At 75.4% G+C, this 109,350-nt stretch carries 112 protein-coding genes and 4 pseudogenes (2 of these 116 cut by a window edge); 55 read left to right on the forward strand and 61 right to left on the reverse strand.

Features of this window, described 5'->3' with window-relative positions; genetic code table 11:
* The 5 genes from I4I82_RS29195 to I4I82_RS29215 all read left to right on the forward strand — a co-directional run.
* On the forward strand, positions 1 to 314 hold the final stretch of the coding sequence (locus I4I82_RS29195) for an HAD family hydrolase (RefSeq protein WP_225920717.1). Its footprint begins 346 nt before the window's first position; only the last 314 of its 660 coding nucleotides appear in the window; its start codon lies off the left edge, out of view; its stop codon occupies positions 312 to 314.
* Positions 311 to 1,342: a ribose-phosphate diphosphokinase gene (locus tag I4I82_RS29200; RefSeq protein ID WP_225920718.1), complete on the forward strand. Its 1,032-nt coding sequence runs from the start codon at positions 311 to 313 to the stop codon at positions 1,340 to 1,342. Before I4I82_RS29195 ends, I4I82_RS29200 begins: the two co-directional genes overlap by 4 nt.
* A 34-nt stretch (positions 1,343 to 1,376) precedes the next feature.
* Positions 1,377 to 1,583 carry a hypothetical protein gene (locus tag I4I82_RS29205; RefSeq protein WP_218592342.1) on the forward strand — a complete coding sequence of 69 codons (207 nt, stop codon included), beginning with the start codon at positions 1,377 to 1,379 and terminating at the stop codon, positions 1,581 to 1,583.
* A 19-nt stretch (positions 1,584 to 1,602) separates the two neighbouring features.
* Complete coding sequence (locus tag I4I82_RS29210) at positions 1,603 to 2,772, forward strand: acyl-CoA dehydrogenase family protein (protein WP_372451431.1); 1,170 nt, start codon at positions 1,603 to 1,605, stop codon at positions 2,770 to 2,772.
* Between the two features lie 163 nt (positions 2,773 to 2,935).
* Positions 2,936 to 3,520, forward strand: coding sequence for an LOG family protein (locus I4I82_RS29215; RefSeq protein WP_225920719.1), 585 nt, complete (start codon positions 2,936 to 2,938; stop codon positions 3,518 to 3,520).
* Positions 3,521 to 4,025: 505 nt separating this feature from the next.
* On the opposite strand, the gene I4I82_RS29220 is transcribed toward I4I82_RS29215, so the two are convergent.
* Entirely contained in the window at positions 4,026 to 4,250 is a 225-nt protein-coding gene (locus tag I4I82_RS29220) for a hypothetical protein (protein ID WP_218592343.1), read from the reverse strand.
* Between the two features lie 1,018 nt (positions 4,251 to 5,268).
* Between I4I82_RS29220 and I4I82_RS29225 the strand changes: the two genes are divergently transcribed.
* Positions 5,269 to 5,799, forward strand: coding sequence for a hypothetical protein (locus I4I82_RS29225; protein WP_218592344.1), 531 nt, complete (start codon positions 5,269 to 5,271; stop codon positions 5,797 to 5,799).
* Here I4I82_RS29225 and I4I82_RS29230 read toward each other — a convergent pair.
* From I4I82_RS29230 to I4I82_RS29250, 5 genes are all read right to left on the reverse strand, one after another.
* The gene (locus I4I82_RS29230) at positions 5,796 to 6,125 is read right to left on the reverse strand and encodes a TSUP family transporter (protein WP_218596252.1); all 330 of its coding nucleotides are present in this window, start codon (positions 6,123 to 6,125) and stop codon (positions 5,796 to 5,798) included. The two genes, I4I82_RS29225 and I4I82_RS29230, sit on opposite strands and share 4 nt — an antisense overlap.
* 19 nt (positions 6,126 to 6,144) lie before the next feature.
* The gene (locus I4I82_RS29235) at positions 6,145 to 6,351 is read right to left on the reverse strand and encodes a hypothetical protein (protein WP_218596253.1); all 207 of its coding nucleotides are present in this window, start codon (positions 6,349 to 6,351) and stop codon (positions 6,145 to 6,147) included.
* A 77-nt stretch (positions 6,352 to 6,428) separates the two neighbouring features.
* On the reverse strand, positions 6,429 to 7,865 hold the full coding sequence (locus tag I4I82_RS29240) for an MBL fold metallo-hydrolase (protein ID WP_218596254.1): 1,437 nt from the start codon (positions 7,863 to 7,865) through the stop codon (positions 6,429 to 6,431).
* Positions 7,866 to 8,109: 244 nt separating this feature from the next.
* On the reverse strand, positions 8,110 to 8,376 hold the full coding sequence (locus I4I82_RS29245) for a metal-sensitive transcriptional regulator (RefSeq protein ID WP_218590859.1): 267 nt from the start codon (positions 8,374 to 8,376) through the stop codon (positions 8,110 to 8,112).
* A gap of 458 nt (positions 8,377 to 8,834) precedes the next feature.
* Positions 8,835 to 9,467 carry a hypothetical protein gene (locus I4I82_RS29250; RefSeq protein ID WP_218590860.1) on the reverse strand — a complete coding sequence of 211 codons (633 nt, stop codon included), beginning with the start codon at positions 9,465 to 9,467 and terminating at the stop codon, positions 8,835 to 8,837.
* A 550-nt stretch (positions 9,468 to 10,017) separates the two neighbouring features.
* Here I4I82_RS29250 and I4I82_RS29255 point away from each other — a divergent pair.
* Complete coding sequence (locus I4I82_RS29255) at positions 10,018 to 10,602, forward strand: potassium channel family protein (RefSeq protein WP_218590861.1); 585 nt, start codon at positions 10,018 to 10,020, stop codon at positions 10,600 to 10,602.
* A gap of 42 nt (positions 10,603 to 10,644) precedes the next feature.
* Here I4I82_RS29255 and I4I82_RS29260 read toward each other — a convergent pair whose 3' ends face one another.
* Positions 10,645 to 11,742 (reverse strand): Acg family FMN-binding oxidoreductase, encoded by a 1,098-nt coding sequence (locus I4I82_RS29260; protein ID WP_308112840.1) that lies wholly within the window; start codon positions 11,740 to 11,742, stop codon positions 10,645 to 10,647.
* A gap of 43 nt (positions 11,743 to 11,785) precedes the next feature.
* Positions 11,786 to 12,127 (reverse strand): universal stress protein, encoded by a 342-nt coding sequence (locus I4I82_RS29265; protein WP_218590862.1) that lies wholly within the window; start codon positions 12,125 to 12,127, stop codon positions 11,786 to 11,788.
* A 256-nt stretch (positions 12,128 to 12,383) separates the two neighbouring features.
* Here I4I82_RS29265 and I4I82_RS29270 point away from each other — a divergent pair, with 256 nt between their 5' ends.
* Positions 12,384 to 13,250: a universal stress protein gene (locus I4I82_RS29270; RefSeq protein WP_218590863.1), complete on the forward strand. Its 867-nt coding sequence runs from the start codon at positions 12,384 to 12,386 to the stop codon at positions 13,248 to 13,250.
* A gap of 23 nt (positions 13,251 to 13,273) precedes the next feature.
* On the opposite strand, the gene I4I82_RS29275 is transcribed toward I4I82_RS29270, so the two are convergent.
* Positions 13,274 to 13,738 carry a hypothetical protein gene (locus I4I82_RS29275; protein WP_218596255.1) on the reverse strand — a complete coding sequence of 155 codons (465 nt, stop codon included), beginning with the start codon at positions 13,736 to 13,738 and terminating at the stop codon, positions 13,274 to 13,276.
* A 438-nt stretch (positions 13,739 to 14,176) separates the two neighbouring features.
* Here I4I82_RS29275 and I4I82_RS29280 point away from each other — a divergent pair, with 438 nt between their 5' ends.
* Entirely contained in the window at positions 14,177 to 14,410 is a 234-nt protein-coding gene (locus tag I4I82_RS29280) for a PLDc N-terminal domain-containing protein (protein ID WP_218591112.1), read from the forward strand.
* Between the two features lie 112 nt (positions 14,411 to 14,522).
* Here I4I82_RS29280 and I4I82_RS29285 read toward each other — a convergent pair whose 3' ends face one another.
* The 5 genes from I4I82_RS29285 to I4I82_RS29305 form a co-directional block, all read right to left on the reverse strand.
* A complete protein-coding gene (locus I4I82_RS29285) occupies positions 14,523 to 14,681 on the reverse strand; it encodes a hypothetical protein (RefSeq protein WP_218591113.1) in 159 nt (52 codons plus the stop codon).
* 260 nt (positions 14,682 to 14,941) lie between these two features.
* Complete coding sequence (gene cydD, locus I4I82_RS29290) at positions 14,942 to 18,343, reverse strand: thiol reductant ABC exporter subunit CydD (RefSeq protein ID WP_218591114.1); 3,402 nt, start codon at positions 18,341 to 18,343, stop codon at positions 14,942 to 14,944.
* Entirely contained in the window at positions 18,340 to 19,383 is a 1,044-nt protein-coding gene (cydB, locus tag I4I82_RS29295) for a cytochrome d ubiquinol oxidase subunit II (RefSeq protein WP_218591115.1), read from the reverse strand. Before cydB ends, cydD begins: the two co-directional genes overlap by 4 nt.
* Before the next feature lie 10 nt (positions 19,384 to 19,393).
* Positions 19,394 to 20,791: a cytochrome ubiquinol oxidase subunit I gene (locus tag I4I82_RS29300; RefSeq protein WP_218591116.1), complete on the reverse strand. Its 1,398-nt coding sequence runs from the start codon at positions 20,789 to 20,791 to the stop codon at positions 19,394 to 19,396.
* A 134-nt stretch (positions 20,792 to 20,925) separates the two neighbouring features.
* A complete protein-coding gene (locus I4I82_RS29305) occupies positions 20,926 to 21,897 on the reverse strand; it encodes an Acg family FMN-binding oxidoreductase (RefSeq protein ID WP_218591117.1) in 972 nt (323 codons plus the stop codon).
* 186 nt (positions 21,898 to 22,083) lie between these two features.
* Here I4I82_RS29305 and I4I82_RS29310 point away from each other — a divergent pair, with 186 nt between their 5' ends.
* Positions 22,084 to 22,986: a universal stress protein gene (locus tag I4I82_RS29310; protein WP_218591118.1), complete on the forward strand. Its 903-nt coding sequence runs from the start codon at positions 22,084 to 22,086 to the stop codon at positions 22,984 to 22,986.
* Between the two features lie 24 nt (positions 22,987 to 23,010).
* Here the strand turns inward: I4I82_RS29310 and I4I82_RS29315 are convergent, their stop codons facing one another.
* Together I4I82_RS29315 and I4I82_RS29320 are read right to left on the reverse strand one after the other, a co-directional pair.
* Positions 23,011 to 23,304, reverse strand: coding sequence for a hypothetical protein (locus tag I4I82_RS29315; RefSeq protein ID WP_218591119.1), 294 nt, complete (start codon positions 23,302 to 23,304; stop codon positions 23,011 to 23,013).
* Positions 23,301 to 24,992 carry a SulP family inorganic anion transporter gene (locus tag I4I82_RS29320; protein ID WP_218591120.1) on the reverse strand — a complete coding sequence of 564 codons (1,692 nt, stop codon included), beginning with the start codon at positions 24,990 to 24,992 and terminating at the stop codon, positions 23,301 to 23,303. The genes I4I82_RS29315 and I4I82_RS29320 overlap by 4 nt, the downstream gene beginning before the upstream one ends.
* Positions 24,993 to 25,239: 247 nt before the next feature.
* Here I4I82_RS29320 and I4I82_RS29325 point away from each other — a divergent pair, with 247 nt between their 5' ends.
* Genes I4I82_RS29325 through I4I82_RS29340 form a run of 4 tightly spaced genes read left to right on the forward strand, consistent with a single transcriptional unit; the run spans position 25,240 to position 29,513 of the window.
* Complete coding sequence (locus tag I4I82_RS29325; RefSeq protein WP_218591121.1) at positions 25,240 to 26,118, forward strand: universal stress protein; 879 nt, start codon at positions 25,240 to 25,242, stop codon at positions 26,116 to 26,118.
* Positions 26,115 to 28,427 (forward strand): phosphoenolpyruvate synthase, encoded by a 2,313-nt coding sequence (gene ppsA, locus I4I82_RS29330; RefSeq protein ID WP_372451425.1) that lies wholly within the window; start codon positions 26,115 to 26,117, stop codon positions 28,425 to 28,427. Before I4I82_RS29325 ends, ppsA begins: the two co-directional genes overlap by 4 nt.
* Positions 28,427 to 28,666 (forward strand): hypothetical protein, encoded by a 240-nt coding sequence (locus I4I82_RS29335; RefSeq protein WP_218591122.1) that lies wholly within the window; start codon positions 28,427 to 28,429, stop codon positions 28,664 to 28,666. Before ppsA ends, I4I82_RS29335 begins: the two co-directional genes overlap by 1 nt.
* Positions 28,659 to 29,513: a universal stress protein gene (locus I4I82_RS29340; RefSeq protein WP_226370314.1), complete on the forward strand. Its 855-nt coding sequence runs from the start codon at positions 28,659 to 28,661 to the stop codon at positions 29,511 to 29,513. The genes I4I82_RS29335 and I4I82_RS29340 overlap by 8 nt, the downstream gene beginning before the upstream one ends.
* A 65-nt stretch (positions 29,514 to 29,578) precedes the next feature.
* On the opposite strand, the gene I4I82_RS29345 is transcribed toward I4I82_RS29340, so the two are convergent.
* Together I4I82_RS29345 and I4I82_RS29350 are read right to left on the reverse strand one after the other, a co-directional pair.
* Positions 29,579 to 30,043 (reverse strand): Hsp20/alpha crystallin family protein, encoded by a 465-nt coding sequence (locus tag I4I82_RS29345; RefSeq protein WP_218591123.1) that lies wholly within the window; start codon positions 30,041 to 30,043, stop codon positions 29,579 to 29,581.
* Between the two features lie 206 nt (positions 30,044 to 30,249).
* Complete coding sequence (locus I4I82_RS29350) at positions 30,250 to 30,861, reverse strand: DUF302 domain-containing protein (protein WP_218591124.1); 612 nt, start codon at positions 30,859 to 30,861, stop codon at positions 30,250 to 30,252.
* A 242-nt stretch (positions 30,862 to 31,103) separates the two neighbouring features.
* Between I4I82_RS29350 and I4I82_RS29355 the strand changes: the two genes are divergently transcribed.
* The 4 genes from I4I82_RS29355 to I4I82_RS29370 all read left to right on the forward strand — a co-directional run bounded on the left by I4I82_RS29355 (position 31,104) and on the right by I4I82_RS29370 (position 33,941).
* A complete protein-coding gene (locus tag I4I82_RS29355; RefSeq protein WP_218591125.1) occupies positions 31,104 to 31,604 on the forward strand; it encodes a universal stress protein in 501 nt (166 codons plus the stop codon).
* A complete protein-coding gene (locus I4I82_RS29360) occupies positions 31,601 to 32,122 on the forward strand; it encodes a hypothetical protein (protein WP_218591126.1) in 522 nt (173 codons plus the stop codon). The genes I4I82_RS29355 and I4I82_RS29360 overlap by 4 nt, the downstream gene beginning before the upstream one ends.
* Complete coding sequence (locus I4I82_RS29365) at positions 32,119 to 32,412, forward strand: hypothetical protein (RefSeq protein ID WP_218591127.1); 294 nt, start codon at positions 32,119 to 32,121, stop codon at positions 32,410 to 32,412. Before I4I82_RS29360 ends, I4I82_RS29365 begins: the two co-directional genes overlap by 4 nt.
* Positions 32,413 to 32,708: 296 nt before the next feature.
* Positions 32,709 to 33,941, forward strand: a complete 1,233-nt coding sequence (locus tag I4I82_RS29370) for a GAF domain-containing protein (RefSeq protein WP_218596256.1) — start codon at positions 32,709 to 32,711, stop codon at positions 33,939 to 33,941.
* A 21-nt stretch (positions 33,942 to 33,962) separates the two neighbouring features.
* On the opposite strand, the gene I4I82_RS29375 is transcribed toward I4I82_RS29370, so the two are convergent.
* Positions 33,963 to 34,538 (reverse strand): universal stress protein, encoded by a 576-nt coding sequence (locus tag I4I82_RS29375; protein WP_218593239.1) that lies wholly within the window; start codon positions 34,536 to 34,538, stop codon positions 33,963 to 33,965.
* Between the two features lie 292 nt (positions 34,539 to 34,830).
* Between I4I82_RS29375 and I4I82_RS29380 the strand changes: the two genes are divergently transcribed.
* The 3 genes from I4I82_RS29380 (at position 34,831) to I4I82_RS29390 (ending at position 37,477) form a co-directional block, all read left to right on the forward strand.
* Positions 34,831 to 35,154, forward strand: coding sequence for a hypothetical protein (locus tag I4I82_RS29380; RefSeq protein WP_218593240.1), 324 nt, complete (start codon positions 34,831 to 34,833; stop codon positions 35,152 to 35,154).
* 269 nt (positions 35,155 to 35,423) lie between these two features.
* On the forward strand, positions 35,424 to 36,422 hold the full coding sequence (locus tag I4I82_RS29385; RefSeq protein WP_218593241.1) for a zinc-binding alcohol dehydrogenase family protein: 999 nt from the start codon (positions 35,424 to 35,426) through the stop codon (positions 36,420 to 36,422).
* A gap of 2 nt (positions 36,423 to 36,424) precedes the next feature.
* Positions 36,425 to 37,477, forward strand: coding sequence for a lysylphosphatidylglycerol synthase transmembrane domain-containing protein (locus tag I4I82_RS29390; protein WP_218593242.1), 1,053 nt, complete (start codon positions 36,425 to 36,427; stop codon positions 37,475 to 37,477).
* A gap of 42 nt (positions 37,478 to 37,519) precedes the next feature.
* Here the strand turns inward: I4I82_RS29390 and I4I82_RS29395 are convergent, their stop codons facing one another.
* The gene (locus I4I82_RS29395; RefSeq protein ID WP_218593243.1) at positions 37,520 to 38,494 is read right to left on the reverse strand and encodes an Acg family FMN-binding oxidoreductase; all 975 of its coding nucleotides are present in this window, start codon (positions 38,492 to 38,494) and stop codon (positions 37,520 to 37,522) included.
* A gap of 261 nt (positions 38,495 to 38,755) precedes the next feature.
* On the opposite strand from I4I82_RS29395, the gene I4I82_RS29400 reads away from it, so the two are divergent.
* The 3 genes from I4I82_RS29400 (at position 38,756) to I4I82_RS29410 (ending at position 41,387) form a co-directional block, all read left to right on the forward strand.
* Positions 38,756 to 39,106: a VOC family protein gene (locus I4I82_RS29400; protein ID WP_218593244.1), complete on the forward strand. Its 351-nt coding sequence runs from the start codon at positions 38,756 to 38,758 to the stop codon at positions 39,104 to 39,106.
* A 167-nt stretch (positions 39,107 to 39,273) separates the two neighbouring features.
* Positions 39,274 to 40,515 carry an acyltransferase family protein gene (locus I4I82_RS29405; protein WP_218593245.1) on the forward strand — a complete coding sequence of 414 codons (1,242 nt, stop codon included), beginning with the start codon at positions 39,274 to 39,276 and terminating at the stop codon, positions 40,513 to 40,515.
* Complete coding sequence (locus I4I82_RS29410; RefSeq protein WP_218593246.1) at positions 40,512 to 41,387, forward strand: alpha/beta fold hydrolase; 876 nt, start codon at positions 40,512 to 40,514, stop codon at positions 41,385 to 41,387. The genes I4I82_RS29405 and I4I82_RS29410 overlap by 4 nt, the downstream gene beginning before the upstream one ends.
* A 27-nt stretch (positions 41,388 to 41,414) precedes the next feature.
* On the opposite strand, the gene I4I82_RS29415 is transcribed toward I4I82_RS29410, so the two are convergent.
* Positions 41,415 to 42,032, reverse strand: coding sequence for a hypothetical protein (locus I4I82_RS29415; protein ID WP_218596258.1), 618 nt, complete (start codon positions 42,030 to 42,032; stop codon positions 41,415 to 41,417).
* Positions 42,033 to 42,271: 239 nt separating this feature from the next.
* Between I4I82_RS29415 and I4I82_RS29420 the strand changes: the two genes are divergently transcribed.
* Together I4I82_RS29420 and I4I82_RS29425 are read left to right on the forward strand one after the other, a co-directional pair.
* Positions 42,272 to 42,388 carry a universal stress protein gene (locus I4I82_RS29420; protein WP_218594813.1) on the forward strand — a complete coding sequence of 39 codons (117 nt, stop codon included), beginning with the start codon at positions 42,272 to 42,274 and terminating at the stop codon, positions 42,386 to 42,388.
* A gap of 23 nt (positions 42,389 to 42,411) precedes the next feature.
* On the forward strand, positions 42,412 to 43,149 hold the full coding sequence (locus tag I4I82_RS29425) for a universal stress protein (protein WP_218594814.1): 738 nt from the start codon (positions 42,412 to 42,414) through the stop codon (positions 43,147 to 43,149).
* A 44-nt stretch (positions 43,150 to 43,193) separates the two neighbouring features.
* On the opposite strand, the gene I4I82_RS29430 is transcribed toward I4I82_RS29425, so the two are convergent.
* The 4 genes from I4I82_RS29430 to I4I82_RS29445 all read right to left on the reverse strand — a co-directional run bounded on the left by I4I82_RS29430 (position 43,194) and on the right by I4I82_RS29445 (position 45,685).
* Entirely contained in the window at positions 43,194 to 43,619 is a 426-nt protein-coding gene (locus I4I82_RS29430; RefSeq protein ID WP_218594815.1) for a DUF1003 domain-containing protein, read from the reverse strand.
* A complete protein-coding gene (locus I4I82_RS29435) occupies positions 43,616 to 44,374 on the reverse strand; it encodes a SpoIIAA family protein (RefSeq protein WP_218596259.1) in 759 nt (252 codons plus the stop codon). The genes I4I82_RS29430 and I4I82_RS29435 overlap by 4 nt, the downstream gene beginning before the upstream one ends.
* Before the next feature lie 138 nt (positions 44,375 to 44,512).
* The gene (locus I4I82_RS29440) at positions 44,513 to 45,091 is read right to left on the reverse strand and encodes a PspC domain-containing protein (RefSeq protein ID WP_218591947.1); all 579 of its coding nucleotides are present in this window, start codon (positions 45,089 to 45,091) and stop codon (positions 44,513 to 44,515) included.
* 141 nt (positions 45,092 to 45,232) lie between these two features.
* Positions 45,233 to 45,685, reverse strand: coding sequence for a hypothetical protein (locus I4I82_RS29445; protein WP_218591948.1), 453 nt, complete (start codon positions 45,683 to 45,685; stop codon positions 45,233 to 45,235).
* 179 nt (positions 45,686 to 45,864) lie between these two features.
* Between I4I82_RS29445 and I4I82_RS29450 the strand changes: the two genes are divergently transcribed.
* From I4I82_RS29450 to I4I82_RS29460, 3 genes are all read left to right on the forward strand, one after another.
* Complete coding sequence (locus tag I4I82_RS29450) at positions 45,865 to 46,902, forward strand: Acg family FMN-binding oxidoreductase (RefSeq protein WP_308112842.1); 1,038 nt, start codon at positions 45,865 to 45,867, stop codon at positions 46,900 to 46,902.
* A 505-nt stretch (positions 46,903 to 47,407) separates the two neighbouring features.
* Positions 47,408 to 47,626, forward strand: a complete 219-nt coding sequence (locus I4I82_RS29455) for an SHOCT domain-containing protein (RefSeq protein ID WP_218591961.1) — start codon at positions 47,408 to 47,410, stop codon at positions 47,624 to 47,626.
* 30 nt (positions 47,627 to 47,656) lie between these two features.
* Entirely contained in the window at positions 47,657 to 48,016 is a 360-nt protein-coding gene (locus I4I82_RS29460) for a CBS domain-containing protein (protein WP_218591949.1), read from the forward strand.
* A gap of 5 nt (positions 48,017 to 48,021) precedes the next feature.
* Here the strand turns inward: I4I82_RS29460 and I4I82_RS29465 are convergent, their stop codons facing one another.
* From I4I82_RS29465 to I4I82_RS29495, 7 genes and pseudogenes are all read right to left on the reverse strand, one after another.
* Positions 48,022 to 48,348: a hypothetical protein gene (locus tag I4I82_RS29465; RefSeq protein WP_218591950.1), complete on the reverse strand. Its 327-nt coding sequence runs from the start codon at positions 48,346 to 48,348 to the stop codon at positions 48,022 to 48,024.
* The gene (locus I4I82_RS29470; RefSeq protein WP_218591951.1) at positions 48,345 to 48,557 is read right to left on the reverse strand and encodes a DUF1918 domain-containing protein; all 213 of its coding nucleotides are present in this window, start codon (positions 48,555 to 48,557) and stop codon (positions 48,345 to 48,347) included. Before I4I82_RS29470 ends, I4I82_RS29465 begins: the two co-directional genes overlap by 4 nt.
* A gap of 664 nt (positions 48,558 to 49,221) precedes the next feature.
* Positions 49,222 to 51,615 (reverse strand): annotated as a pseudogene (locus tag I4I82_RS29475) (phosphoketolase family protein); the annotation flags it as partial.
* A gap of 311 nt (positions 51,616 to 51,926) precedes the next feature.
* Positions 51,927 to 52,205, reverse strand: a complete 279-nt coding sequence (locus tag I4I82_RS29480; protein ID WP_218591953.1) for a DUF1876 domain-containing protein — start codon at positions 52,203 to 52,205, stop codon at positions 51,927 to 51,929.
* Entirely contained in the window at positions 52,202 to 52,939 is a 738-nt protein-coding gene (locus tag I4I82_RS29485) for a CBS domain-containing protein (RefSeq protein WP_218591954.1), read from the reverse strand. Before I4I82_RS29485 ends, I4I82_RS29480 begins: the two co-directional genes overlap by 4 nt.
* A gap of 304 nt (positions 52,940 to 53,243) precedes the next feature.
* Entirely contained in the window at positions 53,244 to 53,594 is a 351-nt protein-coding gene (locus I4I82_RS29490) for a hypothetical protein (RefSeq protein ID WP_218591955.1), read from the reverse strand.
* Between the two features lie 45 nt (positions 53,595 to 53,639).
* Positions 53,640 to 54,260 (reverse strand): LiaF transmembrane domain-containing protein, encoded by a 621-nt coding sequence (locus tag I4I82_RS29495; protein ID WP_218591956.1) that lies wholly within the window; start codon positions 54,258 to 54,260, stop codon positions 53,640 to 53,642.
* 444 nt (positions 54,261 to 54,704) lie between these two features.
* On the opposite strand from I4I82_RS29495, the gene I4I82_RS29500 reads away from it, so the two are divergent.
* A complete protein-coding gene (locus tag I4I82_RS29500; RefSeq protein WP_226370315.1) occupies positions 54,705 to 54,884 on the forward strand; it encodes a hypothetical protein in 180 nt (59 codons plus the stop codon).
* A 217-nt stretch (positions 54,885 to 55,101) separates the two neighbouring features.
* Positions 55,102 to 55,788: a hypothetical protein gene (locus I4I82_RS29505; protein ID WP_225920721.1), complete on the forward strand. Its 687-nt coding sequence runs from the start codon at positions 55,102 to 55,104 to the stop codon at positions 55,786 to 55,788.
* Here the strand turns inward: I4I82_RS29505 and I4I82_RS29510 are convergent.
* The 6 genes and pseudogenes from I4I82_RS29510 to I4I82_RS29535 form a co-directional block, all read right to left on the reverse strand.
* The gene (locus I4I82_RS29510; protein WP_267460540.1) at positions 55,698 to 56,339 is read right to left on the reverse strand and encodes a dienelactone hydrolase family protein; all 642 of its coding nucleotides are present in this window, start codon (positions 56,337 to 56,339) and stop codon (positions 55,698 to 55,700) included. The genes I4I82_RS29505 and I4I82_RS29510 overlap by 91 nt on opposite strands.
* A 176-nt stretch (positions 56,340 to 56,515) precedes the next feature.
* The gene (locus I4I82_RS29515; RefSeq protein WP_218591957.1) at positions 56,516 to 56,716 is read right to left on the reverse strand and encodes a hypothetical protein; all 201 of its coding nucleotides are present in this window, start codon (positions 56,714 to 56,716) and stop codon (positions 56,516 to 56,518) included.
* Positions 56,703 to 57,311 (reverse strand): cell wall-active antibiotics response protein, encoded by a 609-nt coding sequence (locus I4I82_RS29520; protein WP_218591958.1) that lies wholly within the window; start codon positions 57,309 to 57,311, stop codon positions 56,703 to 56,705. The genes I4I82_RS29515 and I4I82_RS29520 overlap by 14 nt, the downstream gene beginning before the upstream one ends.
* Positions 57,312 to 57,394: 83 nt before the next feature.
* Positions 57,395 to 57,820 carry a PspC domain-containing protein gene (locus I4I82_RS29525; RefSeq protein WP_226370317.1) on the reverse strand — a complete coding sequence of 142 codons (426 nt, stop codon included), beginning with the start codon at positions 57,818 to 57,820 and terminating at the stop codon, positions 57,395 to 57,397.
* A 19-nt stretch (positions 57,821 to 57,839) separates the two neighbouring features.
* Positions 57,840 to 58,353 (reverse strand): annotated as a pseudogene (locus tag I4I82_RS29530) (universal stress protein).
* 156 nt (positions 58,354 to 58,509) lie between these two features.
* A complete protein-coding gene (locus I4I82_RS29535) occupies positions 58,510 to 58,872 on the reverse strand; it encodes a spore germination protein GerW family protein (protein WP_218596261.1) in 363 nt (120 codons plus the stop codon).
* Between the two features lie 394 nt (positions 58,873 to 59,266).
* Here I4I82_RS29535 and I4I82_RS29540 point away from each other — a divergent pair, with 394 nt between their 5' ends.
* The 8 genes from I4I82_RS29540 to I4I82_RS29575 all read left to right on the forward strand — a co-directional run bounded on the left by I4I82_RS29540 (position 59,267) and on the right by I4I82_RS29575 (position 66,398).
* Positions 59,267 to 59,698 carry a CBS domain-containing protein gene (locus tag I4I82_RS29540; protein WP_218596262.1) on the forward strand — a complete coding sequence of 144 codons (432 nt, stop codon included), beginning with the start codon at positions 59,267 to 59,269 and terminating at the stop codon, positions 59,696 to 59,698.
* Between the two features lie 51 nt (positions 59,699 to 59,749).
* Positions 59,750 to 60,652 carry a universal stress protein gene (locus I4I82_RS29545; protein WP_225920722.1) on the forward strand — a complete coding sequence of 301 codons (903 nt, stop codon included), beginning with the start codon at positions 59,750 to 59,752 and terminating at the stop codon, positions 60,650 to 60,652.
* On the forward strand, positions 60,649 to 63,219 hold the full coding sequence (locus I4I82_RS29550; RefSeq protein WP_226370318.1) for a glycoside hydrolase family 65 protein: 2,571 nt from the start codon (positions 60,649 to 60,651) through the stop codon (positions 63,217 to 63,219). Before I4I82_RS29545 ends, I4I82_RS29550 begins: the two co-directional genes overlap by 4 nt.
* Before the next feature lie 4 nt (positions 63,220 to 63,223).
* Entirely contained in the window at positions 63,224 to 63,538 is a 315-nt protein-coding gene (locus I4I82_RS29555) for a DUF1918 domain-containing protein (RefSeq protein WP_225920723.1), read from the forward strand.
* Entirely contained in the window at positions 63,535 to 64,047 is a 513-nt protein-coding gene (locus tag I4I82_RS29560) for a universal stress protein (RefSeq protein ID WP_218593358.1), read from the forward strand. Before I4I82_RS29555 ends, I4I82_RS29560 begins: the two co-directional genes overlap by 4 nt.
* A gap of 10 nt (positions 64,048 to 64,057) precedes the next feature.
* Positions 64,058 to 64,747 carry a CBS domain-containing protein gene (locus I4I82_RS29565; protein ID WP_218593357.1) on the forward strand — a complete coding sequence of 230 codons (690 nt, stop codon included), beginning with the start codon at positions 64,058 to 64,060 and terminating at the stop codon, positions 64,745 to 64,747.
* Between the two features lie 120 nt (positions 64,748 to 64,867).
* The gene (locus tag I4I82_RS29570; RefSeq protein WP_218593356.1) at positions 64,868 to 65,764 is read left to right on the forward strand and encodes a universal stress protein; all 897 of its coding nucleotides are present in this window, start codon (positions 64,868 to 64,870) and stop codon (positions 65,762 to 65,764) included.
* A gap of 52 nt (positions 65,765 to 65,816) precedes the next feature.
* Positions 65,817 to 66,398 carry an Rv1733c family protein gene (locus I4I82_RS29575; RefSeq protein ID WP_218593355.1) on the forward strand — a complete coding sequence of 194 codons (582 nt, stop codon included), beginning with the start codon at positions 65,817 to 65,819 and terminating at the stop codon, positions 66,396 to 66,398.
* 458 nt (positions 66,399 to 66,856) lie between these two features.
* Here the strand turns inward: I4I82_RS29575 and I4I82_RS29580 are convergent.
* A pseudogene (locus I4I82_RS29580) lies at positions 66,857 to 67,036 on the reverse strand (ATP-binding cassette domain-containing protein); the annotation flags it as partial.
* Between the two features lie 141 nt (positions 67,037 to 67,177).
* Between I4I82_RS29580 and I4I82_RS29585 the strand changes: the two are divergent.
* Together I4I82_RS29585 and I4I82_RS29590 are read left to right on the forward strand one after the other, a co-directional pair.
* On the forward strand, positions 67,178 to 67,588 hold the full coding sequence (locus I4I82_RS29585; protein WP_218593354.1) for a CBS domain-containing protein: 411 nt from the start codon (positions 67,178 to 67,180) through the stop codon (positions 67,586 to 67,588).
* Positions 67,589 to 67,604: 16 nt separating this feature from the next.
* Positions 67,605 to 68,180 carry a DUF3267 domain-containing protein gene (locus tag I4I82_RS29590; protein WP_218593353.1) on the forward strand — a complete coding sequence of 192 codons (576 nt, stop codon included), beginning with the start codon at positions 67,605 to 67,607 and terminating at the stop codon, positions 68,178 to 68,180.
* Positions 68,181 to 68,201: 21 nt separating this feature from the next.
* Here the strand turns inward: I4I82_RS29590 and I4I82_RS29595 are convergent, their stop codons facing one another.
* Complete coding sequence (locus I4I82_RS29595) at positions 68,202 to 68,429, reverse strand: hypothetical protein (protein ID WP_218593352.1); 228 nt, start codon at positions 68,427 to 68,429, stop codon at positions 68,202 to 68,204.
* Between the two features lie 224 nt (positions 68,430 to 68,653).
* On the opposite strand from I4I82_RS29595, the gene I4I82_RS29600 reads away from it, so the two are divergent.
* From I4I82_RS29600 to I4I82_RS29610, 3 genes are all read left to right on the forward strand, one after another.
* Entirely contained in the window at positions 68,654 to 70,009 is a 1,356-nt protein-coding gene (locus I4I82_RS29600) for an MFS transporter (RefSeq protein ID WP_218593351.1), read from the forward strand.
* A complete protein-coding gene (locus I4I82_RS29605) occupies positions 70,006 to 71,415 on the forward strand; it encodes an MFS transporter (protein ID WP_218596263.1) in 1,410 nt (469 codons plus the stop codon). The genes I4I82_RS29600 and I4I82_RS29605 overlap by 4 nt, the downstream gene beginning before the upstream one ends.
* A 148-nt stretch (positions 71,416 to 71,563) precedes the next feature.
* Entirely contained in the window at positions 71,564 to 72,034 is a 471-nt protein-coding gene (locus I4I82_RS29610; RefSeq protein ID WP_218594585.1) for a pyridoxamine 5'-phosphate oxidase family protein, read from the forward strand.
* Here the strand turns inward: I4I82_RS29610 and I4I82_RS29615 are convergent.
* From I4I82_RS29615 to I4I82_RS29670, 12 genes are all read right to left on the reverse strand, one after another.
* Positions 71,967 to 73,079: an ion channel gene (locus tag I4I82_RS29615; RefSeq protein WP_218594584.1), complete on the reverse strand. Its 1,113-nt coding sequence runs from the start codon at positions 73,077 to 73,079 to the stop codon at positions 71,967 to 71,969. The two genes, I4I82_RS29610 and I4I82_RS29615, sit on opposite strands and share 68 nt — an antisense overlap.
* 65 nt (positions 73,080 to 73,144) lie before the next feature.
* Positions 73,145 to 73,501, reverse strand: a complete 357-nt coding sequence (locus I4I82_RS29620) for a cupin domain-containing protein (RefSeq protein WP_218596264.1) — start codon at positions 73,499 to 73,501, stop codon at positions 73,145 to 73,147.
* 11 nt (positions 73,502 to 73,512) lie between these two features.
* On the reverse strand, positions 73,513 to 74,259 hold the full coding sequence (gene narI, locus I4I82_RS29625; protein ID WP_218594582.1) for a respiratory nitrate reductase subunit gamma: 747 nt from the start codon (positions 74,257 to 74,259) through the stop codon (positions 73,513 to 73,515).
* Complete coding sequence (gene narJ, locus I4I82_RS29630) at positions 74,256 to 74,918, reverse strand: nitrate reductase molybdenum cofactor assembly chaperone (RefSeq protein ID WP_226370319.1); 663 nt, start codon at positions 74,916 to 74,918, stop codon at positions 74,256 to 74,258. Before narJ ends, narI begins: the two co-directional genes overlap by 4 nt.
* Complete coding sequence (gene narH / locus I4I82_RS29635; protein ID WP_218596265.1) at positions 74,915 to 76,684, reverse strand: nitrate reductase subunit beta; 1,770 nt, start codon at positions 76,682 to 76,684, stop codon at positions 74,915 to 74,917. The genes narJ and narH overlap by 4 nt, the downstream gene beginning before the upstream one ends.
* The gene (locus tag I4I82_RS29640; protein WP_218591885.1) at positions 76,684 to 80,391 is read right to left on the reverse strand and encodes a nitrate reductase subunit alpha; all 3,708 of its coding nucleotides are present in this window, start codon (positions 80,389 to 80,391) and stop codon (positions 76,684 to 76,686) included. The genes narH and I4I82_RS29640 overlap by 1 nt, the downstream gene beginning before the upstream one ends.
* 130 nt (positions 80,392 to 80,521) lie before the next feature.
* On the reverse strand, positions 80,522 to 83,221 hold the full coding sequence (locus I4I82_RS29645) for a bifunctional acetate--CoA ligase family protein/GNAT family N-acetyltransferase (protein WP_218591884.1): 2,700 nt from the start codon (positions 83,219 to 83,221) through the stop codon (positions 80,522 to 80,524).
* A 93-nt stretch (positions 83,222 to 83,314) separates the two neighbouring features.
* Positions 83,315 to 85,870 carry a cation-translocating P-type ATPase gene (locus I4I82_RS29650; RefSeq protein ID WP_218591883.1) on the reverse strand — a complete coding sequence of 852 codons (2,556 nt, stop codon included), beginning with the start codon at positions 85,868 to 85,870 and terminating at the stop codon, positions 83,315 to 83,317.
* Entirely contained in the window at positions 85,870 to 86,757 is an 888-nt protein-coding gene (locus I4I82_RS29655; RefSeq protein WP_218591882.1) for a universal stress protein, read from the reverse strand. The genes I4I82_RS29650 and I4I82_RS29655 overlap by 1 nt, the downstream gene beginning before the upstream one ends.
* Positions 86,758 to 86,924: 167 nt before the next feature.
* Positions 86,925 to 89,501 carry a cation-translocating P-type ATPase gene (locus tag I4I82_RS29660; RefSeq protein ID WP_218596266.1) on the reverse strand — a complete coding sequence of 859 codons (2,577 nt, stop codon included), beginning with the start codon at positions 89,499 to 89,501 and terminating at the stop codon, positions 86,925 to 86,927.
* A gap of 55 nt (positions 89,502 to 89,556) precedes the next feature.
* Positions 89,557 to 90,405 (reverse strand): universal stress protein, encoded by an 849-nt coding sequence (locus tag I4I82_RS29665; RefSeq protein ID WP_218596267.1) that lies wholly within the window; start codon positions 90,403 to 90,405, stop codon positions 89,557 to 89,559.
* The gene (locus I4I82_RS29670) at positions 90,402 to 90,911 is read right to left on the reverse strand and encodes a universal stress protein (protein ID WP_218592768.1); all 510 of its coding nucleotides are present in this window, start codon (positions 90,909 to 90,911) and stop codon (positions 90,402 to 90,404) included. Before I4I82_RS29670 ends, I4I82_RS29665 begins: the two co-directional genes overlap by 4 nt.
* A gap of 218 nt (positions 90,912 to 91,129) precedes the next feature.
* On the opposite strand from I4I82_RS29670, the gene I4I82_RS29675 reads away from it, so the two are divergent.
* On the forward strand, positions 91,130 to 91,930 hold the full coding sequence (locus I4I82_RS29675; protein WP_218592769.1) for a universal stress protein: 801 nt from the start codon (positions 91,130 to 91,132) through the stop codon (positions 91,928 to 91,930).
* A gap of 3 nt (positions 91,931 to 91,933) precedes the next feature.
* Here the strand turns inward: I4I82_RS29675 and I4I82_RS29680 are convergent, their stop codons facing one another.
* Positions 91,934 to 92,950: an Acg family FMN-binding oxidoreductase gene (locus tag I4I82_RS29680; protein WP_218592770.1), complete on the reverse strand. Its 1,017-nt coding sequence runs from the start codon at positions 92,948 to 92,950 to the stop codon at positions 91,934 to 91,936.
* Positions 92,951 to 93,164: 214 nt separating this feature from the next.
* Here I4I82_RS29680 and I4I82_RS29685 point away from each other — a divergent pair, with 214 nt between their 5' ends.
* Positions 93,165 to 94,865: a sensor histidine kinase gene (locus I4I82_RS29685; RefSeq protein WP_218592771.1), complete on the forward strand. Its 1,701-nt coding sequence runs from the start codon at positions 93,165 to 93,167 to the stop codon at positions 94,863 to 94,865.
* Between the two features lie 47 nt (positions 94,866 to 94,912).
* Here the strand turns inward: I4I82_RS29685 and I4I82_RS29690 are convergent, their stop codons facing one another.
* The 3 genes from I4I82_RS29690 to I4I82_RS29700 all read right to left on the reverse strand — a co-directional run bounded on the left by I4I82_RS29690 (position 94,913) and on the right by I4I82_RS29700 (position 97,536).
* Positions 94,913 to 95,569 carry a response regulator gene (locus I4I82_RS29690; RefSeq protein WP_218592772.1) on the reverse strand — a complete coding sequence of 219 codons (657 nt, stop codon included), beginning with the start codon at positions 95,567 to 95,569 and terminating at the stop codon, positions 94,913 to 94,915.
* A 72-nt stretch (positions 95,570 to 95,641) separates the two neighbouring features.
* Positions 95,642 to 97,102, reverse strand: coding sequence for a bifunctional aminoglycoside phosphotransferase/ATP-binding protein (locus I4I82_RS29695; RefSeq protein ID WP_218592773.1), 1,461 nt, complete (start codon positions 97,100 to 97,102; stop codon positions 95,642 to 95,644).
* Positions 97,099 to 97,536, reverse strand: a complete 438-nt coding sequence (locus I4I82_RS29700; RefSeq protein WP_218592774.1) for a CBS domain-containing protein — start codon at positions 97,534 to 97,536, stop codon at positions 97,099 to 97,101. Before I4I82_RS29700 ends, I4I82_RS29695 begins: the two co-directional genes overlap by 4 nt.
* A 154-nt stretch (positions 97,537 to 97,690) precedes the next feature.
* On the opposite strand from I4I82_RS29700, the pseudogene I4I82_RS35115 reads away from it, so the two are divergent.
* The 7 genes and pseudogenes from I4I82_RS35115 to I4I82_RS29730 form a co-directional block, all read left to right on the forward strand.
* Positions 97,691 to 97,792 (forward strand): annotated as a pseudogene (locus tag I4I82_RS35115) (hypothetical protein); the annotation flags it as partial.
* A gap of 83 nt (positions 97,793 to 97,875) precedes the next feature.
* Positions 97,876 to 98,409, forward strand: coding sequence for a universal stress protein (locus I4I82_RS29705; protein WP_218592775.1), 534 nt, complete (start codon positions 97,876 to 97,878; stop codon positions 98,407 to 98,409).
* Positions 98,410 to 98,638: 229 nt separating this feature from the next.
* On the forward strand, positions 98,639 to 99,175 hold the full coding sequence (locus tag I4I82_RS29710; protein ID WP_218592776.1) for a flavodoxin family protein: 537 nt from the start codon (positions 98,639 to 98,641) through the stop codon (positions 99,173 to 99,175).
* Positions 99,176 to 99,261: 86 nt separating this feature from the next.
* The gene (locus I4I82_RS29715; RefSeq protein ID WP_218592777.1) at positions 99,262 to 99,849 is read left to right on the forward strand and encodes a hypothetical protein; all 588 of its coding nucleotides are present in this window, start codon (positions 99,262 to 99,264) and stop codon (positions 99,847 to 99,849) included.
* Positions 99,846 to 100,649: a 2-oxo acid dehydrogenase subunit E2 gene (locus I4I82_RS29720; RefSeq protein ID WP_218596268.1), complete on the forward strand. Its 804-nt coding sequence runs from the start codon at positions 99,846 to 99,848 to the stop codon at positions 100,647 to 100,649. The genes I4I82_RS29715 and I4I82_RS29720 overlap by 4 nt, the downstream gene beginning before the upstream one ends.
* Positions 100,646 to 102,193 carry an alpha/beta fold hydrolase gene (locus I4I82_RS29725; protein WP_218596269.1) on the forward strand — a complete coding sequence of 516 codons (1,548 nt, stop codon included), beginning with the start codon at positions 100,646 to 100,648 and terminating at the stop codon, positions 102,191 to 102,193. The genes I4I82_RS29720 and I4I82_RS29725 overlap by 4 nt, the downstream gene beginning before the upstream one ends.
* 35 nt (positions 102,194 to 102,228) lie before the next feature.
* Positions 102,229 to 103,581, forward strand: a complete 1,353-nt coding sequence (locus tag I4I82_RS29730; RefSeq protein WP_218594568.1) for a phenylacetate--CoA ligase family protein — start codon at positions 102,229 to 102,231, stop codon at positions 103,579 to 103,581.
* Between the two features lie 31 nt (positions 103,582 to 103,612).
* Here I4I82_RS29730 and I4I82_RS29735 read toward each other — a convergent pair whose 3' ends face one another.
* The 4 genes from I4I82_RS29735 to I4I82_RS29750 are packed head-to-tail and all read right to left on the reverse strand — an operon-like array spanning position 103,613 to position 106,805.
* Positions 103,613 to 104,995, reverse strand: a complete 1,383-nt coding sequence (locus I4I82_RS29735) for a wax ester/triacylglycerol synthase domain-containing protein (RefSeq protein WP_218596271.1) — start codon at positions 104,993 to 104,995, stop codon at positions 103,613 to 103,615.
* The gene (locus I4I82_RS29740; protein WP_218594644.1) at positions 104,992 to 105,867 is read right to left on the reverse strand and encodes a hypothetical protein; all 876 of its coding nucleotides are present in this window, start codon (positions 105,865 to 105,867) and stop codon (positions 104,992 to 104,994) included. Before I4I82_RS29740 ends, I4I82_RS29735 begins: the two co-directional genes overlap by 4 nt.
* Positions 105,868 to 105,877: 10 nt before the next feature.
* Positions 105,878 to 106,327: a hypothetical protein gene (locus tag I4I82_RS29745; protein ID WP_218594645.1), complete on the reverse strand. Its 450-nt coding sequence runs from the start codon at positions 106,325 to 106,327 to the stop codon at positions 105,878 to 105,880.
* Positions 106,328 to 106,364: 37 nt separating this feature from the next.
* Positions 106,365 to 106,805 (reverse strand): hypothetical protein, encoded by a 441-nt coding sequence (locus I4I82_RS29750; protein ID WP_218594646.1) that lies wholly within the window; start codon positions 106,803 to 106,805, stop codon positions 106,365 to 106,367.
* Positions 106,806 to 107,037: 232 nt separating this feature from the next.
* On the opposite strand from I4I82_RS29750, the gene I4I82_RS29755 reads away from it, so the two are divergent.
* Positions 107,038 to 108,597, forward strand: a complete 1,560-nt coding sequence (locus tag I4I82_RS29755) for a DUF4389 domain-containing protein (protein ID WP_218596272.1) — start codon at positions 107,038 to 107,040, stop codon at positions 108,595 to 108,597.
* A 54-nt stretch (positions 108,598 to 108,651) separates the two neighbouring features.
* On the opposite strand, the gene I4I82_RS29760 is transcribed toward I4I82_RS29755, so the two are convergent.
* A complete protein-coding gene (locus I4I82_RS29760; protein WP_218591568.1) occupies positions 108,652 to 109,116 on the reverse strand; it encodes a nitroreductase/quinone reductase family protein in 465 nt (154 codons plus the stop codon).
* A gap of 123 nt (positions 109,117 to 109,239) precedes the next feature.
* Between I4I82_RS29760 and I4I82_RS29765 the strand changes: the two genes are divergently transcribed.
* Positions 109,240 to 109,350, forward strand: the start of a protein-coding gene (locus I4I82_RS29765; protein WP_226370320.1) for a DUF1801 domain-containing protein. 240 nt of this gene lie beyond the right edge of the window; only the first 111 of its 351 coding nucleotides appear in the window; it begins with the start codon at positions 109,240 to 109,242; the stop codon falls past the right edge of the window.

Below are 109,350 nucleotides of genomic sequence, written 5' to 3' on the forward strand. Positions count from 1 at the left end.
CGTTCGGATCCGACGTGGTTCCGGGCACCCCGACCCGCAAAGAGCGGCTCCTCACGCTGCAGCACAAGGTCGACATCACCCTGGCGCTGCTCGACGAGCTCGGGATCACCGATCAGGAGTGCGTGGCGTACGGCGACTCGACCTCGGACACCCTGCTCTTCGCGCGTCTGCCCTACTCCGTGGGGGTCAACTGCACCGCCCGCCTGCGGGAGAGCGCAACGGTGTGCTTCGAGGGCGACGACATCCGTGGCGCCTACGCGCTGGGCCGGCAACTGCTCGACGGCGCACGGGCCGGCCGCGGGTGCCCGGCATGACGACCGACATCGCGCCCGTACGGCCGGGTCCGACGAGCATGCGGTTCAGCTACGACAAGCGCCTCATGCCGTTCGCGGGCCGCGCCAACCCCGCTCTGGCCTCGGCGATCGCCGACCAGCTCGGCGTCGAGCTCGGCCCGGTGATCCTCAAGACCTTCTCCAACGACGAGACGTACTGCCGCTACACCGACTCCATCCGAGGTGCGGACGTGTTCATCGTCCAACCGATGTGTGGCAACCCCGCCACCGGCCTCAACGCCAACGACGCCCTGCTCGAGCTGCTCGTCATGATCGACGCCGCGGTCGGAGCCAGCGCGCACCGCGTGATCGCGGTGACACCCTGGTACGGCTACTCCCGCCAGGACAAGAAGTCCGCACCGCGCGAACCCATCTCCGCCAGGCTCGTGGCCCGCATGCTCGAGTCCGCAGGCGTGGACCGAGACCTGACCATGGACCTGCACGCCGGTCAGCTGCAGGGCTTCTTCTCCCGCCCGGTGGACCACATGACCGCGCTGATGATGCTCGCCGACCACTTCCGCGGGATCGAGGCGGATCCCGGGGAACTCGTCGTCGTCGCACCGGATGCGGGCCGGGTCAAGCTCAACAAGCAGTTCGCCACCCGCATGGGCGCGGGGCTCGCGATCCTGGACAAGGAACGCCCCCGCCAGCAGGTCGCCGAGATCGGGCACGTGATCGGCGACGTGCGTGATCGCACCGCGATCATCGTCGACGACATCATCGACACCGCGGGAACTCTGAGGGCGGCCGGCGAAGCCGTCGTCAAGGCCGGTGCCCGACGCGTGTTCGCCGCCGCGACGCACCCGGTGCTCAGCGGTCGCGCGCACGAGAACCTGGCGGTCGCACCGTTCGAGCGCCTCGTCGTCACCGACACGATCCCACTGCGCCCCGGCGTCCCGAACAACGTCGACGTCGTCTCCTGCGCGCCGCTACTGGCTGACTCCATCCGCCGCATCTTCACCGACGACTCCGTCAGCGAGGTCTTCGGCGGCAACAACCACCTGTTCTGACCACCCGAGCTGTTCCGACGAAGGGAACGTCCGCATGTCCGGCTCCCGCCACGATCCGACCGGGCCGGCGGAGGTCCGCATCGGCTGCAAGGACCGCGGGTTCGACATGGTGGCGGTGTCCGACCACGTCCAGCCGTGGCGCCACCACGGCGGACACGCTCCCAAGCGCTCGCACGGCTCGGTGCCGCCGGCGCAGCGACGACGTCCGTCTACCTCTGGCCGGCCCCCGCAGACCCTCTGACACCCACACCGGAGAACCCATGCCCGTGATGACGGACCCGCTGGACCTGCTGGACACCGCCTCCCTGCTCACCGAGGAGGAGCGGGACATCCAGCGGACCGTCCGTGACTTCCTCGACGACCGGACCCGTCCGCACATCGCCGAGTGGTACGACTCCGCGACCTTCCCCCGCGATCTGGTGCCCGAACTCGGCAAGCTCGGACTGCTCGGCATGCACCTCGACGGCTACGGCTGCGCTGGCACGAACGCCGTGAGCTACGGCCTGGCCTGTCTGGAACTCGAGGGGATCGACTCCGGCCTGCGCAGTTTCGTCTCCGTTCAGGGCTCGCTGTCGATGTACTCGATCTGGCGGTGGGGCTCGGAGGAGCAGAAGTCGGAGTGGCTTCCACGACTGGCCGCAGGCGAGGCCATCGGTTGTTTCGGGCTGACCGAGCCCGACTTCGGCTCCAACCCCGCCGGCATGCGCACCCGGGCGGTCCGCGACGGCGACGACTGGGTGATCAACGGCTCCAAGACGTGGATCACGAACGGTGGCCTCGCCGACATCGCGACGGTGTGGGCGCAGACCGACGACGGCATCCGCGGCTTCCTCGTCCCCCGCGCTACCCGCGGGTTCACGACGACCGACATCAAGCAGAAGCTGTCCCTGCGCGCGTCGGTGACCTCGTCGCTGCACCTGGAGGACGTCCGCCTCCCGGCGTCCGCACGACTGCCCGAGGCCCGTGGGCTGCGTGGGCCACTGGCGTGCTTGAACGAAGCACGGTTCGGGATCCTCTTCGGGGCGGTCGGGGCTGCCCGGGACAGCCTCCGCACAGCGCTGCAGTACGCGGACTCGCGCATCCAGTTCGACCGGCCGATCAGTGCCTTCCAGCTGACGCAGAAGAAGCTGGCCGACATGGCGGTCGCGCTCAACTCCGCCATGCTGGTGGCCCTGCACCTCGGTCGCTTGAAGGACCGGCACGAGCTCCGTGTAGAGCAGGTCAGCGTGGGCAAGCTGAACAACGTGCGCGAAGCGATCGCCATCGCACGGGAGTGCCGCACCATCCTCGGCGGCAGCGGCATCTCCGGGGAGTACTCGCCGCTGCGCCACGCCAACAACCTCGAGTCGGTCCGCACCTACGAGGGCACCGACGAAGTGCACACGCTGGTCATCGGCCAAGCCCTCACAGGCCAGGCGGCATACCGGTGACGGCAGCTCGCGAGTGCGTCGCCCGGCTCGTGGACGTCGCGCGATGCCTACGACCGTCCTGGGGCCAGCTCGCATGGGCCGTCCAGCACTCGTCACGGACGTGGGTCTCAGGACCAAGAGCTCGACACGATCGAGCGTTGCACGGAGCAGAACAGAGGAGCTGATGATGACGATCACGAGTCTGTGCGTGTTCTGCGGCTCGAACACCGGCCGGGGACCGCGGTACGTCGACGGCGCCCGACGGCTCGGACGACACCTCGCAGAGGAGGGCATCACCGTCGTCTACGGCGGTGCGAGCGTCGGCACGATGGGAACCCTCGCGGACGCCGCCCTCGAAGCCGGCGGCGCGGTGATCGGTGTGATCCCTCGCCAGCAGACCGGCCAGGAGATCGCCCACCAGGGCCTGACCGAGCTGTACGTCGTGGAGTCGATGCACGAACGCAAGGCGAAGATGGTCGAACTCGCAGGGGGTTTCATCGCGCTGCCCGGCGGCCTCGGAACACTGGAGGAGTTCGCCGAGGTCCTCACGTGGTCCCAACTCGGCATCCACTCCCTACCCACCGGCCTGCTCGACACCGACGGGTACTACGGGCACTTCCTCGCCTTCCTCGACCACGCTGTGGCTGAAGGGTTCCTCCGACAAGGCGACCGGGATCTCGTGCTCGCCGGACAGGATCCCGCGGAGCTCGTCGATGCGCTGCGGACCTGGGCGCCTGCAGGGGATCAGCACTGGCAGCCGGTCGAATGATCCTCGATGACCTGGGTCTATCAGGCGGACGCTGCAGATCGTGAAGGAGCGCCACCGCGTTCGGCACCGATCGGGTCGTTGCAGAGGACCACTTCGTGCTCGCCGGGTTCGCGACCGAGGTGGGCGTCGCGCACCACGTCGACAACGGCGTTCGCATCCTCTATCCGACAATTGGACGGGCGTGGACGCCTCGAAGGACACGTGGTGGTAACGGACTGCAGGGCCGCACTGTCGACCGCTCCCTCCATCTGAACGGTGGGTACGGCGATGGCAGACCACGGACCTCTTGCGGGGACCGTCGGGGCAACGGTTGCGTCGTCGTAGGCCTTCAACCACAGAACTGTCCGCGTGGTCGGACTGTGGTTGTTCCATGGTCACGGGTTCGACGGGACGGATGGCCGCCGCCACGCATGATCGGCGGCTGCCGACTCCCACGCCGCTTGAGCGGCCGCCTCGGCCGCCTCGGTCGCCCGTCGACGTGTCCGACCCGCGGCGATTCGCCGCGTCAGGCGACATCCAGGGCAGCTCGCCCGGTCGCCGTCAGGGAGGCCGTGCCGGTCGCCGTGGTCGCGTCGATGAGGGCGGCGTCGGTCAGGCGGGCGGCGAGGAACTGGTCGGCGCAGCAGAGGCCGTCGACGAGCAGGGTGGGTCCGGCGAGTGCGCACCTGCCCGCGGCGACGGCGCGCAGGGCGGCGCGGTCCCGGTGGTGCAGCGTGGTCGCTGTCGACATGGCGGGCCTCCCTCTCGCGCTCTGCGGTATTACAAGGAGGAGTGCGGGGGAGGGGCGGGAGTTGCGCGTCGAGGGGTGTCGACTGAGTGACTGACTGCATGATTGCGGCCATGAAGGCGAGCGGACGCAGCCGGACGTGTACGTACACTGACCTGCGCAAACAGACTTTCGGGGCCGACGTCACGAGGCCGTCCGGTGTGCCTGGGAGTCAAAGGGCCGCAGGTTCAAATCCTGTCGTCCCGACGGTCTGAACGGGCGGTTCCTCTTCACTGAGGAGCCGCCCGTTCTGCGTCTGACCTGCGACAACGTCCTTGGGCTTTCGCAGGGTCGTCGGACCACCCTCCGGCTGATTGATCATCGGGTGAGGCCCGATCCCGCGGTGAGTGACTTCGTCGAGCACGGCGTGCAGATGTTCTCGATGCGCATGCCTGAGGCGGACAGCAGAAGACGACGCCCCGCCCGGGCCGGAGGACCTGACGGCACGACGGCCGCGGCCGACAGCTCGTCGGCCGGCGCGCCGGAGGCGATCACGACTCCCAGCACGTAGCCGACGTCGTACCGGTTCCGCCGTCGGGCACCGCGCAGATGCCCGGGTCGCCGGTCCGTCGACCCGGCTGTCGGCAGGGCCCGCGCTGCCGGACACCCGCCGGTCCGCCCGCCGCAGGGTCATTGGACCGGATCCGGGGGGACCGACGGCACTGGAGCGGCAACCGGCCTGCCGGACACGCTGGTCCGGTCCCTGCGAGCAGGCGTCACCTGCTCGCCCCTCCCCGCAGTGAGCAGGAGCCCGGACGTGTCCGACGCCGATTCGCGATCCGCCTGGCGTCGGCGTCGATCCGCGCGCCGAGCGGCGGCGGTGGCCGGATGCGCGCTCGCACTGTCGACCGCGTCGCTGGCGGGGTGCGGCGCGCCGCCGTCGCAGGAGGTGGCGCTGCCGTCGTTCGCGGCATCGGCCGCGCCGCAGCCGGCAGCCGGGGCACGGCACGAGGGGGTTCCGCCGTGTGAGGTGCTGCTGCCGGTGGGGGAGGTGGAGGCCGTCCTCGGCCTGCCGCTGGGCGAGATCGTCATCCGCGAGGTGCACGACGTCGCGGCCCCGTCCGTCGGCCGGCTGCAGCGGACGTCGTGCACCTACGCCGGCACCGGGGCGGTCCGCGGGGAGGTGCTCGAGCTGACCGCGGGGCGCTACACCGACGCCGCCGCGGCGCGCGCCCAGCGGGAACGCAACGCCGTGGCCCGCAGCCTCGGGGCCGAGCGGCCCGTCGGGCTGGGCGCCGCCCGGGGCATCGAGCTCACCTCCGACGGCGGCCCGGAGCTGCTGCTCGACTACGGGCCTCAGGTGCTGGAGCTGAGGCTGCCTCCGGCCGGCGCGGCGCGCCCCGCCGCCGCGGACGTCCTCACCGATCTCGCCCTGCGGGCACTCGCGCGGTTGCCGGGGTCGGGGGATCCGGTGCCGCCCCGCGCTCCGGCCCCGACGGCCGGGCGGGCCCCTGGCGCCGACCCGGCAGACGTCGGGGTGATCGGGGCGCGGGCCCACGGCTCCGCAGGCTAGTGCGTGTCTCCAGAACGTGTGCTCTCCTCGCGGCGCGTCGGAGGCGTCAGCAGCAGCACGGCGGCCGGCGCCGCGATCCCGACCAGCATCGCCCTGGAGTTGATCACGATCACGGCCAGTGAGGTGGTCGCCGCCGAGCCCATGGGTAGGCCTAGGAGCAGGACGAAGGCGGGGATGATCAGGAAGCCGCCGCCGACGCCGAACAGGCCGGTGAGGAAGCCGACGGTGAGTCCTGCGGCGATGGACCTGGGTAGGCAGCCGCGCCAGTTCACGCCGCCCTCGGGGAGGGCGCAGTCCCCGCCGACGGTGTCGGTCGTGGTGAGCATGCGGACGCCGCGGCGATCATCAGCAGGGCGAGCCCGGCGAGGGCCAGGCGGGGGTCGAGGAGGCGGTTGACCGCGGCCCCGGCGGAGGCCGCACCGGCCCCGTCAGGCCGAAGATGCCGGCGATGCGCCAGCGGATCTGCCCGGCGCCCGCTCGTGGGACCAGCGCGGCGGCGGAGGAGACCGCGACGACGACCAGCGACATCGGGATCGCCGCGGCGACGGGCACCTCCAGGTCTGCAGGGTGTGCGGGTCGACTGTCCGCCCGGCTCGTTCGTGGTGGAGACGTGGTGGCTCGACGCCATCTCAGGAGCGGGCGGACCCAGGCTGCTCGGTGTGTTCGGGCTGCTCGGTGTGCAGGCCGGCGTCGGTGGCGTGGGTGTAGCTGTCGTCGACCAGGACCAGGTCGCGGCCGGGGCGGTCGAGGATGGATGCGGCGATCGAGGCGCGGTAGCCGGAGCCGCAGTAGACCCACGTCTCGCCGTCGGGGACTTCGTCGGCGCGGTCGGTGAGTTCGTGGATCGGGATGTGGATCGAACCGGTTACCCCACCGGCGGCGCGTTCGTCGTCGCGGCGGGCGTCGAGCACGGTGAAGGCGCCCGGCCGCTCGGCCAGGGCGGCGGCGAGTCCGGGGAAGTCGCTGGTCGGGTAGGAGCGCAGTGGCTGTCGGTCGGCGAGCTCGTCGATCGTGCCGTGCGCGATCCCGGCGAGCCGGTCGATACCGATCCGGACGAGTTCGCGGCGGGCCTGGGTGATCTGCTCGGCCGACTCACCGATCAGGGTCAGCGGGGCACCCCAGGGGTAGAGCCAGCCCAGGTAGGTCACGAAGTTGGTGGACAGCTCGAAGCCCAGGGAGCCGGCCACGTGCCCGGCGGCGAACGCGGTGCGCTCGCGCAGGTCGACCACCCACTCCCCGGCCTGGATCCGCCCGCGCAGCTCGGCCGGGTCGACCGGCTCGGGCAGCGACAGGTCCACCGGTCCGGCGCCGGCCCGGTTGAGCGGGCCCATGTGGGCGTAGTAGGCGGGGAACGCGCCGAGCCCGGCGATCAGGGTCTCGACGTAGTCCTGCTCCGCCAGGGTCAGCGCGGGGTTGGTCCCGGCCTGGGCGCCCACGGTGGAGGCGTCGCCGCTGGTCGGGGTGGCCGAGCAGAAGCTGCCGAACCCGTGTGTGGGGTAGACCGGGGTGTCTGCGGGCAGTTCGGCGGCCAGTCGGCGCACCGAGTGGTACTGGGCGTGGGTGAGCTGCTCGGTGTCCTCGGGGCGCACCAGGTCGGTGCGACCGGTGGCGCCGTAGAGCATGGAGCCGCCGGTGAACACGGCTCGGACCTGCCCGTCGGCGTCCTGCAGGACGTAGCTGACGTGGTGGTGGGTGTGGCCGGGGGTGTGCAGCACCCGCAGCCGCATCCGGCCCGCCTCGAGCACGTCGCCGTCGGTGACCGGCTGGTACGGGAACCGCAGCTCGTCGCCCGTTGCGAGCACGTAGGTCGCGCCGGTCGTGCGGGCCAGCTCCAGTCCGCCGGAGACGTAGTCGTTGTGCACGTGGGTCTCGACCACGTGCGACGGCCGCAGCCCGCGCTCGGCGAGCAGCGAGGTGATCCGGTCGATGTCGCGCTGGGGATCCACCACGACCGCGGTCTCGCTGTCGTGGACGAGGTAGCTGCGGTCGCCCAGGCTCGTGGTCTCGATCGTCTCGACCCGGAACCGTGCCGGGCGTTCGTTCAGGGTGTCGGATGTTGCGGTCATCGGATTCTCCCTTCCCTACCCCGCAGGGTATCCAGCGCGGATACAGATCTGACAGTGGCCGTGGTCGGCTGACCTCCGCTCATCCGACGGTCGGGCTCCTCGGTGATCGGGCGGGATCGTCGGCCACCGTCGCGACGAGCCGTTCGTGGCGATGCGGCCGGTGGCCGTCCGGACGACGACGTTGCACGGCAGCAGGACCTTGACCCGTCGATCGATGTGCAGCGCGCCCTGGGGTTGCTCCTGGTCAGGCCAGCGACAGGAACAGGCGCTCGAGCTCGGCCTCGTTCACCCGCTGCGAGCCGTTCTCGTCCTCGGCGATGCACTGGCGCAGCCCGGTCGAGATGATCTTGAAGCCGGCCTTGTCGAGCGCCTTCGAGGCCGCAGCGAGCTGGGTGACCACATCTGCACAGTCCCGGCCCTCCTCGATCATGCGGATGATCCCGCCGAGCTGGCCCTGCACCCGCTTGAGCCGAGCCAGCACGTCGGTCAGCTCGGCTGCGTCCACATCCACGGTAGGCCTCCTTCGACGGGCCGCCCGATGCGTACCCAGGGGGGTACGACGCCACGGTAGCGCGCCCTATTCCGACAACCCACCCTGCGCTCGAACGTGTCCCGGTGGCGTTACCGGGTGGTGTGCGACCGGCCGGAGTGGCTCGGCGAGCGGCACGCCGAAGAGCAGGGCCGGTCTGGTCGAGGCCACCCGCTCGCTCCGGGTCGCACGTCGTGGTGCGGTCGAGGCCCGCACAGGCGATCGACCAGCTTCGGGCGCAGATCGTCCCGGCCCCGCCGAGCTTCGCGAGCAGCTGCGCGGACTCACCACGGGCGCGCTCGTGACGACCTGCGCCCGACTGCGTCCGGCCGCTCGGGGCGCCGAGCTCGCGGGACTTGCCAGTCACGGGAGAGGTGGCCGGACCAGCCCCGCCCCGCGACGTCGAGGCGAGCGACGTGCGCCGGCGGTGCCGGGTCGGATCACGGATCCTGCTCAGCGCCCAGGAACCGGAGCGGGTCGCCGTTGGCGCGTCCGCCTGTCTCCAGCCACAGGCGGACGTGGTCGGGATGGCGGCGTTCCAGCTCGTCGAGGATCTCGGCACGCAGGTCCGCGACCCGGTGACGGAGCGGGCCCAGCGGGAGATCCGCGATCGCGAACCAGGCGCGTTGCCACGCCTGGCGCAACTCGGTGGTGGTCGCGTCCCCGACCATCGCGCAGAAGGCCGGGTCCACCGCGTCCGGGGCAGCGGCGGGCCTCTCCCGGGCCGTCGTCCGGTCCGGCCACTCCGCCCCGTCCCTGCACCGCAGCCACCAGCCGACGGCGAGGACCGGCGCGAGGCCTGTCCCGGCGGCCGGCCCGAAGAGCGTCACCGATCCGGTCAGGGCCAGCAGGAAGCCCGTGGTGACCGCCCCCGTGCGCCAGCCGGTGCGACGCCGGCGGGCACGGGGGAGTGGGGTCGCCCGGGCGGCGTCGGACAGGATCGGTGCGGTCATCCCGGCTGCCACACCGACGCCCACGCACGCCGGCAGTGCCGAGGGGGTGGCGACCGCACCGATCAGGGACACGACGAAGCCCAGGGCGAGTGCGGCGGTGGTCAGGGTGCGGGTGAGCATCTCCGGGCTCCCCTCCTCGCCGGCTGGGTCGGGGTGGGTACCCGGTGCGGCCGGCGCGGTGCTCCGGGAACCACCGTTCGAGCCTGCGCCCTCCCGCGGCCCGGGCGCACCGGCCGTCCGGTCCATGCCGGCGGGCCGGTGGGCCCGGGTCGGGAGGCCCTCCTCCCCGGCGTGGCCTGCGTCGTGCGGGCGTCGCCCCCCTACTCCCGCGACGGGCGGCGAGGTGTCGTCACCCGTGGAGGGCGAGCGTCAGTCCAGGACGCGCCGCGTCCCTGCAACCTCCGAACCCGATGCCCTCTGACGTGCTGGTCCGGCTCGCTCGAGGGTGACGCGGCGGAGCCCGGGCCGGCGAGCGCGTTCGCCTGTGCCGGGTGAGCCCGGCCCGCCGGCCCGCTCGGAGGATGTCCGAACCGACGGGGACCAGGGAGGCGTGATCGGCAGCCGAGCGACGAGGGGTGCGACCGCCCGGGCGAGCCGGCACCTCCGCACCGGACGTCGTGCACGGATCGGCGGGATGCGGTGCGGGCAGGCAGGCCGTGGCGGGGTCACCGTGACGGCCGGGCCGGCCGGGCCGGGACTGCGGCGCACCACCGCGGCCGTCGTCCGGGTCGTGCTCAGCGTGGGCATGCTGCTCGTCGTCTACTACCAGGCGCCCCTCGACCGGCGCATCGACGCGCAGGTGCTGGTCTGGCTCGGCCTCGGCCTGGTCGGTCTCGGAGGCGCGTTGACGTGGCAGGTGCGTTCGATCCTGATGTCCGACGCGCCCCGGCTGCGGGCGGCCGAGACGGCCGCGGTCGGGCTGCCGACCCTGCTGCTGCTCCACGCCTCCGCCTACGGCGTGCTGTCCCTGCAGGACCCGCTGAGCTTCACCCAGCCGCTGGGCCGCACCGACGCCCTGTACTTCGCCATGACCGTGTTCACGACGGTGGGCTTCGGCGACATCGCCCCGGCCTCGCAGCTCGCGAGAGTGCTGACGATGACGCAGATGGTGGTCGGGCTGATCGCGGTCGGTGTCGTGGCGAGACTGCTGCTCGGCGTGGTCCGCGTGGCCGTGGACCGGAGGGCGACCGACGGGTCGCCGTCCCGGACCCCCGGGCGGTCCGGCGGTGAGGGCCCGGGCGACGAGGGCGGCTGACCCGCCGCGGGGCCGCACGGGTCCGGGGCGGGACCGTGCGGCTCAGTCGGCCGTGGTCTCCACGACGTCCTCGACCGGGCGGCGGGGGGTGGCGGGCAGCGGTGGACCGGACGGTGCCCAGCCGATGCGCAGGACGAGCTGCGGGACCAGGGTGCCGCCGAGGATCTCGTCGCGCACGGCGATCCGCGTTCCCGGCACCTCCAGCGGCTGGCTGAGCGGGCAGCCGGCCAGCCCCAGGCGGGTGGCGTGGAGCAGCACCGCGCTCATGGCCTCGCCGGCGCGCAGCCACGAGAGGGCGTCGTCGGAGGTGGTGCCGAGTACGAGCAGCAGTGCGCCGTCGGTGCCGTCGGCGGGTTGGTCGAGCTGTCCGGGGGCGAAGCGGCGGGCGGTGCCGTCGCCGGTGCCGACGGGGTCGGCGAGCAGGTTCCCGGCGGGGACGCCGTCGGTGCCGGTGCCGGCGCCGCTCCACAGGGCGGTCTCGGTGCGGTAGCCCTCGGTCGCCTCCTGGGTGCGTCCGGCTTCCTCGATGGCCCGGACCAGCCGTCGCCGGGCGGCCGGGTCCGTCACCGGACGGAGCAGGGCACCGTGATCGGCCGCGCGGGCGACCAGCTCGGTCACGAACGCGTCGGGGACCTCCCAGTCCGTGTAGCGCCTGCGGTCCGTCCGGCGATGGACGATCGCATCGGCCAGGTCGGCGTCGGCCAGGTCGGCGTCGGCCAGGTCGGTGTCGGCCGGTGGTCCGGCGCCGAGCTCGACGGCGGCGAAGTGGTCCGGCTCGGTGGGGTTGGGCAGGCGGTGCACGCGCGTGGTCAGGCCCAGCGCGCCCAGGGCGACGGTGAGGTGGTGCAGTGCCGCACCGCAGCTCAGGCCGATGTCGCGACCCTCGGTGTCGGTGACGGGCAACCAGCGCCGCAGATCGGGATGGAGGTGGATGGTCCGGCGACCCACCCGCCAGCGCCACGGCTGGCTGTTGTGCACCGAGGGGGCGCGGGTGGCCAGCTCCAGGGCGCTGCGGACGGTCCGCGGATCGATCGGCTCCTCGGGGTCCTCGACGCGGTACGGCGGGGCGGTCGAGGCGAAGCGGTCCGGGGTGTCGGCCGGCGCGCGCCGTGCGGCGGACCTGGTCGGGCGGGTGTTCACGTTATCTCCTCGGTCGGATCGGTGGCGTTCCCGACGCTCGTCGTCAGGCCCCGGCGCGTGCCGGTTCGCGGTCCACCGCGGGGTGCACCACGGTGACCGGGCAGTGCGCGTACAGCACGCGGTGCAGGCTCACCGAGCCGAGCACCGCGCTGGTCAGGGCCCCGCGCCCGCGGCTGCCGACGACCAGCAGGTCCGCGGTGCGGGAGGCGTGGACCAGGGCTTCACCCGCACTGCCGCCGACCGCGTGCACCGCCACCGGTGGCGGTGCGGCGCCGTCGACCCGCGCGTCCCGGCGCACGGCATCGTGCAGCGCGAAACGGAGCGCGGCACGGCCGGCCGGGGAGTCGTCGACCCCCACCACGACGAGTTCCTTGCCTCCGGTCATCACGGTCACCTCCGGTGCGGTGGGCTCGCGGGCTGCGCGCCAACTCCACGGCCATGCTGCGGCCGGGCCGCGCCCTCCGGCATGCGCCGGAGGTCCTGGGTGCGCCGGGCGAAGGTCACGGACCCGGTCGTGTCCGCCCCCGGCACCGGATCCGGACCGGTACAGGCCGAACGACTCTGCGTCCGGGTGCCGGATGCCCGATGCAGGCACGACCCGGCCGGCGCCACCGTCGGAGTGACGACGGGGAGGAACCGACATGGACGTGCAGCGTGCGGACCGGCCGGTGGTGGCCGGAGTGGACGGGTCGGAGGCGGCGCGGCGCGCCGTCGAGTGGGCGGCGGCGGAGGCGTCCCGGCGCGGTGCGCCGCTGCGGCTGGTGACGGCGTTCGCGTGGGCATCGGACCACGTGGTCGGGCACCCGGGTCTGGGCGAGCGCTACCGGGAGGAGATGGAGGCGGTGGCCCGGCGCGACCTCGCTGCGGCCGAGGCACTGGCCGCGGCGGCGCACGTGCCGGTGAGCACGGAGCTGCGTGTCGGGTTCCCGATCGGGACGCTGGCCGACGAGGCACGGCACGCTCAGCTGCTCGTCCTCGGTTCGCGGGGCCGTGGCGGGGTCGCGGGACTGCTGCTGGGCTCGGTGTCGGCGGCGCTCGCGACGCACGCCGAGTGCCCGGTCGTGGTGGTGCGGGAGGAGGCTCCGGGCGCGGCGGGAGGCCCGGTGGTGGTGGGCATCGACGGTTCGCCGGAGAGCGAGGCCGCCACCGCGTTCGCGTTCGAGGCCGCCGCGGCGCGCGGCGTCCCGCTGGTGGCGGTCCACAGCTGGACCGACCTCGTGTTCGATCCCGTTGCTGCGCCCCTGCTGGACTGGGACGCCATCGCGGAGAGCGAGCGGGCGGTCCTGGCGGAACGGTTGGCGGGGTGGCGGGAGAAGTTCCCCGAGGTGGTGGTGGAGCGCGAGGTGGTGCGGGACCTGCCGGCGCACGCGCTGGTGGAGCGGTCCGCCGCGGCGCAGCTCCTGGTGGTGGGGTCGCGCGGCCGCGGTGGCGCGGCGAGCCTGCTGCTGGGATCGGTGAGCCACGGCGTGCTGCACCGCGGGCGGTGCCCGGTCGCCGTCGTCCGCTGAGCGACCGGGCACGCGCGCATCGCTCACCCCGTCGGCGCGGTGGCCCCGGTCCCCGGCTCCTCGGGGCCGGTCGGCGCCACTGCGCCCGCGGCGGGCACGGACCGCGAGGCCCTGGCCCGTGACACGTCGCGCCGGTGGCCCCGGACCGTCCCTGCGATGCGTCGGTCGAGGCGGTCGAGCAGCAGGTCCACCGCCTCGCGCGGCGTCGTCGCGTCCACGTGCGCGTAGAGCGGCCTGCCGGCGAGGTCCACGAGACCCCGGGCGCTGACCGGACGCTCGCGGGCCGGATCGGCGTGCCGCACGACGCGGACATGGACGTGCAGCGCGGCTCGGCGCGTATGCGCGAGCACGGCACCGATCTTGTGCCGCACGTAGTCGGCGAGGTCGGGAGCGATGCGGCCGCGCAACTCCACGACCGGATCGGGGTGGCGCTCGCCGGCGCCGGCGGGGTGAGGGGCGGGGTCTCGAGGGGTATCGGAAGCGTTCACACGTCCACCCTCGTCCGCGGGCCTCCGGTACGGCAGGGCCCACCGGCCCGGCGACCGGCGCCGGAGGTCCCCGGTCGGGACCGACGCGTCCTGCGCGACGGGCCGCGGGGTCAGGGACCGGGAGGCGACCGCGTCCCGAATGACCTCCGCGGGAACCTGGGGCCGAGACGCCGGTGACGCCAGGGACATCCGTCTCCGAACAGCCGGCTGATCACGCCCTCGCCGACCATCACGTCGACGCGGCCCACGACGGCCTGTGGGCAGGGCAGGGGCCGGGTTACGGTCAGGAGCCGTGCCTCGGCGCGCACCGGTGTCCAGGCGGTGGCACATGGCGCGGTCGCCGGGGCGCACGTCCCCACGCGGGCGGGACCCCCGGCCCTGGCCGCGACGGCGGACGGGGGCCAGGCTTGTCAGCACGTCGACAGGGAGGAGTGCACGATGGAGGTACGACGGCAGCGGTGGCGGGACCTGACACCGTGGCGACGCACGGAGATCTCCGCAGCCGCCGCGGTGCAGCTGGCACTGCTCGTGGCCGCGCTGCGGGACCTGCTGCGCCGCCCCGCAGCCGAGCTCACGGCGCCCAAGGCGGTGTGGGTCGCCGCCTGCTTCGTCAACTTCGTCGGCCCGCTCGCCTACTTCGCCGCCGGTCGCCGACGCCCCGGACGCTCCTGAGCCCGGAGGGTCGTGGGTACCGGCGAACGTCGCGTGCCGATCGACGCGGTGCTGCCGATCGACGCGGTGCGCGGACCGCGTCGACCGCGGTCCGCGCACCCGGACGGGCGTCTCACCCGGCGTCGTCCACCCGTCCGATCCGGACCCCGCTGCTGTCGGTGACGCGTCCGTCCGGTGACACGGTGCCGATCCGGACCCCGCTGTGGTCGAACACGGCTCCCGTCGGGTCGGCCGTGCCGATGCGGACACCGGAGTGGTCGTAGACGTTCATGGTGCGCTCCTCTGCTGGTCGGTTGCCACGCCCATCCTCGGCGTGGCTCCGCCGGCGTGGGATGGGCCCAAGGGCAGGGGTCCCCGGGCCGGACGGCACAACCGGGCCCGACAGGTCCGGTGGAAGCGCCGCATCCGGTCTGGTCCGGTCGTTCGGCCGGGCCCGCACCCTCGGCGGCCGTGACCAGGTCGACCGGTGTGGAGCCGGACTTCGCGCCGCAAGGTCGTGGCGGTGCCGGTCGGTGCCGGTCCGGTCCCGCCTCAGCCGGCGGGGACCGGGGTCCGGTCACCGATCCGGACCTCGGCCAGGCCGGGGGTCTGCTCGGGCCGGTGGGTGACGATCAGCGCGGTGCGACCCTCGCTGACCGTGAGCAGCTCGGCGGCCAGGGCGTCCGCGGTGGCCGGGTCGAGGTGGGCGGTGGGCTCGTCGAGGACCAGGACGTTGCGCTCGGCGAGCAGCGCGCGGGTGACGCCGATGCGCTGGCGCTCGCCACCGGACACCGCGCCCCCGTGCTCGCCGACCGCCGTGTCCAGGCCGTCGGGCAGACCGGCCAGCCAGTCGCCGAGCCGTGCGTGTCCCAGTGCCGCGACGAGCTGCTCGTCGGAGGCTCCCGGAGCGGCGAGGGTGAGGTTGGCGCGCAGGGTGCTGTCGAACAGGTGCGTGCGGGCGCCGCACCAGGCGATGCCGCTGCGGACCTCGGTCCCGGTCAGCTCGCGCACGTCGCGCCCGTCGGCGCGCAGCGCTCCGGCGCTCGGGTCGAGCGTGCGCAGGAGGGCGGCGACGACGGTGGACTTCCCGGAGCCGGAGGGCCCGGTCAGGGCCAGTCGGGTCCCGGCGCACAGGCCCAGGTCGACACCGCGGACGGCGTCGGTGGCGGCGCCGGGCCAGCGCACGGCGAGCCCGTCGGCCGTGAACCCCGACGGCGGCGGGACCGCTGCGCGGGGCCCACCGGTCGGGGCGGGCTGGGCGACGGTCGCCGGCTGCGCCTCGAGCTCGGCGAGCCGCCGGGCGGCGGGCAGCGCGGTGAGCAGCCGGACCGCAGCGTCGGGGAGGCCGGCCACGACGTCGGCCAGCGCGAGCGGGGTCAGGGCCAGGACCGCGAGCGCGGGGCCGGGCAGGGTCCCGGCCCGGACGGCGGCGACGCCGACCGCCGTGGCCGCCACCGAGGTGGCGCCCGTCGCGAGCACGGCGATCCCGGCGCCGACCCCGCGGGCGGTGGCCGCACGGCGCAGCAGGGCCGCGAGGCGGGCGTCGGCGGCGGCGAGCCGGTCGCGGAACCGGGCGGCCGCGCCGAACGCGATCAGGTCCGGGGCGGCCTCGACGAGCTCGACGGTCCGGGCGAGGACCTCGCCGCGGGCGGCGGCGGCCCGCCGCTCCGTGCGGTGCGCGGCCCAGGCGGTCACCGCGGGTGCGACGACCCCGGCGACGAGCACCCCGGCAGCGACGACGAGCCCCGCGGCGGGAAGCAGCAACCCGATCCCGACGGCGGCCCCCAGCCCCACCGCGGCGGCGGCCGCGGCCGGCACGAGCACCCGTACCAGCAGGTCCTGCTGGGCGTCGACGTCGGAGACCAGGCGGGACAACAGCTCCCCGCGGCGCAGGCGCGCGGTGGCCGCCGGTCCCAGCCGCACCAGCGCCTCCCAGATCCGCACGCGCAGCGCACCGGCGGCGCGCAGCGCGGCGTCGTGGGACACCAGCCGTTCGGCGTAGCGGAGCACGCCCTTGGCGAGGCCGAAGGCGCGGACGGCGACGATCGCGACCATCAGCGCCAGCACCGGCGGGTGCAGTGCCGCGGAGGAGATGAGCCAGGCCGAGGTGGCCGTCAGCGCCACCCCGCTGCCGAGTGCGAGTGCTCCGAGCAGCGCGGCGAGCACCAGCCGGCGGCGCTGGCCGCGCGCCGCCGACAGCGACCAGCGCAGGGCGCCGGCCGCCGAGGCGGGAACGGGGCCCGACCGCGGCGCCGGGGGGATGGACGGCGCCGCGGTCGGGGTCCGAGAGGGGAGCGACGCGGGCACGGCGCCGGCCCGGTCGAGGTGGCCGGTCCGATCGGGCCCCTCGACCGTGACGACGCGGTCGCACGCGGCCAGCAGCTCGGCGCGGTGGCTGACCAGCACGACGGTGCGCCCCGCCGCGATGCCCGGCAGCGCCGCGACGATCGCGGCCTCGGTGCCGGCGTCGACGCCCTCGGTGGGTTCGTCCAGGAGCAGCAGCGGGCGGTCGGCGAGCACGGCGCGGGCGAGCGCGACGCGGCGCTGCTGCCCGGTGGACAGGCCCACGCCGTCCTCACCGACACTTCGGTCGAGCGGCACGTCGAGCGCGGCGGCGTCCGCGGCGGCGGCCACCCGCTCGGCGGTGGCGTCGGGGGCACCGAGGCGGATGTTGTCGGCCACGGTGCCGCGCACGAGCACCGGACGCTGGGGCACCCAGGCGACGCGGCGCGACCAGGCGTCGCGGTCGACGTCGGCGAGGTCGACACCACCGACGGTGACGCGACCGTCGTCGGGACGGCGCAGCCCGAGCAGCAGGTCGACCAGGGTGGACTTGCCGGATCCGCTCGGACCCCGCACGCCGAGCACGGCGCCGGGTCCCACGACGAGGTCGAACCCGTCGAGGACGCGACCGCCCCGGCCGTCCACGGTGACCGCGTCGAGGCGCATGGGGACCCGCGACGGGTCCGGTGCCGGGATCCGCCGACCGGTGCCGGTGACGGGCACCTCCAGCACGGCGAAGACCTCCGCGGCGGCGGCGAGACCCTCGGCGGAGTCGTGGAAGCGGGCGCCGACGGCGCGCAGCGGCAGGTAGACCTCCGGCACGAGGACCAGTACGACGAGCGCGGTGACGAGGTCGAGCCGGCCGTCGACGAGCCGCAGCCCGACCGACACCGCGACGAGTGCGACCGAGAGCGTGGCGAGCAGCTCGAGCACGAGGGCGGACAGGAAGGCGACCCGCAGGGTGCGCATCGTGGCCTGGCGGTAGGAGTCGGCGAGCGCGTGCAGGCGCCCGGACTGGCGGCGGGCCCGGTCGAACGCCACGAGCACGTCCATCCCGGCGACGAGGTCGAGGAAGTGATGGCCGAGCACGGCGAGGGTGCGCCACTGCCGACGGGTGGAGCGCTCGGTGTGCAGCCCGACCAGGATCATGAAGATCGGGATGAGCGGGACCGTCAGCCCCACGATCAGCCCCGACAGCGGGTCGGCGAACAGGATGCGCCCGGCGACGGCGGCCGGCACGGTGGCTGCGACGAGCAGGGTCGGCAGGTAGCGGCTGAAGTAGCCCTCCAGCCCGTCCAGCCCGCGGGTGGCCAGGGTGGCCAGCTCGCCGGTGGGCGGCAGGTCGCGGTGCCGCGGTCCGAGAGCCAGCACGTGCGCCACGAGCCGGGACCGCAGCTGCCGCACGACGTCGGTGGAGGCGCGGTGCGCGGCGACCTCGCCCGCCCAGGCGAGGGCCGCGCGGGCGGTGACGGTGACGAGCAGGCCCAGCAGCAGCGGGACCAGCACCTCGAGCCCGGCACCGCCGAGGAAGGCGGCGTCGACGGCGCGGGCGAGCAGCTCGGCCGCGACGAGCACCAGGCCCGCGGTCGCCACGGCGAGCGCGGCGGCCAGCACGACGTAGCGACGCGCCGCCGAGGCGTGCCGCAGCAGCCGCGGGTCCAGTGGCCTCATCGGACCGGCTCGTCCTTCCGGGTGCGGCGGACGGGCAGCCCGGCCGCGACCGGGATGTCGGCCGCGCCGATGCGGCGGCGGAACACCCAGAACGTCCAGGCCTGGTAGGCCAGGACGACGGGGGTGACGACGACCGCAACCCAGGTCATGATCCGCAGGGTGTAGGGCGTCGACGCCGCGTTCGTGGTGTTCAGGCTGAAGGCCGGGTCGGCGGTCGAGGGCAGCACGTCGGGGTAGAGCGAGCCGAACAGCGTCACCGTCACCGCGATGATCGCGGTTGCGGTGAGCAGGAAGGCCCAGCCCTCCCGCGCGCGCTGGTTGGCCACGACCGCCGCGATCAGGGCCGCCGCCGCGACGAGCACCGGTACGACCGTCCAGAACGGTCCGTGCGCGAGGAAGGTCCAGACCAGGAACGCGCCTCCGAGCACGACCGCGGCCAGTCCGGCGCGGTGCGCCAGGCCCCGGGCCCGCGAGCGGACGTCGTCGTGCGTCTTGAGAGCGAGGAAGACCGCGCCGTGCAGCGCGAAGAGCGACAGCGTCGCGAGCCCGCCGAGCAGCGCGTAGGGGTTGAGCAGCGTCAGCAGCGACCCGGTGTACTCGTGGTCGGCGTCCAGGGGGACACCGGCCACGATGTTGGCGAACGCGACGCCCCACGCCACGGCGGGCACGGTCGAACCGACGACGATCGCCCGGTCCCAGTTGCGGCGCCACCGGTCGCTGTCGACCTTGCCGCGGAACTCGAACGCGACCCCGCGCACGATGAGCGCGACGAGGACGAGCAGCAGGGCGAGGAAGAACCCGGAGAACAGGCTCGCGTACCACTCGGGGAACGCGGCGAACGTCGCGCCGCCGGCGACGAGCAGCCAGACCTCGTTGCCGTCCCAGACCGGGCCGATCGTGTTGATCGCCACCCGGCGGTCGGTCTCGGTGCGCCCGACGAACGGCAGCAGCATCCCCACGCCGAAGTCGAAGCCCTCCAGGACGAAGTACCCCGTCCACAGCACGGCGATGAGCAGGAACCAGATGTCGGTGAGTTCCACGGCGGGTCCTTCAGTAGGCCACGGCCAGCGGCCGCGGCTCGTCGGTGTCGGCGGGGGACTCCGGGGCGACGGGCGGTGGTCCCGCCTCGGCGTAGCGGACCATCAGGTAGCCGTCGACGACCGCGAGCGCGCCGTAGAGCAGCGTGAGGACGATCAGGGAGGTGAGCGCCATCGGCGTGCTGACCGAGGGGGAGACGCCGTCGGCGGTGCGCAGCATCCCGTACACCGCCCAGGGCTGCCGCCCCATCTCGGTGAAGATCCAGCCGACGCTGTTGGCCGCGAACGGCAGCACCAGCCCGGCCACCCCGGCGACGTAGAACCAGCGTGGGACCGGGCGACGGGCGCTGCGCCGGGTCAGCCACAGGCCGACGACGGACAGCAGCCCGGCGAGCATCCCGAAGCCGATCATGAGCCGGAAGGTCCAGTACGTCACGGGGATGTCGGGCGTGTAGTCGCCGGGCCCGTAGGTCTGCTCGGCGGCTGCCTGGAGCTGGTTGATGCCCTCGACCTCGCCGTCGAACGACCCGGTGGCCATGAACGACAGGATGCGCGGCACCCGCACGCTGAACAGCTCCTGCGAGCCGTCCGGCGTGCCGATGGTGAACAGCGAGAACGACGCGGGTGCGACGGTGTCGTAGAGCGCCTCCGCCGCCGCCATCTTCATCGGCTGCTGCTCGGTCATCAGGCGGGCCTGCAGGTCGCCGGTGACGACGACGCCCAGGCTCGCGATCAGCACGGTGACCAGCCCGAGGCGCATCGAGGGCCGGAACACCTCGGTGTGCCGGCCGCGGGCGAGGTGCCACGCGCTGATCGCGACGACGAACATCCCGCCGGTGACGAAGCACGCCGTGATCGTGTGCAGGAAGGCGCCCACGGCGGTGGAGTTGGTGAGCACGGCACCGAAGTCGACCAGTTCGGCGCGGCCGCGCTCGTCGTTGACGACCGAGCCGACCGGGTGCTGCATCCAGGAGTTCGCGGCGAGGATGAAGTAGGCCGACAGGACGGTGCCGATCGAGGCGAGCCAGATGCAGGCCAGGTGCAGCCGCTTCGGCAGCCGGTCCCAACCGAAGATCCACAGCCCGAGGAACGTGGACTCCAGGAAGAAGGCGAGCAGGCCCTCGATGGCCAGCGGGGCGCCGAAGACGTCGCCGACGTAACGGCTGTAGTCGCTCCAGCTCATGCCGAACTGGAACTCCTGGACGATGCCGGTCACGACGCCCATGGCGAAGTTGATCAGCAGCAGCTTGCCCCAGAACTTCGTCATGCGCAGATAGCGCTCGTCGTCGGTGCGGTACCAGGCGGTCTGCATGCCGGCGACGAGCAGGGACAACCCGATCGTCAGCGGGACGAACAGGAAGTGGTACACGGTGGTGATCGCGAACTGCCACCGTGCGAGGTCGAGGGTCATCGCTCCTCCGTGCGCGTTCGGTGCCGGTGATCCGGCTCGAGATGACCTTCACCCGCAGCGACCGTCGATCATCAGGGCCGAACGGCCCCTCGGTGGCGGCCGCGGGTCCTCAGCGACCGCCGGTGCTCAGCGCGTCAGCGCAGCAGGACCTCAGCGAGCGTCCGGCGCGGGGTCCGCTCGACCCGGCCCGGGTCCGGCCCCGGGTGCCCGACCCGGATCACCAGCTGGGGGTGGTCCGGCGAGTGCAGCACGGTCGCGGCCAGACGGGCCCGCGCGGCGGGCACCTCCTGCGCCTGGCTGAGCGGTGTGGTGGCGAGACCCTGTGCGGTCGCGGCGAGGAGGACCGCGCTGGCCGCCTCCCCCGCGAGCAGGTGGTCGAGGACCCCGTCGCCGATGGTGGTGAGGACGAGCAGGACCGACCCGTCGGACGAGTGCGGCGGGGCGCCGCCGAGGGTCCCCCGCGGGAAAACCCGCAGGTCCGGCCCGGCGGGGGCCGAGGTGCGGGCGGCGTCCGGGACGCCGTCGCGCGCCGCGGCCCAGCGGTGGGTCCAGACCATCAGCTCGGACGCGTAGCCGGGTGCGAACCGCTGCCTCGCCCCGGCATCGTCCAGCACCTCGTGCAGGAGGCGCAGGGCGCCGGGGTCGGTCACGGGATGCAGCGTGGCGGCGCAGCCCGTCGCGGCCGCGACGAGTCGGCCGATCGCCCCGGGGGACACCGGTGCGGTACCGAACGGCCTGCGGTCGGTCCGGCGCTCCTCGACGAACCGGTCGAGCTCGGCGAGTCCCCTCTCGGGCGGCCCGTGGACGACCCGCACGGTCGCCAGGTGCCCGCGCTCCGCCGGTGACGGCAGCCGGCGGACGTGAGCGGAGAGGTGCGCGGCGGCGAGGGCGACGCGGAGGTGGTGCAGCACCGCGCCGCAGCTCAGGACCAGGTCGCGGCCGTCGGGATCCGCGCCCGGCAGCTGCCGGGTGCGGTCGGCGTGCAACTCGATCTCGCCGTCCCGCAGCCGCCATCGCCACGGCTGCGTGTTGTGCACCGACGGTGCCCGCAGTGCCCGTTCGACCGCACGCGCCAGTACCCCGACCGGGATGTCGTCCTCCGCCATGCCTGCACCGTCCGCCGGCCGCGACCGCAGCGACAGGGGCGACCGGTACCGGGGCGGGCGACAGCCGACGGGGCGAGGTCCGGGTACTTGGTCCCGAGGACCGCGGTCCGCAGCCCCTGTGCCGTCCCGCCCCACGCGGTGACGCTGGTCGGACGGACGTCGACCGACCGACGGAGGAGCATCGAGATGGACGCCAGCAGGGACGGGACGATCGTGGTCGGGGTGAACGCCTCGGACTCCGCCCGTGAGGCTGCCGAGTGGGCTGCGGACCTCGCCTCCACGCAGGGCGCGCCGCTGCACCTGGTGCACGTGGTCCCGGGCTCCTACCGGGACGCGCCGATCGCCGCGTTGCCCGCGTGGCTGGCGGAGCTGCGCGCCACCGCCCGGCGACTGGGCGTGCGCGACTGCGTCGCCGAGGTGCGACCCGGCGAGCCCGTCGGCGTCCTCACCGGTTGCGCCGACGGTGCCGCGATGCTCGTGCTCGGCAGCTACGGGGACGGCGCGTGGTCCGGCATGCTCGCGGGCTCGGTGGCGCTCGCGCTCCTGGAGCGCGTCCGGTGCCCGGTCGCTGTGGTGCGGGGAGCGGCGCCGCGCGTGCCGCCGCCCCGCGGCGGGCCCGTCGTGGTGGGCGTCGACGGATCCCCGGCGGGTCGTGCGGCCCTCGACGTCGCAGCCGGGCTGGCCGAGGCGATGGGTGCACGCCTGGTGGCCGTGCGGGTCTGGTCGGACGTCGTCGCCTCCGGCGACGGGTCGGCCCACCGCCGGACCGAGGACTGGCCCGTGCTGGAGGCCGAGGCCCGTGATCTGCTCGAGGCCGAGCTCGCCCGGGTCACCGCCACGCACCCGGGGATCGAGGTGCAGCGCGACGTCGACGAGGACTCGCCGCTGCGTGCGCTGCTCGACCGGGCGGACACGGCCCGGACGATCGTCGTGGGGCACCGGCGGTCGCCCGCGTCCGCTCCCGGTGCCGCGGGGATGCTGATGGGGTCCACCAGCCGGGGCCTCGTCGAGTTCGCGGAGTGCCCGGTCGTCGTGGTGGGACCTGCGATGGCGGCCGTTCCGCCCGCCGATCTGCTGTCGGGGACCTGATCGTGTCGGGGACCTGATCGCTCCTCACCCCAGGTGCACCCGGTCGAGCTGCCCGATGGCGTCGCGCACCCGCTGCCGCACGGCGGGATGCATCGGCAACCCGCCGACGTCGGCGACGTCCCACCACCGCGCCTCGCTCGCCTCGCACCCGTCGGGCCGGGGAGCGCCGGGGAGCTCCCGGTCACCGGTGTCGACGCGGCGGACCAGGAGAAGTCGGCCTGCCGCGTCGCGGACCACCGCGTACACGAGTGGCACCACGACGGTGGCCGGTGGCGCGCCGGCATCCCGGTAGTGCTCTGTGCGGGTCGGTACCGTCACGGACACGCAGCCTCCCGGCGGTAGGCCTCCACCGCGGTGGGGAGGGTGGGGAAGATCCGGTCCTCCCCGATGCGCTCCCGCAGCCCGAGACGCCCGAGGTCCTCCAGCAGCTCGTGCTTGGTGCGGGCCAGCGCGACGGTGACGCCGCGGCTGCGCAGCTCGTCGTACAGCCCGGACAGCGCGTCCGCCGCCGTGATGTCGATCTCGACGACCGCCTCGAGGTTCAGCAGGAGCCACCGGGCCCGCGGATCCGCGTCCACCGCGGCCACGGCCCGGGTGCGGAAGTCCTCGGCGTTGGCGAAGCACAGTGGCGCGTCGTAGCGGTAGACCACCAGCCCCGGCACCGTCGTGGCGCCGGGATGGTCGTCGACGTCGTGCATGCCGGCCAGGCCGGGCACGAACCCCAGGACCCCGTCGTGCGGCCGGGACACCCGCCGAAGCAGGTCGAGGATCGACAGTCCCACCGCGGCGAGCACACCCGCGAGCACTCCCACGGCCAGCACCGCGGCGGTGGTCGCCACCGCGATGAGCAGCTCCGAGCGACGGAACCGGGCGAACCGGGCGAACTCCTGCCGGTCGACGAGGCGGAGCGCCGCGTGGACGACGAGCGCGCCCAGTGCGGCGGTGGGGAAGGCGGCGAGCACGGGTCCGCCGACGCCCAGCACCGTGAGCGCCACCAGCACCGTGACGACCGAGGCCAGCTGGCTGCGCCCGCCCACCGCAGCACTGATCGCGGTCCGGCTGCCGCTGCTGCTGACCGGGAAGCTCTGCAGGAACCCCGCGGCGATGTTCGACGCGCCGAGCGCGAGCAGCTCCTGGTCGGCGTCGATCCGCTGCCCGTCGCGGGCGAAGGCGCGGCCGGTCAGCACGTTGTCGGAGTACGCGACCAGGGCGACGCCGAGCGCGGGCAGCAGCAGGGCGGCGAGGTCCGCCGCGCCCACCGCCGGGAGGGCGAACGACGGGAGTCCCGCTGGCACCGCACCGACCACCGACACCCCGTGGGCCGGCAGGTCGAGCACGACGCTCGCCGCCGTGGCGAGCAGCACGGCGAGCAGGGGACCCGGCAGCCGCGGGAGGAACGCGCCGACGACCACGAGGACGGCCAGCACCGCCACCGACAGGGCGAGCGTGGGGAGGTGGACCCGCTCCAGCCCCCGGACGAGGCCCAGGACGTCGTCGAGGAAGGTGCCGCCGTCGTAGTGGATGCCGGTCAGCCGGCCGAGCTGTCCGGCGATCATGATCAGGGCGATCCCGCAGAGGTAGCCGACGAGCACCGGGCGGGACAGGAGGTCGGCCAGGAACCCCAGCCGCGCCACCCGCCCGGCGAGGCACAGCACGCCGACCAGCACCGCCAGCGCGGAGGCGAGCACCGCGTGACGTCCCGGGTCGCCCGCCGCGAGCGGCGCGATCGCGATCGCCGTCATCACCGCGGTCGTCGACTCCGGACCCACGGACAGCAGCCGGGAGGACCCGAGCACCGCGTACGCCGCCAGCGCCGCCACCGCCGCCCACAGCCCGGCGACCGCCGGCAGCCCGGCGACCGCCGCGTAGGCGAGCACCTGCGGCACCAGGTAGGCGGCGACCGTGACCCCGGCCAGCAGGTCGGCCGAGATCGCAGGCGCGTCGCGCCGGTGCAGGGCCGCGAGGCCCGGCCGGATCCCGGAGCCGAGCAGAGGGCCGACGTGCATCGCCCACCTCAACCGGTCGCAGGAGCCTCGTCGTACCGGATCGTCGTGGGGGTCGGGGCCGGACGGCCACGGCCGAGTGGGTGCGGCCGGAGGGGCCGGAAGTCCCGCGCGGGAGGAGCCGGTCGCCCCGGACGGCGACGCGGCCGCCGGGAACGGGCCGGAGGGCCCTCCGGCCCAGGGCGTCGGCCCGTGTCGGGGGGTCGGGCGGCGTCGGCACCATCGCGGCACACCCGACGAGGAGAAGATCATGAACGCAGGACAGGGCAGGACCGTGGTCGTGGGCGTCGACGGTTCGGAGAGCGCGCTCCAGGCGGTGGGTTGGGCGGCGGACGAGGTGTCCCGGCGCCACGGCCGGCTGCGCCTGGTGTACGCCTTCGGCTGGACGACCGAGGTCGTCGCCGGGCACCCCGGGCTCGGGGAGCGCCGGCGCGACATCATGATCCAGCACGCCCGGCGCGACCTGGCGGAGGCGGCGGCACTCGTCGCGCTGCGCGCCCCCGACGTGCCCGTCGAGCAGGACCTCCTCGTGGGTTACCCGATCGCGGTGCTCGTGGCGGAGTCGCACCGGGCGGACCTGGTCGTGCTCGGAGACCGGGGGCTCAGCCGCGTCGGCGGTCTGCTGCTGGGGTCGGTGGCGACGGCGCTGGCGTCCCACGGCGCGTGCCCGGTGGCGGTCGTCCGAGGTGCGGGGCAGCCGGCGCCGGCCGCGGCCCCGGTGGTCGTCGGGATCGACGGGTCGCCGGTGAGCGAGCTGGCGCTGGCCTTCGCCTACGAGGAGGCGTCGCTCCGCGGTGCCCCGCTCACGGCGGTGCACACCTGGGTCGACGTGGTCGCGGACATCCCCACCGCGTGGCTCCCGGACTGGGAGGCCGAGGAGGAGGTCGTGCTGGCCGAGCGGCTCGCGGGGTGGGGCGAGAAGTACCCCGACGTGCAGGTGCGACGCGTCGTCACCCGCGACCGGCCGGCACACGCGCTGCTGCACGAGGCGGCGGGCGCGCAGCTGGTGGTCGTCGGGTCGCGCGGGCGCGGGGGGTTCGCGGGACTGGTGCTCGGCTCCGTCAGCCACGCGGTGCTGCACCGCAGCCCGTGCCCGGTCGTCGTCGTGCGGGCCGGGGAGCAGCGGTGACGGCCGTGGACGCGCCCCAGGCGGTGCGGGACCTGGCGAGCCTGGGAGCGGGCGACCTGCGCGAGGTCGGGGGCAAGGCGGCGAACCTCGGAGAGCTCATCGGGGCGGGCTTCCCGGTACCGCCCGGTTTCGTCGTCCCCGCCGCGGAGCACCTGGCGGCCCTGGCGCACGCCGGGATCCGCGAGGACGTGGCCCGGCTGCACGACCAGGCCCGCGGCGCGGCCACCGACGACCCGTCCGCGCTGGAGCAGCTCTGCGCGCGGACGGCCGCCCTGGCCCGCTCCGCACCGGTCCCACCCGCGCTGGAGGCCGCGCTGCGCGCGGCGTACGCGCGGCTGCCCGACCTCGACGAGCGCGGCGCGGACGTGGCGGTGCGGTCCTCGGCGGTGGGGGAGGACGGTGCGGACGACTCGTTCGCGGGCATGAACGCCACCTACACCAACGTGCGCGGCGCCGACGCCCTCGTGGCTCGCGTGCTCGACTGCTGGGCGTCGGCCTACTCCCCGCGGGTGGTGGCCTACCGCGCCGGACGCGGCCTCACCGCGGAACCCGCGGTCGCGGTCGTCGTCCAGGTGATGGTGCCCGCCCAGCGGGCGGGGGTGGCGTTCACGGCCGACCCCGTGACCGGACGCGACGACGTGATCGTCGTGGAGGCGGCGTTCGGGCAGGGGGAGGTGGTGGTGAGCGGGGCCGTGGAGCCCGACACCTACCGGTTCGCCGCCGACGGCGTCCGACTGACGTCCCTGCACGTGGGGCACCAGACGCACGAGGTCGTCCGGGGCCGGGACGGTGCCGACATGACCGTGGAGCTCGACGCGGAGCGGGCGCTCGCGCGGGTGCTGTCCGACGAGGAGGCCGCCGCGGTCGCCCGGCTGGCGCTGCGGGTGCAGGACCACTTCGGGGTGCCGCAGGACGTCGAGTGGGCTATGGTGGCGCGGCAGCTGTGGCTGCTGCAGTCCCGTCCTATCACCACCCTCGCCACGACCGGGGCGGCGCCGCTGGTGCGCGGCCTCCCCGCGTCGCCGGGCCGTGCTTCCGGCCGCGTGCGGGTCCTCACCGGGCCGGAGCAGGGGAAGTCCCTCCTCGCGGGCGAGGTGCTCGTCGCGCCCATGACGAACCCGGACTGGCTGCCCACCATCCGGCGTGCGGCGGCCCTGGTCACCGACAGCGGCGGAGCGACGTGCCACGCGGCGATCGCGGCCAGGGAGCTGGGCGTGCCCTGCGTGGTGGGGGCGCGGGGGGCGACGGCCCGGCTCACCGACGGCGCGACGGTCACGGTCGACGGCGGCACCGGTGAGGTGCTGCCCGGAGCCGACCGGCGGACGCCGGCGACGACGTCACCGCGGGTGGCCACCCCGGGACCGGCGGGACCGGCCGGACCGGCGGGACCGCTCGGCACGCGGATCTACGTCAACCTGGCGACGCCGGACCAGGCCGAGCGGGTGGCCGCGGGGCCGGTCGACGGCGTCGGGCTGCTGCGCGCGGAGTTCATGCTCACCGAGGCACTGGAGGGCTGGCACCCGCGCGAGCTGATCGCGCGGGGTGAGCAGGAGCGGTTCGTGTCGGCCATGGCGGCCTCGCTGCTGCGGGTGACCGAGGCGTTCACCCCGCGCCCGGTGGTATACCGGGCCACCGACCTGCGCAGCAACGAGTTCCGCGGGCTGCGCGGTGGCGAGGCGCACGAGCCCGTCGAGCACAACCCGATGATCGGCTACCGCGGCGCCTACCGCTACCTGCGCGAACCCGACCTGTTCGACCTGGAGCTGCGGGTGCTCGACCGGGTCCGGGAGCGCACACCGAACCTGCACCTGATGCTGCCCTTCGTCCGCACCCGTTGGGAGCTGGAGGCGTGCTTGGAGCTGGTCGACGCGAGCCCGCTGGGTGCCCGTCGCGGCATGCACCGCTGGGTGATGGCCGAGGTGCCGTCGGTGCGGCACTGGCTGCCGGCCTACGTGGGCCTGGGGGTCGACGGGGTGTCGATCGGCAGCAACGACCTGACGCAGCTGGTGCTCGGCGTCGACCGGGACTCGGAGCTGTGCGCGGAGCTCTACGACGAGTCCGATCCCGCGGTGCTCGCGGCGATCACCGAGATCGTCGAGACCGCGGCCCTGCTCGGGATCACCTCGTCGCTGTGCGGGCAGGCGCCCTCGAACCGCCCGGGGTACGTCGACCACCTGGTGGACGCCGGGATCACCTCGGTCTCGGTCGACCCGGGAGCCGTGGACGCGGTGCGGGCGGCCGTCGGGTCGGCCGAGCGGCGGATCCTGCTCGACGCGGCGCGCCGCAGGGACCTCCGGGCGGTGCGCTGATGGACGTCCTCGTCGCTCTGCCCGCGGGCGTCGACCCGGCCGCCGAGGAGGCGTGGCTCGCCGTGCTGTCGCTGCACGGCGACTACGACGACGACGAGTGGGCGGACCTCTGCGAGGACGAGTGGGCGGCCCTCTGCGAGGGGGGGCGCCGCGCGATGGGGGTCGGACGGCCTGCCTGCGGGTGCCGCCCGACCCGTGCCCGGGCACCCGTCGCTGTCCGATCCTTGCGGTGTGGATGACGAGCTGAGGAACACGAGGGACGACCGGTCGCCCGCACCGGTCGTCGTCGGTGTCGACGACACGACGCACGCGCGCGAGGCGGTCGGATGGGGTGCGGTCGAGGCGGCGCGGCTCGGCGCGCCGCTGCGCCTGGTGGCGGCGAGCGGCCTGGTCGGTGAGCACCTGCCGGGCCGGACCGGGCGGGACCGCCGGCTGCACGAGGTGCTCGCCGCGGCCCGCGCGGCCGCGGTGGAAGCAGGTGCGGCCGCGGTCACGACGGCCGTGCGGAGCGGTTACCCCGCGGAGGTGCTCGCCGACGAGTCGCGCACGGCGCGGCTCGTCGTGGTCGGTGACCGCGGTGCGAGCAGGTTCGAGGGCGCGTTGGCCGGGTCGGTGGCGGTCTCCCTGCTGGGCCGGGCGGAGTGCCCGGTCGTCGTCGTGCGCGGCCGGCCGCTGGGTACCACCCGCGCGCCCGCGGGGCTGCCGGTGGTGGTCGGTCTGGACGGCACGCCGGCCGCCGACGCGGCCCTGGAGGTCGCGCTGGAGCTCGCCGCGGCCCGCGGCGCGGACCTGGTCGTGCTGCACTGCGCGGAGCAGCCCGTCGGCGGGCCCGCCGTCGACCGGCTCGTCGCTGCGCGCGCGGCAGGGCGCGGTGTGCTGGTCCGCGTGGTGAGCGGGGCCGGGCACCCGGACGACCTCCTCCTCGCCGAGGCCCGCCGCGCCCAGCTGGTCGTCGTGGGCTCGCGCGGTCGTGGCGACCTGGCCGGTCTGCTCCTCGGGTCGGTGAGCGCCGCGCTGGTCCACGGCGCCGACTGCCCGGTCGTGGTCGTCGGCCCGCGCGCCCGTCGGCCGGTCCCGGCCGGGTGACGAGCTCGGGACGACGGGCAGGGCCCGGTGCTCCGCGCGCAGCGGAGCACCGGGCCCGTTCGCCGTCAGGTCGCGATCTCGATCCTGGTCGGCTCGGACCTCTCGGCCGGGACCGCCACCGGCACCCGGATCTCGAGGATCCCGTCCCGGTAGGTGGCCGAGATGTCGCTCTCCTGCACTCCGTCGGGCAGCGGCAGGGTGCGGGTGAGGCTGCCGTAGCGCATCTCGTGGCGGACGTAGCCCTTGTCCTCGCTCGACTCGTCGATCCGGCGCTCGGCCTTGATGCGCAGCACACCGTCGGCGACGGTCAGCTGCACGTCCTGAGCGGGGTCGACACCGGGCAGCTCGGCGCGGATCACCTCGGTCTCGCCGTCGCGGAACTCGTCCACCCGGATCAGGTCCTCACCGGGCCAGTCCCAGCCGAGTCCGAACGGCCGCCGCATCGGCAGGGACCGCAGCCACTCGTCGAACATCCCGTCCATCGCCGTGAACCGGCGGGAGAGCTCGGCGCCGCGGTCGCGGCGCGTCATGACACCCATGGAACAACCTCCTGGTGGTCGCGTCGTACGGACACCTCGAGTGTTCGCTGCTGCACACGGGCGCACCCGGGTCGAAGGACCCGCGTGGCGCCGTCTTCGGTCTCCTGTGTGGTTGGCGTCCGGGGACGGGTCCGGCCGCGAGGACTGCCCGATCCGCGCGTTGCCGCGCGCTCGCCTGAGGCGGCCGGCCGGTCCCGTCAGCCGGCTGGCGGTGGGGCGTCGGGAGGGACGGCGGTGGACAGCGATGCGAGCGCCTCCCGCAGTCTGCGGGAGGCGTCGCGCGCGACGTCGGCCAGGTCGGACGACCGAGGGCCGCCGTCCCCGGCCATCGCCAGGAGTTCGGTGGGGTCCACGGCCTGCACGATCGTCCGGCCGTCGGCGCGGCGCACCGTGACGTTGCAGGGCAGCAGCAGCCCGATGGCGGGGTCGGCCGAGAGGGCCTGGTGGGCGAGAGCGGGGTTGCAGGCCCCGAGGATGGTGTAGTCCTCGACGTCCGCATCGAGCTTCGCCTTCAACGTGGCCCTGACGTCGATGGTGGTGAGCACCCCGAACCCCTGTGCGGCGAGGGCCGCGGTGACGGCCTCGACCGCAGCGTCCTGGGGCAGGTCGAGGGTGATGCTGGGGGCAGGCACGGCGGCATCCTCCGGTGCGGAGCCGGACCGGCGAGGTCCGGCGGCGGCGTGGCGGCGGTGGGGGTGCGTGTCGTTGGCGACGTCGAGGGCGTGGAGCAGGTGCTCCCACCGCCGGTCGTCGGGGGAGTCGGTCGCCGCGACGGGTTCCCCCTCGCTGCGGGATCCGGTGTCCTCCATCGGTGCCCTCCTGGTCGTGGGACCCCAGGATGGCGCCGGCGCGGGCCCGGTCGATCGGGCCCGAGGTCCTGCCGGGCCGTCCGGAGGTCCCGTTCGTGCTGCCGGTCGGCGACCGGCCCCGCGCGACCGGGCCCGGAGTCCCGCAGAGGGGGGACCTCGGACCGTGGCGGCCGCTGCACGGCCGGACGGAGAGTGGTCCCGCCGCACCGGGAGAGTCCGGTCGGGTCGGACGAGGAGGACTCATGGACGACACCACCGGGACGGTCGTGGTCGGGGTGGACGGATCTCCCGGCTCGCGGGCCGCGCTCGTGCACGCGCTCGAGGAGGCGGACCGCCGCGCGGCGCGGCTGCGCGTGATCGTGGCGGCCCAGGTGCCCGAGTACTGGGCCATGGCCTACGGGATGGTGGCGCCACCACCCCTCGCGGAGATCGTCGACGCGGCGCGGGACGTCGGCCAGCACCAGGTGGACGCGGTCCTCGCCGACCGGCCCGACCTCGCGTCGCGGGTGGAGGTGTCGGTGGAGGCGCTCGCCGGGATGCCGGCGCACGTCCTGCTCGACGCCGCGGAGGGCGCGGACCTGCTGGTGATCGGTCACCGCGGCCGCGGCGCGGTCCGCAGCGCCCTCCTCGGTTCGGTCGGGCTGCAGTGCGTGCTGCACGCGGCCTGCCCGGTGACGATCGTGCGGGCAGCTGCGAGCACCGAGCGCTCGGACCGGGCGGAGGAGGCGGCGGTGCCCGCGTGAGCGGACCCTGCGGCCCCTACCCGCCCGACCCTGCCGCTGGACCCGTGCTCGACCCCCGCGACGCCGGCGAGCAGTTGCACCGCGCCGCGGAGCTGCTCCGCCGAACCGCTGCCGGGCGGGCCCGCGGCCCGTGGCGGTGGGCGGACCCGGATCCGGAGGCCGGTGCGGCCGAGCTGCTCGACCGGCCGACGAGCCTGAAGGACCTGCCGTTCCCGCCTCGACCGACCGTCCACCCCGGCCTGCGCGAGCCGGGGGCGGACGTCTGGGTCGGCGGCCCCTCGGGCGATCCCACTGCCGACCGCGTCCGTGACCCGGCGGTCCCTGGGCCCCGGGGTCCGGGGTCCGGCGCCGCGATCGACCCGGTGCTGGCCGGCCCGCTGGCCGATCTCCTCGATGCACTGGGACGGCAGGTGGCCGAGGTCGTCGATGCCGGCGGGTCGCTGCGGGACGAGCCGTTCCGGTCCGCGCTGCGGTTGGCCGGCGCCGTCGTCGGCGGCCGGGGCGAGCCGGGCCGGTGACGGACGTCCGGGCCCGGCGACGGGGCGGCCGGGACGGCCCGCCGTGGGACAGCTGCACATCCCGGGCCGGTGCCCCACCGGGCCGCACCCGGTCGAGCGCCTACGACGACCCCGCCGTCGCCGCGGCCGTCGCCCGGCTCGGCGCGGAGTCCGCCGGCCGGGTCCGGATGCGGCGGATCCTGCGCACCGTCGTGCCGGCCCGCCATGACCTCGCCAGGTCCCCCGGCCCGGCGTTGCCCGAACTCGTGGAGCGCCTCGCACGCGAACGGGTGCGCGCTGCGACCGGCTGAGCGGGGGGATCGGACCGACCGCCCCGGCGATCGCCTCGATGTGCGTCTTCCCGGCTCTTGTGGTACAAGCCGTGGGCGGTGTTCACTGACGCGGGCACAGGCGGTGCGCGGCTCCTTCCTCACGGCGTCGCGGTACTCGCCGTCGGCCATGGGGGAGGGGCATGACGTCCGGGAGTTCCGACGAGTCCGTCGATTCCGTTGCGGGGGGGCGCAGGCCGCTCGAGGATCCGGTCGCAGTGCCGCACCTGGAGTTGGATCAGTTGTTGGAGCAGTTGGTCGATCGGGCTCGGGAGGCGATGGCCACTCAGGGGCGGTTGCGGGGGTTGCTGCGGGCCAATCAGGTGGTCACGCAGGATCTGGAGCTGTCGGTGGTGCTGCGTCGGATCGCGGAGGCGGCGCGTGAGCTGGTCGGGGCGCGGTACGCCGCGTTGGGGGTGATCGCGGCGGGGGGTGGGTTGGCGGAGTTCGTGCACGTGGGGATGGCCCCGGACGACGCCGAGCGCATCGGGCACCTGCCCGTCGGGAAGGGGCTGCTCGGCGCGTTGATCGACGATCCGCACGCCATCCGGCTGGAGCGGATCGGGGAGGACTCCCGGTCGGCGGGGTTCCCGGACGGGCACCCGCCGATGGGCTCGTTCCTGGGCGTCCCGATCCGGATCCGGGACGAGGTGTTCGGCAACCTCTACCTCGCTGAGAGCACCCGGGGGAGCTTCAGCAACGATGACGAGCAGCTCATCAGGGCGCTGGCGGCGACCGCGGGGATGGCGATCGAGAACGCGCGGTTGTTCGAGGCGGCGCGGGCCCGCCAGGAGTGGCTGCGCGCCACGGCGGCGGTGACGCAGCGGTTGCTGGGCTCGGACACCGACGTCGTCCGGCCGCTGCAGCTGATCGCGCGCAGCAGCCGTGACCTGGCGGACGCCGACCTCGTGACGGTCGCTCTCCCGGACGGCGACGGGCTGCGGGTGGACGTCGCCGTCGGCGAGGCGGCCGCGACGCTGCTGGGTGCCCGGGTGGGGCTGGACCGCTCCCTGGCCGGTCGGGTGTTCACCACCGGGAAGCCGCTGCGGGTCGCTACGCCCTATGAGTTGCCCGGGCTGGATGCGTCCACCGTGCACGGGCTCGATGTCGGTCCGGTCGTGGTGGTGCCGCTGCGGGGGCCGCGCCGCGTGCACGGGGTGCTGACGCTGGCGCGGAGATCGGGCCGGGTCGGGTTCACCGCGGAGGACATGGACATGGCGGCGGGTTTCGCCGGTCAGGCTTCATTGGCCGTCGAGCTGGCCGAGGCTCGTGCGGAGCAGCAGGAGGCGGCGGTCCTCGACGACCGCGACCGCATCGGGGCCGACCTGCACGACCACGTGATCCAGCGGCTGTTCGCAGCGGGCCTGTCGCTGCAGGGCATCGCCGCCGCGATCGGACCCGGCGAAGCCCGCGACCGGACGACCGCCGTGATCGGTGACATCGACGCGACGATCAGCCAGATCCGCACCTCCGTCTTCCAGCTGCAGGGCTCTGCTCCGGCCACGCCCTGACGGCCGGTCCACCGGTACCCGTCAGGAGCGGGGCACGAGCAGCACGGGGCACGGGGCGTGCCGGACGGCGCTGTGCGAGACGAGACCCAGCTGCGCGCTGCTGCGACGCCTGCCCACGACGAGCAAGTCGGCGTCGAGTCCCTCCCCGAGCAGCTCGTGGGCCCAGCGACGGGTCAGCGACGTGGTCACCCTCAACCGGGGCGCGTGGTCGGCGACCCGTGCCCGCGCGGCGTCGAGGGTCGCCCGGCCGCGGTCGACGGCGGTGTCGACGCCGATGCTGCGTTCGCCGAACGAGAGCGGCACGGCGTGCGCGATGACGAGCTCGGCCCCGAGCTCCGAGGCCACGTCCGCGGCCTCGTCGACGACGGGGAGCTCGGCGGGGAGCTCGCGGACCGCCGCGACCACCCGCAGAGGACCGGCGCGGTGCGCGTCCGGCCGGGTCACCAGCACGACCGTCTCACCGGGACGCGGTGCCGGTGCCCCGGCCGCTTCCTCGTCGGCGACCACCACCGAGCGGCCCGCCCGTCTCCGGCCCAGGGCCACCCGCTCGATCAGGCGTGCGTCCCCGCACAGGACGGGGTCGGTGTCCGCTGCCATGTCGCTCCCCTCCGGATCGGCTGCGTCGAGGCGGCCCGCCCGTGTTCCGCTGCGCAACCGATGCTGCCCGCGGAGCGGGGCGGCGGGGCAGGGCCGAAGGTCCCCCGTACGGCCCACCGGTCCGCCGCCCGCAGGCCCTGCTCGTCGGGGCCTACGGCGCTGCCGCAAGACGGCCCGGGCCGGTCATCCTCGGACCCGTCAGGACGGGACGGACCAGGACGGACAGGAGGAAGGTCATGGGATCGCGGGACGCGGACGACGCCGCGGGGGTCGCCGCCCCGAGGTGGTCGTGATGGCGCAGCGGCAGCAGCCCGCCGACCGGCGCCCGGCTCGGCGGCCCACCGACGTCGCCGAGGACGTCGTGGTGTGGGTACCGACCTCGGTCGGATCGTTCATGCTCGTCGTGGCGGTGGTCGTCGGTTTCGCGGCCCACGGGGACGCGGTCGAGCGCGGCCGCGGGGAGCGGGCGACCCGCACGTCGGCCGAGGCGGTCCTGGTCATGGACGCCCCCACGATCAGCGGGGGGAACAGGTCGGCCCTGGGCGTGGTGCGGGACGATGCCCGCTGGGTCGCCCCGGACGGGACACCCCGCAGCGGACGCGTGCAGGTGTGCTGACGGCCGGCGCTGTGCTGCTCGCCCTCTGCTGGGCCGGCGTCCGGTTCTCGACCGGTCGGCTCAACGCGCGCTGCTGGGAGCGGGAGTGGGCGCGGGTGGAGCCGGAGTGGAGCCGGAACCGGCGATGACGCACGCTCCGACCGCTACGGCGCGCGGGGCCGCTTCACGAGCGTCAGGGGCGGTGGACCCGGGCCCCGGGTACGGACGGTCCGATCGCACGGTCCTCCGGGCACTGTTGCCGCCCGCTCGTCCACGGGCAGGGTCGGGTCATGCGCGCGTGGCAGATCCGACGACCCGGACCGATCGAGGGCGGACCGCTGCGGTTCGTCGACGCCGCCGAGCCGCGGCCGGGGCCCGGCGAGGTCCGGGTGCGGGTCCTGGCCTGCGGGGTGTGCCGCACCGACCTGCACCTCGCCGAGGGCGACCTGGCACCGCACCGTCCCGGCATGGTGCCGGGCCACGAGGTCGTCGGCGTCGTCGACGAACACGGGCCGGGCGCCGGGCGGTTCGCGCCCGGCGACCGTATCGGGATCCCCTGGCTGCGCGGCACCTGCGGCCGGTGCCGCTGGTGCCGGTCCGGTCGCGAGAACCTCTGCCCCGCAGCGGCGTTCACGGGTTGGGACGCCGACGGCGGATTCGCCGAGTACGCCGTGGTGCCCGAGTCGCACGCCTACCGGCTGCCCCCGGGGCTCGGCGACGCCGAGGTGGCGCCGCTGCTGTGCGCCGGCATCGTCGGGTACCGGGCGCTGCGGCGCGCCGAGCTGCCACCCGGCGGCAGGCTGGGCATCTACGGCTTCGGGGCGTCCGCGCACGTCGTCGCGCAGGTCGCCGTGGCACAGGGGGCGACGGTGCACGTCCTGACCCGGTCCGAACCCGCCCGGGAGCTCGCGCTCGAGCTGGGTGCCGCATCGGCCGGCCCGGCCGACGGCGCCCCGCCCGAGCCGCTCGACTCCGCCGTGCTGTTCGCGCCGGCCGGCGAGCTCGTCCCGGTCGCGCTGCGTGCTCTGGACCAGGGCGGCACGCTCGCCGTCGCCGGCATCCACCTGTCCGACGTGCCGCGGCTGGTCTACGCCGACGAGCTGTTCCGGGAGAAACAGCTGCGCAGCGTCACGGCCAACACCCGTGCCGACGGTGAGGAGTTCCTGCACCTGGCCGGGGCGCTGGGTGTCCGGCCGGTCGTGACGGTGCGGCCGCTCGCCGAGGCGGACCGTGCGCTGGCCGACCTCGCCGCGGACCGGGTCACCGGTGCCGCCGTCCTCGTGCCCTGACGATGAGGGGGCCGGGGGAGCTGGAGCGGCCCGCGGGGCACGGGGCGGACCTCGGGGTCCACGTCATCGTCCACCGGCGGTGGGCGCGGTGGGCGATCGTGTCGGCGCTGCTGCTCGTCGTCATCGTCTACGGCGTCCTGCCGCTGTTGGGCGACGTCCCCGCCGTCGTGGAGACCGCACGGTCGATGAGCCCCTGGTGGTTCCTTCCCGGGCTCGTGCTCGAAGCGGCGTCGATCGTGGCCTTCGGGTGCTACACCCGTTCGCTGCTCACCCCCGGAGCGCGGCCCGGTCTGTGGCGGCTGACCCGCATCGACCTCACGACGTGGGGCGCCCAGCACGTGCTCCCGGGCGGGCCCGCCGGGGTCGCGGCCCTGCGCTTCCGGCTGCTGCGGGCCGAGGGGGTCCCGGAACCGGACGCGGCCCTGCTGTCGAGCGTGCAGGGTGTGGCGTCCGCGCTCGTGCTGCACGGGATGCTGTGGGTGGCGCTGGCCGTCGCCGTCGTGGTGCCGGGCGAACCGCACCCGGCCGCGCTCGGGGCCCTGGCGGGGACGCTCGCGCTCGTCGACCTCGTCGTCGTCCTCGCGGTGGCGGCCCGCCGCGGGGGGTGGGCGGCCCGCCGGCTGCGGTGGCTCGCCGAGCGCCTGCCGGGGGTGGACGCCGACCGGGTGGACCGTGACCTGCGCGGCATGGTGCGGCAGCTGCACCGGATCGTGCGGGACCCGCGCCAGGTCGCGGAGTCGGTCGGGTGGGCGGCGTCGAACTGGCTCCTCGACGCCCTGGCGCTGATGGTCTTCGTGGTGCTGCTCGCGGGTCCGGTCGACCCGCTCGGGGTGTTCGTGGCCTTCGGTCTGGCGAGTGCACTGGCGGTGCTGCCCATCACCCCCGGCGGGGTCGGGATCGTCGAGGGGGTCCTCGTGCCGGCGCTCGTCGTGGTCGGGGTGCCGGCCCCGGAGGCGCTCGTCGCGGTGCTGGGGTGGCGCATCGTCGGCTACTGGCTGCCGATCCCGGCGGCCGCACTGGCCTGGGTCTCCCTGCGGGTGGGCCGGCACCGGTGAGTCGTGGACCACCTCCTCGGCGCCCGAACCGCCCGGACGTGCTCAGGCCAGGAGCACCGTGGGCAGCGGACGGCGTGGCGTGAAGGGGAGCGGGTCGGCGTGGGTGGCCGGCCATCCCACGCGCAGGACGAGCTGCGGCTGCTCGGGCACGCGCAGCACGCTGCTGCCCAGGGCCTGCCGCACGGCGGGGACCTCCGTCGCCTGGCTGAGCGGCGTCGTCGCGAGACCGGCGAGGGTCGCCGCCAGCAGCACGGCGCTCGTGGCCTCGCCGGCGCGGAGCCGGTCGAGGACGGTGTCGCCGGTCGTGGCCACGACGAGGTACTCCGCGGCGTCGTCGGGCCGGCCGTGCCCGGTCTGCTGCGCTCCCTGCCGCAGCCGCCCGTCCGGGAAGGCGCGCAGCATCGGGGCTCCGTCCGTGTGGGTGCGGACCTGGGCGATCGCGGCGGCGGGCACGCCGTCGTGCGCGCCTGGGAGGCGGTGGGTCCACAGGCGGAGTTCGGCCGGGTAGCCGGGGGCCGAGCGCTGCAGCTGCCCGGCCTGCCGGAAGACCTCTGCGAGCCGGGCGCGGGCCTCGGGGCCGGTGACCGGGAGCAGGACCGCCCCCGCCCGGGCGGCGTGCGCGGCGAGATCGGCCAGGATCTCCTCGGGGACCGGGCGGTGGCTCATCTGCCTGCGCTCGGTGCGGCGCTGCGCGATCGCCGGGAACAGCTCGGCGCCGGTGGCCGGTCCGCGGCCCACCGAGACGGTCGCGAGGTGCGTGGAGTCCTCGGGGTCGGGGAGGCGCTCGACGACGGCGGCCGCGCCGGCCCCGGCGAGGGCGACGGTCAGGTGGTGCAGGACCGCCCCGCAGCTCAGGAGCAGGTCGCGGCGGTCGGGGTCGGTCACCGGCAGGTGCCGGTCGGGGTCGGCGTGCAGCTCGACCGAGTCCGCCCCGACCCGCCACCGCCAGGGCTGGGTGTTGTGCACCGACGGGGCCCGCAGGGCCTGCTCGACGGCGGCCGCCAGGAACGGTGGCACGGCGGCGTCCTCCTCGGTCCGGGCCGCCCGGTGGCGGCGCGCCTCCAGCGTGGGCCGCCGGACCGGCCGGCCGCCAGGTCCGTTCGGCCCTGGCTGCCAGGGCCTTCGGGGCCGGTCGCACCACTGCCGATCCCCGACGGGTGCGAAAGACCGGTCCGCTGGGGCCGGATGGTCCTCCCGTGCAGGCGGCGTTGCCGACATCCTCGGCGATGTGCGGCGGGCACCGGGCCCGTCGCCGACCGCGTCACAGGAGGTCCCGCCATGGGCAGCCCGGTCGTGCACTTCGAGATCGGCGGCGTCGACGCCGCACGCTCCCGCTCGTTCTACGAGAGCATGTTCGGCTGGTCGGTGCGCACCGACGACGACGGCTACGGGATGGTCAGCACCGGATCCGGGGAGGGCATCGCCGGGGGGATCACGGCGGCGCCGCCCGGGGTGCCGCCCTGGGTGACCTTCTACGTCCGTGTGGAGGACGTCGAGGAGTCGCTCGTCCGGGCGGAGGAGCTGGGCGGCCGCCGCATCATGGGGCCGACGGCCGTCGGGGGTGCCGGGCGGATGGGGATGTTCACCGACCCGGACGGCAATGCGATCGGCCTGTTCGCCGAGGTCTGAGGCGAGCTGCGGCCCGCCGCGGCCGACGGCCGGGGCGGGTAGCCGGTCGACCGTGACCCCGGCCGAAGGACCCGCCCGGGTCGGTCGCATCGCCCCTGCCGCGCCGACCGCTGCCGCCCCGAGGATGGGAGCCACACACCGCCACCGTCCAGGGAGTTCCCGTGGCCATGAAGCGACCGCCCGCCCGGGCGTCGGCACTCCACCGGCCGCTCGGCCACGGGGTGGCGGCGCGGTCCCTGCCCGGCGCGGCCGGGGGGCGCTCCCCGCACCTCGACGTCCTGCGGACCCTGCTCGTCGCCTGGGTGATCGGCGGGCACGCGCTGCTCGGCTACTCCGCGGTCGGCGGGTGGGCCTACGACGAGGTCAACGAGGTCACCTTCAGCCCCGCGTCGGAGCTGGTGCTGGTGGCGCTGCTCGGTCCGTCGGGCCTGTTCGTGATCGGGGTGTTCTTCTTCGTCGCGGGCCTGGTCACCGAGCGGTCCCTGGCCCGCCGTGGCCCGCGCCGCTACCTGCGCGACCGCGGGCTGCGTCTGGGGCTGCCGTGGCTGGTGTCCGCGCTGCTGGTGTGGCCGGCGTCGGTGTGGCTGGCCTACGCCGCGGCCGGTCGCGACGTCACCTTCTGGGACGTGCTCCGCGGCCGTGACCCGTTGCTGGACTCCGGGTCGTTGTGGTTCGCGCTGGTCCTGCTCCTCTACTCGGTCGGGCTGGTGCTCTTGCGCCTCGTCGTCCGCCGTGCCCCGCACCCGCCCCTGACACCGTTCGGGCTCGCGCACGTCGCCGGGGCCGCCGCGGCCGTCGCCGTGGCGTCGTTCGCCGTGCGCCTCGCCTTCCCCGCGCGCAGCGGCCAGGTGCTGGACCTGCACCTGTGGCAGTGGCCGCAGTGCCTCGGGATGTTCGCGCTCGGGGTGGTCGTGGCCCGGCACGGCTGGGCCGAGCACGTCCCGGACGGGGTGCGCCGCGCCTGCGGTGCGGCGACCGCGGTGACCCTGGTGCTGCTGCCCGTACTGGCGCTGGCCGCCGGCGTGCGCGACCTCGCCCGCGACGTCACACCGTTCCTCGGGGGGTGGCACCCGGAGGCACTGGCGACCGCGACCGTCGAGGGGATCCTCGTCGTGGCCGGGTCGGTGTGGCTCGTCGGTGCCGCCGAGCACCGCTTCGCCGGCACCGGGAGGCGGACCCGGCGGTGGGTCGCGGCCGCGTTCACGGCCTTCGTGGTGCAGGGGCCGGTGCTGATGGTGCTGGCCACCGCGGCCCGGCCGGTCCCGGCGCCCGCGGAGGTGAAGGGACCGCTGCTGGCGGCCGCCGCGATCGTCGCCTGCTTCTGGATCGGCGGTCACCTGCGGATCGCCCCGCGCCGGGCGCCCGCCGCGCGGGGCGGGACCCCGCTCGGGCAACCGGGTGCGCGATGACCGACGAGCTCCACCACGTCGACTTCGGCGGCGCCGCGGAGCTCGGCACCCTCGTCCTCGTGCACGGTCTGGGCGGCTCGCACCTCAACTGGGACCTCCTGGCGCCCGCCCTCGTCGGGCACGCCCGCGTGCTGGCCGTCGACCTGCCGGGATTCGGGCTGAGCGCCCCGTCGCGACGCCCCGCCACGCTCCGGCGCAACGTCGAGGCGCTCACCCGGTTCGTCCGGCGGGTGGCGGACCCGCCCGTGGTGCTCGTCGGCAACTCGATGGGCGGGCTGGTCTCCGCGCTCGTCACCGCCCGGTCACCGGAGCTCGTCCGGGCACTGGTACTCGTCGCCCCGGCGCTGCCCGCACCCGCCCGGGTACTGGGCTCGCCGCGGGCGGGCGCCGTGCTGGCGCTGCACGCACTGCCCGGCGTCGGGGAACGGCTGCGCCGCCGGCGTCGCGAGCGGATCGGGGCGGCGGCCACCCTGCGGGAGACGCTGGTGCTCGGCGGTGTGGACCCGGATCGGCTTCCCGCGGACCTCGTCGAGCGTGCGGTCGGGCTGGTCGCGCGCCAGTCCGACGTGGCCGGGATGGACCGGGCGTTCCTGTCCGCCTCGCGGTCGCTGGCATGGGCGCTGGTGCACGCACGCCCCTACCGCGCTGCGCTGGCCGCGGTCCGGGTGCCGGTGCTGCTCGTGCACGGCGACCGCGACCGGCTCGTCCCCGTCGAGGCGTCCCGCGACCTCGCCCGCCGCCACCCGCGGTGGCGCTACGTCGAGCTGGCCGGCGCGGGCCACCTGCCCCAGCTCTCGGTCCCCGACGAGCTGGCCGGGCACCTGCTCACGTGGCTGGCCGCGCTGCCGCCGGCATCGTGCAGCCGCATGTGAGGCGCGGCCGCCCCTCTCGACCCCGACTCAGCCACCGGAGGGGCGGCGCGCGTCCCACACCGCACCGAGCACGAGGCCCACCGCGGCCCCGACGGCGATCCCGGGAGCGATGCCCGGTCCCCCGGCGAGGAGGATGCCCAGCGACACCCCGAGGCCCGCCCCCAGCGCGACGCCCACGCCCGTCCCGGGCGGGCGGACACCCGTCCGGGGTGTGCGGGGCGGGTGCGCGGCGATCCGGCGCTGCTTGCGCTGCCTGCCTTGCAGGAACCCGAGACCGACGGCCAGCACGACGTTCACCGACCAGTAGGGCCACGCCAGGGCCGGGATCAAGCCGACAACCCAGATCAGGGCCAGGGCCAGCGCCACGTCCACCCGTCGGCGTGCGAGGAGCATCACGGCGAGCGCCGCCTGGAACGCGATGACCGCCACGACGACGGCCGGGGCCACGTCCACGAGCCGCTCGAGCACCCATCGGTAGGGCGGCAGCCAGGCCTCGTCGCGACACCACTGCAGGAACGGGCGCGCCTGCGGGAGCGTTCCCACCGCATTGCCGACGGCAGCCGCGGCGAAGCCCGCGCCGACGAGCACGACCGCGAGCCGGTCACCCGTTCCCGACGGGCGCCGACCGGCCGGACCGACACTCATCCCGTTCTCCTCGCTGTCACTCGGCACGGTCAAGGGGCCAGGCCGACGCGCACGGCGCAGGCGGTCCACGTGCTCCCGTCCGCGGCGCCGGCCGTGGTGAGCAGCACGGTGCCGGGAACGAGCGTGGTCGGTGGCGTAGGCCGCGGGGGAGGGCCGTCGGTCCCGTCCGCGGCACCGTCCGGCCCGTCTGCGAGGGGCCTCCCGGCCGCCTGCCGGGACGCAGCAGCGACGGTGGAGACATGGAGAACGAGCACCACGACCGGCCGGTGGTGGTCGGGGTAGACGGGTCGGCTCATGCGCTGCGCGCCGTGCGGTGGGCCGGGGCCGAGGCCGCGCGCGCCGGCGGACGGGACTGAGGCTGGCCGCCGCGAGCGGTCTGGTGGGTGACCACCTTCCCGGGCGGGCCGGCCGCCGACACGCCGTGGAGGAGGTGCTGCACGAGGCACGGGCCGCTCTGCAGGCGGGTGTGGTCGCCGTGGAGGTGGTCGTTCCGGGGGAGCCCGGGCCGGCGCTCGTCGCGCAGTCGCACGATGCCGCGGTGGTCGTGATCGGCGACCGAGCAGCGGGGCGTCTGGAGGCCGCGCTGGCCGGCTCGGTCGCCGCGCCGCTGGTCCGCGCGGCGACGTGCCCGGTGGTGATCGTACGGGGATCGGTGACGGACGGGCTGCCGGTCGTCGTCGGGGTCGACGCCACGCCTGCCTCCGGCGTGGCCGCGGCGTTCGCGTTGCGGGCCGCGGCCGCTCGCGGGGTCCCGCTCGTCGCCGTGCACGCCGAGGCCGAGGGTGCGCCCGTCGGGGCGCGGTTGCAGGTCCTGGGCCGCAGCCACCCGCAGGTGCCCGTGCGGGTCGTCGTCACCGCGGATGACCCCGGTGAGCGCCTGCTGGCCGAGTCCCACTGGGCCCAGCTCGTCGTCGTGGGGTCGCGGGGGTTCGGTGAACTCGGTGGGCTCGTCCACGGCTCGGTGAGCGCGGTGCTCGTGCACGGCGCGGCCTGCCCCGTCGCGGTCGTCGGACCGGGCGTGACGTCCGGTGGGTGGAGCGACGTCGCGGTCGCCGGGGACCGCACCCGAGCACCGGTCACTCCCGGATCGCGGGCGGACGGCACATCGCCCGTGTGAGCGGCGGGCTGCGCCGCGGCGGGGGCGCCGCTCGCGCGCCCGGTTCACCTCGGCGGGCCGTCGACCACCCGCCGGTGCACCTCGACGGTGAGGCGATGGACCTCGCGGGTCAGCTCGGTGTTGCGGCGCAGCTCGAGGGTCTCCGCCTCGAAGTCGTGGTCGGCCTTGGCCTTGGCGAACGCGGCCTGCCGGTTCTGGCCGATCATGACGAACGTCGACAGGAAGATGGCCTCCAGCGAGACGACGAGCGTCAGCGTCGGCCACGGGTTGGATTCGGCCACCAGCATCCACACCGCGAACGCGGCGGCGTGCAGCCAGACGAAGCGCATCGATCCGGCGAAGCGGGTGATGGCGTCGGCCATGCGCAGCTGCAGGTCAGCGGTGCGGTGCTCGCGCATCCGCGTGACGACGGGGTGCTCCGGTGGCGCGCCGCCGTGCTTCCGCGGCGCGCTCAGACGCGGGTGGCTCATGCCGGTGTCCCGGCCGTGCGGGCGGCGCCGGCCCAGGCGATCGCCGCGGCCTCGTCGTCGAAGCGGAAGTGCCGCACCCGGGGGTGCAGCAGGGTGCCGGCGAGGGGTGGCGCGAGGGCGGGGAGCGGACCGTCGGCGACGACGGCGACGCGCTCGATGCGGCGGTGGTGGCGCAGGACGAACCCGGCGTGCCGGCGCAGCGCCTGCAGGCTGTCCCACCCGGGGAAGACCGGCGCGACGATCACCAGGCCCGTGAGGTCGGCGTGCGTGCTGAGCCAGCGGTCGATCTCGCGGCTGAGCTCCTCCACGTCCTGTGCGCGCAGCGGCCGGTCGAGGTGCACGACGGCGACCCCGTCCGCGGATCGCACGTCGACCGCGAACCCGCTGACCGGTAGCCCACCCAACCAGGCCACCGCCTCGTCGCGCTCGCTGGCGCGGTAGGCGCGCAGGGGGTAGGGCAGCAGAGCGCCGGCGATGTGGCAGGCCGTCCGGAGGCGCTCGTCCTCGGTGACGACGGCGCAACCGGCCATCAGCCGGACCGCCCGCAGGCCGAGGCGCACGTCCTCGCCGATGGCGTCCGGCGCGACCCCGGCGAACCCCTCGTCGAGGACGCACAGCACGCGCAGTCGGCCCCGCGAACCCGCTGTGCCGTCGACGAGCGGGGCGACGACGGTCTCGTAGTCCTCCCGCGAGACCGTCCCGGTGGCACGCAGCCCGACGATCCCGGCGGGCAGGTCCGGCACGTCCTCGATCATGTGGTCCTCCTGTCGGGGCGATCGGGCTCGAGAGTGCGCGCCGGCAGGGCGAGCCGGCCAGGTCCCAACGGCACGTCGGATCAGGACGGAGGGCCCTGCGCGCGTGGGGTCCGCCCGGCCCGCGCCCGCGAACGGGCGTCAGCGGCCCGGCCGGCTCCGCGGGGAGCCGCGCCGGGTCCTGCGGGCCAGCTCGTCGACGGTCGAGCCGAGGGCCGTGGACAGGCTCGTCGCGGCGCGCCGGGCGTCCGCCTGGACCTGCGGATCACGCAGGCGGTCTCCCAGCGCTGTCGCGGCTGCGTCCGCGCGGTCGAGGGGCGAGCCCGATCCGACCTTCCGCACGTCGGGCGGGGGCGGACGCAGCCCGCCGACGAGCGTCCGCAGCTCGACGCCGGCGGTGCGCCAGTCGGCCCCGACCTGGCGATCCGGCGACTCGATGTCGAGGTCCGCCGCCGTGAGCCGGGGCGGAACGACGGGGCCCGCCTCCCCCGAACCAGGGCCGCCGCCGGGCAGCAGCACCCACGCGGCGAGGTAGGCGAGCAAGGCCGTGCCGCCGCTGACCACGAGGAGCAGCAGCGCGACGAGCCGCACCACCGTGGGGTCGACGCCGAGGTGCTGGGCGATGCCCGCGCACACCCCGCCCACGATCCGGTCGTGGCGGCTGCGTCGCACCCGCCCGTCGTTCGTCCCGGCCACCGGGCGGTCGTCCCCGTTCGTCATGGAACCAGCGTGCGCGCTGCCCCATGGAAGCATCGAGAGCCGAAGGTCACGGGAGCCGGGGACGATCGGTCCGGGCTCCCGCTGGCACGCTCCCGACGTCGTCCCGCCGCCGGACGGGACGTCGGCAGGGCAGCGGTGACGTCAGCGGGCCGGCGGAGCGACACCGGTGCGGGCGTCGCCCGCCCTGCCGGTCGCCCACGGCTCCTCGACGCGGCCGTCCGGGCCGGGCCGGACGCCGTCCGGCCCGGCGATGACGTAGACGATCATGGCGAGGAGGCCGAAGCTGAGCAGGCCGGTCACCAGGAGGATGACGAACCAGGTCTTGTCCTCGAGCCGCGAGGTGTTGAGCACCGCGCCCAGCCAGGCGACGAACTGGGCGATGGCGGCGCCGGTCAGCACCAGGACGGCGATCACGGCCAGGGCGACCAGCACCCAGCCGAAGGTCCCGGGACGGACGCCGACCACGTCGGGCCCCCTCATGACGAACACGTCGTTCGCGACGGCGAGACCGCCCGCGACGAGGAGGAGCACCGTCGCGGCGACGGCCGCGACGACGCTGGCGAGGAACAACCGGACGATCGTGTGCTTGGGCACTGCCCACCTCCGTGGTCGGGTACCTGCACCCTCCGCCCGTCGGCGACGTCGCGTCAGGGCCGGAGGTCCCCCCGTCGGCCCTGATGCCGGCACGCGGATCCCGTGCGCGGGACCTGTGGCCCCCCGGCCGGGGTCCTCGGCCTCCGGTCGCGCGGCGGACGCAGCAGCACGATCGACGGATGATCGTGATGCCTGCGGGGCGGGACCCCGTGACCGGCCCCGACGGCGACCCCGTGGTGGTCGCGGCGCTGCAGCTCGCCTGCCGTGCGCCGTCGGTGCACAACAGCCAGCCCTGGAGGTGGCGGGTCGGGCAGCGCACCCTCGAACTGCACGCCGACCCGTCGCGCCGGTTGCCGGCGACGGACCCCGACGGTCGGGACCTGGTGATCAGCTGCGGTGCGGCGCTGCACCACCTGACCGTGGCACTGGCCGGGCTCGGCGAGGTGGCGCGCGTGCACAGGCTGCCCGATCCCTCGCGAGCGGGCCACCTGGCCACCGTCGAGCGGATGTCGCAGCAGCCGCCGCCGGCGGACGCCGCGCTCGTCGAGGCGATCGGCCTGCGGCGGACGGACCGCCGACGCTTCCGGCCCTGGCCGGTGCCCGCGCAGCTCCTCGGCGAGCTGGCCGGGACCGCCGCGCTCGCCGGGGTCCGGATGGACGTCGTGACCGATCCCGCGGTGCGGTGGGCGCTCGTGCGGGCCATCCGGACGGCGGCGGAGGTGCAGTCGTCCGATCCGGCCTACGGCGCCGAGCTGGCCGCGTGGAGCGGCCGTCCGGACGGGGCGGCCGACGGCGTTCCGGCCGCATCCGTCCCGGCACCGGGGCGCGTCCCGGGTCAGCCGCCACTGCGGGCCTTCGCCGCCGACGGCCTCGACCAGCCGGCGGGCGACGAGCCGGAGGAGTCTGCGCTGCTGCTGCTGTCCACGCCGACCGACACGCCGCTGCAGTGGCTCCGCGTCGGAGAGGTGACCAGCGCGCTGCTCCTCACCGCGGCTCGCGAGGGGCTCGGCAGCAGCCCGTTGACCCAGCCCCTCGAGGTGGCGGACACCCGTGAGCTCCTGCGCTCGCGGATCGTCCCCGCGGGGCACCCGCAGGTCCTGCTCCGCATCGGTTGGCCCTCGCCGGGCGAGGTCCCCCCGACTCCTCGTCGCGACCTCGCCGACGTGGTGGACCCGCTCGGTCCGCAGCGGGGACGGGACGACCAGCAGGAACGGTGAGGGCCGCTGCGGTCTGTAGTGCGGGGTCGGCCCGGCCGGTCCGTGCCGGAGTGCGGGGGGTCGGCGAGGCCGGCGGTGGCGATCGTGCGAGCCACCCGGTGGATGCGGCGGGTCCGGGCCGGCTCCGTCCCGAGCCCGGCCCGGGTGCCGAATGACGCGCGCGTTCCGTCCTTCATCCTCCATCCCCGGGACGGTCGCGCCGAGCGGGTGGCCCGGGTGGAGGAGGAGGTCCCGACGTGCGAGCCGATCGGCCCGGCACGGCGGTCGTCGGCCACGACCGGTTCGGAGGCAGGCGGGGTAGGAGGTCCCGTGGAACGGAGAATTGTGACCCTGGTGGCGGGGGCGACGGACGCGCACGCTCGAGGCGAGTCGTCGATGCCGCGCACTCGTCGGAGGAGGACACCATGACCGCATCCACCCCGGATCGGAGGCGGGAGGCCGGGCCCGGCCACCGTCGTGGAGGCAGGGGCGCCGCTCCCCGCGTGCACGAGGGGCGGTGGGCGTGATGATGGGCTGGATGGCCGGTGGGATGGTGTTCTGGTGGTTCGCGGCCGCGGCCGTCGTGGTGTTGCTGGTCGTGGGTGCGTCGGTCGCGGTCGCCGGTCGGAGGGACGACGAGGTCGGGTCGGCGCACGACGTGCTCGCCGAGCGGTTCGCGCGGGGGGAGATCGACGAGGAGGAGTACCGGCGCCGCACCGCCGTGCTGCGCGACGACCCGGAATGACGCGAGCGAACCGTGCGAGCGCGTGACGTCATGACGGCGCCGGTGCTGTCGGCGCGGGCCCACTGGCCCGTCGCCCGTGCGGCGGCACTGATGCTGCGGAGCGGCTTCACCGCGCTGCCGGTCGTGGACGAGCAGGATCGTCTCCTCGGTCTCGTGACGGAGGGGGACGTGCTGGCCGACCGCCTCCTCACCGGCGGTCGGATGCGGCACTCCGTGTCCGAGGTCATGACCGTCGACGTGCTGACGGCACCTCCGCAGCTCGACCTCGCGGCGCTCACACGCAGGCTCGTCGCCGGTGGTCGCCGTGTCGTCCCGGTCGTGGAGCACGGTCGTCTCGTGGGCATCGTGACCCGTCACGACCTGCTGGGAACCGCGCCGGACGGCTCCTGACGAATTCACACGACCGGGCGGACGGCGGGCTCCTGCCCGGCCACCTCGACCACCACCTCGGTCACGGCCCCGCCGTCCGGCCCTGGGTGAGCGACGTCGACGCGCGCTCCGGGAAGGGCCGGCACGACGCCGGCGAGCACGTCCTCGACGCACTCGGCTTCACCCTCCACGGCGACCACGAGCCCTCCCGGTGCGGTGTGCAGCGCGGCGGTGAGCCCGTTCGCCTCGGCGATCCCCGCCAGGGTGAGGGCGAGCGGTAGTGCCCGGTCCGGCTGACCGCAGTGCAGGACGACGGTGAACCGCCTGATCACCGCCTCTGGTGCGCCGCTCATCCGGGCGCGCCCTCGGGGCGCGCGGCGTGCGGCTCGATGCGCGCGTCCGGGCCGGGGAGGACCAGCGACTCGTGGTCGTCCTCGACCCACCGGACGCGGAAGGGTGGGGTCCCGTCCTCGTGCTCCACGGCCGTCACGATCCCCCGCCGCCGGTGGGCGCCCGGCGTCCTGTTCTCGATGACCGGCCGGTCCCCGACCTTCGCCAGCACCGCTGCACCTCGTCCCGTCGTCGATCCTGCTCTCGGCACCGCCGGGGCCGGAGGCCCCAGTCGGTGTTCGCCCGCCCGCTCAACCGGGCAGCGGTACGTCGTCCACGAGCACGTCCGTCGCCGGAACGCCCCGCAGGGAGTGCCAGGCCCGGTTGCGCACCTCGCTCTCCGTGAACTGCTCCGCCCAGGTCTCGACGACGGCGCGCAGGACCTCGGCCGCGCCCCGGGCGCGCCTGGCCGTGCCGGAGGGGCGGTGGGTGGAGCCGACGCCCACCCGGGCTGCGGTGAAGTCCTCGATCCCCAGGGCCGGGCAGGCCGCCCGCACCTGCTCGGAGAGCGCCTCCGAGGGACCTGCGGACCGGACTGCCGACCGCAGCCGCTCGCACAGGTCGGCGAGCCAGGCCGGGTCGCCGGCTGCAGCGAGGGCGAGGGAGTGCAGCTCCTCGATCCCGGCCCAGGCCCCGGCCGCCTCCATCGACGAGCGGAAGGCGGCCGCCGGGACGACGAACCCGGTCGCGGTCCCGTCCGCGGCTCGCACGAGCCGGACCGCGTCACCGGCGATGTGCTCACCGGCGCGGTGGTCACCGGCGCGGTGCTCACCGGCGCGGTGGTCACCGGTGCGGGGACCGACGCCGGGAGCCTCGTCCCGCATCCGGCCGCTCGGCCACCGCCAGCCGCGGATGTCGGGGGCGTCCTCGCCGTACTGCTCCGCGAACCTGCGGCAGCGCAGCCGTTCGTCGAGCATGTGCTGGCGCAGCCCGGCGTGCCGGACGGAGAGTGCAGGTACGCGGTCGATCACGTCGGCCACGAGGTGGAAGCGGTCGAGGTCGTTCCGCATCAGCATGTCGAAGGGCGTCGTCGTGGTGCCCTCCTCCTTGTAGCCGCGCACGTGGATGCGTTCGTGGTTGTGGCGGCGGTAGGTCAGCCGGTGGATCAGCCACGGATAGCCGTGGAAGGCGAACACGACCGGGGTGGCCGGGGGGAACAGCTCGTCGTAGTCCCGGTCCGGCAGACCGTGCGGGTGCTGCAGTGGATCCTGCAGGCGCATCAGGTCCAGCACGTTGACCACCCGCACCCGCAGGTGCGGCAGGTGGCGCCGGAGGAGGGTGACCGCGGCGAGGGTCTCCACCGTGGGGACGTCGCCGCAGCAGGCGAGGACGACGTCGGGCTCGACGCCGGCGTCGTTGGACGCCCACTCCCACACCCCGATCCCGCGGGCGCAGTGCGCGGACGCCGCGTCCGGGTCGAGCCACTGGGGTGCCGGCGCCTTGCCGGCGACGACGACGTTCACCAGGTCGCGGCTGCGCAGGCAGGACTCCATCGTGACCGCCAGGGTGTTCGCGTCCGGCGGCAGGTAGACGCGCACGATCGCGGCCTTCTTGTTGACCACGTGGTCGATGAACCCGGGATCCTGGTGCGAGAAGCCGTTGTGGTCCTGCTGCCACACGTGGCTGGTGAGAAGGTAGTTCAGCGACGCGACGGGCCGTCGCCACGGGATCTCCCGGCTGACCTTGAGCCACTTCGCGTGCTGGTTGAGCATCGAGTCGACGATGTGCACGAACGCCTCGTAGCAGGTGAACACCCCGTGCCGGCCGGTCAGCAGGTAGCCCTCCAGCCAGCCCTGGCACAGGTGCTCGGAGAGCACCTCGAGCACCCGCCCGTTCGGGGCGAGATGGTCGTCACCGGGCCGGATCTCGCCGGCGAACTGCCGGTCGGTCACGGTGAACACGTCCTGCAGCCGGTTGGAGGCCACCTCGTCCGGCCCGATCAGCCGGAAGTTCTCGGGATTGCGGACGATCACCTCGCGCAGCCAGGAACCGAGCCGTCCCGTCGCGCTCGCGTCCACCGCCCCCGGCGGGGACACCGGGAGCAGGTGGTCGGCGACGTCGGGCAGGCGCAGCGTGCGCAACCGCTCCCCGCCGTTGGCGCGGGAGGACGCGCTCATCCGCAGCCCGGTGGGCGGGAGGGTGGCGTCGAGCTCGGGCCGGGGCCGCCCGTCCTCGTCGAAGAGGTCCTCGGGCCGGTAGGACCGCAGCCACCCCTCCAGCTGGGCGAGGTGCGCGGGGTTCTCGCGCACTGCGGCCAGCGGCACCTGGTGGGCCCGCCACGTGCCCTCGACCGGGACGCCGTCGACCTCGTGCGGGCCCGTCCAGCCCTTGGGACTCCGCAGGACCAGCACGGGCCAACGCGGCCGCTCGGTCAGCGTGCCGAGTGCGGCCCGGGCGCGCAGGTCCGCGATCCGGTCGCACACGAGGTCCATCGCCTGCGCCATCCGGTGGTGCGCGACGAGCGGGTCGGCCTGCGCCGCGTCGTCGGTGACGTCGACGACGACCGGCTCGTGCCCGTAGCCGGTCAGCAGCGCGCGGAGCTCGGCGTCGGGGATCCGGGACAGCACGGTCGGGTTGGCGATCTTGTAGCCGTTCAGGTGCAGGATCGGCAGCACGGTGCCGTCGGTGACCGGGTCGAGGAACTTGTTGCCGTGCCAGGACGCGGCCAGCGGCCCGGTCTCGGCCTCGCCGTCCCCGATCACGCACGCCACGACCAGCTCCGGGTCGTCCAGGGCGGCGCCGTAGGCGTGCGCGAGGGAGTACCCGAGCTCGCCGCCCTCGTGGATGGACCCCGGCGTCTCGGGGGCGGCGTGGCTCGGTACGCCCCCGGGTGCGGAGAACTGGGCGAACAGCCTGCGCATGCCCTCGGCGTCGCGGGAGACCGCCGGGAACCGCTCCGAGTAGGTGCCCTCCAGCCACGCGGTCGCCACCACGGCCGGGCCGCCGTGACCGGGACCGGTCACGAACAGCGCCTCGAGCCCGCGCCGGGCGATCACCCGGTTCAGGTGGGCCCAGACGAACGTCAGGCCCGGGGTGGTGCCCCAGTGCCCGAGCAGCCGGGGCTTGATGTGCGCGGGCTCGAGCGCCGTGGTGAGCAGCGGGTCGTCGCGCAGGTAGATCTGCCCGACCGCGAGGTAGTTGGCCGCGTTCCACCAGCGGTGCACCGCGGCCAGCTCCGCGTCGTCGATCCGGACGTCCTGCGCATCGCGCGCACCTGCCGTGAGCGTCATGCCACCAGGGTTCCGAGCAGGGCGGGCCGGGCAGGAGGGCCGAACGTCCCGGTTCCGGCGGCCGTCGGTCAGTGGGATCGGCCGCTGCGGTCAGCTCCTGTGCCGTCGATGGGTCCGGACCCGTGCGCGCAGGCTCCAGAGGGGCTCGATCATGGCGAGCTCCTCGGGGAAGGCCGTCCTGTCCGCGGGTGCCGCGCAGGGCCGCACCCGACGTGCATCGTCTGGTCCGACCGACCGGCGGTGCCCGTCCACGTCGTGCGAGACGCGCAGGACGGCCGCCGGCGATGTACCCGTCAGCGCGCGGCCGGTGCCTACGTCGCGACTGCGGCCTGACCGCCCTGCTCACGGGTGTTCTCGCCGACGTCCGCGGCAGTGGCGGCGAGCAGGTGCTGGGCCAGGTCGGCCAGCGCGCGGGCCACGGCCAGCTCGTCACCGATCTCGGGGACGTCCCGGTCGGCCGGGCTGAGCCGGGCGTGTCCCGTGCCGACCCACCGGTCGCCGTCGCGGGTGTGCAGCCGCGCGGTCGCGCGGGTGTGCCCGTCGTGCTCGTCGATGACGATGCCGACGTTCCAGTGCTTGGCCTCGATCATGTCGTGATCCCCGTCCGGTCCGTCGTGGGCGTGGGTGCGGGTCGGGTGCCGTGGGGCGGGCGGCCCGGGTGGCCACCGATGCCGCCGTCGTCGGTGCGGTAGGAGAGCGCGGAGACGACGTCGACGATTCCGTCGAGGCGGTGGACGAGCCGCTCGGCGATCTCGGCCGTGCTGCGCTGGTCCACGGTCCCGGAGAGCGTGACGATGCCGTCGGTCACCGAGACGTCGACCTGGCTGGCGTCGATCCAGAGCACGTGCAGGAACACGTCGTCCAGCACGTCCTGGCGGATCTCGTCGTCGCTGCGCACGAACCTGCGGACCAGGTCGCCCCGGCTGACCATCCCGACGAGCGCGCCGTGCTCGTCGATCACCGGCAGGTGCTTCACCTCGTGCTCGATCATCCGACCGGCCGCCTCGGCCAGCGTCGCCCGCGGGGAGACGGTGACCGGATCCTCGGTCATGACGTGGCCGACGGTGCCCCCGGCGCTGCGGCGGATCTCCTGCCTGGTGCGGCGCCGCTGCCACCAGTGCGCACGCCGGGGGATCGGCTCGGCCTGCTTGGACAGCAGGTCGCGCTCGGAGACGATGCCGACGACGCGGTCGTCGGGGTCGAGCACGGGCAGGGCGCTGATGCCGTGCTCGGCGAGGACCCTGGCGAGTTCCTTGAGCGGCATGGCGGGCCTGGCGGTCAGCGGGCGGCACGTCATGACGTCCGCCACGGTCGAGTTCCTCATCGTCCCATCGTGGATCGGTGCAGCGGACCGGGACAGGGGCGTCGGTCCGGTCCCGACCGGGCCGGTGGTCCCGCGGCACCCGGAGAGGGGACCTCCGGCCCGTTCCCTCCGTCCGATGGCCCCTGACCACGGCGCAACCGATCGGTGATGCTGGGAGCAGCCGGGAGGGAACCGGTGCACGAGGAAGCGGAGCCCCGCCGTGACGGACGGCGTGGGAGCCCCACCTCGTGACGGGGGCCGCGAGCGTGCTGGGGAGCAGCGCTCGCGGCCCTTCCGTCGCCGGCGACCTCCGCCCATGGGCTACTCACCCGTCCATGGGGCGCTCAGCGCTCGACCGCCCGCGACGGCCGGCGGCGGACACCTGGTTCGCCGGACCGCTGAACGCGACCATGACCCCCACGACGTAGCCGAAGTCGTACCAGTTCCCGTTGTTGGGCACCGCGTAGATGTTCACCTCGTCGGTGAACAGGGAGACGACGAACGTGACCGGCGTGATGAGCCCGTGCCACAGGCCCAGCCAGAAGCCGGGCAGCTCGGCGGTCGGAACGGCGGCGGCCGGGTACGGGCCCGCCGCGCACGCCGCCAGGGAGAGCGCAGCGGCGATGCCCAGCGCGACGAGCACGGGCAGCCGGCGGGACGTGCGTGGGGTCTTCACGGTGAGCCGTTCCTCCTCGTCGGGTCGAACCGGAGCCGCGGCGGATCAGGGTCGCAGCTCCGGCTGCCCCTGCCGGTCGACGGGGCGTCCGGCGGCGGGGGCCGGCGCGGGCCTGCCGTGCAGCGGCTTGTCGGTCACCGAGACACCGCCGAACACGGCCGTGGCGTCGACGGTGAGCACGGGCGCGCCGAACAGGGCGAGGGCGTCGACCCGCGCGTGCTGGTCGATGTGCGCCCCACGCAGGTCGAGCGTGGCGCCGCCGAACACCGCGGAGACCTCCGCGTGGTCGAAGTGCTCGGAGGTGCTCCGGACCGTCGACCCACCGAGGATCGCCGGCGCGGCGCTCTCGTCCGACGGCGCCCGCCTGCGCGCCAGCCCCGAGAGCACCAGCAGCCCGACGACGATCAGCAGCGCCGGCCACACCACCTCCTGCACCGCCCAGTCCTGTGCGCCGGCGAGCAGCGCGACCCCGATGGCGGTGACCACGACCGGGCCGGTCGCCAGGGCCCGCTGGGCGAGCGCAGCGGCCAGTCCGAGTCCGATCACCGCGAGCGGCCACCACTGCGCGGTCACCGCGGCCGCGTCGAGCACACCGGTCGCCCCGAGCAACCCGACGCCACCCAGCCCGACCAGCACGAGCCCCATCCACATCCGTACCGGTTGCACGACTCCTCCTCCGCAGGTGCGGCGTCGCGGCCGCGCCCCTCCGCCGGGGGTCGGGGTCCTCGCTCGCCCCCCTCCCGGAGCCGGCCCGTACGGGGCGGCTCCGGTCATGGTCGTCGCGCCCGGAGGATCGGGCGAGAGCCGAACGGCCCGCGCCGCGCGGCCGACCGGATCACCACACGCTCCGGTCGGGCCGGCTGTCCTGCTGCAACGTCCCCACCGGCCGTGAGCCCCTCGACTGCCGCACCCGTCCGCGGCAGGGCGTTGGTCCCACCGGTTCGTGACCTTCGCACCGGGTCCCCGGCGCCGGGTGCCGTGGATCCTCGTCGGTGAGACGGTTCCGCCCGAACCCGGAGGTGCCCGTGGCCGACAAAGATCGGATGCTGCCCGGGATGCACCGCGACGACCTGTTCGCGGATCCGGTGGCGGTGGCGCGCTGCGCTCGGCGTGGTCTGGGGCCTGTGGCATACGCCCGTCCTGCTGGTTCACGAGTACCCGCTGCACGCCCCGGCGGTGCGGGTGCTGCTGCTGATGGTCGGGACGTGCGCTGGGTCGGGCGACCTCCTGGGCTGGCCGAGGCTGCGGTCGGGCAGCGTGTGGCCGGCCACCGCTGCCTGGGTGGACTAGATGTGTCGCGTCATGACCGCCGCCCTGGTCGTCGTCGCCGTGGTGCCCCGCAGCCCCCGGGAGCCGTCATGACCTCGAATGTCGCCTCGGACGGGACGGGCGTCGCGGCGCCGGCGGTAACGCTCCCGATCCGCCCGGCCGCGCCGGACGGGCGGCCGCGACCGCAACATGGACGTGGGACCCGTCCGGACGGCGGCAGTACCCGGGGGAGGACGCCATGAGCACGACGACTCGGGATCCGTGGGGGGCTGCGAGCGGGTTCGCGGCGCTGGCCGTGGGCGCGGCCGCGATGGTCTTCGAGGAAGGGGGCCCGCCGCCCGGCACGTCGGACGCTCAGGTGGCGGCGTTCTTCGGTGCGCACGCTGCCGCGCTCCTGGCGCAGAGCCTGCTGTTCCTCGTCGGTGCCGCGTTCCTGCTGTGGTTCCTCGGCGCCCTGCGGGCCCGCCTGGCCGTGGTGGAGGGCGGACCCGGACGGTACGCGGAGATCGTGTTCGGGGCCGGTACCGCCTACGTCGCGCTGACCGTGGTCGCCCAGGCAGGGCAGGTGGCGCTGGCCCGGGTGGCCGCGTCGGCAGCGGCCCCGCAGCTCGTTGCGGCGGTGGCGGACCTGGTCGGTGCGCTGTTCGTCGTCGTCGCGGTGCCAGCCGCGGTGACGCTGGGTGCGTTCGCAGTGCTGGCGCTGCGCTCCACCGGGCTACCGTCGTGGCTGGGCGTGCTCGCCGGCGCCGCCGCGATCGCCCAGGTCGGTCTGCTGGCCGGCGTCGTCGTCACCGACGGCGTGTTCGCACCGACAGGGGCGTACTCCCTCGTCCCCTACCCGTTGTACGTGCTGTGGCTGGCCGCGACCGCCGGACTCCTGGCCGCCGTCCGGCCTCGTGCGGCCGCTGCAGTGGATGATGAGTAGCGGGCTGGTGCAGCAGGCCGACGACGCCGGGATGCTGCTGGTCGGGCACCGCCGGCGCGACGGCCCGGCGAGCTCGGGACGGTTCGCGCAGGTACCGGGCGAAGAACGTCGCGATCCGGCGGCGGGCTTTCGCGGGCCGACAGCAGCCGTAGCCCGATGGTCAGGTCCGCGGGGTCGTGGTCGTTGAGGAACCCGTGCCCGGCCTCGGGGTAGACGGTGACCTCGTGCTCGACACCCAGGCGGGTCAGCGCCGCGTCCAGGCGCGGGGCGGCGCGGGCGCCCATCGGGGAGCGGTCGCGCCCGCCGTAGCTGGCGACCACCGGGCAGCTGCCGCGCAGCGCGCTGGCGGCGTCGGCCGGGCAGACCCCGTAGTTCGTGCTGGCCGCGGCGAACCCGTGCTCCGGTGCCAGCGCCAGAGCGGACCCGCCACCCATGCAGTAGCCGATCACGCCGATCCGGCCGGTGCAGTCCGGCCGAGCGGCGAGCGCGGCGCGCACCGCGTCGACGTCGTCGAAGGTCGGCCCGCGGCCGGCCCCGAGGTCGCGGATCATCGTCCGCAGGCAGGACCAGCGCGTCCCGCGGTGGAACAGGTCCGGCGCAACGGCGAGGTAGCGTCGTGCGGGACCACCACGCCCGGCCACGGCCCGGTTCCCGCGGGTACGGACAGGTGGCACGGGATCCGCCCGTCCGCCACCGGGACCACTCGGGGTCGCGGCACCGGAGACGGTCACCGGACGGGCCTCGACCGGTGTGCGCCGACGGCGCCCGCGAGCAGGGTCACGACACCGATCATGATCACGATCGCCGGCAGCACCATCGACCAGCGCAGGACCAGCAGGTCGAGCTCCTGCAGCAGCAGGGCGATCCCGGCGAGGAGGAACCCGACCGCGGCGCCCAGGACGGGTGCCGGGTGCTCAGGCGCGCTCACGGGTCACCTCCACGTCTCCGGCGCCGACGCCGATCTCGACCGCGACGGGCGCGGACGTGGTGTCCGGTGCGGTCCAGTCGAGGTCGACGCCCTGCTCGACCGGCACCCCGTCGGCGACGATGGTGCCCATCACCACCGTGGTGTGCACCCGCACCGCGGGTTCGGCGGGCAGCCGCAGCACGACCCGGCCCGCACCGACGGCCACGTCGAGCCGGCCGGCGGGGGGCAGCCCGGCGTCGGTGAGGTCCACGGTCACCGTGCCCGCGGAGACCCGGGTCGGTGCGGCGAAGCCGGCTGTGCCGACCGTGCGGTCGCCGACCGGGCCGGCGAACCGCTCCACCCCGGTCCCCACGGCGATCGCGACGACGAGGAGCACGACCCCGATCACGACGACGTCGGCGCGACCGGAGCCCCCGGCCAGGCTCAGCAGCAGCACGAGGCCGACGAGCACCAGGCCGGCGGCCGGCAGGAGGTGCCACGGCACGGCGACTCCCTGGCCGGCGAGCAGCGATCCGGCGCCGTCCGCCACGAGCAGCAGACCGACGACGATCCGGTTCCAGTGGGGCCCCGGCCTGCGGGCGGGAGCCAGGGCCACGACCGGCGGTGGAGCGGACGGCGGTGACGCGGTCGGCGGTGACGCGGTCGGCGGGATGGAGGTCGGGGTCGTGAACATCCCGGTCACCGCCGGCCCGAGATCAGCACGAGGGCGCCCGCGGCGACCACGACCAGCGGCCAGAACAAGCCCGCGCCGAAGCCGGGCAGCCACTGGCGCAGCAGCAGCAGCCCGCCGAGGCCGACGAGCGCGGCGCCGACCGCGACGGCCACGGTGTGCCGGTCGGCGCGGGTCGCCGGCCGCTCCGGTTCGTCCTCGGTAGCCTCGGGGATGACGATCCACGCCACGACGTAGGCCAGGACGCCGAATCCGCCGGAGAGGGTGAGGGCCACCACGGCGATCCGGATGAGCACGGGATCGACGTCGAGGTAGTGCGCAATGCCGCCGCACACGCCGCCGACCATGCGGTCGCGGCGCGAGCGGTGCAGCTGCCGGCCGACCGGCGCGATCGGGGCGGGTGGGGGTGGTGATCCGTCGAGCGGACTGGTCACAGCTCCTCCTCGGAGAGGGTCAGGGGGTTCCGGTCATGTGCAGGGGCGGGACCCGGGTCGCCTGCGGCGGGTCCTGCCGGACGGCCGCGGGTGGGGGCAGGGCGGGGCCGGTGCACCCCAGCCGCGAGAAGCGTGCCTCGTCCATGTCGACGACGGCCACCGTGGCGTCGGCGGCCCGGGCGACGGCCTCCGACGTCGAACCCGGCTCGGGCCCGGCGTGCCCGTGGGCTCCGCGGTGCCCGACGACGAGCAGCTCGCAGTCGCGCGCGAGGTCGGTCAGGACCTCGACCGGGTCGCCGGAGCGCACCAGGGTGCGCACCGGCAGCCCGGGAGCGACGGCACCCGCGACGGCCCGGGCGTCGGCGACGATGCTCTCGGCGAGCACCGGCCCGGCACGCGCGCGCGTCGACCACGGAGACGATCGTGAGCGGGACGCCGAGCTCGCGCGCCCGCCCGGCCGCCCACGCGACCGCGAGCATCGACGCGGCGGAGCCGTCCGTCCCGGCGAGGACGGCCCGGAGCTGGTCGTGCATGAGGTGTGCTCCCTCCGGGCGCCTGGACGCCACACGTCGCGGGGGCCCCGTCGCTCCCGCCCGGCCATCGTGGGCGGGGGTGCCGGGCGGGCGGCAGGGCCGTCGGACCGGCACGGGGCGGGCCGGTGTGCCCCCGCGCCGGTGGCCGTGTGCCGGTCAGCTCCTCGCGCGCACGGCCGCGCGGACCGTCAGCGCGACGGCGACCAGCACGACCGCGGTGGCGCTCACCAGACGGTTCACGTCCAGCGCCGGGACCCACCGGACATCCCCGTCGCGCAGCACGACGACCCCGGAAGGTCGTCCGGTCCAGCCGAGCCCGCCGCCCGAACCCTCCCCGGTGTGCCGACCCGAGGCCGTCTCGCCGCCGTTCCCGGTGTCCCGCCCCGAGCCGCCGCCCGCTCCGCCGCCGACCTGGGACACCGGGATGACGGTCACCCCGTCCGCCGTCACCGGGTCGCCGAACACCCGGTTCACCCGTAGTGCGCCCTCGACCCGCTCGACCAGTGCTGCTGCGTCCATGATCCGCTCCTCCGTCGGTCCGGCGCGCACGTCGCGCCGGGGCCGAGCGTCGGTGTGACCGAGCCGCGCCGGAAGGGGCCGGAGGGCCCGGGCGCTCCCTGCCGGGAGACCTCCCGGGACGGGCGCGCCCGGTCGCGTCCTGGATGAACGGCATGCTCCCGCTGACGAGGTAGCGGATGCAGGGACCACCGTCGCGGCGACGAGCAGCGTCGCGACGGCGACGCTCGTCGTGCAGGTGCTGGGGAGACGGAGGTGCCGGTCGCTGGTGCAGCCCTGCAGGGCCGGTCGCGGGCCGCTCGGCCCCCTCGCACGGGCCGTCCGCCACTGGGACGGGGCGCCGCCGCGCTCCATGCTCGGTCGCGATGGCGGCGTGCCGGAACTGCGGGAGGTCCTGATGCGTGCACGTGATGTGATGAGCAGGCCGGTGGCGAGCGTCCGGCCGCACGCGTCGGCGCGGGCGACCGCGACGATGCTGGTCCGGAGCGGGTTCACCGAGGTGCCGGTGGTCGACGCCGAGGGACTCCTGCACGGAGTCGTGTCGGAGGCCGACCTGGTCCGGGCCCTCGCCCTCGCCCCGGACGCCCGCGACGGCGCCGGGCCGCTCGTGCGGGACGTCATGACGCCGTTCCCCGCGATCGTCGGGCCGGACGCCGACGTCGTCGAGGTGGAGCAGCTGACGCGCGGCACCGGTCGCCGGTCCGTGCCGGTCGTCGAGCACGGCAGGCTCGTCGGCGTCGTGACGCGGCGCGACCTGCTTCGCGCGGCGGCGACCAGCCATCGGAACGGCCCGACGGCGACGGTCCCGCATCCGGTCGGCGGAAGCTGACCGACGGGCGCTGCCACACGGCGTGCGGGCAGACGACGAACAGGGAGCACGATGGACGTGATGCGGGTGCGGCGGCCGGTGGTGGCCGGGACGGACGGGTCGGACGGCGCCCAGCGGGCGGTGGCGTGGGCGGCGGCGGAGGCGCTCCGCCGGGGCTCGGCCCTGCGGCTGGTGACGGCGCTCCGGCTGCCGGGGGAGGGGGCCGCGGATCGTCCCTCCGCGGGGCGCCCCGGCCGGGCCGATCTGCTCGCGGCGGCCCGGGGGCGCCTGGCCGCGGCCGTGGCCGCAGCGCGCGGGGGAGCACCCGGCCTGGAGGTGACCGGCGACCCTGTCGTGGGCGACCCCGTCGAGGTGCTCGTCGAGTCGGCGTCCGACGCGCAGCTGCTGGTCGTGGGGGAGCGCGGGAGCGGCGGGTTCACCGGGCTGCAGCTCGGCTCCGTCGCCGCGGCGACGGCGGCACTAGCGACGTGCCCGGTGGTGGTGGTGCGTGGGGCCGAACCGGAGCCTTCGGCGGGCCGGCCGGTCGTACTGGGTGTCGACGGCACGCCCGCGAGCGATGCGGCCACGGCGTTCGCGCACGAAGCGGCCGCCGTCCGCAGTACCGCGCTGGTCGTGGTGCACACCTGGTCGGACCCGGCGCTCGAGTTCGGGCTCGCGTCCGGGGCCGACGCGAGGGTGGTCGAGCAGGAGGAGCGCCGGCTGCTCGCCGAGCGGCTCGCCGGGTGGGGTGAGAAGTACCCCGACGTCCCTGTGCAGTGCATCGTTACCCGCGCTCATCCCGTCCCGGAACTGGTGACGCGGTCGCACGGCGCACAGCTGCTGGTCGTCGGTTCCCGGTGCCGCGCGACCCCGGAGGGCGTGCCGCTGAGCTCGGTGAGCCAGGCGGTGCTGCACCGCAGCGGCTGCCCCGTCGCCGTCGTGCCGTCCGGCGTCGGACCGGACCGGTGGGCGTGACCGGCCCGCCCCACCCGTGCCCCGACGCCGCCGACGGCGGGGGCACGAGCGCCACGGCCGACGCCTGGACGCTCGTCATCGACGGGTGGGACCCGGCCGACGAGGGGCGCCGGGAGGCGCTCTGCACGCTGGGCAACGGCCGGTTCGCGACCCGCGGCGCGGCGCCGGAGTCGGCTGCCGACGGGGTGCACTACCCGGGGACGTACGCGGCGGGCTGCTACGACCGGTTGCGGGACGAGGTCGCGGGACGGACGGTCGAGAACGAGAGCCTGGTGAACCTGCCGAACTGGCTCGACCTGCGGTTCGCGGTGGACGACGAGGACTGGATCGACCTGTCGGCGACCCGGGTGCTGGAGCACCGGCTCTCCCTGGACCTGCGTCGCGGGGTGCTCAGCCGCAGGATGCGGTTCGTCGACGGGGCGGGCCGGACGACCTCGGTGCGGCAGCGCCGGTTCGTGCACATGGCGCAGCCCCATCTCGCCGGCCTGCACACCGTCGTGACCGCGGAGGACTGGGCCGGTCGGTTCCGGGTCGCCTCGGGCATCGACGGCACCGTGACCAACGCCGGCGTGCGGCGTTACGACGGCCTGTCGGGGCGCCACCTGGAGGTCGTCGACACCGGGGAGCCCGACGCGCGGACGGTGCTCCTCGTCGCGCGCACCGTGCAGTCCGGTCTGCGCTTCGCCGAGGCCGCCCGGACGCACGTGCAGCGGGACGGGGAGGTCCTCGACCCGCCGCGCCTCCTCGTGAGCACCCCGGGTCGGATCGCGCACGAGCTCGAGCTTGAGCTCCGCCCGGGCGAGCCGGTGTCCGTCGAGAAGGTCGTCGCGCTGGTGACGTCGCGCGACCCCGCGATCTCGGAGCCAGCCGCGACGGCGGCTGAGCTCCTCGCCGAGGCGCCCGGGTTCGACGAGCTGCTGGTGGGCCACGAGCTGGCGTGGCACCAGCTGTGGCGCCGCTTCGCGATCGAGCTGGCCGACGGCCACGCTCCCACGACCCTGGACACCCTGCGCGTCCTGCGGCTGAGCGTGTTCCACGTGCTGCAGTCGGTCTCCCCGCACAACGTCGACCTCGACGCCGGCATCCCCGCCCGGGGCCTGCACGGCGAGGCCTACCGGGGGCACGTGTTCTGGGACGAGATCTTCGTCTTCCCGCTGCTGACCCTGCGGCTGCCGGGACTGGCCCGCTCGCTGCTGCGCTACCGGATCCGGCGGCTCGACGCGGCGCGCCGGGCGGCCCGGGCGGCCGGGCACACCGGGGCGATGTACCCCTGGCAGTCCGGCAGCGACGGCCGCGAGGAGACCCAGCAGATGCACCTCAACCCCCGATCGGGGCGCTGGCTGCCCGACACCAGCCACCTGCAGCGCCACGTCGGGCTCGCGGTCGCCTACGACATCTGGCAGTACCACCAGGCGACCGGCGACCTGGAGTTCCTGGCCGAGCACGGTGCCGAGGCGCTGCTGGAGATCGCCCGCTTCTTCGCGGGCCTGGCGACCCACGACCCGGCGCGCGACCGGTTCCGCATCCGCGGCGTGATGGGCCCCGACGAGTACAGCACGCGCTACCCCGGCGCCGCCGAGCCCGGGCTCGACGACAACGCCTACACCAACGTGATGGCCGTGTGGGTGCTGCTGCGGGCCCAGGAGGTGCTCGAGGTCCTCCCGGCGACGCGGCGCACCGAGCTCGTCGAGTCCCTCGGCCTGGGACCCGCCGAGCTGCTGCACTGGCGCGACGTCAGCCGCCGCATGTACGTGCCGATCGCCCCGGACGGGATCATCAGCCAGTTCGAGGGTTACCGCGATCTGCCCGAGCTGGACTGGGCGGACTACCGCCGGCGCTACGGCGACATCCAGCGTCTCGACCGCATCCTCGAGGCCGAGGGCCGCTCGGTGGACGACGTCCAGGCCTCGAAGCAGGCCGACGTGCTCATGCTGTTCTACCTCCTGTCGGCCGACGAGCTGCGCGAGCTGCTCGGCCGGCTCGGCTACGCGCTGCCACCCGAGGCGATCCCCCGCACGATCGAGTACTACATCGCACGCACCGCGAACGGGTCGACGCTGAGTGCGCTCGTCCATGCCTGGGTGCTCGCGCGGGGGCGCCGCGAGCAGGCGCTGGACCTCTTCGAGCAGGCCCTGCACAGCGACATCGCCGACATCCAGGGCGGCACGACCGCGGAGGGCGTGCACCTGGGGGCCATGGCCGGGTCGGTCGACCTGCTGCAGCGCTGCTTCGCCGGCCTGGAGACCCGGCAGGACACCCTCTGGTTCAACCCCCACTGGCCCAGGCGGTTCGGGCGGCTGGAGTTCGCCGTCGAGTACCGGGGGCAGCCGCTCACCGTCCAGGTGACGGGGCGTGAGGTGCGGGTGGCGGCCGGACCGGGGCCGGGTGCAGCGGTCCGGGTCGGCTGCGGCGAGCAGGTGCGCGAGCTGCATCCCGGGGAGACCGCGGTGTTCCTCGCCGCGGGCGGGGCCGGGGCGAGCGGGACCGGGGACTTCCGGCCCGCGGCAGGGGGACCTGCGCCGCTGTCGCAGCGTCGCGCGCCGGGGCAGCGTGGACCCCGGAGGTGACCTCATGACCACAGGGACGACACCGCGTGGGACGACATCGCGTGCACCGGCGGGGGACTGGCTGGTGGTGCCCGTTCCGCCGTTGGAGCGGGGCTGGCGCTGGGGGCGGATCGTCGAGCAGCTCGACGGGCCCGGACCCGCCCGGTTCCGGGTGCGCTGGGTGGGCAACGACCGTGACTCGGTGGTGGTTCCGCCGGCCGGGTACCGCATCGAGAGCTCGGGCCGGTGGCCGACGCCGCCGTCGAGCGCGATCGGCCTCTGGCCCCATCCCGAGGAGCACCGGGACGACCGTCCCGACGCACCGGAGCGGACGCCGTGAGCGGCCTGGTGGTGGTCGGGGTGGACGGCTCGCCCGGCGCCGTCGCGGCGCTGGAGTTCGCCCTGCGCGACGCGGCCCGTCGCGGAGCGCGGCTGCGGGTCGTGACCGCGGTGGCGCCCCCGGAGGTCTGGCCCACGGCCTACGGGCCGATCCCGGTACCCGCCTCTCCCCGGCTGCTCGACGAGATCGCGGCGGCCGCGCGGGAGTGGGTCGACGAGGCGGCGACGCGGCTGGGGCTCGGCGTCCCCGAGGACGTGGCCGTGGAGGTCGTCGCGGCCTCCGGGTCGCCGGTGTACCTCCTGCTCGACGCCGCCGGTACCGCGGACCACCTGGTGGTGGGCCATCGGGGGCGGGGAGCCGTCGCGAGCGCACTGCTCGGCTCGGTCGGGTTGGGGTGCGTGCTGCACGCGCGTTGCCCGGTGACGGTGGTGCGCCCCGTCCCGGTGCCCGGACCGGAGCTCGACCCGGTCACCGCGATGGCGGTGCCGGCTCCCGCAGGTGGAGGATGAGGAGGACCTGATGCGACGCAGCACCGTGGCCGACGTGATGACGACCGATGTCCGGTGGGTGCCCCCGGAGGCCACGTTCGTCGAGGTGGCGGACGTGCTCGCCCGGGCGGCCGTCCGGGCGGTGCCCGTGCTGGACACCGACCGGAGGCTGCTCGGGGTGGTGTCCGAGGCCGACCTGCTCGTCACGCTGGAGCGTGCCGGGACCGAGGCGCCCCGGCAGTGGTGGCGCCCCCGCCACGTGCGCCGGGGCCCGTCCACGGCGAAGGCCGGGGCGGCGACCGCGGCGGCGCTGATGACCGCCCGGGTGAGGACGGCCGCACCCGGCGACTCCGTTGCCGCGGCCGCCCGCACGATGCGCGAGCACCGCGTGTCGTGGCTGCCCGTCGTGGAGGACGGACGGGTCGTGGGCGTCCTGGGCCGGTCCGATCTGCTCGCCGTGTTCCACCGGGACGACCCCGCGATCCGGGCGGAGGTGGTGGACGAGGTGCTCGGCCGCACGCTGCTGGTGGACCCGGCGCGGGTCACGGTGAGCGTCGCCGACGGGGTCGTGACGCTGACCGGAGAGCTGGACACCCGGGCCGAGACAGAGCTCGCGTCGCACCTCGTCGAGGGCGTCGAGGGAGTGGTGTCGGTCGTGGACCTGCTGCGTTACCGGGTGGACGAGCGGCTCGCCGACGCCACCGTGCTGCCCCGCTTCTGAGGTCCCGCGCGGCGGGGGACCGAAGGCCCGTCCGGTCAGGGCGTTCGCCGCTGACGTCGCCCACCGCGCCGAAGCAGGCTGCTGAGGAGGGTTGTCATCGAGATCGAGGAGAGGTCAGTCATGAGCACTCAGCAGGCCAGGACCGTGGTCGTGGGCATCGACGGGTCGGACAGCGCGCTGCAGACGGCGCGGTGGGCGGCCGACGAGGCGGCCCGGCGCCGCTCGCGGATCCGGCTGGTGCACGCGTTCGGCTGGACCACCGAGCTCGTCGTCGGCCACCCCGGCCTCGGTGAGCAGCGTCGCGACGTCCTGCTCGACCACGCCCGCCGCCACCTGGCCGCCGCCGCGGCGGCCGCCGCCGAACGCGCGCCGGGCGTCACCGTCGAGCAGGAGCTCGTCGTCGGCCACCCGATCGCGGTCCTGGTGGCGGAGTCCCGCCACGCGGAGCTGCTGGTCATCGGTGACCGCGGGCTCGGGCGGATCGGCGGGCTGCTGCTGGGTTCGGTCGCGGAGGCGCTGGCGGCGCACGGGGAGTGCCCGGTTCTCGTGGTGCGTGGTGCGCAGCGGGAGCTGCCGGCGCCGGCACCGGTGGTCGTCGGGATCGACGGGTCGCCGGTGAGCGAGCGGGCGCTCGCGTTCGCCTACGACGAGGCGGCGCTGCGCGGCGCCCCGCTCGTGGCGGTGCACACCTGGCTCGACCTCATGGCCGACCCGGCGGTCGGGCTGCTGATGGACTGGGACGCCATCGAGGCCGAGGAGCAGGCCGTGCTGGGCGAGCGCCTCGCGGGCTGGGCCCAGAAGTACCCGGACGTCCCGGTCCGGCGCGTCGTCACGCGTGACGCGCCGGCGCACACGCTGCTGTCCGAGGCGGCGCAGGCCCAGCTCGTGGTCGTGGGCACGCGCGGTCGGGGCGGTCTCCGCGGCCTGCTGCTCGGGTCGGTCAGCCACGCGGTCCTGCACCGCAGCCCCTGCCCGGTCGCCGTCGTCCGCCCCGAGGAGATCGAGGAGCGGCGATGACCGGCGTGCCGCCTCGTCCCCGGCCCCCGTCATCGCGCCAGGAGTGGTCGCGATGACCGGGCGGCAGCAGTCCGCGCAGCGGAGCGGTGACCGGGGCCGCCGGCGGTTCACCGACGTCGTCGAGGACGTCGCGGCGTGGGTGCTCACCTCGATGGGTGCCTTCCTGCTGCTGGCGGCGGTCCTGGCGGGCTCCGCCGCGTACGGGAGCACCGTCGAGCGGGGATTGGTCGAGCGCGCCGCGCGCACGCCGGTCCAGGCGGTCCTCCTCGAGGACACACCGGTGGTCAGCGGGGCCAGGGGGACCGCTCCGAGCCTCGTCCACGCCCGGGCGAGCTGGGCCGACCCCGACGGGACGCCGCGCAGCGGGCTGGTCGAGGCGGCGCCGGCCCTGCGGGCGGGCAGCACGGTGACCATCTGGCTCGACCACGACGGGCGTGTCGTCCCCCGGCCCGTGGGGGAGGACGAGGCCGTGATCGCCGGCGGCATCGCGGCGACGGGCGTGGTGCTCCTCGGCGGCCTGGTGCTCGGAGGGTGCTGGGCCGGTGTGCGGATCGCGACCGGGCGGGTCAACTCGGCGCTGTGGGAGCAGGAGTGGGAGCAGGTCGAGCCGGAGTGGAGCGGGCGCCGCCGCTGAGCCGGCGGGCAGCCCCGGTCCTCGTCGACGACGCCCGGGGTGGTCGGGATCGTGACCGAGCCGACCAGCCCCACGGCCTTGTGCGCGCTCGACCGGCCCCTCGGCCTCCAAGGGCGCACGTCCCTGCCAGCCGGCTCGACCGGCCGCACAAGCGGACCAGGCCACGGACGGCACAGAAGCACGGCCACCGGGTTCCGCGCCGACGGCTGGCGGAGGCCCTCGGGATCGCCGTCGGCGTGACTGGGCGGAGATCCGTCGGCTGCATCGGGCCGAGGGGATGCCCTCGAGGCGATCGCGCGGGGGCTGGGGTGTTCGACGAACACGGTGAGGAGCGCCTGGCCGGCGAGGAGCCGCCGCAGTACCGGCGTGTGCCGCGGGGCCCGGTGGTCGGTGCGGTGGAGCCGCGGACCCGCACCACGACCAGGTTGCCGGGTACTCGTGATGGTCTGCGGCCACTCCCGGTACTCCCGGCCCCCCGTCTGCGGACCCAGCCCAGCACGCGCACGGCGCCGGAGGTGCGGCTCCGGTGACCATCGAGGATCTCGGTCGTCGTGGTCTTCCCGGCCCCGTTGGGGTCCCAGCAGCGCGAACACCCCGCCGTGCTCGACGGTGAAGGACAGCCCGTCCACCGCGTGCACCGACCCGCAAGCCTCGACCGGGCAGGACCTTCGCGGGAGAGGTCGGGGCCTTCCGCCCGGGCGCGGGTACGGGGCGCGGACCCAGCATGGAGTGCGGGACGGCGTCCGCCGGACCCGCCCCGGATCCCTGCAGGAGGAACGATGACCGCCCGTCTCGACAGTGCCGCGCCCACCGACGCGGTCACGGAGGTGATGTCCGTGGCACCCGCGGAGGTCGCCACCGGCGACTCGCTGCGTGTGGTCGCCGAGGAGCTGACCGCCGGCGAGATCGGTGCCGTGGTGGTCCGCGCCCGTGGCACGGTCGTCGGACTGGTCTCCGAACGCGATCTCGTCGCCGTCGTCGCCTCCGGCGGCGACGTCGAGTCGGTTCAGGCCGCCGACGTCATGAGCACCGAGCTGATCACGGTGGGTGCCGGGACCAGCATCGCCGCCACCGGTGAGGCGATGCTGGAGGCCGGGGTGCGGCACGTACTCGTGGAGCGGGACACCGGCATCGTCGGCGTGGTGTCGATCCGCGACGTGCTCGCCGTGCTGCTCGCCGGTGCCCGGTGACGGGCGCGGTGGGCGCGTGTCCGCCCGAGTCGCGGCCCCCGTCGTGACCGCCCCTCCGGCGGACCACCGACTCCACGCGGAGCTCGACCTCAAGGAGGGGAAGGCGGCCACCACGGTGCAGGTGGTCTTCGCCCTCGTCGCCGGCGCCATGGTGGGTCTGGCATTCGTGATCGACCTCCCGACCGGCGGTTGGGGTGTCTGGACGACCGCCGCGGTGACGGCCATCGCGTGCCTGCTCTACACGGCCGTGCACGAACTCACCCACAGCGCGGTCCTGTGGGCGGTCTCGGGCGTCCGTCCGAGCGTCGCCCTGCGGTTGCCCTACCTCGTCACCGGGAACCGGGCCTACCTCGACAGGAGGGCGTTCGTCGTCGTCGCGCTCGCGCCGGCCGTGCTCTGGGGCGCCGTGCTGATCGTCCTGCTGCTCACCGTGGCGCCGCAGTTCCTCCTCACCCTCTACGTGGTCACGGCACTGAACTTCGCGAGCTCGGCAGGGGACTACTACCAGGCCTGCGTCGTCGCGAGGCTCCCCCGATCGGCCCTGATCCAGGACGACGGGACGACGACGAGGGTCTACCTCCCGGCCGTCTGAGAGCGCTGCCGGGTGCGGGCGCTACCGGCGGGCGGAGGGTGCCGACCGCAGGCGCTCGCGGGCCAGCCGCTCCACCAGCTCGGGCAGCGCGCCCTCGGGGACCCCGGCGAGGTCGCGGCGGGCGCGCTGCACGGTCCGGCGCAGCGTGCGGGGGCGGACCCGGCCGTCGAACTCGACGGTCAGGCGCCGCACCGCACCGGTGACCGGGCCGGCGCTGTGGGGGAGCTGCGGGGTGTGGCGGTCCTGCATGCGCACCACCCTGCCCGTCCCGGACGGCGGGCGGCAGGGCCGAAGGTCACGCGCTGACCGGACCCGGGGCTGCGGTGCGCCTGTCGCGTGCGGAGCCTCCCGGTGACCTTCGGGAGGGGGGTCGGGCCGTTGGTCCCTGTCGACGCCGGGTGGGCGCCACCGACGATCGGACCACGACGGCGGCCCCACCGGGCTCGCCCACCGACCACGACCCGGAGACACCGATGTCCACACGGCTGAGCCCCGCGCCGGTCGCCGCCACCCCCGCCCGGGCACCCGAACCACCCGGGGCCCGGAGGGTGCTGGTCCTGTCCACCGTCGCGTTCACGCTGATGTTCGCGGCCTGGCTCATGTTCGGGGTGCTGGGCATCCCGATCCAGCAGGAGTTCGGGCTGACCGACGTGCAGCTGTCCTGGCTGTCCGCGGTGGCGATCCTCAACGGGTCGCTCTGGCGGCTGCCGGCGGGCATCGTCGCCGACCGCCTCGGCGGGCGGGTGGTGTTCACCGCGATGCTCGTGGCGACGGCCGTGTTCGCGCTCCTCGTCTCGATGGCCGGGAGCTACGGGATGCTGCTCCTGCTCGCGTTCCTGGTCGGCTTCGCCGGCAACGGCTTCTCCGCCGGGATCGCCTGGAACTCCGCCTGGTACCCCCGGGAGCGGCAGGGTTTCGCGCTCGGCGTCTTCGGTGCGGGCAACGTCGGGGCCTCGGTCACGAAGTTCATCGGGCCCGCGCTGATCGCGGCGACGGCCGGCAGCACGTACTTCGGCGTCGTCGAGGGCGGCTGGCGCCTGGTGCCGGTCCTCTACGCGGTGCTGCTGCTCGTGGTGGCGGTGCTGCTGTGGACGCTGACCCCGCGCCAGGACCGCACGCCGGGCCGCGGCCGGACGCTGCGCCAGGAACTGGTGCCGCTGCGCCAGGCGCGGGTGTGGCGGTTCAGCCTCTACTACGTCGCGGTGTTCGGCGCCTACGTCGCACTGGCGGCCTGGCTGCCGAAGTACTACACCGCCAACTTCGGCCTCTCGCTGGGTGTGGCGGCGCTGCTGACCGCGCTGTTCATCTTCCCCGCGAGCCTGCTGCGCCCGCTCGGCGGCTGGTTCTCCGACCGGTTCGGCGCCCGCCGCGTCATGTACTGGACCTTCGGGATCATGCTGGCGGCCACGTTCCTGCTCAGCATGCCCAACGGCCACATCGTCGTGCAGCCGGGCGACCGCGAGGTCCTGCCCTACGAGCTGGGCGTCGTGCCCTTCACGGCGCTGGTGTTCCTGCTCGGCTGCGCCATGGGCATCGGCAAGGCCGCGGTGTACAAGCACATCCCCGAGTACTTCCCGGACGAGGTCGGCTCCGTCGGCGGCCTGGTGGGCATGCTCGGCGGCCTCGGCGGCTTCTTCCTCCCGCCGCTGTTCGCCTACGCCACCGGCTGGACGGGCCTGCCCTCGGCCACCTTCTTCGTCCTGTTCCTGCTCACGGCCGTGTGCGCCGTCTGGATGCACCGCACCGTCGTCCGGATGCTGCAGACGCACTCGCCGGAGCTGGCCGACCACTTCGAGACCCCGCGAGCCCAGGAGGTATCTGCGCGATGAGCACCGACCCCATGACGAGGACCCGGACCGGCGGCGAGTGGCTGCAGGCGTGGGACCCCGAGGACGAGCGGACCTGGGACCGGGCGCTGGCCTGGCGGACCCTGTCGGTCACGACCTTCACCCTGACCCTGGCGTTCGCGTCCTGGTTCATCGCCAGCGCGATCGCCCCCAAACTGACCAACCTCGGGTTCGACCTGAGCACCAACCAGCTCTACTGGCTGGTCGCGGTGCCCGGGCTGTCGGCCGGGATCCTGCGGCTGGTCTGGATGGTGCTGCCACCGGTCCTGGGCACCCGCAAGCTCGTCACGCTGACGACGCTGCTCCTGCTGGTGCCCCTGGTCGGCTGGGCGATCGCGGTGCAGGACCCGAGCACCTCCTACACCTGGCTGCTGGCGCTCGCGTTCATGTCCGGCATCGGGGGCGGCGCGTTCTCCGGGTTCATGCCGAGCACCTCCTACTTCTTCCCGCGACGCATGCAGGGCACCGCGCTGGGCCTGCAGGCCGGGATCGGCAACTTCGGCGTGTCGCTGGTGCAGTTCGTGACCCCGTGGGTCATCGGGTTCTCGATGGTCGGCTTCCTCGGCGCCGCGCAGACCGAGACCTTCCCCGGCCGGGCGCCCGCGGACGTCTGGTACCAGAACGCGGCATGGGTCTACGTGCCGTTCGTCCTGATCGGTGCGTTCCTGGCCTGGACGATGCTGAAGAGCGTCCCGGTGACGACCACCGTCCGGCAGCAGTTCGACATCTTCCGCAACCAGGACACCTGGTGGATGACGCTGCTCTACATCATGACCTTCGGTACGTTCGCCGGTCTGTCCGGCCAGTTCGGCCTGCTGATCAAGAACCTGTACGGCGGCGGGAACGCCGAGATCGCGACGCGGCTCGCGGACGGCACGACGCAGGTCCTCGTGGCCGGCTACGGCATTCCCGACCCGGTCGCCTACGCCTTCCTCGGTCCGCTCGTCGGCGCGGCCGCGCGCGTGCTGTTCAGCCCGCTCACCGACCGGTTCGGCGGCGCGCCGTGGACACTGGTCAGCGGTATCGGCATCCTGGCCTCGGTGATCTTCACCAGCACCACGCTGTCGCCGGACGTCACGGTCGGGGCGGCCGGGCTGCAGAGCCAGTTCACCGGGTTCGTGCTGGGGATGCTGGCGATCTTCCTGTTCACCGGGATCGGCAACGCCTCGACGTTCAAGCAGATGCCGATGATCTTCGAGCGCCGCCAGGCCGGTGGCGTGATCGGGTGGACCGCCGCGATCGCCGCGTTCGGGCCGTTCTTCTTCGGGGTCGGCCTGACGCTCATGGAGCCCGAGACCTTCTACTACATCGGCGCCGCGTTCGCGGTGCTCTGCATCGCGGTCACCTGGGTCCGCTACGCGCGGCCGGGGGCGCCCAGGCCGTCCTGAGCCCCGCCGCCCGATCCCGCACCCCCGCCCCGGATCCCCGGAGCGGGGGTGCGCCCGTGCCGCCCCGGTGACCGGTCCGGGACCGGTGCCGCACCGCACGGGACTTCCGGCCCTGCTGCCGTCCGGCCCCGGCGTCCATGCTGGTGGCATGCGTCATGACATCGGTGCCGAGGTGCCGGGAGAGGCCGGGTTCCGGGCTCTCGACCGCCTCGCGTGCCTGCACCTGCTGCGCGGGCGCGTGGTCGGTCGCGTCGTCTTCACCGACGGCGCGCTGCCGGCGGCCCAGCCCGTCAACTACGTCCTCGACGGCGAGGAGGTGCTGTTCCGCACCGCCAGCACCGGCAAGGTGGCCGCCGCGACGCGGGGCGCCGTCGTCGCGTTCCAGGTCGACGACATCGATCCGGTGGCACGGACCGGCTGGAGCGTCCTCGGCGTCGGCGAGGCCTACGAGGTGGTCGATCCGCAGCGGCTCGCCGAGCTGTCGGGACTGGGCCTGGACACCTGGGTGCCGCTGGCATCGGACCACGTCGTGTGCATCCCACTGCAGGTCCTCACGGGCCGGGAGCTGCTCCGCGTCCCGGCGGCTCCGGCCCCACCGATGAGCGAGGCGCAGGGGTGAGGCGACACCCCCGCGAGCGGGCAGGCCGCAGCTCCGCCTCGTCGATCCGCCGGCCGGCGAGGTAGTAGAGCGTCGCCGCGGGCCCGACCGGCGTGTCCCAGCCGGGGCTCACGACGACCTCTCCGCCGGTGCGCACGGCGATCAGCGTGGCGCCGAAGCGCCTGCCGAACTGCGTCTGGCACTCGCCGAACGTGCGGTCCGCGAGCTCGGGGGGAACCCGGACCGAGTAGGTGTTGCCCTGCCCGCCGCTGCTCATCAGGTCGGCGTAGACCTCGGTGATGCCGGGGTCGAGGGCCTCGTCGGTCACCAGGTTCGGCATGTGCCACTGCACGCACTGGATCGCCGGGTCGATGTAGCGCAGCTGCTCGCGGCGCGTCAGGTCGCGCAGCGCGACGACGAGGTGGGCGCCGGGACCCGCGTGGTCGGCCGCGAGGGCGATGGCCAGGCTCTCGTTGTCGTCGTGGCCGTCGACGATCACGGTCGCGGCACGGGCCACGCTCGCGCGCGTCATCACGTCCGGGCCGGTCAGGTCCCCCCGCACGAACTGGACGTGCGCCCGCTCGGGCACCGGGTGCTCGGTCACGTCGTCGGCCGCGCACAGCACGAGCGGCCGGTCCCGCTCCACGCACAGCTCGTCGATCATGCGCTCGGTGCGCCCGGCCAGGTACCCGAGGATGACCGTGTGACCTGCGGCGTCGATCTGCGCGAGTCCCTTCATCCGCCTCCCCCTCAGGATTTGGAGGTGCGATCCCAGCCGGGTGAACAGGATCGTCAGTGTGACGATGCCCCCGACGATGACGTAACCGCCCATGACGTACCCGAGCGGGGTCGTCGGGTAGTGGTCGCCGTACCCCACGGTCGCGGCGGTGACGAGGAACCACCACCAGTACACCTCGGGCCGGGCGATCGGGTTGTCGGCCGGCTCGGCCCACCACATCCCGACCCAGCTGGTCGCGAACACCACCCCGACGACGAGGAGCGGGAGCCGCCACCCGCGCAGCCGCGTGCTCGCCACGGCCAGCAGGCGATAGAGGAAGATCGGCATGTCGGTACCTCGGAGGACACCTCGGTGCGGGCGGCACGAGCTCGGGCGGAGGGGTGACGGTGGCGTCAGCCCGCGGGCGGGGCGCCGCGCCCCGGCTGCTTCACCACGGTGAGCAGCACGGCGGAGTCCACCACCGCCTCCAGCCGGTGCGACCGGGGCGGGACGACGAGCAGGTCGCCGTGGCGCCCCTCCCACTCGGTGTCGCCGGCGACCAGCCGCACCCGGCCGTGCAGCACCTGCACGGTGGCCTCGCCCGGGTTCTCGTGCTCGGCCAGCTCCTGCCCCGCGCACAGGGCGATGACCGTCTGGCGCAGGAGGTGGTCGTGCCCGCCGACGGCCGTGCGGGCGGCGCGGCCGGCCGGGGCCCGGCCCGCCGCCTCGAGCTGCTCGCGGGCCGGGGCGTCGAGGGAGAGCTTCTGCACGATGACTCCGGTCAGCGTCGGGGGCCGGGGGTGGTGTCGCGCTCCCACCCGCGCCGGGGGGCGCGGGACGCGGTGCCGCCGGTGCGGGACCGGTAGACGACGTAGGGGCGGAAAAGGTAGCCGACCGGCGCGGTGAAGGCGTGCACCAGCCGGGTGAACGGCCAGATCGCGAACAGGGCCAGCCCGATGAGGGTGTGCAGCTGGAAGGCGAGCCCGGAGTGGGCCATGGCCTCGATGTCGGGCTGCAGGACGAACAGCGAGCGGAACCAGGGCGACACGGTGAGCCGGTAGTTGTGCTCCTCCCCGCCCGCCGCGCCGAGCAGGGTCGTGGCCAGCCCGGCGACGATGGCCGCGACCAGCACCGCGTACATCAGCTTGTCGTTCTTCGTGGTCGCCGAGAAGACCGGCCCGGTGGTGCGCCTACGGTAGACCAGGATGCCGACGCCGACCAGCGTGCAGAACCCGGCGATCGCCCCGAGGAAGAGCGCCTGGACGTGGTAGGCCTCCTGCGAGAGGCCCGCCGCGTCGGTCCAGCTCTTCGGGACCACCAGCCCGATGACGTGTCCGATGATCACCACGAGCAGGCCGAAGTGGAACAGCGGGCTGCCGATCCGCAGCAGCCGGGACTCGTGCAGCTCCGAACTGCGGGTGGTCCAGCCGAACTTGTCGTAGCGGTAGCGCCACACGGTGCCGCCGACGAGGACCGCGATCACCACGTAGGGCAGCACGCCCCACAGCAGGACGTCCAGGGTGGTCATCGGGTCGCTCCGATCTCGGCGTCCGGGGTCCGGTCGTGCGGGGTGCGGGCGGTCGGGAAGGGCAGCAGCTCGAGGCCGACCTGCTCGCGGGGCGGGCCGTTGCGGGCAAGGGCCTTGGCCGCGGCGACGTCGGCGGGGGAGGGCCCGGGCAGCAGCGCGCACACCGCCTCGACGGCCGCGGCGTAGGGCGTGCCCGCGTCGACCAGCGCCAGGCGCAGCAGCTCGATCCCGGCGCGGTGCTCCTGCAGCAGCGCGAGACCGTCGGCCAGGTCGGCGGTGGCCGCGTACTCGAGCACGGCGGGCAGGAAGTCGGGCAGCTCGGGGCTGTCCCACTCCACCCCGGCCGCCCGGTAGCGGGCCTTGAGCGCGGCGAGCGCGCTCCCGCGGCGGCGGGTCTCCCCGTCGGTCCACCAGGTCAGGTAGAGGCAGCAGCGGCGCCGCGTGTCGAACACGCTCACGTAGTGCCGGCCGAGCTCGCCGGGTGCGGCCTGCTGCGCGTGGTCGAGGAACGCCGTAAGCCGACTGCGGGGCTCGCCCGGCGGCAGCCCGTCGACGGTGCGCCGGACCAGCGGCAGCGTCGCGAGGACGCTGTCGTCGGGGTACTGCAGGCACACCGACGCCGCCTGCAGCACGGCGGCGTGGACCCGCGCGCCGCTCACGATCGCCCCCCCGACTCCCCGACCCCACCCAAACGAACGGCACGTTCGTCCGACGGGTCCGTACGAACGTCCCGTTCGTTCGGGGTGGTGAGGGTTCGCGGGGGCGGGAACATCCCGGGTGGGCGTCCCTTGCCGTCCCAGTTGAGCAGGTTGACCCGAGCCCCGCGCTCGCCGGGGTCGGCGAGGGAGTCGCTGGTCTGGCGGTCGCGAAGGGCGTGGAAGGTCTCGACCGACACCGGCGTGGCCCGGCCGGACGCCTCGCCGAAGGGCCCGCTCCCGGCGGCCATCCCCGGCCCGCCGTCGACGTCGAGGCTGCAGCCGATCTCCTCGAGGTGGTGCGCCTGGGCCTCGTAGGCGGTGGGGATGACGTAGCGCTCCTCGTACTTGGCGATCGCCAGCAACCGGTACATCTCCAGGACCTGCGCCCCGGTCATGCCCACCGCCGCGGCGGCGGACTCGTCGCGGGGCCGGTCCAGGGTGACGTCGCGCATGTAGGAGCGCATGGCCGCGAGCTTCTGCAGCACCCCGCGCACCGGCTCGGGATCGCCCGCGGTGAACAGCTCGGCGAGGTACTCGACGGGGATGCGCAGGGCGTCGATCGCGCCGAACAGGTTGCCGGCGTCCTCGCCGTCGTGCCCGGTCTCCGCGAGCCGGTCGACCACCGGGGACAGCGGCGGGATGTACCAGACCATGGGCATCGTCCGGAACTCCGGATGCAGCGGCAGCGCCACCCGGTACTCCTTGGCCAGCTTGTACACCGGGGAGCGCCGCGCCGCCTCCAGCCAGTCCTCGGCGATGCCCTCGCGGCGCGCGGCCGCGATCACCTCCGGGTCGTGCGGGTCGAGCAGCAGGTCGAGCTGCGCGGAGTAGAGGTCCTTCTCGTCCTCCACCGACGCCGCCTCGGTGACCCGGTCGGCGTCGTAGAGGAACAGCCCGATGTAGCGCAGCCGCCCCACACAGGTCTCGCTGCACACGGTGGGCAGCCCGACCTCCACCCGGGGGTAGCAGAACGTGCACTTCTCGGCCTTGCCGGTGCGGTGGTTGAAGTACACCTTCTTGTAGGGGCAGCCGGTGACGCACATCCGCCAGCCGCGGCACTGGTCCTGGTCGACCAGCACGATGCCGTCCTCGGCGCGCTTGTACATCGCCCCCGACGGGCAGGACGCCACACACGACGGGTTGAGGCAGTGCTCGCAGATCCGCGGCAGGTAGAACATGAAGGCCCGCTCGAAGTCGAACCTGACCTTGTCCTCGGACTCGCGGCGCAGCGACTCCCGGTTGAGGCGCTCGACGATGGGGTCGTGCGGCCCGTGCTCGGGGGCGCCACCGAGGTCGTCGTCCCAGTTGGCGCTCCACTCCACCGCCATGGGCCGGCCCGACAGCAGCGACGTGGGCTGCGCGACCGGGAAGTCGTCCCCCAGCGGGGCGTCGGTGAGCGTCTCGTAGTCGTAGGTCCACGGCTCGTAGTAGTCGCGGATGTTCGGCAGCACCGGATTGGCGAAGATCGTCAGCAGCTTGCTCCAGCGGCCACCCGCCTTGAGCGCCAGGCGGCCGCGCCGGTTGCGCACCCAGCCGCCCTTCCACTGCTCCTGGTCCTGGTAGCGCCGCGGGTAGCCCTGCCCCGGGCGGGTCTCGACGTTGTTGAACCACACGTACTCGACGCCGCTGCGGTTGGTCCACGCCTGCTTGCAGGTGACCGAGCAGGTGTGGCACCCGATGCACTTGTCGAGGTTCATCACCATGCCCATCTGGGCCATGACACGCATCAGTACTCCACTCGCTGGCTGGCGCGCCGCCGGACGACGGTCACCTCGTCACGCTGGTTCCCGGTCGGGCCGAGGTAGTTGAAGGCGAAGGACAACTGGGCGTAGCCCCCGACCAGGTGGGTCGGCTTGACCAGGATCCGGGTCGCCGAGTTGTGGATCCCGCCGCGGCGGCCGGTCGCCTCGGACTTCGGCACGTTCACCACCCGTTCCTGGGCGTGGTAGACGAACACCGCCCCGGGCCGCATCCGGTGGGTGACGATCGCCCGGATGACGAGCACGCCGTTGCGGTTGACCAGCTCGACCCAGTCGTTGTCGCGCACGCCGATCGCGGCCGCGTCCTCCTGGCTCATCCAGACCACCGGCCCGCCGCGCGAGAGCGACAGCATGAGCAGGTTGTCCTGGTACTCCGAGTGGATCGACCACTTCGAGTGCGGGGTCAGGTACCGGACCGCCACCGACCTTCCGTCCGCACCCAGCTCGCCCGGCTCGGGCTCGCCGAAGAGGCGGTGCATGTTCAGCGGGGCCCGGTAGACCGGGAGTGTCTCGCCGAACTCGTGCATCCAGTCGTGGTCGAGCAGGAAGTGCATGCGACCGGTCAGGGTGTGCCAGGGCTTCGCCCGCTCGACGTTGACGGTGAACGGGGCGTAGCGGCGGCCGCCGGTCTCGCTGCCCGACCACTCCGGGCTCGTGATCACCGGCACCGGCCGCGCCTGGGTGTCGGCGAAGGAGATCCGCTTCTCCTCGCTGCCCTCGGCCAGGTCGGCGAGATGGGTGCCCGTGCGGCGCTCCAGCTCGCGGAAGCCCTGGACGGCGAGCCGGCCGTTGGTCGTCGCGGACAGCGCGAGGATCGCCTCGGCCATCTTCGCGTCGGTGTCCAGCGCCGGGCGCCCGTCGCCGGCGCCGGCGCCGCCGAGCATCACCCCGTTCTTCGCCGCCAGGTGCGCGACCTCCTCGTCGGGCCGGTAGGTCACCGCCTTGGTCGTCACGCCGAGCCGGTCGACCAGGGGGCCCAGGCTCGCCATCTTGTCGGCGATCGCGGTGTAGTCCCGCTCGACGACCACGAAGTTCGGCATGGTCCGGCCCGGCACGGGCTCGCACTCGCCCGCGCGCCAGTCGAGCACGCGCCCACCCGGCTGGGCGGTCTCGCCCGGCGTGTCGTGCTGCAGCGGCACGGCCACGAGGTCGTGGCGCACGCCGAGGTGGGTCCGGGCGAGCTCGCTGAAGCGGCGGCCGATCGCGTGGAAGGCGTCGAAGTCGGTGCGCGTCTCGAACGGCGGGTCGATCGCCGGGGTGAAGGCGTGCACGAAGGGGTGCATGTCGGTGGTGTTGAGGTCGTGCTTCTCGTACCAGGTGGCGGCGGGCAGCACGACGTCGGCGAGCAGGGTCGAGCTCGTCATGCGGAAGTCCAGCGCCAGCAGCATGTCGAGCTTGCCCTCGGGGGGCTCCTCGTCGCGCCAGGCGACGTCGCGCGGCCTGGCGTCCTGCGGCGTCTGCTCGGCCATCAGGTTGTTGTGGGTGCCCAGCAGGTGCTTGAGGAAGTACTCGTCGCCCTTGGCCGAGGAGCCGAGCAGGTTCGCCCGCCACAGCGTCAGGCAGCGAGGCCAGTTCTCCGGGGCGTCCGGGTCGTCGATGGCGAACTTCAGCTCCCCGTCGCGCAGCTTCCCGGCCACGTGGGCGGCGACGTCGCCACCCGCTGCCAGCGCCTCGTCGGCGACGTCGAGCGGGTTGCGGTCGAACTGGGGGTAGGAGGGCATCCAGCCCAGCCGCGCCGACAGCGCGATCGTGTCGATCGTGTGCATGCCCGCGAGCTTCCCCTCCGCGAGCGGCGAGGCCAGCGCGTCGGCGCGGTAGCCGTCGTAGCGCCACTGGTCGGTGTGGGTGTACCAGTACGCCGTGCCGATCATCTGGCGCGGCGGGCGCTGCCAGTCGGTCGCCATCGCCATCGTCGCCCACCCGGTGGCCGGGCGGCACTTCTCCTGTCCGACGTAGTGCGCCCAGCCGCCGCCGTTGCGGCCCATCGAGCCGGTGAGCAGCAGCAGCGACAGGATCGCCCGGTAGGTGGCGTCGCCGTGGAACCACTGGCAGATCCCGGCGCCCATGATGATCATGGTCTTGCCGCCGGACTCCTCGGAGTTGCGCGCCATCTCGCGCGCCACGCGGGTGACCTGCTCGGCCGGGACCGAGGTGATCGACTCCTGCCAGGCCGGCGTGTACGGCTGCGTCGCGTCGTCGTACCCGGTCGGCCAGACGCCGGGCAGGCCGTCGCGGTGCACGCCGTACTGGGCGAGCATCAGGTCGAACACGGTGGTGACGAGCTTCCCCGCGACCCGGCGGACCGGGACGCCTCGGCGCAGCACGCCCCCGGTGCCGTCGACGGCGTCGAACCGGGGGAGCAGCACCTCGGCGGCGTCGTCACCGAGCAGGCTCAGCTGCGGGGCGACGTCGCCCAGCTCGAGGTTCCAGCGCCCCTCGCCGGACTCGGTGTGCCGGAAGCCCAGCGACCCGTTCGGCACGACCGGCTCGCCGGTGCGCCCGTCGACGAGCACGGTCTTCCACTCCGCGCCCTCGCCCGCGTCGCCGAGGTCGGCGGCGGTGAGGAACTTGCCCGGGACGTGGGCGCCGTCGCGTTCGTCCAGGGTCACCAGGAACGGCAGGTCGGTGTAGCGCTGCACGTAGTCGACGAAGAACGGCACCCGCCGGTCGACGAAGAACTCCTTCAGCATCACGTGGCCCATGGCCATCGCCATGGCACCGTCGGTGCCCGGCTGCGCGGGCAGCCACGTGTCGGCGAACTTCGTGTTGTCGGCGTAGTCGGGGGAGACCACCACGACCTTCTGGCCCTTGTAGCGGGCCTCGGCCATCCAGTGCGCGTCGGGCGTGCGGGTGACCGGCACGTTCGAGCCCCACATGAGCAGGTAGGACGCGTTCCACCAGTCCCCGGACTCCGGGACGTCGGTCTGGTCGCCGAAGACCTGCGGGGAGGCGACCGGCAGGTCGGCGTACCAGTCGTAGAACGAGGTCATGGCGCCGCCGACCAGCTCGATGAACCGCGAGCCCGCCGCGTGGCTGACCATCGACATCGCCGGGATCGGGGAGAAGCCCGCGATCCGGTCGGGGCCGTGGACCTTGGCCGTGTGCACGTGCGCGGCGGCGACCATCTCGACGGCCTCGTCCCACGACACCCGCACGTGCCCGCCCTTGCCCCTGGCCCGCTGGTAGCTGCGCCGCTTCTCGGGGTCGGACACCACGTCGGCCCAGGCGAGCACCGGGTCGCCCAGCCGGGCCTTCGCCGCGCGGTAGTGCTCCACCAGCACACCGCGGGCGTAGGGGTAGCGGATCCGGGTCGGCGAGTAGGTGTACCAGGAGAACGCCGCACCGCGCGGGCAGCCGCGCGGCTCGTACTCCGGGGAGTCCGGGCCGACCGAGGGGTAGTCGGTCTGCTGGGTCTCCCAGGTGATGATCCCGTCCTTGACGTAGACCTTCCACGAGCACGACCCCGTGCAGTTCACCCCGTGCGTGGAGCGGACCACCTTGTCGTGGCTCCAGCGGTCCCGGTAGAAGGCGTCGCCGTCGCGCCCGCCCTCCCGGTACACGGCCCGCAGGTCCGGCGAGGTCTGCCGCCGGGTGAAGAACCGTCCCGTCCGCAGCAGCGCGTCGGCGGCCGGTCCGTCCGTCCCGTGCTGCCCCTGCCCGGCGTCGATCGCCATCGGCGTCCTTCCGTCGTGGGTGCTGCGGTCATCGTCGGTTGCTCCGCACGGCCCAATGCTGAGGCGAAAGGTCCCTCGAGGGGGGCCGGAGGTCCCGTGTCCGACGAGATCGACCGGTCGGGGCGGGCCGTCAGATCCGCAGGGCGCGTGTGGCCGGGTCGCCGGGGGACGCGGGTTCGACGCGGATGCGCGCGTCCACGGCGACGCAGCCCCGGGCGGCTACGACCAGCGGGTTGAGGTCGAGCTCGGCGACCTCGGGCAGCAGCTCGGCCAGCTGCCCGACCCGCAGGACGGCGTCGCGGACCGCCTCCCCGTCGATCGCCTGCCGCGCGTCGGGGGAGAACAGGGCGGCGCCCGCCCGGAACTCCCCGAGCATCTCCCCGACGTCGGCGGGGGTGAGCGGGACGAGCCGGTGGGCGCGGTCGGCGACCAGATCGGTGAGCCCGCCCCCGAGCCCGACGGTGACGAGCGGGCCGAACGCCGGGTCGGCGGTCACGCCGACGAGCAGCTCGGGGCCGGGTGCGGCCATGGGCTGCACGAGCAGGCCGCGCAGCCGCCCGCCGAACCGCGCGACGAGCTCGCAGGCCGCTCCCTCGACCGCCTCGGAGCTGTCCAGCCCGAGGCGCACCCCGCCCGCCGCCGCCTTGTGCAGCACCCCGTCGGCGACGGCCTTGAGCGCGACGGGCACACCCGCCTGCACGAACGCGCGGACCGCCGCGTCGGGACCGTCGACGACCGCGCTCCGCAGCACCGGGATGCCGAACGCCTCGAGCACGTCCTCCACGCCGTCGGGTGGCAGCCAGCCGCCCGCCGGGTGCTCCCGCAGGTACCGGGAGACCACGCCGGCGGCGCGGGCCAGGTCGGGTCCGGTGCCCGGAGGGGCCCACGGGGCACCGGCCGGGCGGGCCAGCCACTCCGCGCGCGTCACGGCGTGGGCGAGTGCGGTGGCCGCCGCGGCCGGGTCGGCGAAGCACGGCACCCGCTGCCCGGCGGCACCACCCACCGCCGCGACGTTCTCCGGCTGGGTGGGCCGGACGGCCAGCAGCGGGGTGGCCGTCCGGCGGGGTCCGGCGGCCAGTGCGGCGATCCCGTCACCGGGGTCCCCCAGTGCCGTGGGCACCGTGACCGCGACGACGGCGTCGATCCCGGGGTCGGCGAGCAGGACGCGCACGGCGTCGGCGAACACCGCCGGGGCGACGACGGCGGTCGTGTCCACGGGGTTGCCCACGGCGGCGCCGGACGGGAGCGCCCGGGCCAGCGCGTGCCGGGTCGCCGCGGCCAGCGGGGGCACCGGGAGGCTGCGCGCCACGTAGGCGTCGGCCGTGAGCACCCCCGCCCCTCCGGCGTTGCTGATGACCGCGACCCGCCGCCCAGCGGGCAGGGGCTGCCACAGCAGCAGGGCCAGCAGCTCGGGGACCTCGGACAACCGGTCGAGCGCACTCACCCCGGCCTGGCGGAAGAGCGCGTCGCGCACGACGCGGGGGGTGGCCGTCGCGGCGGTGTGCGAGGCGGCGGCCCGGCGGCCCGCCTCGGAGCTGCCCGACCGAACGGTGAGCACCGGGATCCGGGCGGCGAGGCGCCGGGCGAACCGGGAGAACCGTCGCGGGTTGCCGAACGACTCGAGGTAGAGCACCGCGGCGCGGGTGACGAGGTCGTCGCGCCACCACAGCAGCATGTCGTTGCCGCTCACGTCGTACTTGTCCCCCGTGGACACGGCGGTGGAGGTGCCGGTTCCGAGCCGGCGCAGCGCGTCCTGCACGGCGATGGTGACCCCGCCGGACTGCGACACCAGGCCCACCTCGCCCGCGGCCGCGGTGCCGGGTGCGGCGAAGCCCGCGTCGAGCCGCACGGCCGGGTCGCTGTTGGACAGGCCCAGGCAGTTGGGGCCGACCAGCCGCATGTCGTACTGCCGCACGACCTCCACCAGGTCGTGCGCCGGTCCGGGGTCGCCCGACAGGCCCGAGGAGATCACCAGCAGGGCGCGGACGCCGCGTTCCCCGCACTCCCGCGCCACGGCGGGCACCGTCGCCGCGGGCACGCACACGACCGCGAGGTCGCAGGGCAGGGGCAGGTCGGCCACCGACCGGTGGCACGGCACCCCCTCCACCTCGGCGGCGTGCGGGTTGACCGCGGCCACCGTGCCGGTGAAGCCGCCCGCGAGGATGCTGCGCAGCACGGCGTTGCCGACCGACCCGCCGCGCCGGCTCGCTCCGACGACGACCACGGACCGCGGTCGCAGCATCGGCTGCAGGCTCGCCACGTCGGCCCGCTGCTGACGCTCGGCCAGGGCATCGAGGTACCGGGCGTCGGGGTCGAGGTCCACCTCGACGGCGAGCTCGTCCCGGTCGAGGACGGTCCGGACGGGCAGGCCGAGGTCGGCGAAGACCCGCCGCATGCGGGTGTTCTCGGGCAGGACCCGGGCGGTGAACCGGCGAAGGCCCCGGTGCCGGGCCAGCGAGGCCAGGTGTTCCAGCAGCAGCGTCCCGACCCCGTGCGCCTGCTCGGGGTGCCCGACCGCGAGCGCCACCTCGGCTGCGGCGGGGTCGTCGCCGACCGTGTACTCGGCCACGCCGACGAGGCCCGCCCCGCGGAACGCGCCGATCCATGCCGATCCGGGCCGCTCGACGACGGGCGGGACCGATGTGGTGCCCGCGCTGAAGAACCTCAGGTAGCGGTCCTGGACCGGAAGCTGCCGGTGCAGCTGCGCGACCGCGTCGGCGTCGGCGTCGGTGAGCTCCCGCAGCCTCACCGCGGTCCCGTCGGCGAGCAGGGCGCGCACGGCGCCCGTGACCTCCCGTCGGTCCCTGCGCACGTCCTCGACCTCCGACATCGGCCCCACCTCCGCCACCAGCCTCGGCCGAGCGGTGGGGACGGGGTAGGAGTCGAACGACCCGGCGGGGCGGGGCCGTCGGCCCCGCCCCGCTCAGGTCGCGGTGTGCCGCGCCTCGGCGCGGGCGCGTACGAGCTCGACGGTCTCGATCACGACGGCGGGCACGACGGCGACCGCGACCGCGAGGCCCCACTCCAGCGGCCCGAGCGGCTCGGTGCCGAGCAGGTCGGACAGGCCGGGCAGGTGCACGCCCGCGACGGTCGCGGCCAGGCTGGTCGCCACGGCCGCGAACAGGAACGGGTTGCCCGCGGGCGACATCCGCCAGAACGGCGTCCGGTCCGAGCGGGTGGTGAGGGCGACCCCGAGCTGGGTCAGCGCGAGCGTGGCGAACAGCAGTGTCTGCCACGGCCCGCCGCGGGCGGCCGACCACAGGGCGAGTCCGAGGCAGCCGGCGGTGATGAGCAGGGCGACGCCGACCACGTCGGCCACCCCGCGGCCGGTCAGCAGGCCCTCCCGCGGCGACCGCGGCGGCCGGGTGAGCACGTCGGGTTCGGCCACCTCGGAGCCGATGGCCACACCGGGAAGCCCGTGGGTCACCAGGTTGACCCACAGGATCTGCCCGGGCAGCAGCGGGAGCGCGAACCCCAGGAACGGGCCGACGAGCATCACCAGCACTTCGGCCAGCCCGCCCGAGACCCCGTAGCGGACGAAGCGGCGCACGTTGTCGAACACGCGCCGCCCCTCGGCGACGGCGGCGACCAGGGTGCCCAGGGCGTCGTCGGTGAGGACGAGGTCGGCGGCCTCCTTGGCCACCTCGGTGCCGCGCCGACCCATCGCGACCCCGACGTCGGCGGCACGCAGCGCCGGGGCGTCGTTGACGCCGTCGCCGGTCATCGCGACGAGGTGCCCGGCTCTCTGCCACGCGGAGACGATGTCGAGCTTGCCGGCGGGGTCGGTGCGGGCGTAGACGGCGCGCAGGCCGCGGGCCGGGTCGTCCGGCGGGTCGTCGGCGGCGACGATCCCGACCTGCTCCGCGACCGCGGCCGCGGTGCCCGGGTGGTCGCCGGTGATCATCACCGGGTGGATGCCCGCCGCCCGTGCGGCGAGCACGGCCGGGCGGGCGTCCGGGCGCACGGGATCGGCCGTGGCGAGCAGGCCGAGGGTGCCCAGCGCGCCGGGCCGCCCCACGGCGACGGCGAGCACCCGGTGCCCGCGAGCCGCCCACGCCGCCACGACGTCCTGCGCGGCGCGATCACGGGGTACGACGACCTCGGGCGCGCCCTTGACGATCCGCAGGTCGCCGTGGTCGGTGCGCATGGACCGGTGGACGGCGTCGAAGGGCCGGACCCCGGTGCGCGGCACGGCGGCGCGCAGTGCGGCGACGTCGACCCCGGCGGCGACGGCCGCGCCGACCAGCGCACCCTCGGTACCGCCGCCCCCGGGTGCCGCGTCGCTGGCGAGGACGGCCGCCTCCAGCAGGGCCCGTGAGCCGCGCCCGCCGTCGACGAGCCCCCGGCCGGGCACGGCGGAGCCGTCGAGGTCGCGCTCGCCGTCCTCGGACGTCCACAGGGCCACGCACGCGGGGTGCCCGGTGGTGAGGGTGCCGGTCTTGTCCACCGCCAGCACCGTCACCGACCCGAGCGCCTCGACGGCGGGCAGCGAACGGACGATCGCGCCGTGCTCGGCCATCCGCCGGGTCGCCGCGGCCAGGGCGAGGGCGACGACGGCGGGCAGCGACTCCGGGATCGCGGCCACCGCCAGCGAGATCCCGGCCACGAGCATCAGCTCCCAGGCCTCGCCGCGCAGCAGCCCGAGCACCACGACGAGCGCGCAGGCCGCGACGGCGAGGACGGACAGCCGGCGCCCGAGCGTCGCCAGTCGGCGCTGCAACGGGGTGTCCGGCGCGGTCCGCTCGCGCAGCAGCCCGGCGATGCGCCCGAGCTCGGTGCCGGAGCCGGTGGCCACGACGACCGCCGTCCCGGTGCCGTGCACGACGAGGGTGCCGCCGTGCAGCATCGTGGTGCGGTCCGCGGGCCCGGCCGCGGCGGCGCACACGGCGTCCGGCGACCGGTCCACCGGCTGCGACTCGCCGGTGAGCAGTGCCTCGTCGACCTGCAGCGCGTGCGCGGTGAGCACGCGCGCGTCGGCGCCGACGACGTCGCCCTCGGCGATCCGGAGCACGTCGCCCGGGACGAGGTCGGTGGCGGCCACCCTCTCCGGCGTCCCGCCTCGCAGGACTGTGGCGTGCGGCGTGGCCAGGGCGCGCAACGCCGCGACCGCCCCGACCGCCCGACGTTCCTGCAGGACGCCGACCGTCGTGTTCACCGTGATGACGAGCAGGATCACGGCGCAGTCGGCCAGGTCGCCCACGGCCGCGGTCAGCCCGGCGGCGGCCAGCAGGACGAGGATCATCGTCTCGCGCAGCTGCGCCAGCACGGACCCGGCCAGCGAGCGCGGAGGCTCGTGGGGCAGGTCGTTGGGCCCGGCCACGGCGAGGCGCGCGTCCGCCTCGGCCGCGGTGAGCCCCCGCCCGGGGTCGGTGCGCAGCCGCGCCGCGACATCGTTCGCGGCGAGCGACCACGGCGCCGCGATGCCGGGGAGCCGCGCGTCGAGCAGGGCCGCGGCGTGCCGGGCGGCTGCGCGAGCCATCAACCCGTTCCCGTGCTGCTCGCGGCGCCGTCCCTCGACACCGTCTGCCGGTCGGGCCCGGTCCGGTGGACGACCGTCACCGGGCAGTCGGCGTGCTGGAGGAGCGTGCGGCTCGTGGACCCGAGCACCGCGGCCGCCGCCGCGCCGCGGCCCCGGGTGCCCACGACCACCATCCGCGCGCCGACGGAGAGGTGCAGCAGCTCGGCCGCCGCCCCGCCGTCGCCGGTCCGGAACTCCACGGGCACGTCCGGATACCGCTGCCGCCACGGGTCCAGGGCGTGGTCCGGCGCGGCCGCGGTGCCGCCGCCCCCGACGGCGCCGTGCGCGTGCAGCACGACCAGCGGGCACCCGTGGCGCGACGCGTCGGCGAATGCCGCCTCCAGCACCGGGGCGTCCCGCTCGGCCTGCTGCACGCCCACCACCACGGGACGGTCGCCGGTGCGCGCCGATCCCGGCGCGGTGCGCACGACGGTGACCGGGCAGTGCGCCGCCACCGCGATGGCCGGGGCCAGCGAGGGCACGACGGCGTCGCCGGGGTGCCCGGAGAGCCGGCCCACGACCAGCAGGTCGGCGCCGCGCGAGGCCTCGGCCAGCGCGGTCGCGACGTCCTGCTCACTGCGTGCGGTGACCGCGCGCACCCGGGGCTCGTGCCGCCGGGCGACGGTGAAGGCGCGCCCGAGGATCGCCTCGGCGCGGTCCTGCGCCGATCGGCCGGTGGCGTAGGGCGTCGCGTGCACGATCCGCAGCGCCGCCCCGCGGACGCGCGCCTCCGTGGCGGCCCATGCCACTGCCTGCAGCCCGGTGGGCGTCCCGTCGGCGCCCACGACCACCTCACGCACGGTCGCCTCGCCGACCTCCTCGCTCCGCTCGGTCCGCGTCCCGTCCATCGTCGCCTCCTGCTCCTCCCGCTGTCCGGGAAGTCCGCCTTCATCTCTCGGTCCCACCCTGCTGCGGCCACCGGAGACCGGGGTAGAGCCGTCGTGCCCGGCGCCGCGTGCCGGAGGTCCCGGTCCTGCGCGGCCCGCTCCTGCGCGCCGTCCGGCCACGGGGTGGTTCAGCGGCGCCGGGTGAGGCGCTTGTGGGCGAGGTCGGCCAGGAGCACGGCGGGGACGGCCAGCGCCGCGAGCGCCCAGCCCAACGGGCCCGGCGGGGCGTGACCGAGCAGGCCTGCCACCGGCGGGACCGCGAGGAACAGACCCAGCAGCACCAGTTCGACAGTGACGGCCGCCAGCAGCAGGGGGTTGCCCCGCCACGACCACCCGCCCACGGGACGGTGCTCGCTGCGGCACGCGAACGCGTTGGCGAGCTGCCCGAGCACGACCGCGGTGAACGCGGTGCCGGACGCGACCGCGAGCAGCCCCGCGGGGGCCTCCTGCCCCCACCGCCAGCCGCCGGCCAGCAGCACCGTGACGAACGCGCCCAGCTGCACCGCGGCCTCGGTCGGGCCCAGCACCCCGAACGCGCGCCCGAGCACGCGTCGGTCGATCAGCCGCCCGGTGCGGGCCGGACCCTGCAGCGCCCGGGGGCTGGGGGGCTCGGCACCGAGCGCGAGCGCGGGCAGCAGGTCGGTGCCGATGTCGATGGCCAGGATCTGCAGCACCCCCAGCGCCAGCGGCACCTGGCCGCCGGTGAGCCCCCACAGCAGGAACGGTGCGAGCTCGGCGACGTTGTCGGTGAGGTGGTAGGTGAGGAAGCGGCGGATGTTCGCGAAGGTGGCCCTCCCGTACTCCACCGCGGTGACGATCGTGGCGAAGTGGTCGTCGAGCAGGACGAGGTCGGCGGCCTCGCGGGCGACGTCGGTGCCGCTCGCGCCCATCGCGATGCCGATGTCGGCCTCGCGCAGCGCCGGCCCGTCGTTCACGCCGTCGCCGGTCATCGCGACGACGTGCCCGCGGGCGCGCAGGGCGCGGGCGATGCGCAGCTTGTCCTCGGGCGTGGCACGGGCCACGACGGCGCCGTCGACGTCGACGAGCGCCCCCAGCGCCGCGTCGTCGGCGGGCAGGTCTGCGGCGACGAGCACCGGGCTGCCGGGCAGGGCGATGCCGACCTGCTCGCCGATCGCCCGCGCCGTCGTCGGGTGGTCGCCGGTGATCATCGTGAGGTGCATCCGGGCTCCGCGGGCAGCGGTGACGGCCGCGGCGACGCCGTCGCGGGGTGGGTCCTGCAGGCCGACCAGGCCGAGCAGCCGCAGGTCCGCCTCCGCATCCGCGGGCCCCGGCCCGGCGGCGGGCCCGGTCGCGACGGCGAGGACCCGCAACCCCCGCTGCGCCATCCTCTCGACCTCGGCCGCGGGCTCCCCGCCCGCGCCGGCCAGCGGCAGGACCGCGTCCGGGGCCCCGACGACCAGCGCGGCCGGCCCTGCGGGACCGTCGACCACCGCGAGGGTGCGGCGACGCTGCGGGTCGAACGGGACGCGCAGGCGTTCCGGGTGGCCGGCGGCCTCGTCGTCGGGGTCGCGCCCGCAGCGCAGCGCCAGCACGTGCAGCGCCACCTCCATCGGGTCCCCGATGGGGGTCCGGACGCCGTCGCGCAGCACGGCCCGGCCCTCGGCGCAGCGCGCAGCGGAGACGGCCAGCTCGGCGACCGCGGCCTCCGCACCCGGTTCGGCGTCGACCGCACCGTCGGGGTCGTAGCCGGTGCCGTGGACGCTCGCGGCGCCGGCCGGGGTCCAGACCCGCACGACCGACATCTGACCGGCGGTGAGCGTGCCGGTCTTGTCGGTGCAGATCACCGTCGTCGAGCCGAGCGTCTCCACCGACTCCAGGCGCCGGACCAGTGCGTTGCGGCCCGCCATGACGTGGGCGGCCCGGGCCAGCGACAGCGTGACCGTCGGCAGCAGCCCTTCCGGGACCAGGGCCACGGTGACGCCGACGGCGAGCAGGAACCCGGCGGTCAGGCCCATCCCGAGCCACCACGACAGGGCGAGGAACAGCGCACCGACGGCGACGGCGATCACCGCGATGACCCGCACGACCTGGTCGAGCCGCACGGCGAGCGGGCCCGGCGGCCGGTGGGCCCGCCGGGTCATGGCGGCGATGCCGGCGAGCCGGGTGTGCGCGCCGGTCGCGGTGACGACGGCCCGCGCCTCGCCCTGCGCGACGAAGGTGCCGGCCCAGGCCGTCGCGCCGGCCTCGGGGTGCACCGGCACGCTCTCCCCGGTCAGGGTGGCCTCGTCCACCGCGAGGGCGGCGACGTGCTCGAGCCGCAGGTCGGCGCAGACACGGTCGCCCGCGGTCAGCAGCACGACGTCGTCGCGGACCAGCTCGGCCGCCGGCACCTCGCGCCGCTCCCCGTCGCGCAGCACCGTCACCCGCAGCGGCAGCAGCTCCCGCAGCCGCTGCCCGGCCCGGTCGGCCCGGTACTCCTGCACGAACGCGAACGCCCCGTTCACGACGACGACCACGGCGATCGCGATGCCCAGCTGGGGCATCCCGCCGACCACGGCCAGCCCGGCGGCCACCCAGAGCATGAGCGCGAAGAAGTGGGTGAGCTGACGGACGAACTGCCGCAGCGGCGACGGTGGTCGCGGCGCGGGCAGCGTGTTCGGTCCGTCCGCGGCGAGCCGGGCGCGCGCCTGTTCGGCGGTCAGCCCGCCGGCGGGCCGGGCGGTGGGGGAGGAGGTGGCAGGCATCTTCGGGATCCGGGTCGGGGAGACATCGTGTGCGGCCCCGCACGGGGCCGCACGTTCACACCCGCAGGTCGGACCGGCCGAGCCGGCGCCGGGGCAGCAGCGTCCGTCCGGTCGGCCCCTCCGGGGGCACGACGACGACCGGGCACGGGGCGTGGCGGGCCAGGGTGAGGGCGGGGGAGGGCCGCAGCCGCCCCAGAGCGGCACCCCGGGCCGGGCGGCCGACGACCAGCAGGCGGGCCCGGGTGGCGAGGGCCGCGAGCAGCGGGGTGCACCCGTCGTCCACGACGCGCGTGGTGACGTGCACGTCCGGGTGGGCGAGCACCGCGAGCGCGAGCTGGTCGGCGAGCTCGTGGCGGACCGTGGCGTCGGCGGCGTCCCACCGGGCGATGCGGTCCCCGGTGAGCAGGCCGAGGTCGACCAGCGGGTCGTGCCAGGTGCGCACCGCGATCAGGTCGGCCCCCTGGTCCTGCGCCTGGGCGAACGCGAACGCCACCACCTCGGACTGCGTGGCCGGACCGACCCCCAGCAGCACCGGCCCGGCCGGGTCCCCATCGTCGGTGGGAGGGACGACGAGCAGCGGGCAGTGCGCGGACACGACCAGGTCGTCGACGTGCTCCGACGCGGCCGCGACGACCAGCAGCGCGGCCTCGGCCGCGGCCATCCGCAGCGCCCGGCCGGGCTGCTCGTCACTGAGCTGCGTGGTCACCTCGACGCCGGGTGCGGCGCGCCGGGCGGTGGCGAGGGCGCGGACCAGGGCCGTACGGCGCCCGTCCGGATCGCCTCCGGCGGGGACGAGGACCTGCAGCGACGCGCGGCGGTGGGCGGCCTCGCGGGCTGCCCGGCGCACCGCGGGCTCGGCGGCGTCCGGGGTGGCGTCGAGCGCCACGACGACGGGCGCGCTCACGGCCGTGCCGCGACCGGCTCGCGGTCGTGCGCGGGGCGGACGACGGTGACCGGGCACGGTGCGTGCAGGACGCAGTGCAGGCCGACCGAGCCGAGCACGGCGCTGCGGACGGCGCCGTGGCCGCGGCTCCCGACGACGAGCAGGTCGGCGGTGTGCGCGGCGTGCACGAGCACCTCGCCTGCGCTGCCGGCGACGGCGAGCACCGTGACGGGCGGGGGTCCGGCCACCGCCCGCTCGGCCACCGCCGGCTCGGCCAGTGCCTCGTCCACGATCTCCTGGGTCCGCGTCCGCACGGCGCCGTGCACCTGCGCCGGGGTCTGCTCGACCCGGCCCGCGATGACCGCCCCCTCGGGACCCCACACATTCGGGTCCGGCATGCGGAACGCGGCGACGACGTCGACGCGGGCCCCGCGCCGGGCGGCGTCCTGCAGCGCGAACCGCAGCGCCGCCCGGCCGCCCGCCGAGTCGTCCACGCCCACGACGACCAGTGCACTGCGCCCTTCCATGGGAGCTCCTCCGTCCTGGGGCCGCGGGTGCGGCCCGACACAGGTCGATGGTGCGGTCGCGCCCCTGTGCGGCGGCACCCGCCGGAGGTCCCGGCGAGCTCGCCGAAGGTCACGCGGGCAGGGCTGCGACGGCGACGGGCGCGCCTCCGGGGGACCATGGCGACGACCGGGCGACGACCGGGCGACGACCGGCGACGACGAGGTGAGGAGACGACGGCGTGACGGACGACGACAGGACCGGTATCGGGCCGCTGGTGGTCGGGGTGGACGGATCAGCCTCGGCGGGCGGAGCCGCGGCGTGGGCGGCGGAGCTGGCGGCGGCCCAGCAGGCCCCCGTGCACCTGGTCCACGCGCTCCCGGACGCGGCGGCCGCGGCGCAGCGGTCGGACTGGCTCGACGAGCTCGCCGGCGCCGCGCGGAGCGCGGGGGCCGCACCGGTGAGCGCCGAGACCGTCCGGGGCGCTCCCGCCCAGGTGCTGGTCGACCGGTCCGACAGCGCGCGGATGCTCGTGGTCGGCAGCTACGGCCCCGGTGCCAGGTCCGGGATGCTCGCCGGCGACCTGGCGCTCGAGCTGGTCGGCCGAGCGGGCTGCCCGGTCGCCGTCGTCCGCGGGCCCGCTCCGACGGAGCAGCCCCGCCGCGCCGGACCCGTCGTGGCGGGTGTGGACGGGTCGGCGTCCGGCCGGGCGGCCCTGCTGCTGGGGGCGGAGCTCGCGGTGGCCCTCGGAACCGGGCTGGTGGCGCTGCACGCGCGTCCGGGCGGGTCCACGGCGGAGGCCGCCGCCCTGCTCGACGCGGAGCGCGCCGCCGTCTTCGCCGCCCGTCCCGGGCTCGACGTCGAGTGGGAGGTGGCCGACGACACGCCGCTGCGTCCGCTCCTCGACCGCGCCGGCACCGCGCGCCTGCTGGTGGTCGGCCAGCGCGGGACCGCGCCGCCGCTCACGATGCAGCAGCTGGGTTCCACGAGCCGCGCCCTCGTGGAGTTCGCCCCCTGCCCGGTCGTCGTCGCCCGTACCTGAGGACTACCCCGGGAGGTCGTCCCCGTCGTCGAGCAGCAGGTCCGCCACCGGACGGCGCGGGGTGGCCGCCACCGGCCAGCCGCGGCCGACCCGCAGGACCGCCTGCGGTGGCAGCGGTGCGCCGACGAGGCGGCGCAGCTCGTCGCGGGCCCAGTCCACCTCGATGAGCTGGGAGAGGAACGACACCGCGAGGCCCTCGGCCGTCGCGGTGAGCAGCACGCGCTGCAGCGCCTCGCCTGCTCGCACGTCGGCGTGCGGGCCGCTGAGGTGCGAGGTGAGGACGGCGATCAGCGGGTCGCTCTCGAACTCCTTGCCCGGCACCCGCTCCGGCGCGGCGCCGTCGGTGAAGTCGCGCAGCACCCAGCGGTCGTGCGGTGCCGGTTGCGGTCCACCGGCGGCGACGGGCACCCCGTCGGGCCGTCCGGGCGACGTGCCGGTCCAGCGCCGCAGCTCGTCCCCGAACGCGGGGTCGGCGACCTGCTGCCGGTGGGCGCGGACGGCCAGGCGCTGCAGGATCGCCCGCTCGTCGGGTGCCGTCACCAGGTGCAGCCACGCGCCCTCGTCGGACGCGGCGCGACGCAGCGCGTGCCGCTCCGGTGGGGTCACGGGGACGTCGGTGAAGGGGTGCCGGTTGGTGTGCCGGCGCGGGACGGCCTCGAGCAGCCGGCGCTGCTCGGGAGTCGCGAGGATGCTGCCGCCGCGGCGGATCTCGGCGATCAGGGTGGGGTGCCGCCGGTCGGGCAGGACGGTGACCAGCGGGCGCACGCCGAGGTCGATCAGCGCGAGTCGGAGGGTGAACAGGGCGGCGCCGCACGCCATGCGCAGCTCGCGGTCGGCCGGGTCGACCACCGGGAGGCGGCGCTGCGGGTCGGTGTGCAGCTCGATGAGGTCGGGCCGCACGCGGAACGCCCACGGCTGGGCGTTGTGCAGCGACGGGGCCCGTCCCGCGGTCGCGAGCACCAGCTCGGTCTGCTCGGCGGTCAGATCGAGTCCGGCGGTCGTCCGGGTCGCCTTCGTCATGGTGTCCCTCCTGGGAGTGCGGGCGCCGGAACCGGTGCCGGTCAGCGCAGATCCTGGACGCACCGCACGCTCTGTGGCAGGGCCGTACGTCCCGTCGGGAGTCGTCATCCGCCACCTCGTCGCCCTGGGAACCCGCAGACGGTCGGCGTAGGGTGCCGGGCGCCGCCCGCCGCGGAGGCGCAGGACACGGCGGATCGAGTCGCGAGGAGTCTGCATGGCCCAGGACCGTCCGGAGCCGGTCGCGCCCCCGGTGCTCGCCGGCCTGCGGCTGGACGAGCTGCTGCGCGAGGTGCAGGACCGGCTGACCGAGGTGGTGCACACACGCGACCGGATGCGCGGGCTGCTGGGCGCCGTCCTGGCCGTGGCCGAGGGGCTGGAGCTCGACGCCACGCTGCGGCGCATCGTCCGTTCGGCCGCCGACCTCGTCGACGCCCGGTACGCCGCGCTGGGCGTGCTCGACGCCGAGGGCCGGATCGCGCGGTTCCTGCACGTCGGGCTGGACGAGGAGCTCGCGGCCCGCATGGGGCCGCTGCCGACCGGCCACGGCCTGCTCGGCCAGCTGATCACCGATCCGCGCCCGCTGCGGCTGGCCGACCTCGGCGCCCACACCTCCTCGGTCGGGTTCCCGGAGCACCACCCCCCGATGCGGACATTCCTGGGCGTGCCGGTGCGGGTGCGCGACTCCGTGTTCGGCAACCTCTACCTCACCGAGAAGGCCGGGGGCGGGGAGTTCACCGCCGACGACGAGGCGATCGTGCAGGCCCTGGCCGCGGCGGCGGGTATCGCCGTGCAGAACGCCGACCTGTTCGAGCAGTCCCAGCTGCGGCTGCGCTGGCTGGAGGCGTCGGGCGAGATCCGCAGCGAGCTGCTGTCGGGGGCGTCGGAGGACGACGCGTTGGCGCTCATCGCGCAGCGGACCCTGGAGCTCACCGGCTCGGTCACCACCCTCATCGCGCTGCGCGGCGGCCCGGACGGCGACCTGGTCGTGCGCGGGCGCAGCGGGCGCGGCGCCGGGCCCCGGCTGGGCCGAACGCTCCCGGGGGGGACGGAAGCGCTCCGCGAGGTGTTCGAGGGGGGCGCGCCGGTCGTGCTGAGTGGCCCCGCAGGTCTGGTGGACGAGCAGGCGGGCGAGGACCTCGGATCCGCCGTCGCGGTGCCGCTGCGCAGCGACGGCGTGGTGAACGGGATCCTGGTGGCGTTCCGCGGCCGGGGGGAGGCCGCGTTCCGGCCGGCGGAGGTGCCGCTGCTGTCCTCGTTCGCCGAGCAGACGACGCTCGCGCTCGAACTGGGCGAGCGCAACCGGGCCCGGCGCCAGCTCGACGTGTTCGCCGACCGCGACCGGATCGCCCGAGACCTGCACGACCACGTGATCCAGCGGCTGTTCGCCACGGGGATGCAGCTGCAGGGCACGCTGCGCCGGGCCGTGGACCCGGCGGTCCGGGAGCGGCTGGAGCAGGCGGTCGACGCCCTGGACACCACGGTGCGCGAGATCCGCACGTCGATCTTCGACCTGCACACCGCGGGGGAGACCGACGGCGGGCTGCGCCGGCGGCTGCTCGACACGGCCGCGGACGCCGCACGGGGGTCGGGCCTGTCCCCGGCCGTGCGCATCGACGGGGCGGTCGACACGCTGGTGCCGCCGGCGGTGGCGGTGCACGCGGTGGCGGTGGTGCGCGAGGCGGTGAGCAACGTGGTGCGCCACGCGGGGGCCCAGTCGCTGGCCGTCGAGGTCCGCGCCGATGCGGGGGAGCTGGTGGTCGAGGTCCTCGACGACGGCGTCGGCATCGGGCCGGGTGCGGCGCGCAGCGGACTGGTCAACCTCGAGCAGCGGGCACGCGAGTGCGGCGGTGGGTGCACCGTCGGACCCGGCCCGGCGCGGGGCACGCGGCTGACCTGGACCGTGCCCCTGCCCTGATCGGGCGCCGCCCTGATCGTTCGCCGCTCTGATCCGGGTCGTCGGTGTCAGGACCGGCCGCGCTGCTCCCGCCGGTGCTCGGTGGCGTACACCGCGGCCTCGGTGCGGCGGGCGAAGCCGAGCTTGTGCAGCAGGGAGGAGACGTAGTTCTTGACCGTCTTCTCGGCGAGGAAGAGCTCGGCGCCGATCTGGCGGTTGGTCATGCCGTCGGCGATGAGTTCGAGGATGCGCTGCTCCTGCGGGCTCAGTGAGGCGTAGCGGGGGTCCTCGGGCTCTTCGCCCTTGCGCAGCCGCTCGAGCACCAGCCCGGTGGCGCGGGGGTCGAGCAGCGACCCGCCCGCGGCGACGGTGCGGACCGCGCCGACGAGGTCGATGCCGGCGACCTGCTTGAGCAGGTACCCCGCCGCCCCGGCCATGATCGCGCCGAACAGCGCCTCGTCGTCGGAGTAGGAGGTGAGCATGAGGCAGGCGGGTGGCGGGTCGACGGCGGCGCGGACGTCGCGGCAGACCGAGATGCCCTCCCCGTCGGGCAGGCGCACGTCGAGGATGGCGACGTCGGGGCGCAGCGCGGGGATCCGGGCCATCGCCTGCGCGGCGGTGCCGGCCTCCCCGACGACGGTGATGTCGTCCTCACCTTCGAGGAGCCCGGCGATGCCGCGGCGGACGATCTCGTGGTCGTCGAGCAGGAACACGGTGATGGTCACCGGCAGACGGTAACGCCGCCACCCCGGTCGGCGCAGCGCCGTGCGGCCCGTACCGCCGGGACCTTCGGCCCGTCAGCGCTCCTGCCAGGCCGCGCTCGCCCGGTCCAGGGCGGCGGCCGGCCCGGACGAGGTCGGCACCACCACCGCGTCGGGCCAGGGGTCGGCCGCCGCGGCCATCGCGGCGGCGACCTCGGGAGTGGCGTCGGACGGACCACCGGTCCGCTCGAGGATGCGCCGGCGGGCCAGCACCTGCTCCGCGCTGCACCGCAGGGCGATCAGCGGTGTGACGGCGCGCCGGGCCACGGCGTCGGCCCGGTCGCGGTGGCGCGCCGCGGTCCACGAGGCGTCGAGCACCACGGACTCGCCGCGCGCGAGCAGGGCCTCCGCCCGGCGCAGCAGCTCGGCGTAGACCCGGTCCGTGTGCTCGGCGCGGTAGAGACCGTCGCCGAACGCCGCCGCCGCCGGGCTCTCCGGGTCCACGCCGGCGAGCTCTTTGCGTACGCGGTCGCTGGAGAGCACGACTGCGCCGAACCGGTCGGCGAGCCCGTGCGCCAGCGTGGTCTTCCCGGTGCCCGGCAGCCCGCCCACCAGCACGAGCCGCACCTCGCCCGCCTCGAGCCGGTGCAGCGCCAGCGCGGCGTGCGCGGCCGCGTCGGCCGCGGCGGCGGGGCCGCCCTGGTCGTGGCGGAGGCAGGCGACCTTGGCCCGCACGACGGCCCGGTAGGCGACGTAGTGGTGGCGCAGCGCCGTGGGGGCCGGGTCGCCGGAGAACTCGGCGTAGTCGTCCAGGAAGGTCGCGGCGAGGTCCGGGCGGCCGAGGTGCTCGAGGTCCATGGCGAGGAACGCGGCGTCGTCGAGCCCGTCGACGTGCCGCAGCCGGTCGTCGAACTCCAGGCAGTCCAGCACGCGCGGCCCGTCGTCGAGGCAGAACACGTCCTCGGCGATCAGGTCGCCGTGCCCGTCGACGATGCGGTGCTGCGCGACCCGGTCGGCGAGCAGCGGCCCGCGGCCGGCGAGGAAGCGGTGCACCCGTTCCCCGATGTCGTCGACGACCTCCGGGGCGAGCACGCGGCCGCGGTAGGGGACCAGCTCCGCCAGGTTCGCCGTCCACCGGGCGGTCAGCGCCGCGGCGCCGCCGTCGGCGTCGATCGCTGCACTGCGCTCGGCGCGGGCGTGGAACGCGGCGAGCAGCCGGGCCACGGCCCGGAGGTCGCCTCCGACGTCGGCGCCGGAGCGCACCCGTTCGGCCAGCCGGCGCTCGTCGGGCATCCGGCGCATCACCAGCACGGGCTCGCCGCCGTCCGCCGTCTGCTCGCCGAGGCTCGGCCCGGTGAGCCGGGCGATGCCCAGGTACACGTCGGGGGCGACGCGTCGGTTGAGGTCGAGCTCGCGCTGCAGTGCGTCGGACCGGCGGCTGGCGGTGCTGAAGTCCAGGAACGCCGTGCGCACGGGCTTCTTCGCCTTGTAGGCGCGGTCACCGACGAGCACGACGACCCCGACGTGCGTCTCGCGGACCGCGGCAGGCGGAGTCACCGGGCGCCCGCGGGGCCGGGCGCGTCGGCGAGGGAGACCACCAGGTCGGTCGCGGTGAGGATCCCGACCAGCCGCTCGTGCTCCATCACGAGTACGGCGTCGGTGCCCGCCGCGACCATCGTCCGCGCCGCGGTGGACCGGTGGGCGGTCGACGGCAGGGCCGGCACCGGACGCGCGAGCGTGCCGACCTGCGCCGGCCCGCCCACGGCGACGGCGTGCACGAGGTCGGTCTCACCGATCATCCCGAGACAGCGGTTCCCGTCGACGACGGGGAGGTGGCGCAGCTGCTCGACGGCCATCAGGCGCAGCGCCGTGTGCAGCGGCGCGTCGGGCGTGATCGCGACGACGCGGGCGGTCATCAGGGTCGCGATGCGGGGGTCGTCGTCGAGGGTCTCGGGCGGTGCGACGCGTCCGTCGTGCAGTCGGGTGGTCATGGTGCGCCTCCGGTGTGCGGTGCCTGTGTCGGTGTCAGCGTGTCGCGCGCGTCGCGTCGCGTGGCAGGGACGAACGGCCCCGGCGCGGTGGCCGCCCGGCCCCTCCCGCGCCGCCCGCCCGGGGCCGACGCTCGGGGTGCCGGGAGGAGGCGCGATGGACGCGCAGGGTGGACATGGGGTAGGGACGATCGTCGACGGGCCGGTCGTGGTCGGCGTCGACGACACACCGCACGCGCTGCAGGCGGTGCGCTGGGCGGGGGCCGAGGCGGCCCGGCGCGGGGCGCCGCTGCGGCTGGTGGCGGTGACCGGTCTGCCGGGGGAGCACCTGCCGTGGTCGTCGTGCGCGGTCCCGAGCGGGACCGTACGCAGGGCGCGGGGCGCCCGGTCGTCGTCGGGTTCGACGCGTCACCGGCCGCGGCGGCTGCTCTCGACCTCGCGCTCGACGCCGCCGCGTCGCGCGGGGTCGGGCTGGTCGTCGTGCACACGACCCCGGAACCGGTCGTCGGACCGGACGCGGATCTCCTCGTGGCCCCGGCTGCCGCGCGTGCCGTGCTCGACGAGGTCGAGCAGCGGGTGGTCGCCGGGCAGGTGGCGGCGCGGGCCGCCGGGCGCGGCGTACCGGTCCGCACCGTGGCCGGTACCGGCCGGGCGGCCGAGGTGCTGCTCGCCGAGGCCGCTCGCGCGCAGCTGGTGGTGGTCGGGTCGCGCGGGCGTGGCGAGCTCGCCGGACTGGTGCTCGGCTCGGTGAGCACGCTCCTCGTGCACCACGCCGGCTGCCCGGTGGCGGTCGTCGGGCCTCTCGCGGCCGCTCGTGCGGGCCGGCATCCTGCCGCGAGGAGGGTGCAGGTGGCCGCCCCGGGGGCGGGGACGTGACCGTGACCGAGGGGCGGCCTGAGCGTCCACGTGCGGGGTGTCGAGTGCGCCGACGTCGACGCGGGCGATCGCACCCTCGTGCGGCCGTCCTGACCGGGACCTCGGGTCCGCGGGCGGGAGTCGGAGGTCCCGCGGGAGGGGGAGCTCCGGCCGTGCCGCACCGACGGTCCGGCGGCGCAGGATCGGATCGACGCACAGGTCAACCGCAGGTCAACCGCAGGAGGACGACATGAAGGCACTCGTGGTGGTCGAATCGGTGTTCGGAAACACCCGCAGGATCGCCGAGGCCGTGGCCGAGGGGCTGGCACCGCGTGCCGACGCCCGCGTCCTCGACGTCCAGGACGCGGCCCGCACGCCCGACCTGCTCGAAGGGGTCGACCTGCTCGTCGTCGCCGGGCCGACGCACGCCTTCGGCATGAGCCGTCCGGCCACCCGTGCCTCGGCGGCCGAGCAGGCGGGCCAGGGCGCCGTCGCCGCGGAGTTCGGCCTGCGCGAGTGGCTCGCCACGCTGGCGCCGGCGGCGCCCGGCCTGCACGCCGCCGCGTTCGACACGCGGGTCGACCGGCCGAGGCTGCCGGGGTCGGCTGCGGCGGGCGCGGCCCGGCGGCTGCGGCGTCTCGGGTTCGACGTCGTCGCACGGCCGGAGACGTTCTGGGTGAGCGGGACGCCGGGGCCGCTGCTGCCGGCGGAGGTGGAGCGGGCCCGGGTCTGGGGCCACAACCTGCTTCCACGGATCACCCTGCGCACGGCGGAGCGGACCCGGTGACCCAGCTCGCGTCCGCCGGTCACGGTGACCGGACCCGCAGCGGTGCCCACGGCCGCACGGGGTTCAGGCGGCGCTGGGTGACCCGTGTGACCGCGGGTGAGGTCCTCGGGTTCACCGCGCCCGCCGTCGTCGGGGCCGCGCTCGTGACGGCCCCGGCCGCCGTCGAGGTGTCCGCGCTCGTCGCCGCGGGACTGGTGGAGGGTGCCCTGCTGGGCGCGGCGCAGGCGTCGGTCCTGCGCCGGTCGCTGCCGGTGTTGCGCACGGGGTGGTTCGTCATGGCCACGGCGCTCGCGGCCGCCACGGCCTACGCCGTCGCGATGGTGCCCGTCGTGCTCGGCGACGACGTGGCGTCGCTCCCGGTACCGGTGCAGGTGGCCGGCGGCGCGGTGCTGGCCGCGGCGCTGCTCTCGACCATCGGCACGGCGCAGTGGCTCGTCCTGCGGCGGGCCGTGCCGGGTTCGGTGTTCTGGATCCCGGCCACCGCTGCGGCCTGGGCGGTCGGGCTCGGTGCGTTCCTCGCCGTCTCGACACCCCTGTGGCAGCCGGGACGGTCCTACGCGCTCACCGTCGCGATCGGCGTGCTCGCCGCGCTGGTGATGGCGGTGACGGTCGCCGTCCTGACCCTGCCGGCAGCACTCCGGCTCGCCGCGGCCGGGACGGAGGAGCACGGGTGACGGGACACGGGACGGGCCACCGCGTCGTACGGGTGCCGCGGGAGCGGCTGCTCGTCCTCGACATGCTCAGCCTGGCCGCCGGGCAGCGGACCGTGCACGGGCTCGTGGAGGTGGACGTCACGACCGCGCGCCGGCGGTGCGCCCGGGCGGCGGACCCGCCGACGATGACGGCGTTCCTCCTCGCCTCGCTCGGCCGGGCGGTCGCCCGGCACCCCGAGCTGAACGCGCGCCGTGCCGGGCGGCGGCTGGTGCTGTTCGACGACGTCGACGTCGCGGTCAGCGTGGAGCGCGAGCTCAGTTCGGGGCCGATGCCGCTGCCGCACGTCGTCCGGCGGGCCTCCGAGAGGTCCGCCGCCGACATCGGCGCCGAGCTCACCGAGGTGCGCAGTGCCCCGGCCAGCGGGCCCGGGGACCTGGTCGGCCGTCCGTGGGTCGCGCGGACCCCCGCGGTCCTGCGCCGGATGGGGGCGAGGGCCGCCGGCCGCGTGCCGGCGGCCGTCGCGCGCTTCGGGCCCCCGATCGGACTCAGTTCGTTGGGGATGTTCGGGGCGGGCTGGGGCATCCCCCTGTCCCCGATGACGGTGATGGTCACCGTGGGCGGCAGCAGCCGGCGCCTGGTGCCGGTCGACGGACGTGCGGAGGAGCGGGAGGTGCTGCCGGTGACCCTCAGCTTCGACCACACGGTCGTCGACGGGGCTCCCGCCGCCCGGTTCGCCGCGACCTTCCGCAGCCTGATCGAGGACGCCGCCGTGCTCGTCGAGCACGACGGGGAACACCCCGGAGCGAGGAGCAGGGCATGACCACCTCTCGGCAGCGCCACGGGACGGGCGGCGCGGTGTCGTCGACGCACGGGGACCCGCACCGCCGGAGGAGGACCCGGGGTGCGTTCGTCGCCGCCGTCGGGCTCGCCGCACTCGCCGGCCTGGTCACCGCACTGATCGTCCCGCTGGGGCCCACGACCACCCTCCAGGGGCTCGCCGTGATGCTCACGGGGCTGCTGCTCGGGCTCGTCGGCGGTCGGGCGCGGGGATCGGGGTGGGTGGTCGTACCCCTGTTCGTCGCCCACGTCGCGGCCGTGGAGGTCGGCCGCTGGGCCGTCTCGCTGCCCACGGTCGACGGGGTCCGGGTCGACTCGGTCTACGGCGTGCTGGCGTTCCTCGCAGGTCGCGGCGTGCACGGGCTGCTGCTGGTGCCGCCCATGGTGCTGGGCGCCCTCGTCGGGGCGGACCTCGCGCGGCGACGGGCCGGTGCGGCGCCGCGACGGCGGCTGCGGACCGCCGTCGCCGGTGCGCTGGTCGTGGTGCTGGCCGTCCTCGTCGCCTGGCCCGCGTCCACGCCTCCGGTGCTCGGTGCCGACGGGGAGCCGGTCCCCGGGAGCGTCGCCGCGCTGGAGACGGTGGCGCTCGGCGGCGACGACCACGCGCTGATGGTCCGTGCGGCCGATCCGGACGCCCCCGTGCTGCTGTACCTGTCCGGCGGCCCCGGCCAGTCCGACCTCGCGCTCTCGCGTGTCCTGTCGGAGCCCTGGGTCGACGACGTCGTGTTCGCCACCTACGACCAGCGTGGCAACGGCACCTCCTACGCGGCGCTGGTCCCGACCGACGAGGTCACGCTGGACCGGGTCGTCGCCGACACCGTCGAGCTCGCCGAGCAGCTGCGGGACCGCTTCGGCGAGGAGAAGATCTTCCTCATGGGCGAGTCCTGGGGGACGATCCTCGGAGTGCTCGCCGTGCAGCAGCGCCCTGACCTGTTCCACGCGTGGATCGGCAGCAGCGGTCAGATGGTCGACGTGCGGGAGACCGACCGGCGCATCTACCGCGATCTGCAGGCGCACGCGGCACGCACCGGCGACACCGCGCTCGCCGACACCCTCCGCTCCATCGGCGAGCCCCCCTACCGGGACGTGCCGTGGGGGAACGCCGCGGTGATGGGCGCCTACGGGTACCTCTACGACCCCTACACGCCGTCCGAGGGCTACCTCGCCCGGGGAGAGGCGTCGGGCCTGGACCGGTACGGCATGCTGGGCTCGGAGTACGACCTGCTCGACAAGGCAAACGTCCTGCGCGGCCTGATCGACACCTTCAGCGTCGTCTACCCGCAGATCCAGGACCTCGACCTGCGCCGCGACGTCCCACGGCTGGAGGTGCCCGTGTACGTGCTCGACGGGGCGGCGGAGCTGGACGGCCGGCGCGACCTCGCGCTGGAGTGGTTCGCCCGTCTCGAGGCCCCGGGCAAGCAGCTGGTCACCTACGAGGGCGCGGCGCACGCCGTCGCGTACGAGCAGGCCGACGCCGTCGGGCAGCTGCTGGTGCAGGACGTCCTGCCCCTGGCCGGGCCGCGGTGAGGGAGGCGACGCCGCCGGGCCCCTGGAGGCTCGCGGTGGACGTGTGGCGGGCGGGACGGTCAGGACCGGCCGGCCTGGCGCGGCGGCAGCGGGAGCGCCTCGACGCCCTCGTGGACCACGCCCGGCGCCGCTCCCGCCTCTACGGGGAGCTCTACGCGCCGCTCGGGGCGGGGTCGCCACCGCTGGACGAGCTACCGGTGGTGACCAAGGCGCAGCTGATGGCCCGGTTCGACGACTGGGTGACCGACCCGCGGGTCACGCGCCGCGGGGCGGAGGAGTTCGCGGCCGACCCGGCCCACGTCGGGCGCGAGTACCTGGGCCGCTACCTCGTCCTGACCACCTCGGGCACCACCGGGACGCCCGCACTGCTCCTGCAGGACCGGCCCGCGCTCGACGTCCTCGAAGCGCTGACCGTGGTGCGCGTCGCCCCGCGGATGATGGACCCCCGCACCCTCGCCGCGGTCGTCCGCGGTGGCGGGCGCGCCGCCGCGGTGTGGGCGACGGGCCGTCCCTACGGCGGCGTGTCCCTGCTGCAGCGGCAGATCCACCGGCGGCCGTCCCGGGCGCGGCGCCTGCGCGTGTTCTCGGCCCTCGCTCCGGTCGACGAGCTGGTGGCCGAGCTCAACGCCTTCCGGCCCGCGATGCTCAGTGGCTACGCGACCGTGCTGGCGATCCTGGCCCGCGAGCAGCACGAGGGCCGCCTCGCGATCCGGCCGGCGCTGATCAACAACGGAGGCGAGGCTCTCACCCCGGAGGCGCGTCAGCTGGTCGAGTCGGCGTTCGGGGCCCGGGTCTCCAACGGGTACGGCGCGTCGGAGATGATCATGATCGCCTACGACTGCGGGCACGGGAGCATGCACCTGCACGCGGACTGGGCGGTCCTCGAACCCGTCGACGCCGACCGGCGTCCCGTCGCGCCGGGGGAGCCGTCGGCCACGGTGCTCCTCACCGTCCTGGCGAACCGGGTGCAGCCGGTCATCCGCTACGACCTCGGCGACTCGGTCGTCCTGCGGCCCGACCCCTGCCCGTGCGGCAGCGGGTTGCCCGCGATCGACGTCGTCGGGCGGACCAACGACGTGCTGCACCTCGCGGCCGTCGGCGGGCGTGACGTCGCTCTGGCGCCGCTGCCGCTGGTCACGCTCGTGGAGGCCGTGCCGGGGGTCCGGTCGGTGCAGCTCGTGCAGACCTCCCCGGAGTCGATCGAGGTGCGCCTCGACGTCCTGCCCGGTGCCGACCGGGCGCGGGTCGAGCACCGCGTGCACCAACGGCTCCACGAGCACCTCGTCCGGCACGGGCTGGCCGGGGTGCGCACCACCGACGGCGCGACCGGCCCTGAGCGCGACCCCCGCAGCGCCAAGCTCCGGCAGGTCCTGGTCGCGCCGGGGTGATCAGGCGCCGGGGTATCAGGCGCCGGGGTGATCAGGCGGAGCCCGTCCGGCGGACGAGGTTCGCGACGTCCCGCTCGATCCCGCGCACGAGGACCTCGACGTCGGTGACGCGGGAGTCGACGTTCGCACTGACCGACAGGGTGCCCGCGTAGGACAGGGCGGCGATGCCGATCGGCACGTCGGCGGTGAGCGGGGCCACCGGGACGGCCCGCAGCAGCGGGGCACCGGCCAGCCACAGCGGTCGGGACGGGCCGGGCACGTCGGTGACGAAGAGGTTGATGTGCCTGCGTGCGGCGCGGCGCATCCAGCGGACCGTGAGCCGGGCCAGCGGGCCGGGCAGGCGCAGGACGTCGAAGACGTCGCCGCCGCCGGTGCGCAGCCGGGCCTTCATCCGGGCGGTGGCGGTCGAGATCAGGGCGAGTCGGCGCAGCGGATCGGGCTCGCCGACGGGGAGCCCGACCAGCAGCATTCCCGCCTGCTGCCCGGGCAGCTCCCCCACCGGGAACGACGCGCGCAGGACCAGGCCGGTGACGTCGTCGCCGCGGGACTGCAGCAGATCGCGCAGGCCGGCGGTGACGGCGGCGAGGAGCAGGTCGTTGACCGTGGCGCCGTGGGCGTGGGCTGCGGCGCGCAGGTCGTCGAGATCGAACTCGGCCGCAGCGAGGCGCCGGCCCGGGCCGACCCGGCGGGGCAGCGAGGTCGGCGGCGCGGTGGACCGCAGGTCGTCGGCGGCGTCGCGGGTCTGCCGCGCCGCACGGCGGAGGGCCCCGGGCAGGTGCGGGAGGCCCCGGGCGGCTACGGCGAGGGCGGCGCCCAGTGTCCGCAGGTGATCGGCGACCAGGGCCCGGTGTGCGGGCGGGGGAGACGGCGGGGCGGCAGCAGGGTCCGGCGGGGCCGTGTCAGGAGCGGGGTCGAGCAGCGCCGCGGCGATGGCCACGCCGGCGAGCCCGTCGGCGAGGGCGTGGTGCACGACGAGAACCAGACCGAACCGCGATCCGGGCAGGCCCTCGACGATCTCCGCCCGCCACAGCGGCCGCGTCCGGTCGAGGGGGCGGACCACCCGGTCCGCGCACCACCGGACGAGGTCGTCGCCCTCGGGCAGCCTGCCGCAGGTGATGTGGCAGGAGGGGTCGGGGTCGGCGTCGGGCACCCACACGGGTGGGCCCTCGCCGTGCCGGGTCCAGAGGACCCGCCGGGTCAGCGCGGGGACGCGCCGGGCGCGCCGGGCGAGCTCGCGGCGAATCCGGCCCGTGTCCAGCCCCCCGTCGGGATCGAGGAACGGCCGGGCGTCGAACTCCCCGACGAGGGCGATCTGCGACGGCATGCCCGGACTCTCGGCCCACAGGTTCGCCATGTCGGCGCGCCGGAGCCGGTCGATGCGGCCGCCCCGCCACGCTGCGGCACGGCGGTTCACCGCCACACCGTCGGACGGAGCCACCCGGCTTCCGGGGTTCCGGTCCGCCTGCTCGCCGCGCCCAGCACCACGGCGCTCACGACGACGAGGACCGCTCCCGCGAGCAGGTCCGGGGTGAGGGCGAAGGCCTGCCCGGCGAGCGGGAGCGCCGCGGAGCCCACCCACAGCACGGTGAACAGGGTGATCACCTTGACCAGCACCACCGCGGCGATCGCCGGCGCCACGGGGTGTCGTCGGAGCAGCGCCACCCCGGTGGCCACGACCGCGGGCAGCGCGACGACCAGGTCCAGCACGTAGGGCGCGAACGCGATCCCGCCGGGCCCGGTGTTGCGCGGCGCTCCGGTCCCCGCCAGCAGCGGCAGCAGGTCGGCGACCCACAGCGCGGTGAAGGCGGCGCCGACCGCGACGAGGAACCAGCCGACGGCGCGGGTGCGGCGCAGGCCGGTGAAAGCGGGGGCCACACGCCCGACATCGATCCGGACGAGGCCGTCGAGCAGCGCCGCGGTCGCGATCGTCACCACTGCGCAGTAGAGCAGGAACGCCCGGTTCTGCGGCCACCCGACGAGGTAGATCGCGTAGCTGTAGGCGAGGTAGGCCAGCAACCCGAGCAGGAGCAGGTGCGCGCGCAGGGAGCCGGAGCTGCTGCGGTGCGCCGCGGTGAGCAGCAGTGGCAGGAGGGCGAGGGTCAGCACGTCCTGCGCTCTCGATCCCACCGCCAGCTGCGCCGAGGCTCCGGTGTAGGCGTCGACGGCCAGCAGGCCGTAGGCGCAGGCCGGGACGAGGAGCGCCGCCAGTGCCCAGCCCGCGAGCACCGGCCGGCGCGCCCGCGGGGCCGGGGCCCGCTGCGCGAGGGTCGTCGACGGATCGATCACGACGTGCACCTCACCGGTCGCGCCGGGTCTGCAGAGCACGGACCAGCGCGGGCATGACGAGCGTGGCGACGGGGACGAGCACCCACACCCGCCCGCGGGTGACGTCGTAGTCGGCCAGCAGCGCCTCCCACGGCATGTGCTGGACGTAGTGGCCGAACCCGAACTCGAACCCGAGGGTGAGCAGCGCCCAGGCACCGCCGACGGCGAAGGCCGTCGCCCGGTCGGGGAGGGGCGCGCGGCGGTGCAGGAGCCAGACGTAGCCGCCGAGCAGCGCGATCAGCGAGGCGGTGGCGATCTGCCGGGCCGCGGTCTCCCCGACGACGGGCTGGTACCCCACCGCCCGGGCGGTGCCGTTGGCGAAGGCCAGCGCCAGCATGCCGAGCCAGGCCGGGCCCCACACGCGCCACGCGCGCCCGCGGCCGATCTCGCGCACCTGGCGGTGCCGCACCGAGTACGCCATCGTCCACTCCTCCTGTTCGTCCCTGTTCTTCTGTTCGTCACTGCGCGGTGGGGACCAGCGGCCGGTGCCGGGCCCCCCAGAGCGCGAGCGCCAGCACGGCGAGACCGGCGCCGATCATCACCGGCTGCAGCACGAAGTAGCGCTGCATGACCGCCAGCTGGACGGCGATCCACCCGACCTGCGCCGCGCCGGCCACGACGGATGCGGCAGCCGCCCACGGCGAGCGGCGCAGCTCCAGCGCCGCCGCCGTGCCCATCGGCGCCGCGACGACGGCCAGCAGGAACACCCCGGGCAGCACCCAGGAGGTGAACGGGGTGCCCGCGAGCCAGTCCTGCGTCATACCGATGGCGTTGTCCGCCACCAGGTCCCACATCAGGCCGACGCCCCCGTACAACGCGGCCACGGCGACGAGCAGCTCCATCACGATCGTCGGCCACTGCCGACGCGCCCCAGCGGCACGCGTCACGGTCCCGGTCATTCCCGACCACCTCCCACCGCGTCCATCGTCGTGCGCGCGACAGTGTGGCGTGCAGGGTCGGAGGTCCCCTCTCGGACGCGCGGACGACCCGGAGGAGCACGCCACGTCGGGACCTCCGCCCGCCCATCGGTCGACGAAGGGCCGTGTCGCGGCCACGCCTGCGCCGCCAGGCTCGACGGACCGACCCGCACGGGCGACCGTCCCGATCATGGTCGGAGGAGGAGGTCACGTCATGGCCGCTACCGGCCCGTCGTACCCGGTCCGCGTGGACGCGGCGGCGCAGCCGTCCGCCTCGCGCGGGCTGTGGCTGGTCAAGTGGGTGCTGCTGGTACCGCACTACGTGGTGCTCGCGTTCCTGTGGATCGCGTTCGTCGTGGTCGGCCTGATCGCGTTCGTCGCGATCCTGGCCACCGGGCGCTATCCACGGCCGCTGTTCGAGTTCGCCGTCGGTGTGCTCCGCTGGACGTGGCGCGTGCACTACTACGGCTACGGAGCCCTGGCAACCGACCGGTACCCGCCGTTCACCCTGGCCGAGGTCCCGGACTATCCCGCGCACCTGGACGTGCCCTACCCCGAGCGGCTCTCGCGCGGGTTGGTGCTGGTCAAGTGGTGGCTCCTGGCCCTCCCGCACTACCTGGTCGTGGCGATCTTCGTCGGCGGCGGGATCTGGCTCGGCACCACCGGACCGGACCGCGACGGCGTGTGGGACACGAGCTGGGGCGCGGGCGGGCTCGTCGGGCTGCTGGTGCTGATCGCCGGTGTCGTCCTGCTGTTCACCGGGCGCTACCCGCAGGGCCTCTACGACGCGGTGCTCGGCATGGACCGCTGGGCGCTGCGCGTCGCGGCCTACGCGGCGCTGCTGACCGATGAGTACCCGCCGTTCCGGCTCGACGTCGGGGGCGTGGACCCCGGCTCGGCCCCTCCTGCGTCCGGCGGCCCGGCTGCCGCCCCGTCGCCCCCCACCCCGTCGCCCGCCACCCCGTCGGTCGCCCTGCACCCGGCCGCCACGGGGGCCGTGCCGCCGCCTCGGCCGGCGCCGTGGTCGGGAGGCCGGGTCGTCTCGCTGGTGGTCGGTTCCGTGCTGCTCTTCGGCGCGGCCGGTTCGCTGGTCAGCGCCGGCAGCCTGCTGTGGCTCGACCAGACGCGCCGCGACGGCGACTACCTGATGACGCCGGCCGCCGGGATCGGCACGAACGGCCACGCGGTGGTCAGCGAGTCGTTCCGGCTGGAGGGCGAGGGCCTCGACTGGGCCGTCGACGAGGTCGTCGGCGACGCCCGCTTCGAGGTCGCGCCGGTCCCGGCGGACGAGGAGTTGTTCGTCGGTGTCGCCCGCAGCGCCGACGTCGACGCGTACCTGCGGGGCGTGGGTCACGCGGAGCTGCGCGACCTGCAGGTCGCCTACGACAGCGGGTGGCGCGACCGGTTCGTGACGACCGAGCGCACCGGCGGTGCTCCGCTGCAGCCGCCGGCCGAGGCCGGCATCTGGAGCGCCTCCACCAGCGGCGCCGGGGTCCAGGAGCTGACGTGGCGGCCGGCTGACGGCGACTGGACGGTCGTCGTGATGCGGGCGGACGGCACGGCCGGGGTGGCCGCGGACGTGCGGGCGGGCGTCACCGCACCCGGCCTGGGTTGGCTGGTCGCCGCACTCTTCACGACGGGCGTCGTGCTGCTGGCGCTGGGCGGCCTCCTCGTCGGACTGGCGGTGCCGCAGTTGGAGGACCGGCAGCCCGTGACGCCCCGCCCGGGCACGCGACCGGAGGACGTCGGGGCCGAGCCCCACGCCGTCCGCTGAGCGGTACGGGAGGTCCGGGGCGGTTCCCCAGGGGAACCGCCCGGACCGCTGTCGTCACGGTGGCGCGGGTCCGTCCACGGGCACCAGGCGCACCAGCGGGAGCACCCGGTCGGTGCGCTGCCGGTAGCGGGAGTAGTCCGGTGCCTGCCGCAGCACCTGCGTCCAGAACCCTTCCGCCTCGTCGGGCGCGAGCTGCACCGCCCGCACCCGCAGCGTCCGCCCGTCCACCTCCGCCCGGGCCTCGCCCGCCGCACGGAGGTTGAGGTACCAGGCCGGATGGGTGGGCAGCCCGCTGTTGGCCGCCACGACGACCAGGTCCGCACCGTCCGGGAAGTACTGAAGGACGACCGTTCGGGGCCGCCCCGACCTGCGGCCGCGGACGGTGAGCACGAGGGCCCGCCGCCGCCACAGCCGGACGATCCGCCCCCTCGTCCGCCGCAGGAGCCACGCGCCGACGCGCACCGAGCGCCTGTCGATCGCGTGCTCCACGCGGGTGCGCAGACCGATCCGTTCGTTCATCCCGCCTCCTCCGATCCGTGTCCGTCGTGCACCGGGACTGGCCGTGCGTGCCGTCCTGCCCGAGGATGCCCGGATGACCCCGGAGGACTACCTGGCCGCTGTGACGAGGTGCGGCGCCCGGACGTGGCCGCGCTCGACGCGCTGATCCGCGAGACTGCGCCGGACCTGGAGTGCGTGACGACGCGCGGGATGCTGGGGTACGGCCCCTTCCGGTACCGGTACGCGTCAGGCCGC

Source organism: Pseudonocardia oceani (genome assembly GCF_019263585.2).
In the GTDB taxonomy this organism is placed as follows: Bacteria; Actinomycetota; Actinomycetes; order Mycobacteriales; family Pseudonocardiaceae; genus Pseudonocardia; species Pseudonocardia oceani.

What these genes read in the sequence shown, in the direction of transcription:
- I4I82_RS29200 (WP_225920718.1), top strand. Translation starts at nt 311, where the DNA reads ATGACGACCGACATCGCGCCCGTACGGCCGGGTCCGACGAGCATGCGG.
- I4I82_RS29205 (WP_218592342.1), top strand. Translation starts at nt 1,377, where the DNA reads ATGTCCGGCTCCCGCCACGATCCGACCGGGCCGGCGGAGGTCCGCATC.
- I4I82_RS29210 (WP_372451431.1), top strand. Translation starts at nt 1,603, where the DNA reads ATGCCCGTGATGACGGACCCGCTGGACCTGCTGGACACCGCCTCCCTG.
- I4I82_RS29215 (WP_225920719.1), top strand. Translation starts at nt 2,936, where the DNA reads ATGATGACGATCACGAGTCTGTGCGTGTTCTGCGGCTCGAACACCGGC.
- I4I82_RS29220 (WP_218592343.1), bottom strand. Translation starts at nt 4,250, where the DNA reads ATGTCGACAGCGACCACGCTGCACCACCGGGACCGCGCCGCCCTGCGC.
- I4I82_RS29230 (WP_218596252.1), bottom strand. Translation starts at nt 6,125, where the DNA reads ATGCTCACCACGACCGACACCGTCGGCGGGGACTGCGCCCTCCCCGAG.
- I4I82_RS29240 (WP_218596254.1), bottom strand. Translation starts at nt 7,865, where the DNA reads ATGACCGCAACATCCGACACCCTGAACGAACGCCCGGCACGGTTCCGG.
- I4I82_RS29250 (WP_218590860.1), bottom strand. Translation starts at nt 9,467, where the DNA reads ATGCTCACCCGCACCCTGACCACCGCCGCACTCGCCCTGGGCTTCGTC.
- I4I82_RS29265 (WP_218590862.1), bottom strand. Translation starts at nt 12,127, where the DNA reads ATGACCGGAGGCAAGGAACTCGTCGTGGTGGGGGTCGACGACTCCCCG.
- I4I82_RS29270 (WP_218590863.1), top strand. Translation starts at nt 12,384, where the DNA reads ATGGACGTGCAGCGTGCGGACCGGCCGGTGGTGGCCGGAGTGGACGGG.
- I4I82_RS29280 (WP_218591112.1), top strand. Translation starts at nt 14,177, where the DNA reads ATGGAGGTACGACGGCAGCGGTGGCGGGACCTGACACCGTGGCGACGC.
- I4I82_RS29285 (WP_218591113.1), bottom strand. Translation starts at nt 14,681, where the DNA reads ATGAACGTCTACGACCACTCCGGTGTCCGCATCGGCACGGCCGACCCG.
- cydD (WP_218591114.1), bottom strand. Translation starts at nt 18,343, where the DNA reads ATGAGGCCACTGGACCCGCGGCTGCTGCGGCACGCCTCGGCGGCGCGT.
- I4I82_RS29300 (WP_218591116.1), bottom strand. Translation starts at nt 20,791, where the DNA reads ATGACCCTCGACCTCGCACGGTGGCAGTTCGCGATCACCACCGTGTAC.
- I4I82_RS29305 (WP_218591117.1), bottom strand. Translation starts at nt 21,897, where the DNA reads ATGGCGGAGGACGACATCCCGGTCGGGGTACTGGCGCGTGCGGTCGAA.
- I4I82_RS29310 (WP_218591118.1), top strand. Translation starts at nt 22,084, where the DNA reads ATGGACGCCAGCAGGGACGGGACGATCGTGGTCGGGGTGAACGCCTCG.
- I4I82_RS29320 (WP_218591120.1), bottom strand. Translation starts at nt 24,992, where the DNA reads ATGCACGTCGGCCCTCTGCTCGGCTCCGGGATCCGGCCGGGCCTCGCG.
- I4I82_RS29325 (WP_218591121.1), top strand. Translation starts at nt 25,240, where the DNA reads ATGAACGCAGGACAGGGCAGGACCGTGGTCGTGGGCGTCGACGGTTCG.
- I4I82_RS29335 (WP_218591122.1), top strand. Translation starts at nt 28,427, where the DNA reads ATGGACGTCCTCGTCGCTCTGCCCGCGGGCGTCGACCCGGCCGCCGAG.
- I4I82_RS29345 (WP_218591123.1), bottom strand. Translation starts at nt 30,043, where the DNA reads ATGACGCGCCGCGACCGCGGCGCCGAGCTCTCCCGCCGGTTCACGGCG.
- I4I82_RS29350 (WP_218591124.1), bottom strand. Translation starts at nt 30,861, where the DNA reads ATGGAGGACACCGGATCCCGCAGCGAGGGGGAACCCGTCGCGGCGACC.
- I4I82_RS29355 (WP_218591125.1), top strand. Translation starts at nt 31,104, where the DNA reads ATGGACGACACCACCGGGACGGTCGTGGTCGGGGTGGACGGATCTCCC.
- I4I82_RS29370 (WP_218596256.1), top strand. Translation starts at nt 32,709, where the DNA reads ATGGCCACTCAGGGGCGGTTGCGGGGGTTGCTGCGGGCCAATCAGGTG.
- I4I82_RS29375 (WP_218593239.1), bottom strand. Translation starts at nt 34,538, where the DNA reads ATGGCAGCGGACACCGACCCCGTCCTGTGCGGGGACGCACGCCTGATC.
- I4I82_RS29380 (WP_218593240.1), top strand. Translation starts at nt 34,831, where the DNA reads ATGGCGCAGCGGCAGCAGCCCGCCGACCGGCGCCCGGCTCGGCGGCCC.
- I4I82_RS29385 (WP_218593241.1), top strand. Translation starts at nt 35,424, where the DNA reads ATGCGCGCGTGGCAGATCCGACGACCCGGACCGATCGAGGGCGGACCG.
- I4I82_RS29390 (WP_218593242.1), top strand. Translation starts at nt 36,425, where the DNA reads ATGAGGGGGCCGGGGGAGCTGGAGCGGCCCGCGGGGCACGGGGCGGAC.
- I4I82_RS29400 (WP_218593244.1), top strand. Translation starts at nt 38,756, where the DNA reads ATGGGCAGCCCGGTCGTGCACTTCGAGATCGGCGGCGTCGACGCCGCA.
- I4I82_RS29405 (WP_218593245.1), top strand. Translation starts at nt 39,274, where the DNA reads ATGAAGCGACCGCCCGCCCGGGCGTCGGCACTCCACCGGCCGCTCGGC.
- I4I82_RS29410 (WP_218593246.1), top strand. Translation starts at nt 40,512, where the DNA reads ATGACCGACGAGCTCCACCACGTCGACTTCGGCGGCGCCGCGGAGCTC.
- I4I82_RS29415 (WP_218596258.1), bottom strand. Translation starts at nt 42,032, where the DNA reads ATGAGTGTCGGTCCGGCCGGTCGGCGCCCGTCGGGAACGGGTGACCGG.
- I4I82_RS29420 (WP_218594813.1), top strand. Translation starts at nt 42,272, where the DNA reads ATGGAGAACGAGCACCACGACCGGCCGGTGGTGGTCGGGGTAGACGGG.
- I4I82_RS29430 (WP_218594815.1), bottom strand. Translation starts at nt 43,619, where the DNA reads ATGAGCCACCCGCGTCTGAGCGCGCCGCGGAAGCACGGCGGCGCGCCA.
- I4I82_RS29435 (WP_218596259.1), bottom strand. Translation starts at nt 44,374, where the DNA reads ATGATCGAGGACGTGCCGGACCTGCCCGCCGGGATCGTCGGGCTGCGT.
- I4I82_RS29440 (WP_218591947.1), bottom strand. Translation starts at nt 45,091, where the DNA reads ATGACGAACGGGGACGACCGCCCGGTGGCCGGGACGAACGACGGGCGG.
- I4I82_RS29450 (WP_308112842.1), top strand. Translation starts at nt 45,865, where the DNA reads ATGATCGTGATGCCTGCGGGGCGGGACCCCGTGACCGGCCCCGACGGC.
- I4I82_RS29455 (WP_218591961.1), top strand. Translation starts at nt 47,408, where the DNA reads ATGATGGGCTGGATGGCCGGTGGGATGGTGTTCTGGTGGTTCGCGGCC.
- I4I82_RS29460 (WP_218591949.1), top strand. Translation starts at nt 47,657, where the DNA reads ATGACGGCGCCGGTGCTGTCGGCGCGGGCCCACTGGCCCGTCGCCCGT.
- I4I82_RS29465 (WP_218591950.1), bottom strand. Translation starts at nt 48,348, where the DNA reads ATGAGCGGCGCACCAGAGGCGGTGATCAGGCGGTTCACCGTCGTCCTG.
- I4I82_RS29480 (WP_218591953.1), bottom strand. Translation starts at nt 52,205, where the DNA reads ATGATCGAGGCCAAGCACTGGAACGTCGGCATCGTCATCGACGAGCAC.
- I4I82_RS29485 (WP_218591954.1), bottom strand. Translation starts at nt 52,939, where the DNA reads ATGAGGAACTCGACCGTGGCGGACGTCATGACGTGCCGCCCGCTGACC.
- I4I82_RS29505 (WP_225920721.1), top strand. Translation starts at nt 55,102, where the DNA reads ATGAGCACGACGACTCGGGATCCGTGGGGGGCTGCGAGCGGGTTCGCG.
- I4I82_RS29510 (WP_267460540.1), bottom strand. Translation starts at nt 56,339, where the DNA reads ATGATCCGCGACCTCGGGGCCGGCCGCGGGCCGACCTTCGACGACGTC.
- I4I82_RS29535 (WP_218596261.1), bottom strand. Translation starts at nt 58,872, where the DNA reads ATGGACGCAGCAGCACTGGTCGAGCGGGTCGAGGGCGCACTACGGGTG.
- I4I82_RS29540 (WP_218596262.1), top strand. Translation starts at nt 59,267, where the DNA reads ATGCGTGCACGTGATGTGATGAGCAGGCCGGTGGCGAGCGTCCGGCCG.
- I4I82_RS29545 (WP_225920722.1), top strand. Translation starts at nt 59,750, where the DNA reads ATGGACGTGATGCGGGTGCGGCGGCCGGTGGTGGCCGGGACGGACGGG.
- I4I82_RS29555 (WP_225920723.1), top strand. Translation starts at nt 63,224, where the DNA reads ATGACCACAGGGACGACACCGCGTGGGACGACATCGCGTGCACCGGCG.
- I4I82_RS29565 (WP_218593357.1), top strand. Translation starts at nt 64,058, where the DNA reads ATGCGACGCAGCACCGTGGCCGACGTGATGACGACCGATGTCCGGTGG.
- I4I82_RS29570 (WP_218593356.1), top strand. Translation starts at nt 64,868, where the DNA reads ATGAGCACTCAGCAGGCCAGGACCGTGGTCGTGGGCATCGACGGGTCG.
- I4I82_RS29575 (WP_218593355.1), top strand. Translation starts at nt 65,817, where the DNA reads ATGACCGGGCGGCAGCAGTCCGCGCAGCGGAGCGGTGACCGGGGCCGC.
- I4I82_RS29585 (WP_218593354.1), top strand. Translation starts at nt 67,178, where the DNA reads ATGACCGCCCGTCTCGACAGTGCCGCGCCCACCGACGCGGTCACGGAG.
- I4I82_RS29595 (WP_218593352.1), bottom strand. Translation starts at nt 68,429, where the DNA reads ATGCAGGACCGCCACACCCCGCAGCTCCCCCACAGCGCCGGCCCGGTC.
- I4I82_RS29600 (WP_218593351.1), top strand. Translation starts at nt 68,654, where the DNA reads ATGTCCACACGGCTGAGCCCCGCGCCGGTCGCCGCCACCCCCGCCCGG.
- I4I82_RS29605 (WP_218596263.1), top strand. Translation starts at nt 70,006, where the DNA reads ATGAGCACCGACCCCATGACGAGGACCCGGACCGGCGGCGAGTGGCTG.
- I4I82_RS29610 (WP_218594585.1), top strand. Translation starts at nt 71,564, where the DNA reads ATGCGTCATGACATCGGTGCCGAGGTGCCGGGAGAGGCCGGGTTCCGG.
- I4I82_RS29615 (WP_218594584.1), bottom strand. Translation starts at nt 73,079, where the DNA reads ATGCCGATCTTCCTCTATCGCCTGCTGGCCGTGGCGAGCACGCGGCTG.
- narI (WP_218594582.1), bottom strand. Translation starts at nt 74,259, where the DNA reads ATGACCACCCTGGACGTCCTGCTGTGGGGCGTGCTGCCCTACGTGGTG.
- narH (WP_218596265.1), bottom strand. Translation starts at nt 76,684, where the DNA reads ATGCGTGTCATGGCCCAGATGGGCATGGTGATGAACCTCGACAAGTGC.
- I4I82_RS29640 (WP_218591885.1), bottom strand. Translation starts at nt 80,391, where the DNA reads ATGGCGATCGACGCCGGGCAGGGGCAGCACGGGACGGACGGACCGGCC.
- I4I82_RS29645 (WP_218591884.1), bottom strand. Translation starts at nt 83,221, where the DNA reads ATGTCGGAGGTCGAGGACGTGCGCAGGGACCGACGGGAGGTCACGGGC.
- I4I82_RS29650 (WP_218591883.1), bottom strand. Translation starts at nt 85,870, where the DNA reads ATGGCTCGCGCAGCCGCCCGGCACGCCGCGGCCCTGCTCGACGCGCGG.
- I4I82_RS29655 (WP_218591882.1), bottom strand. Translation starts at nt 86,757, where the DNA reads ATGGACGGGACGCGGACCGAGCGGAGCGAGGAGGTCGGCGAGGCGACC.
- I4I82_RS29660 (WP_218596266.1), bottom strand. Translation starts at nt 89,501, where the DNA reads ATGCCTGCCACCTCCTCCCCCACCGCCCGGCCCGCCGGCGGGCTGACC.
- I4I82_RS29670 (WP_218592768.1), bottom strand. Translation starts at nt 90,911, where the DNA reads ATGGAAGGGCGCAGTGCACTGGTCGTCGTGGGCGTGGACGACTCGGCG.
- I4I82_RS29680 (WP_218592770.1), bottom strand. Translation starts at nt 92,950, where the DNA reads ATGACGAAGGCGACCCGGACGACCGCCGGACTCGATCTGACCGCCGAG.
- I4I82_RS29685 (WP_218592771.1), top strand. Translation starts at nt 93,165, where the DNA reads ATGGCCCAGGACCGTCCGGAGCCGGTCGCGCCCCCGGTGCTCGCCGGC.
- I4I82_RS29700 (WP_218592774.1), bottom strand. Translation starts at nt 97,536, where the DNA reads ATGACCACCCGACTGCACGACGGACGCGTCGCACCGCCCGAGACCCTC.
- I4I82_RS29710 (WP_218592776.1), top strand. Translation starts at nt 98,639, where the DNA reads ATGAAGGCACTCGTGGTGGTCGAATCGGTGTTCGGAAACACCCGCAGG.
- I4I82_RS29725 (WP_218596269.1), top strand. Translation starts at nt 100,646, where the DNA reads ATGACCACCTCTCGGCAGCGCCACGGGACGGGCGGCGCGGTGTCGTCG.
- I4I82_RS29745 (WP_218594645.1), bottom strand. Translation starts at nt 106,327, where the DNA reads ATGGCGTACTCGGTGCGGCACCGCCAGGTGCGCGAGATCGGCCGCGGG.
- I4I82_RS29750 (WP_218594646.1), bottom strand. Translation starts at nt 106,805, where the DNA reads ATGACCGGGACCGTGACGCGTGCCGCTGGGGCGCGTCGGCAGTGGCCG.
- I4I82_RS29755 (WP_218596272.1), top strand. Translation starts at nt 107,038, where the DNA reads ATGGCCGCTACCGGCCCGTCGTACCCGGTCCGCGTGGACGCGGCGGCG.
- I4I82_RS29760 (WP_218591568.1), bottom strand. Translation starts at nt 109,116, where the DNA reads ATGAACGAACGGATCGGTCTGCGCACCCGCGTGGAGCACGCGATCGAC.